Annotated in this window: 109 protein-coding genes (1 of these 109 running past the window's edge); 61 read left to right on the top strand and 48 right to left on the bottom strand. The window is 73.1% G+C overall.

The annotated features are described in order from the left end of the window. Positions 1-195: 195 nt before the first annotated feature. Entirely contained in the window at positions 196-1410 is a 1215-nt protein-coding gene (locus I5Q34_RS22750) for an NADP-dependent malic enzyme (RefSeq protein WP_199894329.1), read from the bottom strand. Between the two features lie 600 nt (positions 1411-2010). Here I5Q34_RS22750 and I5Q34_RS22755 point away from each other — a divergent pair. The 4 genes from I5Q34_RS22755 (at position 2011) to I5Q34_RS22770 (ending at position 5536) form a co-directional block, all read left to right on the top strand. After that, positions 2011-2976: an ABC transporter substrate-binding protein gene (locus I5Q34_RS22755; protein WP_199894142.1), complete on the top strand. Its 966-nt coding sequence runs from the start codon at positions 2011-2013 to the stop codon at positions 2974-2976. Positions 2977-3010: 34 nt separating this feature from the next. After that, the gene (locus tag I5Q34_RS22760) at positions 3011-3973 is read left to right on the top strand and encodes an amino acid ABC transporter permease (RefSeq protein WP_199894143.1); all 963 of its coding nucleotides are present in this window, start codon (positions 3011-3013) and stop codon (positions 3971-3973) included. An 11-nt stretch (positions 3974-3984) separates the two neighbouring features. Beyond that, entirely contained in the window at positions 3985-4737 is a 753-nt protein-coding gene (locus I5Q34_RS22765; protein WP_199894330.1) for an amino acid ABC transporter ATP-binding protein, read from the top strand. 154 nt (positions 4738-4891) lie between these two features. Next, positions 4892-5536, top strand: coding sequence for a CGNR zinc finger domain-containing protein (locus tag I5Q34_RS22770; protein WP_199894144.1), 645 nt, complete (start codon positions 4892-4894; stop codon positions 5534-5536). Here I5Q34_RS22770 and sodX read toward each other — a convergent pair. Beyond that, a complete protein-coding gene (gene sodX / locus I5Q34_RS22775) occupies positions 5428-5892 on the bottom strand; it encodes a nickel-type superoxide dismutase maturation protease (RefSeq protein ID WP_199894145.1) in 465 nt (154 codons plus the stop codon). The two genes, I5Q34_RS22770 and sodX, sit on opposite strands and share 109 nt — an antisense overlap. 147 nt (positions 5893-6039) lie before the next feature. Here sodX and sodN point away from each other — a divergent pair, with 147 nt between their 5' ends. After that, positions 6040-6435, top strand: a complete 396-nt coding sequence (sodN, locus tag I5Q34_RS22780; RefSeq protein WP_004937667.1) for a superoxide dismutase, Ni — start codon at positions 6040-6042, stop codon at positions 6433-6435. A gap of 71 nt (positions 6436-6506) precedes the next feature. On the opposite strand, the gene I5Q34_RS22785 is transcribed toward sodN, so the two are convergent. Genes I5Q34_RS22785 through I5Q34_RS22795 form a run of 3 tightly spaced genes read right to left on the bottom strand, consistent with a single transcriptional unit; the run spans position 6507 to position 7578 of the window. Then, positions 6507-7127: a hypothetical protein gene (locus tag I5Q34_RS22785; protein ID WP_199894146.1), complete on the bottom strand. Its 621-nt coding sequence runs from the start codon at positions 7125-7127 to the stop codon at positions 6507-6509. 14 nt (positions 7128-7141) lie between these two features. Further along, the gene (locus I5Q34_RS22790) at positions 7142-7408 is read right to left on the bottom strand and encodes a DUF6255 family natural product biosynthesis protein (protein ID WP_199894147.1); all 267 of its coding nucleotides are present in this window, start codon (positions 7406-7408) and stop codon (positions 7142-7144) included. Continuing rightward, positions 7408-7578 (bottom strand): hypothetical protein, encoded by a 171-nt coding sequence (locus tag I5Q34_RS22795; protein WP_199894148.1) that lies wholly within the window; start codon positions 7576-7578, stop codon positions 7408-7410. Before I5Q34_RS22795 ends, I5Q34_RS22790 begins: the two co-directional genes overlap by 1 nt. Before the next feature lie 128 nt (positions 7579-7706). Here I5Q34_RS22795 and I5Q34_RS22800 point away from each other — a divergent pair, with 128 nt between their 5' ends. Both I5Q34_RS22800 and I5Q34_RS22805 read left to right on the top strand, forming a co-directional pair. Beyond that, positions 7707-8537, top strand: coding sequence for a helix-turn-helix transcriptional regulator (locus I5Q34_RS22800; protein WP_199894149.1), 831 nt, complete (start codon positions 7707-7709; stop codon positions 8535-8537). Continuing rightward, positions 8534-8743, top strand: coding sequence for a DUF397 domain-containing protein (locus tag I5Q34_RS22805; protein ID WP_199894150.1), 210 nt, complete (start codon positions 8534-8536; stop codon positions 8741-8743). The genes I5Q34_RS22800 and I5Q34_RS22805 overlap by 4 nt, the downstream gene beginning before the upstream one ends. Positions 8744-8803: 60 nt before the next feature. Here the strand turns inward: I5Q34_RS22805 and I5Q34_RS22810 are convergent, their stop codons facing one another. Continuing rightward, the gene (locus tag I5Q34_RS22810; protein WP_199894151.1) at positions 8804-9721 is read right to left on the bottom strand and encodes an EamA family transporter; all 918 of its coding nucleotides are present in this window, start codon (positions 9719-9721) and stop codon (positions 8804-8806) included. A gap of 104 nt (positions 9722-9825) precedes the next feature. On the opposite strand from I5Q34_RS22810, the gene I5Q34_RS22815 reads away from it, so the two are divergent. The 3 genes from I5Q34_RS22815 to mgtA all read left to right on the top strand — a co-directional run bounded on the left by I5Q34_RS22815 (position 9826) and on the right by mgtA (position 13457). Continuing rightward, the gene (locus tag I5Q34_RS22815; RefSeq protein WP_199894152.1) at positions 9826-10329 is read left to right on the top strand and encodes a MarR family winged helix-turn-helix transcriptional regulator; all 504 of its coding nucleotides are present in this window, start codon (positions 9826-9828) and stop codon (positions 10327-10329) included. Positions 10330-10495: 166 nt separating this feature from the next. Beyond that, complete coding sequence (locus tag I5Q34_RS22820) at positions 10496-10897, top strand: metalloregulator ArsR/SmtB family transcription factor (RefSeq protein ID WP_199894153.1); 402 nt, start codon at positions 10496-10498, stop codon at positions 10895-10897. Next, the gene (gene mgtA / locus I5Q34_RS22825) at positions 10881-13457 is read left to right on the top strand and encodes a magnesium-translocating P-type ATPase (RefSeq protein ID WP_199894154.1); all 2577 of its coding nucleotides are present in this window, start codon (positions 10881-10883) and stop codon (positions 13455-13457) included. Before I5Q34_RS22820 ends, mgtA begins: the two co-directional genes overlap by 17 nt. 345 nt (positions 13458-13802) lie before the next feature. Here the strand turns inward: mgtA and I5Q34_RS22830 are convergent, their stop codons facing one another. Then, complete coding sequence (locus I5Q34_RS22830) at positions 13803-15164, bottom strand: hypothetical protein (protein ID WP_199894155.1); 1362 nt, start codon at positions 15162-15164, stop codon at positions 13803-13805. Between the two features lie 152 nt (positions 15165-15316). Further along, positions 15317-16720 carry an LCP family protein gene (locus tag I5Q34_RS22835; RefSeq protein WP_199894156.1) on the bottom strand — a complete coding sequence of 468 codons (1404 nt, stop codon included), beginning with the start codon at positions 16718-16720 and terminating at the stop codon, positions 15317-15319. Positions 16721-16955: 235 nt separating this feature from the next. Between I5Q34_RS22835 and tatA the strand changes: the two genes are divergently transcribed. The 13 genes from tatA (at position 16956) to I5Q34_RS22900 (ending at position 32462) form a co-directional block, all read left to right on the top strand. Continuing rightward, a complete protein-coding gene (gene tatA / locus I5Q34_RS22840) occupies positions 16956-17204 on the top strand; it encodes a Sec-independent protein translocase subunit TatA (RefSeq protein ID WP_199894157.1) in 249 nt (82 codons plus the stop codon). Between the two features lie 94 nt (positions 17205-17298). Continuing rightward, positions 17299-18687 carry an alkaline phosphatase gene (locus I5Q34_RS22845; RefSeq protein WP_199894158.1) on the top strand — a complete coding sequence of 463 codons (1389 nt, stop codon included), beginning with the start codon at positions 17299-17301 and terminating at the stop codon, positions 18685-18687. A gap of 178 nt (positions 18688-18865) precedes the next feature. After that, complete coding sequence (locus I5Q34_RS22850; RefSeq protein WP_199894159.1) at positions 18866-19804, top strand: beta-ketoacyl-ACP synthase III; 939 nt, start codon at positions 18866-18868, stop codon at positions 19802-19804. A gap of 64 nt (positions 19805-19868) precedes the next feature. After that, positions 19869-20273 carry a VOC family protein gene (locus I5Q34_RS22855; RefSeq protein WP_199894160.1) on the top strand — a complete coding sequence of 135 codons (405 nt, stop codon included), beginning with the start codon at positions 19869-19871 and terminating at the stop codon, positions 20271-20273. Between the two features lie 508 nt (positions 20274-20781). Continuing rightward, on the top strand, positions 20782-22641 hold the full coding sequence (mutA, locus tag I5Q34_RS22860; protein WP_199894161.1) for a methylmalonyl-CoA mutase small subunit: 1860 nt from the start codon (positions 20782-20784) through the stop codon (positions 22639-22641). Beyond that, a complete protein-coding gene (gene scpA / locus I5Q34_RS22865; RefSeq protein WP_199894162.1) occupies positions 22638-24833 on the top strand; it encodes a methylmalonyl-CoA mutase in 2196 nt (731 codons plus the stop codon). Before mutA ends, scpA begins: the two co-directional genes overlap by 4 nt. A 4-nt stretch (positions 24834-24837) precedes the next feature. Continuing rightward, the gene (meaB, locus tag I5Q34_RS22870; protein ID WP_199894163.1) at positions 24838-25827 is read left to right on the top strand and encodes a methylmalonyl Co-A mutase-associated GTPase MeaB; all 990 of its coding nucleotides are present in this window, start codon (positions 24838-24840) and stop codon (positions 25825-25827) included. 505 nt (positions 25828-26332) lie between these two features. Next, entirely contained in the window at positions 26333-26926 is a 594-nt protein-coding gene (locus I5Q34_RS22875; protein WP_199894164.1) for a glycoside hydrolase family 25 protein, read from the top strand. An 82-nt stretch (positions 26927-27008) separates the two neighbouring features. After that, the gene (locus I5Q34_RS22880) at positions 27009-27806 is read left to right on the top strand and encodes a DeoR/GlpR family DNA-binding transcription regulator (RefSeq protein WP_277965402.1); all 798 of its coding nucleotides are present in this window, start codon (positions 27009-27011) and stop codon (positions 27804-27806) included. A gap of 15 nt (positions 27807-27821) precedes the next feature. Beyond that, entirely contained in the window at positions 27822-28820 is a 999-nt protein-coding gene (locus I5Q34_RS22885) for a zinc-dependent alcohol dehydrogenase family protein (protein WP_199894165.1), read from the top strand. A gap of 13 nt (positions 28821-28833) precedes the next feature. Next, positions 28834-30246 (top strand): xylulokinase, encoded by a 1413-nt coding sequence (gene xylB / locus I5Q34_RS22890; protein WP_199894166.1) that lies wholly within the window; start codon positions 28834-28836, stop codon positions 30244-30246. A gap of 116 nt (positions 30247-30362) precedes the next feature. After that, a complete protein-coding gene (locus I5Q34_RS22895; protein ID WP_374193047.1) occupies positions 30363-31751 on the top strand; it encodes a xylan 1,4-beta-xylosidase in 1389 nt (462 codons plus the stop codon). 288 nt (positions 31752-32039) lie between these two features. Then, positions 32040-32462 (top strand): cysteine/serine endopeptidase inhibitor, encoded by a 423-nt coding sequence (locus tag I5Q34_RS22900; protein WP_199894167.1) that lies wholly within the window; start codon positions 32040-32042, stop codon positions 32460-32462. Between the two features lie 91 nt (positions 32463-32553). Here I5Q34_RS22900 and I5Q34_RS22905 read toward each other — a convergent pair whose 3' ends face one another. The 6 genes from I5Q34_RS22905 to I5Q34_RS22930 all read right to left on the bottom strand — a co-directional run bounded on the left by I5Q34_RS22905 (position 32554) and on the right by I5Q34_RS22930 (position 37473). Continuing rightward, positions 32554-33519, bottom strand: coding sequence for a pirin family protein (locus I5Q34_RS22905; protein WP_199894168.1), 966 nt, complete (start codon positions 33517-33519; stop codon positions 32554-32556). Then, on the bottom strand, positions 33516-34019 hold the full coding sequence (locus tag I5Q34_RS22910) for a hypothetical protein (protein WP_199894169.1): 504 nt from the start codon (positions 34017-34019) through the stop codon (positions 33516-33518). Before I5Q34_RS22910 ends, I5Q34_RS22905 begins: the two co-directional genes overlap by 4 nt. Continuing rightward, the gene (locus I5Q34_RS22915; RefSeq protein ID WP_199894170.1) at positions 34016-34243 is read right to left on the bottom strand and encodes a hypothetical protein; all 228 of its coding nucleotides are present in this window, start codon (positions 34241-34243) and stop codon (positions 34016-34018) included. Before I5Q34_RS22915 ends, I5Q34_RS22910 begins: the two co-directional genes overlap by 4 nt. A gap of 103 nt (positions 34244-34346) precedes the next feature. Beyond that, positions 34347-35579: a helix-turn-helix domain-containing protein gene (locus I5Q34_RS22920; RefSeq protein WP_199894171.1), complete on the bottom strand. Its 1233-nt coding sequence runs from the start codon at positions 35577-35579 to the stop codon at positions 34347-34349. A gap of 81 nt (positions 35580-35660) precedes the next feature. Further along, positions 35661-36176, bottom strand: coding sequence for a hypothetical protein (locus I5Q34_RS22925; protein ID WP_199894172.1), 516 nt, complete (start codon positions 36174-36176; stop codon positions 35661-35663). A 52-nt stretch (positions 36177-36228) separates the two neighbouring features. After that, complete coding sequence (locus I5Q34_RS22930; protein ID WP_199894173.1) at positions 36229-37473, bottom strand: hypothetical protein; 1245 nt, start codon at positions 37471-37473, stop codon at positions 36229-36231. Positions 37474-37834: 361 nt separating this feature from the next. On the opposite strand from I5Q34_RS22930, the gene I5Q34_RS22935 reads away from it, so the two are divergent. Continuing rightward, entirely contained in the window at positions 37835-38722 is an 888-nt protein-coding gene (locus I5Q34_RS22935) for a poly-gamma-glutamate hydrolase family protein (protein ID WP_199894174.1), read from the top strand. 20 nt (positions 38723-38742) lie between these two features. Here I5Q34_RS22935 and I5Q34_RS22940 read toward each other — a convergent pair whose 3' ends face one another. Then, entirely contained in the window at positions 38743-40308 is a 1566-nt protein-coding gene (locus I5Q34_RS22940) for an MFS transporter (RefSeq protein ID WP_199894175.1), read from the bottom strand. Positions 40309-40673: 365 nt separating this feature from the next. On the opposite strand from I5Q34_RS22940, the gene I5Q34_RS22945 reads away from it, so the two are divergent. After that, complete coding sequence (locus I5Q34_RS22945) at positions 40674-41597, top strand: methionyl-tRNA formyltransferase (RefSeq protein WP_199894176.1); 924 nt, start codon at positions 40674-40676, stop codon at positions 41595-41597. Between the two features lie 21 nt (positions 41598-41618). Here the strand turns inward: I5Q34_RS22945 and I5Q34_RS22950 are convergent, their stop codons facing one another. Beyond that, complete coding sequence (locus tag I5Q34_RS22950) at positions 41619-43355, bottom strand: amidohydrolase (protein WP_234429200.1); 1737 nt, start codon at positions 43353-43355, stop codon at positions 41619-41621. Between the two features lie 209 nt (positions 43356-43564). Between I5Q34_RS22950 and I5Q34_RS22955 the strand changes: the two genes are divergently transcribed. Next, positions 43565-44011 carry an RICIN domain-containing protein gene (locus I5Q34_RS22955; protein WP_199894177.1) on the top strand — a complete coding sequence of 149 codons (447 nt, stop codon included), beginning with the start codon at positions 43565-43567 and terminating at the stop codon, positions 44009-44011. Positions 44012-44056: 45 nt separating this feature from the next. Here the strand turns inward: I5Q34_RS22955 and I5Q34_RS22960 are convergent, their stop codons facing one another. The 6 genes from I5Q34_RS22960 to I5Q34_RS22985 all read right to left on the bottom strand — a co-directional run bounded on the left by I5Q34_RS22960 (position 44057) and on the right by I5Q34_RS22985 (position 49893). Further along, on the bottom strand, positions 44057-45073 hold the full coding sequence (locus I5Q34_RS22960; RefSeq protein WP_199894178.1) for a YdcF family protein: 1017 nt from the start codon (positions 45071-45073) through the stop codon (positions 44057-44059). Positions 45074-45121: 48 nt separating this feature from the next. After that, positions 45122-45919, bottom strand: coding sequence for a GNAT family N-acetyltransferase (locus I5Q34_RS22965; RefSeq protein ID WP_199894179.1), 798 nt, complete (start codon positions 45917-45919; stop codon positions 45122-45124). Between the two features lie 51 nt (positions 45920-45970). Beyond that, a complete protein-coding gene (locus I5Q34_RS22970; RefSeq protein ID WP_199894180.1) occupies positions 45971-46441 on the bottom strand; it encodes a hypothetical protein in 471 nt (156 codons plus the stop codon). 39 nt (positions 46442-46480) lie between these two features. Further along, positions 46481-47323, bottom strand: a complete 843-nt coding sequence (locus I5Q34_RS22975) for a GNAT family N-acetyltransferase (RefSeq protein ID WP_199894181.1) — start codon at positions 47321-47323, stop codon at positions 46481-46483. Positions 47324-47352: 29 nt separating this feature from the next. Beyond that, entirely contained in the window at positions 47353-48807 is a 1455-nt protein-coding gene (locus I5Q34_RS22980; protein WP_199894334.1) for an amino acid permease, read from the bottom strand. A gap of 135 nt (positions 48808-48942) precedes the next feature. After that, a complete protein-coding gene (locus I5Q34_RS22985; RefSeq protein ID WP_199894182.1) occupies positions 48943-49893 on the bottom strand; it encodes a hypothetical protein in 951 nt (316 codons plus the stop codon). 761 nt (positions 49894-50654) lie between these two features. Between I5Q34_RS22985 and I5Q34_RS22990 the strand changes: the two genes are divergently transcribed. Genes I5Q34_RS22990 through I5Q34_RS23000 form a run of 3 tightly spaced genes read left to right on the top strand, consistent with a single transcriptional unit; the run spans position 50655 to position 52068 of the window. After that, positions 50655-50819 (top strand): hypothetical protein, encoded by a 165-nt coding sequence (locus I5Q34_RS22990; protein ID WP_199894183.1) that lies wholly within the window; start codon positions 50655-50657, stop codon positions 50817-50819. A gap of 29 nt (positions 50820-50848) precedes the next feature. Then, positions 50849-51367, top strand: a complete 519-nt coding sequence (locus tag I5Q34_RS22995; protein WP_199894184.1) for an RNA polymerase sigma factor — start codon at positions 50849-50851, stop codon at positions 51365-51367. Further along, positions 51364-52068: a hypothetical protein gene (locus I5Q34_RS23000; RefSeq protein ID WP_199894185.1), complete on the top strand. Its 705-nt coding sequence runs from the start codon at positions 51364-51366 to the stop codon at positions 52066-52068. Before I5Q34_RS22995 ends, I5Q34_RS23000 begins: the two co-directional genes overlap by 4 nt. Before the next feature lie 176 nt (positions 52069-52244). On the opposite strand, the gene I5Q34_RS23005 is transcribed toward I5Q34_RS23000, so the two are convergent. The 3 genes from I5Q34_RS23005 to I5Q34_RS23015 all read right to left on the bottom strand — a co-directional run bounded on the left by I5Q34_RS23005 (position 52245) and on the right by I5Q34_RS23015 (position 54466). Then, the gene (locus I5Q34_RS23005; protein ID WP_199894186.1) at positions 52245-53183 is read right to left on the bottom strand and encodes a M56 family metallopeptidase; all 939 of its coding nucleotides are present in this window, start codon (positions 53181-53183) and stop codon (positions 52245-52247) included. A gap of 193 nt (positions 53184-53376) precedes the next feature. Then, the gene (locus tag I5Q34_RS23010) at positions 53377-53907 is read right to left on the bottom strand and encodes a DUF5134 domain-containing protein (protein WP_374193048.1); all 531 of its coding nucleotides are present in this window, start codon (positions 53905-53907) and stop codon (positions 53377-53379) included. Between the two features lie 166 nt (positions 53908-54073). After that, the gene (locus tag I5Q34_RS23015) at positions 54074-54466 is read right to left on the bottom strand and encodes a VOC family protein (protein WP_199894187.1); all 393 of its coding nucleotides are present in this window, start codon (positions 54464-54466) and stop codon (positions 54074-54076) included. Between the two features lie 113 nt (positions 54467-54579). On the opposite strand from I5Q34_RS23015, the gene I5Q34_RS23020 reads away from it, so the two are divergent. The 4 genes from I5Q34_RS23020 to I5Q34_RS23035 all read left to right on the top strand — a co-directional run bounded on the left by I5Q34_RS23020 (position 54580) and on the right by I5Q34_RS23035 (position 58602). Further along, positions 54580-55149 carry a GNAT family N-acetyltransferase gene (locus I5Q34_RS23020; RefSeq protein ID WP_199894188.1) on the top strand — a complete coding sequence of 190 codons (570 nt, stop codon included), beginning with the start codon at positions 54580-54582 and terminating at the stop codon, positions 55147-55149. A gap of 191 nt (positions 55150-55340) precedes the next feature. Continuing rightward, a complete protein-coding gene (locus I5Q34_RS23025; protein ID WP_199894189.1) occupies positions 55341-56750 on the top strand; it encodes a DUF6421 family protein in 1410 nt (469 codons plus the stop codon). Between the two features lie 26 nt (positions 56751-56776). Continuing rightward, positions 56777-57538 carry an SDR family NAD(P)-dependent oxidoreductase gene (locus tag I5Q34_RS23030; protein WP_199894190.1) on the top strand — a complete coding sequence of 254 codons (762 nt, stop codon included), beginning with the start codon at positions 56777-56779 and terminating at the stop codon, positions 57536-57538. Beyond that, positions 57517-58602: a low specificity L-threonine aldolase gene (locus I5Q34_RS23035; RefSeq protein ID WP_199894191.1), complete on the top strand. Its 1086-nt coding sequence runs from the start codon at positions 57517-57519 to the stop codon at positions 58600-58602. The genes I5Q34_RS23030 and I5Q34_RS23035 overlap by 22 nt, the downstream gene beginning before the upstream one ends. 183 nt (positions 58603-58785) lie before the next feature. On the opposite strand, the gene I5Q34_RS23040 is transcribed toward I5Q34_RS23035, so the two are convergent. After that, positions 58786-59508, bottom strand: coding sequence for a 1-acyl-sn-glycerol-3-phosphate acyltransferase (locus tag I5Q34_RS23040; protein ID WP_199894192.1), 723 nt, complete (start codon positions 59506-59508; stop codon positions 58786-58788). 250 nt (positions 59509-59758) lie between these two features. Here I5Q34_RS23040 and I5Q34_RS23045 point away from each other — a divergent pair, with 250 nt between their 5' ends. The 5 genes from I5Q34_RS23045 (at position 59759) to I5Q34_RS23065 (ending at position 64196) form a co-directional block, all read left to right on the top strand. After that, positions 59759-60091 carry a thioredoxin family protein gene (locus tag I5Q34_RS23045; RefSeq protein ID WP_277965403.1) on the top strand — a complete coding sequence of 111 codons (333 nt, stop codon included), beginning with the start codon at positions 59759-59761 and terminating at the stop codon, positions 60089-60091. Positions 60092-60300: 209 nt separating this feature from the next. Further along, complete coding sequence (locus I5Q34_RS23050; RefSeq protein ID WP_199894194.1) at positions 60301-60825, top strand: flavin reductase family protein; 525 nt, start codon at positions 60301-60303, stop codon at positions 60823-60825. 198 nt (positions 60826-61023) lie between these two features. Next, the gene (locus I5Q34_RS23055) at positions 61024-61809 is read left to right on the top strand and encodes an electron transfer flavoprotein subunit beta/FixA family protein (protein WP_199894195.1); all 786 of its coding nucleotides are present in this window, start codon (positions 61024-61026) and stop codon (positions 61807-61809) included. 52 nt (positions 61810-61861) lie between these two features. Beyond that, positions 61862-62824 carry an electron transfer flavoprotein subunit alpha/FixB family protein gene (locus I5Q34_RS23060; RefSeq protein ID WP_199894196.1) on the top strand — a complete coding sequence of 321 codons (963 nt, stop codon included), beginning with the start codon at positions 61862-61864 and terminating at the stop codon, positions 62822-62824. Between the two features lie 121 nt (positions 62825-62945). Continuing rightward, entirely contained in the window at positions 62946-64196 is a 1251-nt protein-coding gene (locus I5Q34_RS23065; protein WP_199894197.1) for an aldolase/citrate lyase family protein, read from the top strand. Between the two features lie 91 nt (positions 64197-64287). Here the strand turns inward: I5Q34_RS23065 and I5Q34_RS23070 are convergent, their stop codons facing one another. After that, the gene (locus tag I5Q34_RS23070; RefSeq protein WP_234429201.1) at positions 64288-65817 is read right to left on the bottom strand and encodes an FAD-binding oxidoreductase; all 1530 of its coding nucleotides are present in this window, start codon (positions 65815-65817) and stop codon (positions 64288-64290) included. A 228-nt stretch (positions 65818-66045) separates the two neighbouring features. Between I5Q34_RS23070 and I5Q34_RS23075 the strand changes: the two genes are divergently transcribed. Together I5Q34_RS23075 and I5Q34_RS23080 are read left to right on the top strand one after the other, a co-directional pair. Next, entirely contained in the window at positions 66046-66819 is a 774-nt protein-coding gene (locus I5Q34_RS23075; RefSeq protein WP_199894199.1) for a helix-turn-helix domain-containing protein, read from the top strand. Between the two features lie 68 nt (positions 66820-66887). Then, positions 66888-67268, top strand: a complete 381-nt coding sequence (locus I5Q34_RS23080; protein WP_199894200.1) for a dihydrofolate reductase family protein — start codon at positions 66888-66890, stop codon at positions 67266-67268. On the opposite strand, the gene I5Q34_RS23085 is transcribed toward I5Q34_RS23080, so the two are convergent. Together I5Q34_RS23085 and I5Q34_RS23090 are read right to left on the bottom strand one after the other, a co-directional pair. Next, positions 67243-67476, bottom strand: coding sequence for a DUF397 domain-containing protein (locus I5Q34_RS23085; RefSeq protein ID WP_307811720.1), 234 nt, complete (start codon positions 67474-67476; stop codon positions 67243-67245). The genes I5Q34_RS23080 and I5Q34_RS23085 overlap by 26 nt on opposite strands. Then, positions 67452-68294 (bottom strand): Scr1 family TA system antitoxin-like transcriptional regulator, encoded by an 843-nt coding sequence (locus I5Q34_RS23090; protein ID WP_199894201.1) that lies wholly within the window; start codon positions 68292-68294, stop codon positions 67452-67454. The genes I5Q34_RS23085 and I5Q34_RS23090 overlap by 25 nt, the downstream gene beginning before the upstream one ends. Positions 68295-68481: 187 nt before the next feature. On the opposite strand from I5Q34_RS23090, the gene I5Q34_RS23095 reads away from it, so the two are divergent. Beyond that, the gene (locus tag I5Q34_RS23095) at positions 68482-69060 is read left to right on the top strand and encodes a GNAT family N-acetyltransferase (RefSeq protein ID WP_199894202.1); all 579 of its coding nucleotides are present in this window, start codon (positions 68482-68484) and stop codon (positions 69058-69060) included. 29 nt (positions 69061-69089) lie between these two features. Beyond that, positions 69090-70013 carry an aminoglycoside phosphotransferase family protein gene (locus I5Q34_RS23100; RefSeq protein ID WP_199894203.1) on the top strand — a complete coding sequence of 308 codons (924 nt, stop codon included), beginning with the start codon at positions 69090-69092 and terminating at the stop codon, positions 70011-70013. Between the two features lie 22 nt (positions 70014-70035). On the opposite strand, the gene I5Q34_RS23105 is transcribed toward I5Q34_RS23100, so the two are convergent. Next, positions 70036-71052, bottom strand: coding sequence for a LacI family DNA-binding transcriptional regulator (locus I5Q34_RS23105; protein ID WP_234429417.1), 1017 nt, complete (start codon positions 71050-71052; stop codon positions 70036-70038). A gap of 184 nt (positions 71053-71236) precedes the next feature. On the opposite strand from I5Q34_RS23105, the gene I5Q34_RS23110 reads away from it, so the two are divergent. Next, on the top strand, positions 71237-72184 hold the full coding sequence (locus tag I5Q34_RS23110; RefSeq protein WP_199894337.1) for an ROK family protein: 948 nt from the start codon (positions 71237-71239) through the stop codon (positions 72182-72184). Positions 72185-72416: 232 nt separating this feature from the next. On the opposite strand, the gene I5Q34_RS36110 is transcribed toward I5Q34_RS23110, so the two are convergent. After that, positions 72417-72806 (bottom strand): AAA family ATPase, encoded by a 390-nt coding sequence (locus I5Q34_RS36110; RefSeq protein WP_374193049.1) that lies wholly within the window; start codon positions 72804-72806, stop codon positions 72417-72419. Positions 72807-72844: 38 nt separating this feature from the next. Next, positions 72845-73600 carry a GntR family transcriptional regulator gene (locus tag I5Q34_RS23115; protein ID WP_199894205.1) on the bottom strand — a complete coding sequence of 252 codons (756 nt, stop codon included), beginning with the start codon at positions 73598-73600 and terminating at the stop codon, positions 72845-72847. Positions 73601-73821: 221 nt separating this feature from the next. On the opposite strand from I5Q34_RS23115, the gene I5Q34_RS23120 reads away from it, so the two are divergent. Both I5Q34_RS23120 and I5Q34_RS23125 read left to right on the top strand, forming a co-directional pair. Then, the gene (locus I5Q34_RS23120) at positions 73822-74277 is read left to right on the top strand and encodes an NUDIX domain-containing protein (protein WP_199894206.1); all 456 of its coding nucleotides are present in this window, start codon (positions 73822-73824) and stop codon (positions 74275-74277) included. A 128-nt stretch (positions 74278-74405) separates the two neighbouring features. Beyond that, a complete protein-coding gene (locus I5Q34_RS23125; RefSeq protein WP_234429202.1) occupies positions 74406-75302 on the top strand; it encodes a hypothetical protein in 897 nt (298 codons plus the stop codon). 23 nt (positions 75303-75325) lie between these two features. On the opposite strand, the gene I5Q34_RS23130 is transcribed toward I5Q34_RS23125, so the two are convergent. After that, entirely contained in the window at positions 75326-75889 is a 564-nt protein-coding gene (locus I5Q34_RS23130; RefSeq protein ID WP_234429203.1) for a hypothetical protein, read from the bottom strand. 141 nt (positions 75890-76030) lie between these two features. Continuing rightward, positions 76031-76159: a hypothetical protein gene (locus tag I5Q34_RS35585; protein ID WP_267911990.1), complete on the bottom strand. Its 129-nt coding sequence runs from the start codon at positions 76157-76159 to the stop codon at positions 76031-76033. A gap of 161 nt (positions 76160-76320) precedes the next feature. Between I5Q34_RS35585 and I5Q34_RS23135 the strand changes: the two genes are divergently transcribed. After that, on the top strand, positions 76321-77358 hold the full coding sequence (locus I5Q34_RS23135; RefSeq protein WP_199894207.1) for an NUDIX domain-containing protein: 1038 nt from the start codon (positions 76321-76323) through the stop codon (positions 77356-77358). A gap of 118 nt (positions 77359-77476) precedes the next feature. On the opposite strand, the gene sigJ is transcribed toward I5Q34_RS23135, so the two are convergent. Both sigJ and I5Q34_RS23145 read right to left on the bottom strand, forming a co-directional pair. Next, positions 77477-78370 carry an RNA polymerase sigma factor SigJ gene (gene sigJ / locus I5Q34_RS23140; protein WP_199894208.1) on the bottom strand — a complete coding sequence of 298 codons (894 nt, stop codon included), beginning with the start codon at positions 78368-78370 and terminating at the stop codon, positions 77477-77479. 110 nt (positions 78371-78480) lie between these two features. Then, positions 78481-79863 (bottom strand): dipeptidase, encoded by a 1383-nt coding sequence (locus tag I5Q34_RS23145; protein WP_199894209.1) that lies wholly within the window; start codon positions 79861-79863, stop codon positions 78481-78483. Positions 79864-80049: 186 nt separating this feature from the next. On the opposite strand from I5Q34_RS23145, the gene I5Q34_RS23150 reads away from it, so the two are divergent. Continuing rightward, the gene (locus I5Q34_RS23150; protein ID WP_199894210.1) at positions 80050-81315 is read left to right on the top strand and encodes a geranylgeranyl reductase family protein; all 1266 of its coding nucleotides are present in this window, start codon (positions 80050-80052) and stop codon (positions 81313-81315) included. A 314-nt stretch (positions 81316-81629) separates the two neighbouring features. Here the strand turns inward: I5Q34_RS23150 and I5Q34_RS23155 are convergent, their stop codons facing one another. After that, positions 81630-82244, bottom strand: a complete 615-nt coding sequence (locus tag I5Q34_RS23155; protein ID WP_199894211.1) for a GNAT family N-acetyltransferase — start codon at positions 82242-82244, stop codon at positions 81630-81632. Positions 82245-83317: 1073 nt separating this feature from the next. On the opposite strand from I5Q34_RS23155, the gene I5Q34_RS23160 reads away from it, so the two are divergent. Continuing rightward, entirely contained in the window at positions 83318-83845 is a 528-nt protein-coding gene (locus I5Q34_RS23160; protein ID WP_199894212.1) for an SRPBCC family protein, read from the top strand. On the opposite strand, the gene I5Q34_RS23165 is transcribed toward I5Q34_RS23160, so the two are convergent. Continuing rightward, positions 83808-84935, bottom strand: coding sequence for a PLP-dependent cysteine synthase family protein (locus I5Q34_RS23165; protein ID WP_199894213.1), 1128 nt, complete (start codon positions 84933-84935; stop codon positions 83808-83810). The genes I5Q34_RS23160 and I5Q34_RS23165 overlap by 38 nt on opposite strands. A gap of 193 nt (positions 84936-85128) precedes the next feature. Between I5Q34_RS23165 and I5Q34_RS23170 the strand changes: the two genes are divergently transcribed. The 4 genes from I5Q34_RS23170 (at position 85129) to I5Q34_RS23185 (ending at position 86906) form a co-directional block, all read left to right on the top strand. Beyond that, complete coding sequence (locus I5Q34_RS23170; protein WP_199894214.1) at positions 85129-85461, top strand: hypothetical protein; 333 nt, start codon at positions 85129-85131, stop codon at positions 85459-85461. A gap of 192 nt (positions 85462-85653) precedes the next feature. After that, complete coding sequence (locus I5Q34_RS23175; protein ID WP_199894215.1) at positions 85654-86157, top strand: ATP-binding protein; 504 nt, start codon at positions 85654-85656, stop codon at positions 86155-86157. 72 nt (positions 86158-86229) lie between these two features. Continuing rightward, the gene (locus I5Q34_RS23180) at positions 86230-86511 is read left to right on the top strand and encodes a hypothetical protein (RefSeq protein ID WP_199894216.1); all 282 of its coding nucleotides are present in this window, start codon (positions 86230-86232) and stop codon (positions 86509-86511) included. Beyond that, positions 86508-86906 (top strand): hypothetical protein, encoded by a 399-nt coding sequence (locus I5Q34_RS23185; RefSeq protein ID WP_199894217.1) that lies wholly within the window; start codon positions 86508-86510, stop codon positions 86904-86906. The genes I5Q34_RS23180 and I5Q34_RS23185 overlap by 4 nt, the downstream gene beginning before the upstream one ends. Positions 86907-86924: 18 nt before the next feature. Here the strand turns inward: I5Q34_RS23185 and I5Q34_RS23190 are convergent, their stop codons facing one another. Then, positions 86925-88151, bottom strand: a complete 1227-nt coding sequence (locus I5Q34_RS23190) for an ROK family protein (protein WP_199894218.1) — start codon at positions 88149-88151, stop codon at positions 86925-86927. Positions 88152-88168: 17 nt separating this feature from the next. On the opposite strand from I5Q34_RS23190, the gene I5Q34_RS23195 reads away from it, so the two are divergent. Next, entirely contained in the window at positions 88169-89401 is a 1233-nt protein-coding gene (locus I5Q34_RS23195; protein ID WP_199894219.1) for an MFS transporter, read from the top strand. Positions 89402-89418: 17 nt separating this feature from the next. Continuing rightward, positions 89419-90303: a DUF2797 domain-containing protein gene (locus I5Q34_RS23200; RefSeq protein WP_199894220.1), complete on the top strand. Its 885-nt coding sequence runs from the start codon at positions 89419-89421 to the stop codon at positions 90301-90303. A 193-nt stretch (positions 90304-90496) separates the two neighbouring features. Here I5Q34_RS23200 and I5Q34_RS23205 read toward each other — a convergent pair whose 3' ends face one another. From I5Q34_RS23205 to I5Q34_RS23220, 4 genes are all read right to left on the bottom strand, one after another. Then, positions 90497-92881 (bottom strand): right-handed parallel beta-helix repeat-containing protein, encoded by a 2385-nt coding sequence (locus I5Q34_RS23205; RefSeq protein WP_199894221.1) that lies wholly within the window; start codon positions 92879-92881, stop codon positions 90497-90499. 156 nt (positions 92882-93037) lie between these two features. After that, positions 93038-93649 carry a hypothetical protein gene (locus tag I5Q34_RS23210; protein ID WP_199894222.1) on the bottom strand — a complete coding sequence of 204 codons (612 nt, stop codon included), beginning with the start codon at positions 93647-93649 and terminating at the stop codon, positions 93038-93040. A gap of 206 nt (positions 93650-93855) precedes the next feature. Beyond that, positions 93856-94686, bottom strand: a complete 831-nt coding sequence (locus I5Q34_RS23215) for an MOSC domain-containing protein (RefSeq protein ID WP_199894223.1) — start codon at positions 94684-94686, stop codon at positions 93856-93858. A gap of 66 nt (positions 94687-94752) precedes the next feature. Next, positions 94753-95247, bottom strand: coding sequence for a DUF6643 family protein (locus tag I5Q34_RS23220; RefSeq protein WP_199894224.1), 495 nt, complete (start codon positions 95245-95247; stop codon positions 94753-94755). A 242-nt stretch (positions 95248-95489) separates the two neighbouring features. On the opposite strand from I5Q34_RS23220, the gene I5Q34_RS23225 reads away from it, so the two are divergent. Next, positions 95490-96947 carry a TerD family protein gene (locus tag I5Q34_RS23225; protein WP_234429424.1) on the top strand — a complete coding sequence of 486 codons (1458 nt, stop codon included), beginning with the start codon at positions 95490-95492 and terminating at the stop codon, positions 96945-96947. Positions 96948-97097: 150 nt separating this feature from the next. Here I5Q34_RS23225 and I5Q34_RS23230 read toward each other — a convergent pair whose 3' ends face one another. After that, positions 97098-98267 carry a glycosyltransferase gene (locus tag I5Q34_RS23230; RefSeq protein WP_199894340.1) on the bottom strand — a complete coding sequence of 390 codons (1170 nt, stop codon included), beginning with the start codon at positions 98265-98267 and terminating at the stop codon, positions 97098-97100. A gap of 210 nt (positions 98268-98477) precedes the next feature. Between I5Q34_RS23230 and I5Q34_RS23235 the strand changes: the two genes are divergently transcribed. The 4 genes from I5Q34_RS23235 (at position 98478) to I5Q34_RS23250 (ending at position 103376) form a co-directional block, all read left to right on the top strand. Continuing rightward, entirely contained in the window at positions 98478-99266 is a 789-nt protein-coding gene (locus I5Q34_RS23235) for a glutamate racemase (protein ID WP_199894225.1), read from the top strand. A 53-nt stretch (positions 99267-99319) separates the two neighbouring features. Then, positions 99320-99877 carry a hypothetical protein gene (locus I5Q34_RS23240; RefSeq protein WP_199894226.1) on the top strand — a complete coding sequence of 186 codons (558 nt, stop codon included), beginning with the start codon at positions 99320-99322 and terminating at the stop codon, positions 99875-99877. Positions 99878-100422: 545 nt separating this feature from the next. Next, positions 100423-101856 (top strand): MFS transporter, encoded by a 1434-nt coding sequence (locus I5Q34_RS23245; RefSeq protein WP_199894341.1) that lies wholly within the window; start codon positions 100423-100425, stop codon positions 101854-101856. Positions 101857-101972: 116 nt separating this feature from the next. Continuing rightward, the gene (locus I5Q34_RS23250; RefSeq protein WP_199894227.1) at positions 101973-103376 is read left to right on the top strand and encodes an NADP-dependent succinic semialdehyde dehydrogenase; all 1404 of its coding nucleotides are present in this window, start codon (positions 101973-101975) and stop codon (positions 103374-103376) included. Between the two features lie 3 nt (positions 103377-103379). Here I5Q34_RS23250 and dhaK read toward each other — a convergent pair whose 3' ends face one another. The 3 genes from dhaK to I5Q34_RS23265 form a co-directional block, all read right to left on the bottom strand. Continuing rightward, positions 103380-104372, bottom strand: coding sequence for a dihydroxyacetone kinase subunit DhaK (dhaK, locus tag I5Q34_RS23255; RefSeq protein ID WP_199894228.1), 993 nt, complete (start codon positions 104370-104372; stop codon positions 103380-103382). 521 nt (positions 104373-104893) lie between these two features. Continuing rightward, a complete protein-coding gene (locus I5Q34_RS23260; RefSeq protein ID WP_277965404.1) occupies positions 104894-106501 on the bottom strand; it encodes an APC family permease in 1608 nt (535 codons plus the stop codon). A gap of 117 nt (positions 106502-106618) precedes the next feature. Then, complete coding sequence (locus tag I5Q34_RS23265; protein WP_234429206.1) at positions 106619-108877, bottom strand: helix-turn-helix transcriptional regulator; 2259 nt, start codon at positions 108875-108877, stop codon at positions 106619-106621. 201 nt (positions 108878-109078) lie between these two features. Between I5Q34_RS23265 and I5Q34_RS23270 the strand changes: the two genes are divergently transcribed. Beyond that, positions 109079-110149, top strand: a complete 1071-nt coding sequence (locus tag I5Q34_RS23270) for a BTAD domain-containing putative transcriptional regulator (RefSeq protein WP_199894230.1) — start codon at positions 109079-109081, stop codon at positions 110147-110149. After that, positions 110146-110835 (top strand): DUF6585 family protein, encoded by a 690-nt coding sequence (locus I5Q34_RS23275; protein ID WP_199894231.1) that lies wholly within the window; start codon positions 110146-110148, stop codon positions 110833-110835. The genes I5Q34_RS23270 and I5Q34_RS23275 overlap by 4 nt, the downstream gene beginning before the upstream one ends. A gap of 41 nt (positions 110836-110876) precedes the next feature. On the opposite strand, the gene I5Q34_RS23280 is transcribed toward I5Q34_RS23275, so the two are convergent. Beyond that, a protein-coding gene (locus tag I5Q34_RS23280) for an extracellular solute-binding protein (RefSeq protein ID WP_199894232.1) crosses the window boundary here: on the bottom strand, positions 110877-111807 show its 3' portion. Its footprint extends 506 nt past the window's final position; only the last 931 of its 1437 coding nucleotides appear in the window; its start codon lies beyond the right edge, outside the window; it ends in the stop codon at positions 110877-110879.

Raw genomic sequence — 111807 nt, forward strand, 5'->3', positions numbered from 1 at the left:
GGGGGGGGGGGCCCCGGGGGGGGCCCCCCCCCGGCCCCCGGGGGGCCCCCCCGGCCCCGGGGGGCCCCGGGCCCCGGGGCCCCCCCCCCCGGGGGGGGCCGGCCTGCGCCCCCCCCCTTGTCGACACCCGCGTACGGGGCCGGACGCACCGGCCCCGTACGCGTCACCTCGGCATCGCCTCAGCTCGGCATCGCCTCAGCGCCGCGCGACCCCGTCGGCCCGCGCCGCCGCAGCCACGGCAGCCGTCACCGCGGGGGCGACCCGCTCGTCGAACGGCGACGGGATGACGCACTCCGCGCTCAGCTCGTCCGCGACGACGGCCGCCAGTGCCTCGGCCGCCGCCAGCTTCATCCCCTCGGTGATCCGCGACGCCCGCACCTGCAGCGCGCCCGCGAAGATGCCGGGGAACGCGAGAACGTTGTTGATCTGGTTCGGGAAGTCCGAACGGCCCGTCGCGACGACCGCCGCGTACTTGTGGGCGACGTCCGGGTGGATCTCCGGCGTCGGGTTGGCCATCGCGAAGATCAGCGCGTCCTTGGCCATCGTGGCCACGGCCGGCTCCGGGATCGTCCCGCCGGAGACACCGATGAACACGTCCGCGCCGTCCAGCGCGGACTCCAACGAGCCCGTGAGTCCGGCCTTGTTGGTGAAGCCGGCCAGCTCCCGCTTCACGTCCGTCAGGTCGTCCCGGTCCCGGGAGACGATGCCCTTGCGGTCGCACACCGCGACGTCGCCGATGCCGGCCTCGACCAGGATGCGGGCGATGGCGACACCGGCGGCGCCCGCGCCCGAGATGACGGCGCGCAGGTCGCCGAGGCCGCGCCCGGTCAGCGTCGCCGCGTTGCGCAGCGCGGCCAGGGTGACGACGGCCGTGCCGTGCTGGTCGTCGTGGAAGACCGGGATGTCCACCCGCTCCTGGAGCCGGCGCTCGACCTCGAAGCAGCGCGGCGCCGAGATGTCCTCCAGGTTGATGCCGCCGAAGGACGGCGCGAGGCGGGCGACGGTGTCGACGAGCTCGTCCACGTCGCGGCAGTCGAGCGCGAGCGGCACCGCGTCGACGCCTCCGAACTGCTTGAAGAGGATGGCCTTGCCCTCCATCACGGGCAGGGACGCCTCCGGCCCGATGTCGCCCAGGCCGAGGACCGCGCTGCCGTCCGTGACCACGGCGACGACCTGGGACTTCCAGGTGTAGTCGTGGACGAGCTCCGGCTGCTCGGCGATCGCGCTGCACACCTTGGCGACGCCCGGCGTGTAGGCGAGGGACAGGTCGTCCTTGTCCCGCACGGGCACGGTCGCCTGAACGGCCATCTTGCCGCCCCGGTGCAGGGCGAAGGCCGGATCGAAGGGCTCGTCCGTCCCCCCTTCGCCCGTAGTGCTCTCGCTACGAGGGTTGACGATCTCCGCTGCCACTTTATTAGACCCCTTTGTCGTAATTTCCATCGAGGGTAGCCGCCCCTGGATCGCGGGGCGGGATCGGGCATGCGTCCGGTCCCCGGCTCCGCGGTGGTCCGCGGTGCGGGCCGGCCGCGCCGCGTGGGGCGCCGCCGGTGGTACGGACGCGCGGGCGCGCCGCACAACGCGCCCTGAGCCCCGGGTACGGGGTGTAACCGCTCTTTCTACCGGATGAGCGCTACGGCCGACGAGTGAGCATCAGGTGTTGTGGGCCACGGCACTCGCGGGCCGGCGGGGAAACGGTGTCAACTGTTGCCCCCCGTCCATGGAGTGAGACGCGGAGCCCGTGAGATGCGTCTCGCTCAAGATCCTCACCGAAACGGTCACTGGCGCTCCACAAGCCGAACAACCCGCTCCAGAACCAGGACCATCCTGTTATCCGATTTTGACATTGCGGGCCCCCCGAAGGGTGTAGTCCAGATGGCAAGATGCCCCGAACACCCGAGGTCGCGGCAGCCGGAGAACTGTGCTCGCGGCCGAGGAGGCAGATCGTGTGAATCCCGTGTGAAGAACCGTGTGAAGAGTCGGCTATCCCCTCACCCGCAGGAGGAACCAGCAATGACCGCAAGCACCACCACTCGCCCGGCAGCCGCCAGGAACCGCTCGGCCGCCGTCGGCGCGATCGCGGTCGCCGGCGCCCTCGCCCTGCTGCTGTCAGGCTGCGGCGACCAGACCAAGAAGCACCCCAAGGACGGGGACTCCGGCTCGGCCGGCGCCTCCGCGCCCCTCTTCGACAAGCTGCCGCAGTCGGTCCAGAGCTCCCGCGTCATCCGGGTCGGCTCGGACATCGCCTACCCGCCCGTGGAGTTCAAGAAGGACGGCAAGACCGTCGGCATGGACCCCGACATCGCCGACGCCATCGGCAAGCAGCTGGGCGTCCGCCTCGAGTTCAACAACGCGACCTTCGACACGCTCGTCGCCGGACTGCGCTCCAAGCGCTACGACGTCGCCATGTCGGCCATGACCGACACCAAGGACCGCCAGAACGGCATCGACCCGGACACCAAGAAGGCGGTCGGCAAGGGCCTCGACTTCGTCGACTACTTCCAGGCCGGCGTCTCCCTCTACACCCCCAAGGGCAAGACCCAGGGCATAAAGGGCTGGCCCGACCTCTGCGGCAAGAAGGTCGTGGTGCAGCGCGGCACGGTCTCGCACAACCTCACCAAGCAGCAGTCCGAGAAGTGCGGGGACGACAAGAAGATCTCCATCGAGGCGTTCGACACCGACATCCTCGCCCAGACCCGGCTGCGCAGCGGCGGCGCCGACGCCGCGGCCAGCGACTTCCCCGTCGCGGCCTACGCCGTGAAGACCTCCGGCGGCGGCAACGACTTCGAGATCGTGGGCGACCAGGTGGAGGCCGCGCCGTACGGCATCGCGATCGACAAGGAGCAGACCCGGCTCCGCGACGCGATCAAGGCCGCGCTCGACAACATCATCAAGAACGGCGACTACGCCAAGGTGCTCGAGAAGTGGGGCGTCCAGGCGGGCGCGGTCAAGGAAGCAAAGATCAACGGCGGTTCCTGACCCGGTCTCCACTGCTCGCTGAAAGGCCCCCTCCGTGACCATAAACACCGACAAGGCCGCTCCAGAACCCGAGGACGGGCGGCCGGCCGACGCGACAACCGCCCCCGAGACCCTCAAGGCCGTCCCCGTACGGCACTTCGGCCGCTGGGTGGCGGCGGTCGTGGCCGTCGCCGTACTCGCCCTGCTGGTCAACGCGTTCGCCCACGGCAAGCTCAACTGGGGCGCGGTCCCCGACTACTTCTTCAACACGGACATCCTCAAGGGCGTCCGGAACACCATCACCATCACCATCCTGTCGATGGTGCTGGGCGTCGTCCTCGGCGTCGTCCTGTCGGTGATGCGGCTGTCCAAGAACCCGGTGACCTCGTCCGTCGCGTGGTTCTACATCTGGTTCTTCCGCGGGACGCCGGTCTACGTCCAGCTGCTGCTCTGGTTCAACCTGGGTCTGGTCTTCGAGTTCATCAACCTCGGGCCGATCTACAAGGACTACTGGTCGTCCTTCATGACCCCGTTCCTGGCGGCGCTGCTGGGCCTCGGCCTCAACGAGGCCGCGTACATGGCCGAGATCTGCCGGGCCGGCATCCAGTCGGTCGACGAGGGCCAGACCGAGGCCGCGCACGCGCTGGGCATGAGCCACGGCAAGACGCTGCGCCGGGTGGTGCTGCCGCAGGCGATGCGGGTCATCGTGCCGCCGACCGGCAACGAGTTCATCAACATGCTCAAGACCACCTCGCTGGTCATCGCCGTGCAGTACTACGACCTCCTCCAGTCGGCCACCAACATCGGCCAGACCTCCGGAGCCACGGTCGAGATGCTCATCCTCGCCGCCGCCTGGTACCTGGTACTGACCAGCGTCCTCAGCATCGGCCAGTACTACCTCGAACGGCGCTTCGCGCGCGGCTCGTTGAGGCAGCTGCCGCCCACGCCCTGGCAGAAGATCGTCAGGGCCAACCTGCTCTCGTTCGGCAACCGCAGCAGCGCCGGAGGTACCGCATGACCGCCAACGCGATGGTGAAGGCCGAGGGCGTCCACAAGTCCTACGGGTCCGTCCAGGTCCTCAAGGGCATCGACCTGGAGGTCGCCCCGCGCGAGGTGTTCTGCCTCATCGGCCCGTCCGGTTCCGGCAAGTCCACCTTCCTGCGGTGCATCAACCACCTGGAGAAGATCAACGGCGGCCGGCTGTACGTGGACGGCGAGCTGGTCGGCTACCGCCAGCAGGGCAACAAGCTCCACGAGCTGAAGGACCGCGAGGTCGCCGCCCAGCGCCGGGACATCGGCATGGTCTTCCAGCGCTTCAACCTGTTCCCGCACATGACGGCCGTGGAGAACGTCATGGAGGCGCCGGTCCAGGTCAAGCGCGAGACCAAGTCGGTGGCCCGGGAGCGGGCGCTGAAGCTGCTCGACCGCGTCGGCCTGGCCGACAAGGCCGGCAACTATCCGTCCCAGCTCTCCGGCGGCCAGCAGCAGCGGGTGGCCATCGCCCGGGCGCTGGCCATGCAGCCCAAGCTGATGCTCTTCGACGAGCCGACCTCCGCGCTCGACCCGGAGCTGGTGGGCGACGTGCTGGACGTGATGCGCTCGCTGGCCGAGGAGGGCATGACGATGATCGTCGTCACACACGAGATGGGCTTCGCCCGGGAGGTCGGCGACTCGCTGGTGTTCATGGACGACGGCGTCGTGGTGGAGGCGGGCAACCCCCGGGACATCCTGACCAGGCCGCAGCACGAACGCACCAAGTCGTTCCTGTCGAAGGTGCTGTGACGGACGAGGGTGCCGCGACGGCGGTGGACGGACGTGTTGTCCGGACACCGCCGTCCGTCGTTCCCGCTCCACGGGGTGTAATACCCTTTTCAGAACGACATCCATTACCGCCTCGCGCCCGGCACCCCAGGGCCGCCCGCAGAAGGACCTCCACATGGAACTGTCCTCCTACTCGGACTACGCCGTCCGCCTGGTCAACTCCGAAGCACCGGTCCGCGGCACCGACGCCCTGACCTCGGTGGAGACGGCCCGGACCCTCCTGTTCGACCCCGGCGCGCAGATGGCGCGCCGGCTCACGGACGGCGACGTCTCCCGGCTCCGCGGCGTCCGCGCCCGGCTGCGCGCCGTCTTCGAGGCGGTGGCCGAGGGCGACGAGGTGCGGGGCGTGGACCTGCTCAACGCGCTGCTGATGGAGTTCCCCGTCAGCCCGCAGATCTCCGGCCACCGGCACCGGGACGAGGACGGGCGTCCCCTGTGGCACATGCACATCGCCGACCACGCCGCCAACTCGGCGGCCGGCTACACGGCGACGGCCTGCATGGGCCTGGCCGTGCACCTCACCGAGCTGGGCGTGGACCGCCTCGGCATCTGCCAGGCCCCGCCGTGCCGCAACGCCTACCTCGACACCTCGACCAACCGCTCGCGCCGCTACTGCTCCGACCGCTGCGCCACCCGGGCGAACGTCGCCGCCTACCGGGCCCGCAAGCGCCGCGAGAGCACCGGCCCCAGCAGCCCCGGGGAGCGCACCGGCCGCACGGCCGACGCCAGCCAGGACAGCACCGACCCCGCCGAGCGCTGACCGGCCTGCGGCGGCGGCCGCAGCCGCACCCAGGCCCGGGCCACGACGAGCTCGTCGGGCACCGCGCCGAACTCCCGGCTGTCGTTCTCGACCAGCGGGTTGTCCCCCGTCACCCACCAGCCGCCGTCCCGCCGTTCCACGGCGCGCTTGACGATCAGCAGGTCCTGCCGGAACGGGTGCCGCAGCACCACCACGTCCCCCGGCCGGACGCCCGCGCCGTACTGGACGACCAGCTGGTCGCCCGGATTCAGGGTCGGGACCATCGACGGGTTGTAGACCTCGGCCAGCCCGATCCGCAGCAGTCCGCGACGCTCACGGTCCAGCCCCGTCCCGCGTTCGTCCAGTCGGTCCTGCACCTCGGCACCTCACTCCCGGTCCGTCGTTTCCGCTCCAGCCTGACACCCGTCTTTTGTCCTAGGCCCCCCGGGGCGCCCGGGAAAAGCCTTCCCGCACCGAGTAATCTCGCACCTGAGAAGACGATCACGAGGAAGGACTGCCCCACTATGCTCTCCCGCCTGTTCGCCCCCAAGGTGAAGGTCAGCGCCCACTGCGACCTCCCGTGCGGCGTGTACGACCCGGCCCAGGCCCGCATCGAGGCGGAGTCGGTCAAGGCCGTCCAGGAGAAGTACCAGGCCAACGAGGACCCCCACTTCCGCGCCCGCGCCACCATCATCAAGGAGCAGCGCGCGGAGCTGGCCAAGCACCACGTCTCGGTGCTCTGGAGCGACTACTTCAAGGCCCCGCACTTCGAGAAGTACCCCCAGCTGCACCAGCTGGTCAATGACACCCTGAAGGCCCTGAGCGCCGCCAAGGCGTCCACGGACCCGAAGACGGGCGAGAAGGCGCTGGAGCTCATCGCCGAGATCGACCGCATCTTCTGGGAGACGAAGAAGGCGTAACGCCTCGTCGGCGTGGACGGCCCCGTGTCCCCGGTCCGTACCGGGGACACGGGGCCGTCGTCATCCCCGGATCACTTCTCCAGGGCCCACTTCAGCGGCTCCTTGTAGAAGCCGCGCCTGAAGGTGATGCGGGTGACCTTCTGGTTCTGGGGGACGACGACGGGCTGGCAGAAGGTGCGCTCCTCGCCCTTGTTCCAGGTCTTGGTGTAGTCCTCGTCCTTGCAGTCGGACGGGGTGCTGGGGAGGCTGCCGATGACCATGAGGCGGGTCGCCGGCTGGTCGCCCTCGGTCAGGGCGCCGACGTTGGTGATCATCATGGGCGGCTTCATCGGCGCGTCGCCGCCGCTCAGTCTGGCGCTGAGGTAGACGTACGCGACGGTCTTGCCCGCGTACTTCTTCTCGTCCTCCTTGCCGCCCTTGAGGTCCTCGGGCTTGCCCATCACGATGCGCTGCCCGGTGACGGTGAACTTGCCCTTCTTGTCGTTCCCGAACTCCTGCTCCTCGGAGGCGGGCTGCCCGGCCTTGAGCGTCTCGGACTTCAGGTCGTCCGTCTTCGCCGCCGCGCTCTTGTCCGGCTTCGCGCTCGCGCCGGTCTTCTTCCCGTCGTCCGACGACGAACCGTCGCAGGCCGCCAGCGTCAGCGCGGTGAACGCGGCCATGGCGGCGAGCGCGGTCTTCTTGGTGGTGCGCAAGGTTTCCCCCGTGTTCAGTGGTGCTCTTCCGGCCAGTGCGGCCGGAAACGGCGATCGAGTGTACGCAGGGGTGTCCATGACATCCGCGCCACCCCCGTCCCCGAGACCGTGCGGAGCTCCGGGGGCAGTGGTGCCGGGCGTTCGGCGCTGACGGCGGCCGGGCGCAGCGACGCGTACGTCGGGAAGCGGCGTACGCCGCAGGCGGTACAGGTCTCCACCCCGGCCGCGGTACGCCATCCCGCGCCGGGATGACGGCAGTTGGCCGCCGCGATCGCCGCCATCAGTGGCAGTACCTCACGTGCCGGCCGTGAACGATGGCCCACGCCTCGGCGAGTTCGCGGTCACCCGCGCGCACGGCCTCGGCGCGTCCGGCCTTGAGGCGGCGGCACTCGGCGCAGCCGACGGGTGGCATCTGCACCGGTTCACCGGGCTGTTGGGGGGTAAGAGCCATGGCGTCGGAACTCCAGTTTCCTTGTCACTCACGCGAGCGATGCTCACCGTCCGCACCCTCAGCGTCGCGCTACGCACCTACGGTGGGAAGGTCTCGGCCCACGCCAAACGATCTGGGGTGAACGGACCATGGCGGACGACTCGAACGAAGCGGCGGAACCGTTGGACGGAGCGGCGTACCTCGGCGTCGAGGTACGGGCCTGGCGGCTGGAACGCGGGCTGAGCCAGCGTAAGTTGGCCGAGGAGGCGCAGTACAGCCAGCAGTACGTCGCGAAGGTGGAGGCGGGGGAACGGCTGGCGAGCCCGGAGTTCGTGGAGGTGTGCGACAGGGTCTTCGGGACGCCGGGCACGTTCGCGCGGCTGCGCAAGCGGGCCGCGGAGCGGGGGTATCCGGACTGGTTCGAGCCGTATCTGGGGCTGGAGCGGCGGGCGACGGAGGTTCTGAGCTACAGCAACAGTCTCATCATGGGGCTGCTTCAGACGGAGGAGTACGCCCGCGAAGTCTTCCGCAAGGCGCGGCCGCAGGACGACGAGGAGACCAGGACCGGAAGAGTCGTCCGCCGAGTCAGGCGCCGTCGCGTTCTGGAGAGCGAGAACCCGCCTCTGCTCTGGGCCATCGTGGACGAGGCATGCCTCCGCCGCGAGGTCGGGAGTGCCGCTGTGATGCGCGCCCAGATGGCACACCTATTGGCATCGGGTGCACTGCCTCATGTCACCCTCCAGGTATTCCCGTTCAGGTCGGGTGCCCCGTCGTCGAACTCGGCTTTCATCGTGCTCCGGTTCGGAGACGACGAACCGGACGTCCTCTACTCGGAGAGTCGGGTGTCAGGCCAAGTGAGCGACTCCGTCGGGACGGTGGCCAAGGCCAACACCCTCTACGATCTGCTGCGCGCCGACGCGCTGTCGCCGGACGATTCCCTGGCTCTCATTCACAAGATCATGGAGGAATGGACCTCATGAGCGCATCTGCCATATCCGGCATACGGTGGGCCAAGTCCAGTTACTGCGGCGGCGACGAAGGCGAGTGCGTCGAATTCGCCCGCGCCGGCGCCGGGCTCGTCCCCGTCCGCGACAGCAAGTCCCCGCACCGTGCTGCTTTGGGCTTCTCCGCCCCTTCCTGGGCGGCCTTCACGGCGGCACTTGGCGAGGGCTCGTTCCGGCCCTGACGCACGAGGCGGCCGCCTCGGGGCATGACCCCGTGGCAGCCGGCTGGCCCGACGGTCGCGTCACCCCCGCCGCCCCAGCACCTGCCCTCCCACCACCGCCCCCAGCGCCACGACCAGCCCCGCCACCTGCCACACCGTCAGCGTCTGTCCCATCGCCACCACGCCCACCACCGCCGCCACCGGCGGTCCCACCAGGCCCAGCAGCGAGACGGACGTCGGCGCGAGCCGTCCGATCCCGCGGAAGAAGAGCGGGTACGCGAGGGCCGTGGCGATGACGCCGATGTAGGCGTAGCCGAGCACGTTCGCGCCGGTGAGGTGGGACGGCAGGCCCTCGAAGGCCAGCGTGAAGGGGGCCAGGAGCAGGCCCGCGATGGTCAGCTGCCAGCCCGTCGTGACCACGGGACTCGCCCCGGCGCCCCACTTCTTGGTCAGCACGATGGACAGCGCGACCAGCGCCACGGCGGTCACCGAGGCCGCCACACCGAGCGGATCGAGGGCCGCGTCCCCGGTGAGGGTCATCAGCGCCACTCCCCCGACGCCCGCGAGCGCGGCCAGCAGGACCGGCGGCGCGGTGCGCGCCCGCAGCACGAGCAGCGAGAACCCGGCGACCAGCAGCGGCTGCACGGCGCCGATGGTGGCGGCCACCCCGCCCGGCAGCCGGTAGGCCGCGAAGAAGATCAGCGGGAGGAACGCCGCGAAGTTGAGGACGGCCAGCACCAGCGACCGCCACCACCAAACACCCTTCGGGAGGCGGCGGTTGACTGCCAGCAGGACCAGTCCGGCGGGCAGGGCGCGCAAGGTCGCCGCGAGCAGCGGGCGGCCGTCGGGGAGCAGCGCGGCGGTCACCGCGTAGACGGTGGCCCAGCTGGCCGGGGCGAGCGCGGTGAGCAGCAGGTCGCGGACGTTCGCGGCGGAGCCGGTCCGTTCGGCGGTGGCGCTCCGGTCCTGAGCAGCCGGTGTGGGTGCGGTGACGCGCATCGATTCCCCCCTGATTGATAATCTCAACGTTGAAATAACAGCACTGGACTCACTGAACGTCAAGTATCTGAACGTTGAGATTTTCAATGGAGAGGGGATCCGCCATGGCACTCGACGCGGTGGACAGCGTGGTCGAGCAATGGGCCCGCGAGCGGCCGGACGTGGACGTCTGGCCGACGACGGTGATCAGCCGCATCCAGCGGCTCTCCCGGCTGCTCGACAAGGAGCTGAAGGCGTTCTTCGCCCAACACGACCTGGAGGTCTGGGAGTTCGACGTGCTCTCCACCCTCCGCCGCTGCGGCCCGCCCTACGAGCGCACCGCCGGCGCCATCACCAGCGCGGCCATGGTCACCTCGGGGGCGATCACCAACCGCGTGGACCGGATGGAGGCCAAGGGCCTGGTGGAGCGGGTGCGCGACACCGCCGACCGCCGCACGGTGCGCATCCGCCTCACCGAGCGCGGCCACGCCCTCACCGACGAGCTGATCGCCCTGCACTCGGCGAACGGCGAGCGGCTGCTGTCCGCCCTCGACCGCGCCGAGGCCGACCGGCTCGCGGTGTCGCTGCGCGCCCTGCTGACGGCCATGGGCGACAAACCCCTTGAGTGAGGCCGTCCTGAGTAAGGCCGTCTTGAGCAAGGCCGTCTTGAGCAAGGCCGTCTTGAGTGGGCCCCCGTACCGGCCGGGGCAGCACGGCCCGGCGGCTTTGCCGAAGCGTTGCCTACACTGGTCCCCGCGCGGGCACGGTGAGGCCCGACCGGACGGGAGAGCGACAGTGGCGGCAGGCGTCGGCAGATTCGAGGGCACCGGCGGACAAGGCGCCGACCCGTCGGCGGACGTGCTGAACGAGGCCGCCGCCGCGTTCGGACTGCTCGCCTCGCCCGCCCGCCTGCACCTGGTCTGGGCGCTGGCCCAGGGCGAGAGCGATGTGAGCGGCCTGGCCGAGCGGGTCGGCGGCGCGCTGCCCGCGATCAGCCAGCACCTGGCGAAGCTCAAGCTCGCGGGCCTGGTGCGGTCGCGGCGCGAGGGCCGCCGGGTGGTCTACCTGGTGGACGACCCGCACGTCGTCACCATCGTCCACCTCATGGTCGGCCAGCTCGCCGACCGCCAGGCCGACGCCGTGCCCCGGTCCCGGACCGGCTCCGGTTCCGGACGCCTCCGTGGCCTGGGCGCCTGACGGCGGCCAGGCCGGCTCCACCCTTCAAGCGCTGCGGGAGCTGGCGAGCGGCCCGCGCGGACTGACCGAGGACGAGGCGGAGCTCCGGCTCGTCCGCCACGGCGCGAACGTCCTTCCCGGCCGGCGCCCGGCGGGCCGGCTGCGCCGCTTCGGCCGGGGCCTGCGCGATCCGTTCACCGCCGTGCTGCTGTGCCTGGGGCTGGTCTCGGCGGCCCTGGCGTCCTGGGGCACGGCCTGTGTCATCACCGTCCTCGTCACGGTCAGCGCGGCGCTGCGGACGGCGGGCGAGCACCGCGCCGACCGCGCGGCGGCGTCGCTGCGCGAGCTGATCGCGACGACGGCGACGGTCCGCCGCCGCCCCGCGCCGGACGCGCCGCCGGCCCACCGCGAACTGCCCGTGGACGAACTCGTCCCCGGCGACGTCGTCGTCCTCGGCCCCGGCGACCTCGTCCCGGCGGACCTGCGCCTGCTGCGCGCGACCGGGCTGACGGTCCACGAGGCGGCGCTGACGGGCGAGTCGGCGCCGGTGGACAAGCGCGTCCCCGATCTGGCCGAGGGCGCGGCCGCGGACGGCGAGTACCTCTGTTACCAGGGCAGCAGCGTCGTCTCCGGCACCGCCACCGGGGTCGTCGTCGCCACCGGCGGCGCCACGCGGCTGTCCGGCGCGCTCCCGGACTCCCGGCGCGGGGCGCGGGAGCGGCGGACGACGCCGTTCGACCGTTCCGTCAACGGCATCGCCTGGACGCTCGTCCGGTTCATGCTGCTCACCGCGCCGCTCGTGCTGGTCGCGAGCGCTCTGCTGCGCGGGCGCGGCATGGAGACGCTGCCGTTCGCCGTCGCGGTGGCGGTCGGGCTGACGCCCGAGATGCTGCCCGTCGTCGTCACGGCCGCCCTGGCCCGCGGCGCCGCCGCCCTCGCGCGCGGCGGCGAGGTGATCGTGCGGCGCCTGCCGGCCCTGCACGACCTGGGCGCCGTCGACGTGCTGTGCGTGGACAAGACGGGCACGCTCACCCAGGACCGGCCGGTCCTCGACCGTGCCGTGGACGGGCACGGCGCGGACGACCCCGAGGTGCTGCACTGGGCCGCCGTCAACGCCCTGTGGACGCTCCAGCTCGCCGAACTGCCCGTTCCCGACGCGCTCGACGAGGCGGTGCTCGACGAGGCGGGGGACGCCGTGGTGGACGCCGGCGAGGAGTACGAGGGCGTGGCCGCGCTTCCGTGCGCCCCCGGCCGGCCGCTGTCCACGGCCGTCGTCCGGCGGGCCGGGGACTCCCGCTTCGCCCTCGCGGGCAGCCACCTGCTGGTCGTCAAGGGCGCACCGGAGGAGGTGCTGGAGCGCTGCGCGCTCGACGCGCCGGAGCGCGAGCGGCTGCTCCGGCGCGCCGGTGAGCTCGCGGCGGACGGGCTGCGGGTGCTGGCCGTGGCCCGCGCCGAGCGCCGTCCGGCGCAGGGGCGCGCGTACGGGCCGGCCGACGAGCGCGGTCTGGACTTCACCGGCTTCGTGGCGCTGCGCGACGCGGTGGCCCCCACCGCCGCGGAGGCGCTGTCGGTCCTCGCCGACCGGGGCGTCGAGGTGAAGGTGCTCACCGGCGACCACCCCGGCACGGCCGCCCGGGTCTGCCGCGAACTGGGCCTGGAACCGGGCGAGGTGATCACCGGCTCGCACCTCGACGGCCTCCCCGACGAGGAGCTGGCCCCGCTCGCCGCCCGGACGACGGTCTTCGCCCGCTGCGCCCCCGAGCACAAGGCCCGCGTCGTCCGCGCGCTGCGGGCGGGCGGCCGCACGACCGGCTTCCTCGGCGACGGCGTCAACGACCTGGCCGCGCTGCGCGACGCGGACGTCGGTGTCTGCCCGCGCGCCGGGGTGGACGTCGCGCGCGAGACGGCGGACGTCGTGCTCGCGTCCAAGGACCTCACGGCCCTGGACCGGGCGGTGCTCGCGGGCCGCCGCAGCACCGGCAACATCGCCGCCTACCTGCGGATCACGCTCTCCTCCAACTTCGGCAACGTCATCGCCATGCTGGTGGCCGGCCTGCTGCTGCCGTTCCTGCCGATGCTGCCGGCCCAGGTGCTGGTGCAGAACCTCTGCTTCGACGCGGCCCAGCTCGCGCTCGCCTTCGACCGCCCGGCGGCGGCGACGCTCCACCGCCCGGCCCGGCTGCGCCCGCGCGACCTGCTGCGCTTCGTGACGGCGTTCGGCCTGCTGAACGCGGCGGCGGACGTGGCGACGTTCGCCGTACTGGCGCTGAGCCACGGCGGGGCCGAAGAGGCGTTCCACGCCGGGTGGTTCACGGAGAACCTGCTGACGCAGGCGATGGTGATGCTGCTGCTGCGCTGCGGCCGCCACGCGGCGGAGGGGCCCGCGCCCGGCCCGATACGCCTGGCGACGACCGCCCTGGCGGTCGTCGGCCTGCTGCTGCCGCTGTCCCCGCTGGGGCCGGCGCTGTCGATGACAGGGTTGCCGGCGGTGTCGTACGCGCTGTTGGCGGGGGTGTTGGTGGTGTATGGGGTGGGGTTGGTGGTGGCGCGGCGCCGATACGAGCGGGCCGACGGCCGCTGAGGGTTCCTTCCCCACCCCGCCCTTTCACCGTTTCTCGCCGCGCTCCGCGCGGGGGCAACGCGGCTGCGCCGCGTTCGTCCTCAAGCGCCGGACGGGCTGAATTCGTCCCCGGGCGCCCAATCCAGCCCGTCTGGGGGTTGCCCCCTCCGGGGAGCTTGAGGACAGCGCCCGAAGGGCGCTTCGGGGTCCAGGGGCGAAGCCCCGGTAGGGGTGCAGGGGGCGGAGCCCCCGCTCCGCCGCGCGGAGCGCGGTGCCGGGCCCGGGGCCCTGCCCCGGTTTCGGGAAGGGGCGGGGTGGGGGAAAGAACCCGGCCCCCGGCCCCAGCCCGCCCCCCTACCCACCGAACTACCAGTCCCCACCCCCGAAGTCGCCGCCCCCGCCGCCACCGTCGCCCCATCCCCCGCCGAAGTCCCCGGAGTTGAAGTCCGAGCCCGAGTACTCCCCACCCTCGGGGCCCGCGTCGCCGCCCCCGGCCGAGTGGTCCGCCGCGTACGCCGGGCCGCTCATCATGCTGCCGAGCATCGTCCCCACGAGCATCGCCGGCAGGATGCCGCCGCCGAAGTAGCCGCCCGCCCAGGGCCCGTACGCCGGCCCCGCGTTCCAGTACGGCTGCGGACCGGCGTCCGTCTGCACCGTGCGGGACATCGGCTCCAGCCCGTCCGCGACCCGCGTCGCGTCCGCCTGGCACGCCGGCACCGTGCGCACCGCGCCGCCGGGGGGCGCCCACTGCACGTCCGCGACCGACATCCCGTGCCGCGGGTCGAAGAAGCACGGCATCCGCCGCTCGGGCAGCGGCGCGCCGCTGCGCCGGGCGGCCAGGGTGGCCAGCGCGAACCGCCCGTTGTCCAGCGACTCGGTCACCGCCGTGACCTCCTGCGGCCGCTGCGCCGCCGCGATCCGCGACTTGGCCTCCTCGTACGCGTCGAGCGCCTGCTCGTAGTCGTGGCGCATGGCGTCCGTGGCACCCGGCTCGCCCGGGGAGAAGTCCAGCCGGTCCAGCTCCTCGCCGAAGGCGGTGATGTCCTCGTCCACGACGACGCGCAGCGCGTCCAGCTCGGCGCGCTCGCGCTCCTCGCGCTTCTTCTTGTTGCGCCGGTAGAGCGCGTACGCGCCGCCCGCGCCCGCCGCGACGACCACGCCGCCGACGATCAGCCCGGTGGAGCCGTCACCGGAGTCGGAGGAGCCGCCCCACGAGCCGGGGGCGTGCCCCTTCGCGTCCTTGATCGCGCCGTCCACGAACGCGTTGAGCTCGGTCTTCGCGTTGGCGTTGTCGTTGCGCCGCACGTCGCCGGCGAGGTTCTGGACCGCGTTGTTCGACATGACCCGGCGGTCCGCGCCCGCGTTGAAGCCGTCGCCGAGGCGGATGGCGTAGACGCCGGTGATGCCGACCTCACGGCGCAGGTCCCGGAGCACCGTGTCCTTCGGGAACTCGGACGCGGCAGGCAGCACCGCCACGAACACCGGCTTCCCCGCGTCCTTGATCTTCTTCGCCAGCGCGTCCGCGTCCGCCGCCGGCAGCTGGGACGCCGCCCGCGGGTCGACGTAGACCGGGCTCTTCTTCAGGCCCTCGGCCACCGCGCTCAGGCCGGAGGCGGCGTGGGCGGACGGGGCGAGGGTCACCGTGCCGGCCAGCGCGAGCAGGGCCGCGAAGAGCACTGCGAGAAGGGCCGGCAGCGGCCTGGGCAACGCCCGGGGGATGGCGGACATGGGGGTACTCCTCGGGGAAGGACTCGCTGTGGGGGAGGTGGGGGAGACGACGTGACGGTGACTCATCAAGATCATTGCACTTACTCTGCGTTTACTACGACAACGGACCATTCGGGCACTCGGTTCCCCGGAAAACCGCCTCTCACCCGTTCTCACCCGTAGGAGAGATCGGAACAGGGATCGTCGTCCGCCGCGCGTGTCCCATCGGTGTCGGCGGTGCCGGCGCTCAACGGCTCCGGGCGGGGCGCGCGAGGCGCCGGGACGGAGGCGGCGTCCCGGCCGAGGGTGACGGAGACCCCCTCCGCGGCGGTGCCCCGGACGAACGCCCCGGGGAAGAGCCCGGCCAGGGCCCTCGCGTGTTTCGCCTGCCCCGGCCCGAACTCGATCACGGTGATGCCCTCCGTCCGCCCATCGGCGGCGCGGGTCCCGGTGACGGTCCAGCCCCGCTCCTTCATCCGGGCGGACACCCGGCCGGCGAGCCCCGGAACGCCGGAGGCGTCGGTGACGGCGACCCGTCCGCCGACGCGCTTGGCGTCGCTCGTGGCCCCGGCCGGCCGGTCCTGCCGCAGCGCGGCCCACAGCGCGTCCGCGTCCGGCTGGACGACGGCCACCCGGTCGCCCTCGTAGCGCCAGGGCATCGTCACGAACGTGATGTCGCGCAGGCCGATGTCCTTGAACGACAACGCGAAGGACAGCAGCTTGTCCACCGAGCCCAGCCCGGGGTCCACGGTCAGCGACTTGGTCGCGGCCCGGGCCAGCGGGAGCAGCGTGGTGGGGTTCATCCCCTGGGAGCGCACCTTCTCGATCATGGACGCGATGAACGCCTGCTGCCGCCGTATGCGGCCTATGTCGGAACCGTCCCCGATCCCGTGCCGCACGCGGACGTAGTCCAGCGCCTTCTGGCCGGAGACCGTCTGCCGCCCCTTGCGGAAGATCACTTCGCCCGGCGAGCCGCGGTTCGGGTCGAGGTCGCCCTGGCGGACGTCCCGGGGCAGGCAGACCTCGACCCCGCCCACCGCGTCCGTCATCGAGGAGAAGCCGGCGAAGTCGACGACGACGGTGTGGTCCACGCGCAGTCCGGTCAGCTTCTCCACGGTGTTCTGGGTGCAGGCGGGGTTGCCCTGGGCCGTGCCGCCCACGGTGAAGGCCGAGTTGAACATCGCCCGGCTCCGCGCGCTCGTCCAGCTGCCGTCGGGCAGTCTGCACGGGGGTATCTCCAGGAGCGTGTCGCGGGGGATGGAGACGGCGGTGGCGTGCGAGCCGTCCTCGTACACGTGCAGCAGGAAGGCCGTGTCGGAGCGGCCGACGTCGCCCGTCCCGCCGCCGAGCGCGCGGTTGCCGCCCGCGCGCGAGTCGGAGCCGATGACGAGGACGTTCTGCCCCGCGGCGGCGCCCGGGCGGTCGCGGGCGATGCCGTCGGCGCCGAACGTGCTGATGTTGCCGCCGAGTTCGAGGAGCACCCAGCCGGCGCCGAGCACGAGCAGCAGCAGGAGCGCGAGGCCCACGGCGCCGGCGGGCCGGAGCCGCCGCACGGGACGTCCGCCTTCCCCGGTCATGCGCGGGACCCGTTCATGCGCGGAACCCGATCGCGTACGAGCCCGTCGAGCCCATTCGGCCACCCCACCCCGTCGGCTGCTTCCCTTCTCATCCCCAGAGACGACGGAACTTCACCTTGGGTTGTCCGATTGCGCAAATCGGCAAGTATGGTGAGGGGACCACGGAGAATCCGTCCGCGACCCGGTGGCCGATCCGGTCAGCCGGTCCGGCAGCAGAGAAAGCAGGTGGGCCGCCGTGCTGCGCAACGCCCTGGAACCCTGGCACCTCATCGTCGTCGTGCTCGTCCTGGTCGTCGTGTTCGGGTCGAAGAAGCTGCCCGACATGGCGCGTGCCCTCGGCAAGTCGGCGCGCATCCTCAAGAGCGAGGCCAAGGCGATGAAGGACGACCCGGCTCCGGCGTCCGTCCAGACCCCCGCGGCCCCCGCGCCCGCGTCCGGCGCGCAGAACCCGATCACCCCCACCGTCGTGGACAGCCACCGCTGACCCTGGCGTCACCTGGGGTTGTCCTCCCGTACACCCTCGCTTGGTGAGCTTTCTTCCGGCCGGGCTCCGCCGGCCCACGAGGAAGGAAGTCACCATGGGTTCTCGTCCGTACGGACGCCGCGGGCGCCGTCTCGCCCGGTGCGCCGCGGCCCTGCTCGTCGCCGGTGTCGCGGTGCCGGCCGCGGCCTCCGCGTCCGACGGCGGCAAGGGCACGGACGGCAGCGCCCGGGCGTCCGTCGCCCAGCAGCTGCGCGGCCCCGCCAAGGCCAAGAACGTCATCCTGCTCATCGGCGACGGCATGGGCGACTCGGAGATCACCCTCGCCCGCGACTACACGGTGGGCGCGGCGGGCCGGCTGAACATGGACAAGTTCCCGATGACCGGCGCCTACACCACGTACTCGGTCGACAAGAACGGCAAGCCGGACTACGTCACCGACTCGGCGGCCAGCGGCACCGGCTGGGCGACCGGCCGCAAGACGGTCAACGGCCGGATATCGAAGACGCCGGGCACCGACAAGCCGATGACCACGATCCTGGAGCTAGCCCAGCGCAACGGGCTGGCCACCGGCAGCGTCACCACCGCCGAGCTCACCGACGCCACCCCGGCCGTCCTCGCCTCGCACGCCACCGACCGCAGCTGCCAGGGCCCGGCCGACATGAAGGAGTGCCCGAACGACACGATCGCCAGGGGCGGTCCGGGCTCGATCGCCGAGCAGAGCGTCAACCACAAGGTGGACGTGCTGCTGGGCGGCGGCAAGCAGCGCTTCGACCAGAAGATCACCGAGGGCCGGTACAAGGGCCTGACCGTCACCCAGCAGGCCGAGAAGCTGGGCTACCAGGTGGTGACGGACGCCAAGGGCCTCGGCTCGGCGCGCGCCGGCAAGCCCGTCCTCGGCCTCTTCGCACCGGGCAACATCCCGGTCGAGTGGACCGGCAAGGCCGCGGCCGTCGGCGGCACCGCCCCGCAGCGCTGCTCGACGAGCAACCCCGAGCGCAAGGCCGGGACCCCGGGCCTGGAGGAGCAGACGCGCCGGGCCATCCAGCTCCTGGAGCGGAAGCAGAAGGGCAAGAACGGCTTCTTCCTCCAGGTCGAGGGCGCCTCGATCGACAAGCGCGACCACGCCGCCGACCCCTGCGGGCAGATCGGCGAGACCGCGGCCCTGGACCGGGCCGTGAAGGTCGCCCGCGACTACGCGGCGAAGCACCCGGACACCCTGGTCGTCACCACCGCCGACCACGGCCACACCAGCCAGATCGTCCCGCTGGAGGCCACCCCGCCCGGCCTGTCCTCGACGCTGGTCACGAACGAGGGGCAGCAGCTCAAGGTCAACTACTCGACCAACACCCCGGGCAAGTCGCAGGAGCACACCGGCACCGAGGTGCGCATCGCGGCCCAGGGCCCGCAGGCCGAGCGCGTCCTCGGCGTGACGGACCAGACCGAGCTCTTCACGACCGTCCGGAAGGCGCTCTCCCTGCGCTGATCTCCGGACCACGGGGGACGGGGGCGAGGGCCCGGGCCGCGGAATCCGTCCGCGGGCCGGGCCCTCAGGGATTGCTCCAGTTATGGCGCGCGAAGATTGGCGGATCTCGCACCGTTGATCAGGTCGCGCGGCATCGACACTGGGGTCTTCCGGACCCCCGCTGGCAGGAGGAACCCCCATGTCCGGGTCTCGTGTACTGGCCATGGGCCACTACCAGCCCGCCAGGGTGCTGACCAACGACGAGCTGGCCGGAATGGTCGACACCAGCGACGAGTGGATCCGTTCCCGGGTGGGCATCCGCACCCGCCGCGTGGCCGACCCCGACGAGACGGTCGACTCGATGGCCGCCGAGGCCGCCGCCAAGGCCCTCGCCAACAGCGGGCTGTCCCCCGACGACATCGACCTCGTCCTCGTCGCCACCTGCACGGCCGTCGACCGCAGCCCCAACACGGCCGCGCGCGTCGCGGCCCGGCTCGGCCTCGGCTCCCCCGCGGTGATGGACGTCAACGTCGTCTGCGCCGGCTTCACCCACGCCCTGGCGAACGCCGACCACGCGATCCGGGCCGGGGCGGCGCGGAACGCCCTGGTCATCGGCGTCGAGAAGTTCACCGACGTGGTCGACTGGACGGACCGTTCCACCTGCGTCCTGGTCGGCGACGGCGCGGGTGCCGCGGTGGTCACCGCCTCGGCCGAGCCCGGCATCGGCCCGGTCGTCTGGGGCTCCGTCCCCGAGATGGGCCACGCCGTCCGCATCGAGGGCACCCCGTCCCGCTTCGCCCAGGAGGGCCAGTCCGTCTACCGCTGGGCCACGACCCGGCTCCCGCCGATCGCCCGCCGCGTCTGCGAACGGGCCGGGGTCGCGCCCGAGGACCTGGCGGCGGTCGTCCTCCACCAGGCGAACCTGCGCATCATCGAGCCGGTGGCGCGACGGATCGGCGCCGTCAACGCGGTGATCGCGACGGACGTGACGGAGTCCGGCAACACGTCCGCCGCCAGCATCCCGCTGGCCCTGTCCAAGCTCGTCGAGCGCAGGACGGTCGCGGCCGGGGCGCCGGTGCTGCTGTTCGGCTTCGGCGGGAACCTGTCGTACGGGGGCCAGGTCATCCACTGCCCGTAGCGGGCCCGGCCCGCTGTCCGATTCGTTCAAGACCGGGCGGCGGGCCGCCGCCTACGGTGCCGGCATGACACCACGTTTCGACTGCATCGGGATCGTCACCGCCGACATGGCGGCGTCGCTCGCCTTCTACCGCCGCCTGGGGCTGGACGTCCCGGCCTCGGCGGATGACCGACCCCACGTGGAGCACGCACTGCCCGGCGGGCTCCGTCTGCTGTGGGACACGGACGAGGTCCACCGCTCGTTCGACCCGGGCGCGGACCTGGGGAAGGGCCCGGGGCGTACAGGGCTGGGCTTCGCGTGCTCGGACGCGGAGGAAGTGGACCGGGTGTACGGGGAACTGGTCGCGGCGGGGTACGAGGGGCGTCTGGCGCCGTGGGACGCGGTGTGGGGGCAGCGGTACGCGGTTGTCCTCGATCCGGACGGGAATGCGGTGGATCTGTTCGCGCCGGTGGGGGGCGCGGCGCGTTAGGGGTTCGCCCCCGGCCCGCCCTTTCACCGTTTCTTCCGGGGCTCCGCCCCCGGGCCCGCAACGCGGCTTCGCCGCGTTGACCGGGGGCTTCGCCCCCTGGACCCCCACCGGGGCTGCGCCCCTGAAACCGCGCTCCGCGCGGTTGTCCTCAATCGCCGGACGGGCTGAAGTACGCGCCCATGCTGGATATCACCCGCGCCGGACATCCAGCACGGGCGCGAAATCCAGCCCGTCCGGCGATTGAGGACGAGCGGCGGAGCCGCGATGCGGGGTCCGGGGCGGAGCCCCGAAAGGGGGTCAGGGGCGCAGCCCCGGTGGGGTGCAGGGGGCGGAGCCCCCGCTCACCGTGCGAAGCGCGGTGCCGGGTCCGGGGCTTGCCCTGGAGGAAACGGGGAAAGGGCGGGACCGGGGCATCGTCAACCAACCCCAACCCCCCACGCCCCGAAGAGGTCAAGGTCACAGCCGAACCCCCTCTTCCGCAAGCAGCTCAGCGCCTAGCCTTCCCCCCATGACGGTCCTGCCCGAAGAAGGCTTCTCCCTGGCCGCCGAGTTCCCGGACGCGACCCGCGAGCAGTGGCAGCGCCTCGTCGAGGGCGTACTGCGCAAGACGGGCACCGAGGTGGCCGGGACGGCGGCCGAGGACGCGCTGGCCACCGTCCTCCAGGACGGGCTGCGCACCCGGCCCCTGTACACGGCCGACGACGCGGCACCCGAGCCCGGTCTGCCCGGCTTCCCGCCGTTCGTCCGCGGCGGACGCCCCGAGGGAACGGCCGTCTCCGGCTGGGACGTGCGCCAGCTCCACGCCCACCCCGACCCCCGCAGGACCAACGAGGCCGTCCTGGCGGACCTGGAGAACGGCGTCACCTCCCTCTGGCTGACCGTCGGCGCCGCCGGCCTCCCCGTCGAGGGCCTCGCCACCGCCCTCGACGGCGTCCTCCTCGACCTCGCCCCCGTCGTCCTCGACGCCGGACCCGACACCGAGGCCGCCGCGCGCGCCCTGCTGCGCCTGTACGACGAGCGCGGCACCGCCCGCACCGAGGCCCGCGGCAGCCTCGGCGCCGACCCGCTCGGCACCCTCGCCCGCACCGGCGCGGCCCCCGAAGCCGACACCGCCGCCCTCGCCGCCATGTGCCTGGGCGACCGGCCCAACGTGCGCGCCCTCGTCGTCGACGCCCTGCCGTACCACGAGGCCGGCGGCTCTGCCGCCCAGGAACTCGGCTGCTCGCTCGCCACCGGTGTCGCCTACCTGCGCACCCTCACCGACGCCGGCCTCGGCGTCGACGAGGCGTGCGCCCAGCTGGAGTTCCGCTACGCGGCCGGCGCCGACCAGTTCCTCACCATCGCCACCCTGCGCGCGGCCCGCCGCCTGTGGGCCCGCGTCACCGAGGTCTGCGGGGCGTCCCCGGCCGCCCGCGCCCAGCGCCAGCACGCCGTCACCTCCCCGGTGATGATGACCCGTCGCGACCCCTGGGTGAACATGCTGCGCACCACCGTCGCCTGCCTCGGCGCGGGCGTCGGCGGCGCGGACGCCGTCACCGTCCTGCCCTTCGACAGCGCCATCGGCCTGCCCGACGCCTTCGCCCGCCGGATCGCCCGCAACACCTCCTCGATCCTGCTGGAGGAGTCCCACCTCGCCCGCGTCATCGACCCGGCCGGCGGCTCCTGGTACGCCGAGCGGCTCACCGACGAACTCGCCCGCGCCGCCTGGGCGTGGTTCCAGGAGATCGAGCGCGCCGGCGGCCAGGAGGCCGCCCTGCGCTCCGGGCTGGTCGCCGAACGGCTGGCCGCCACCTGGGAGGAGCGCTCCGCCCGCCTGACCACCCGGCGCGAACCGGTCACCGGCGTCAGCGAGTTCCCGCACCTCGCCGAGCCGGCGGTCGAGCGCGACACCCCGCCCCGCCCGCTCTCCGGCGGACTGCCGCGGGTGCGCCGCGACGAGGCGTACGAGGCGCTGCGCGCCCGCTCCGACGCGCACCTGGCCGCCACCGGCGCCCGCCCCCGGGTCTTCCTCGCCGCGCTCGGCTCCCCCGCGGCCCACACCGCGCGGGCCACCTTCGCCGCCAACCTCCTCCAGGCGGGCGGCATCGAGCCCGTCCACGAGCCGGCCTCCGTCGACGCGGACACCGCCGCCGAGGCGTTCGGCCGCAGCGGTGCCACCGTGGCGTGCCTGTGCTCCTCCGACGCGGTCTACGCCGAGCAGGCCGGGGCCGTCGCCGCCGCCCTCAGGGCGGCCGGGGCCGGGCGGGTCCTCCTCGCGGGCCGGCGGGGCGAGCGACCGCCCGCGGACGTCGACGAGTTCGTCCACGCGGGCGGCGACGCGGTCGCCGTCCTGACCTCCGTCCTCGACCATCTGGGAGTGGCGCGATGATCCCCGACTTCTCCGGCGTCGACCTGGGGCCGGGCGACGCGGCGGCCGACACCGGCCGCTGGCACGCCGCCCTCAAGGAGAACACCGGCCACAGCGCCGCCGACCTGAAGTGGGAGACCCCGGAGGGCATCGGCGTCAAGCCCCTCTACACCGGCGAGGACCTGCGCGGGCTGGACTTCCTCGGCACGTACCCGGGCATCGCGCCCTATCTGCGCGGCCCCTACCCCACGATGTACGTCAACCAGCCCTGGACCATCCGGCAGTACGCGGGCTTCTCCACCGCCGAGGAGTCCAACGCCTTCTACCGCCGCAACCTGGCGGCCGGTCAGAAGGGCCTGTCCGTCGCCTTCGACCTGCCCACCCACCGCGGCTACGACAGCGACCACCCGCGCGTCACCGGCGACGTCGGCATGGCGGGCGTCGCCATCGACTCCATCTACGACATGCGCCAGCTCTTCGACGGCATCCCGCTGGACCGGATGAGCGTGTCGATGACCATGAACGGCGCCGTGCTGCCGGTGCTCGCGCTGTACATCGTCGCCGCCGAGGAACAGGGCGTACCGCCCGAGAAGCTGGCCGGGACCATCCAGAACGACATCCTCAAGGAGTTCATGGTCCGCAACACGTATATCTATCCGCCGAAGCCGTCGATGCGGATCATCTCGGACATCTTCGCCTTCACCTCGCAGAAGATGCCGCGCTACAACTCCATCTCCATCTCCGGCTACCACATCCAGGAGGCGGGCGCCACGGCCGACCTGGAGCTGGCCTACACGCTCGCGGACGGTGTGGAGTACATCCGGGCGGGCCGGGAAGCCGGGCTGGACGTGGACGCGTTCGCCCCCCGCCTCTCCTTCTTCTGGGCGATCGGCATGAACTTCTTCATGGAGATCGCCAAGATGCGCGCGGCCCGGCTGCTCTGGGCCCGACTCGTCGCACAGTTCGAGCCGGAGAACGCCAAGTCGCTGTCGCTGCGCACCCATTCGCAGACCTCCGGCTGGTCCCTGACGGCCCAGGACGTCTTCAACAACGTCACCCGCACCTGCGTCGAGGCCATGGCCGCCACCCAGGGCCACACCCAGTCGCTGCACACCAACGCCCTCGACGAGGCCCTCGCCCTGCCCACGGACTTCTCCGCGCGCATCGCCCGCAACACCCAGCTCCTCCTCCAGCAGGAGTCCGGCACCTGCCGGGTGATCGACCCCTGGGGCGGCAGCGCGTACGTCGAGCGGCTCACCCACGACCTCGCCCGCCGCGCGTGGGCGCACATCCAGGAGGTCGAGGCGGCCGGCGGCATGGCCCAGGCGATCGACGCGGGCATCCCCAAGATGCGCGTCGAGGAGGCCGCCGCCCGCACCCAGGCCCGCATCGACTCCGGCCGGCAGCCGGTGATCGGCGTCAACAAGTACCGGGTGGACAGCGACGAGCAGATCGAGGTCCTCAAGGTCGACAACTCCTCCGTCCGCGACCGGCAGATCGACAAGCTGCGCCGGCTGCGCGCCGAGCGCGACGAGGCCGTCTGCCAGGACGCGCTGCGCGCCCTGACCGCCGCGGCAAAGACCGGTCCCGGCCCGGGGCTGGAGGGCAACCTGCTGGCCCTCGCGGTGGACGCGGCCCGCGCCAAGGCCACCGTCGGCGAGATCTCGGACGCCCTGGAGAAGGTGTACGGGCGCCACGCGGGCCGCATCCGTACGATCTCCGGTGTGTACAGGCAGGAGGCCGGACCGTCGTCCGGCGTGGAGCGCACCCGTGAACTGGTCGAGTCCTTCGAGCGGGAGGAGGGCCGCCGCCCGCGCATCCTGGTCGCCAAGATGGGCCAGGACGGCCACGACCGCGGCCAGAAGGTGATCGCCACCGCCTTCGCCGACCTCGGCTTCGACGTGGACGTCGGCCCGCTGTTCCAGACCCCGGCCGAGGTCGCCCGGCAGGCGGTGGAGGCCGACGTGCACGTCGTCGGCGTCTCGTCGCTGGCCGCCGGGCACCTCACGCTCGTGCCGGCGCTGCGCGAGTGCCTCGCCGAGGAGGGCCGGGAGGACATCATGATCGTCGTCGGCGGGGTGATCCCCCCGCAGGACGTCCCGGCGCTCCACGAGGCCGGTGCCACCGCCGTGTTCCCGCCCGGCACGGTGATCCCGGACGCCGCCCGCGACCTGCTGAAGACCCTCGCCGGGGTCCTCGGCCACGAGCTGTAGGCCCATGGCCCGGCCCATCGACCTGGACGCCGTCGTCAAGGGCGTGCTCGACGGGAGGCGCGCGGCCGTCGCCCGCGCCATCACCCTCGTCGAGTCCACCCGCGCCGACCACCGGGAGCTCGCCCAGCGGATGCTGGTCCAGCTGCTGCCGCACTCCGGCGCGGCGCGGCGGGTCGGCGTCACGGGCGTGCCCGGCGTCGGCAAGTCCACCTTCATCGACGCCCTCGGCACGCTGCTCACCGGCCTCGGCCACCGGGTGGCCGTGCTCGCCGTGGACCCCTCCTCCACCCGCAGCGGCGGCAGCATCCTGGGCGACAAGACGCGGATGGAACGGCTCGCCGTCGACCCCGCCGCCTTCGTCCGTCCCTCGCCCACCGCGGGGACCCTCGGCGGGGTCGCCCGGGCCACCCGGGAGACCATCGTCGTGATGGAGGCGGCCGGTTACGACGTGGTGCTCGTCGAGACGGTCGGCGTCGGGCAGTCGGAGACGGCGGTGGCCGGGATGGTCGACAGCTTCCTCATGCTCACCCTGGCCCGCACCGGCGACCAGTTGCAGGGCATCAAGAAGGGCGTCCTGGAACTGGCCGATCTCGTCGCCGTCAACAAGGCGGACGGCCCGCACGAGCGGGACGCGCGGTCGGCCGCGCGCGAACTGGCGGGCGCGCTGCGGCTGATGCGCTCGCCGGACGCGGCCTGGAATCCGCCCGTCCTGACGTGCAGTGCCCGGGAAGGGACGGGGCTGACGGATCTCTGGGAGCGGCTGGAGCAGCACCGGCAGATCCTGGACGTCACGGGGGAGCTGGCGCGGCGGCGCAGTGATCAGCAGGTGGAGTGGGCCTGGTCGATGGTGCGGGAGCAGTTGCTGGGGGAGCTGCGGGGGCACGCGGGGGTGCGGGAGATCGCGCCCGGGCTGGAACGGCGGCTGCGGGACGGCGAGTTGACGGCGACGCTGGCGGCGGAGCGGATCCTGTCCGCGTTCCGCGGGGAGTCGTGAGCCCCGGTGGTGACAGGTACGCCGTGCCGGCGCAGGGCGGCGAGCACAGCGGCCGCGTCGGGGTAGGGCCGCCAGGCGGCGGGCGTCATGTGCCGGGCGTACAGCGCCTCGTACAGCTCGGAGGCAGGTAGGCGCACCTCGTGCGCCAGTCCGAGGCAGGCGGTGCGGTGCTCCGCCGCGCTGCGGTCGCGCTGTTCCCATGCCGGTGCCAGGTGTGCGGGCACCGTGCGCGACGGGGAACCGCCGGGCAGGGCGCCGGCCTCGTCCAACTCCCGTGCGAGCCGCCGGAATTCCACGTCAGCCAGCGTGATCCCGCACCGGTCGAGCGCGGCGCCGGGTCAGGACTCGGGTGACTCGATGGGGAAGAGGGTTCCGGAGAAGTCGAAGAGCGCACCGTTGACCGTCGCGGCGTCAGTCTGCCAGGGGGCTCGCCGGGGCGCCGTTCCGGCCCGATACTGCAAGTGCGTCATGTACATGCAAGCATCGGCAGGGCAAGGGGACCGTCATGCTCCACGGCGTCGACGTCAGCAGCTACCAGAGCACCAACTACCCCATCCGCGGCCAGGATTTCGCCTTCGTCAAGGTCACCGAAGGCATGTCGTACACCAACCCCCGGTGGGTCGCGCAGCGCGACCGCGCCCGCTCCGGCGGACTCGTGGTGGGGTACTACCACTACGTCACCCCGGGCTCCATGTCCGCCCAAGGGAATCGTTTCCTCGGCAAGATCGCGTTACGCGAGGGCGACATCCTCGCCCTCGACTGGGAGCACTCCGGCGTCTCCGGCGCCGACAAGGACCGCTGGCTCGCCCACGTCCGCGCCAAGGCCCCCGGCCACCGCGTCGTCCTCTACTGCAACCGCGACTTCTGGTTCCATCGCGACACCACGAGCAACGCCGGCGACGGCCTGTGGATCGCCGATCCCGAGCACGCGGCGGGCCGGCCCGGGGTGCGGCACGCGTGGACGTTCCACCAGTACGACATCTCCGGCGGCATCGACCGCAACGTCGCCCGCTTCTCCACGCGGGCGCAGCTGCGCGCGTGGGCGCGCCGCCGCACCGTACAGGAGGAGTCGTCCCAGGGGGAGCCACCGCAGGAGTGATGTAACACTTGCTTGCAAAAATTTCACACTAAGTGTGTGATGTTTGCGAGCATGTCCATCACCCCCAGAGGAGCACAACGTCGTGCACAGTCGGGAGACCGAGGCCGAGCGGCGCAGGCGCCGGCTGCTGCGCCAGGTCATGGAGGAAGGCGCCGTACGGATCGACGCGCTCGCGGAGCGGTTCCAGGTCAGCACCATGACCGTGCACCGCGACCTGGCGGACCTGGAGGCCCGCCGGCTGCTGGAGAAGCGCCGCGGCATGGCCGTCGCGCCGCCCAACCTCACCCTGGAGACCGCCACCCGCTTCCGTGAGCACGAGCAGGCGGAGATCAAGGAGGCGTTCGCGGCGGAGCTGGCCAAGGAGGTCGGCCCGGGCGACACCGTGCTGATGGACTGCGGGTCCACGCTCTTCCCGCTGGCCCGCAGACTGGTCACCGTCGAGCGGATCACCGTGATCACCAACTCGCTGCGGGTGGCCGGGCTGTTCGGCCAGTGGGGCGTCACCGACGTGATCGTGCTCGGCGGCGGCTACCGCCCCGACTTCGAGGCGTGCGCCGGTACGGAGACCCTGCGCCAGCTCTCCCGCGTCCGCGCCGACATAGCCTTCTCGTCGCCCACCGCCGTCAGCTCCGGGCGGCTCTTCCACCCGGTCCAGGAATGGGCGGACCTCAAGGAGGCCCTCCAGGGCGCCGCCAACCGCAGCGTCCTGGCCGTGGACCACACCAAGTTCGGCCGCACCGCCACCTACGCCTACGGCGACGCCGGCGGATACGACCTCGTCGTCACCGACACCGCGACCCCCGAGGACGAGGTCGCCGCGATCGAGCACCTCGGCGTTCCCGTGAGCGTCGTCGCACCGGCCACCCCCGACCCTTCCTGAGAGGCACCACCCGACATGCGCGCTCTGGTCATCGAGACTCCCGGCGACTTCTCCGTCCGCACGGTCCCGGACCCCGCTCCCGGCCCCGGAGAGGTGGTCGTCAAGGTCGCCGCCGTCGGCATCTGCGGCACCGATCTGCACATCGTCCAGGGCGAGTTCGCACCCACGCCGTACCCGATCATCCCCGGCCATGAGTTCACCGGCGAGGTCGTGGCGCTCGGCCCGGGGGTGAGCGGCGTGCGCACCGGGCAGAAGGTCGCCGTCGATCCGTCGCTGTTCTGCGGCGCCTGCCACTACTGCGCCATCGGCCGCGGCAACCTCTGCGAGAACTGGGGCGCGATCGGCGACACCGTGGACGGCGCGATGGCCGAGTACGTCGCGGTGCCCGCCGCCAACTGCTACCCGCTCCCGGAAAACGTGGACCTCGTGCACGGCACGCTGATCGAGCCGCTGTCCTGCGCCGTGCACGCCTTCGACAAGCTGCCCCGCGACCTGGGCGCGCACTACCTGATCTACGGCGCCGGGACCATGGGCCTGATGATGCTCCAGCTCGCCGTGCGGGCGGGGGCCGCGTCGGTGTCCGTCGTGGACATCAACGAGGCGCGGCTGAAGGTCGCCGAAGGGCTCGGCGCCGACTCCGTGGCGACCAGCGCCGAGGAGCTGAACCGCCCCCAGGGCTGGGAGATCGTGATCGACTGCACCGGCGCCGTGCCGGTGATCGAGGACGCGCTGCGGCACATCCGGCGCGGCGGCACCTTCCAGCAGTTCGGCGTCGCGCCCTCGGCCGCCACGGCGTCGTTCTCCCCGTTCCGGATCTACAACGACGAGATCACCATCGTCGGCTCGATGGCCGTGGTGCACAGCTTCGGACGGGCCGTGGAGCTGATGGCCAAGGGCGTCCTGGACGCGGACACGATGATCACCCACAGCTTCGCGCTCGACGACTTCCCCGCCGCGCTGGAGACGTTCACCGCCGGCGCAGGCCGCAAGATCCAGATCCGCCCGGCCGGCTGAAGGAGACGAAACCGTGGCCATCGTGGCCGGAGTGGACAGCTCCACCCAGTCCTGCAAGGTCGTCGTCTGCGACGCGGAGACCGGCGAGGTCCTGCGCAGCGCCCGGGCCCCGCACCCCGAGGGCACCGAAGTGGACCCGGAGTCCTGGTGGCGGGCGCTGTGCGCGGCGGGGACCGGGCTCCTGGAGGACGTGGACGCGGTCGCGGTCGCCGGGCAGCAGCACGGCCTGATCGCCGTGGACGCGCGGGGCCGCACGGTCCGCGACGCCCTGCTGTGGAACGACACCCGCTCCGCCGGCGCGGCGGAGCGGCTCGTCGCCGAACTCGGCGGCCCGGCCGCCTGGGCTGAGGCCACCGGCACCGTGCCCGTCGCCGCCGTCACCGCCGCCAAGCTCCGCTGGCTCGCCGACCACGAGCCCGCGCACGCGGACCGCACCGCGTCCGTGATGCTCCCGCACGACTGGCTGACCTGGCGCCTGCGGGGCGGCGCGGACGCCGGCGCGGAGCCCGTCACCGACCGCGGCGACGCCTCCGGAACCGGCTACTACGCCCCCGCCGAGGGCCGCTACCGCACCGACCTCCTCGCCCTCGCCTTCCGCGGCCGGACGCCCCGGCTCCCGCGCGTCCTGGGCCCGTTCGAGGCGGCGGGCCGCACCCCGGGCGGCGCCCTGGTCGCGGCGGGGACGGGTGACAACATGGCCGCCGCCCTGGGCCTGGGCATCGGCGACGGCGACGTCGTCGTCTCCCTCGGCACCAGCGGCACCGCCTTCGCCCGCTCCGCCCGGCCCACCGCCGACCCGTCCGGCGCGGTCGCCGGATTCGCCGACGCGACGGGGCAGTTCCTGCCCCTGGTCTGCACGTTGAACGCCGCCCGCGTGATGAGCTCCGCCGCCCGCATGCTCGGCGCCGACCTCCCCGGCCTGGAACGCCTCGCCCGCCAGGCCCCGCCCGGCGCCGACGGCCTCGTCCTCCTGCCCTACCTCGGCGGCGAACGCACCCCCAACCTCCCCGGCGCGGCGGGCAGTCTGCACGGCATGCGCGTCGCCAACACGACCCCGGCCCACCTCGCCCGCGCCGCCGTCGAGGGCATGCTCTGCGGCCTGGCCGACGCGCTGGACCGCCTGCGGGACCAGGGCGTACGAACGGGCCGCGTGCTGCTGATCGGCGGCGCGGCCCGCTCCCCGGTGGTCGGCGAGATCGCGGCCCAGGTCTTCGGCTCACCGGTGACCGTGCCGCGCCCCGACGAATACGTGGCGCTGGGCGCGGCGCGGCAGGCGGCATGGGCGCTGAGCGGGCGGGCGGAGCCACCGCGCTGGCGGGCCACGGCCGACGCCGCCGGGATTCCGGCGCCGGAGGACGGGGGAGCGGCGGGGGCTGCGGTGCGGGAGGCGTACGCGGGGGCGCGGCGGGCGCTGTACGGGGTCTGATATGCCGGGGCTCTGCGGCCGGTGACCCAAGTCGCGGAGTCCGCAGGGATGTTCACTCCGGCAGGAGGGCGTGTGCGGGGACGAAAACCGGACGATGCCGCATATTCTCGGTTGCTGTGGGACGACATGACGTGACACGGCCGACGATGTCCGGCGCGGGACGATGGCGGCTCGCCGCCCTGATCGGCGCCTGCGGCACTGCCGCCCTGGCCGCGCTGCCACTGACACCGGCCGCCGGCCGGCCCGGCGGCGGCCCGGCGCCGAAGGATGCCCGTCCCCGGGAAGGAACCCGCCCCGGCTGGGGCTTCACCCACACCCAGCACAGCGCCGACCACGGCACCCACGGCGCCACCCGCAGGGCCGCCGGCCTGCTCTCCACCCGCTCCCTCCCGCAGAACCAGCACATCATGGGCTGGGGCGCGGACAACCCCGAACCAGCCCCGGGACGCTACGACTTCGAGTCCCTCGACGAGCGCGTCGCCCTCATGAGGGCCACCGGCGCCACCCCCGTCCTCACCCTCTGCGGCGCCCCCGACTGGATGAAGGGCGGCCGGAAGGGGCGCACCGACTGGTCCCGCCTGGAGGTCGCCCCCGACCGCCGGCACTACCGGGACTTCGCCCGGCTCGCGGGCACGATCGCCCGCCGCTACCCCGACATCAGGCACTTCCTCGTCTGGAACGAACTCAAGGGCTTCTACGACGAGCGCAGGCGCCGCTGGAACTACGAGGGGTACACCGAGCTCTACAACCTCGTCCACGCGGAGCTGAAGCGGCAGAACCCGCAGAACCTCGTCGGCGGCCCGTACGTCGTGGTCGACCACGACCCGCCCGACGACGAGGACGGTTCGCCCGACGTACGCGGCCCCTGGGGCGCGCTCGACCGGCGCTCCGTCGACGTCGTCCGCTACTGGAACGCGCGCAAGGCGGGCGCGGACTTCGTCGTCGTCGACGGAGCGAGCTACACGCGCGAGGGACACCGGACGATCCCCGACGAGTTCGCCGCCACCGAGAAGTTCACCGACGTCACCCGCTGGCTGAGGAGCGTCACCGGACTCCCCGTGTGGTGGGCCGAGTGGTACGTCGAGCCGCCCGCCGAGGACGACAGGCCGGGCGGCCGGGACGGCTGGAGCGAGGCGCACCGCACCGCCGTGCAGGCCACCGCGCTGATGCGCCTCGCGGAGGGCGGCGCGTCGGCGGCCCTCTACTGGAACCCGCAGCGGACCGGGGACGACTGCCCGGGCTGCCTGTGGCGCAGCACCCACCTCCGCGACGGGGGCCAAGAGCTGCCCATGGCCCGCCTGTTGAACCGCTTCGCCCAGGAATTCCCCCCGGGCAGCGCCTTCCACCCGGTGGCCGCCACCGCACGGGCAGGCGCGAAGATCCAGACCCTCGCCGACGACGCGGCCGTGCTTGTCGTCAACACCGAGAACCGGCCGGTCGAGGCCCGGGTGGACGGGCGGAAGCTGTCCCTCGGTCCGTACGAGGTGCGCTGGCTGGCGCGCTGAGCGGGCCGCAGCCGCGCGATGAGTAATCAAGGCGAGTTCGGCGTCAACGGTGTACGCCGATTCCGGCTCAAGTCGATGTATGTGTCAATGACTTCCGGACAACTGTGACTCATGAGCCTTGCGGGGGCATTGAGGTCCATGCGTTGATATTCCCGAAGTCAGGCGCACTCCGATGAATTGCCGCTGTCCCGGGCTTTCGTGCGCCCGCGTGCCGCATTGCCCTGTCATGCCGGCTCCGAGGCATGCCGCGGCCCGCCCGGCCCGGACACCTCGAACAAGGAGAAACCCATGCGCGTGTTACGTCCTGTCCGCTACGCGGCCGCCGCCCTGGTCGCTACCGCCACCGGCATCGCCGTCGGCGCGGGACCGGCCGCCGCCGACGTCCCGGTCGGCCAGCCGATGAGCGGCAAGATGACCTACTACGACGACCGGGGATACGGCGCCTGCGGAACGCCGATCGACGCGTCTTCCCAGGACCTGGTCGCGATCCCGGCCGCGTGGTGGACCTCCACCAACCCGAACAACGATCCGCTGTGCAACGGCATATCGGTGGAGGTCACCTACAACGGCAGGACCATCAGAGTGCCGGTCAAGGACAAGTGCCCGTCGTGCGACCGGACTCACATAGACCTCAGCAAGACCGCGTTCGAGAAGCTCGCGCCGCTCGACCGGGGCGTGGTCAACGGCGTCACCTGGAAGTTCGTCCGCTGAGGCGGTGAGTCGATTGAGCCGATGACCGGTGGCGGGCCGGGGCCGTACGCCGTGGCCCGCCACCGACCGGACGGCCGCGGGGCGGTGGCGATCAGCGCACCCGGCCGCGCGGCTTGAGCGGCACGGGCGGCAGCGGGGGTGCGGCCAGCGGAGCCCCGTCGTACCCCCGCACCTCCCCGAAGCGCGTACCCGCCGTCCAGTCCTCCTGCGCCCGCGCGATCTCGTCATGGCTGCGGCCCACGAAGTTCCACCACATCACCAGGTGCTCGTCGAACGGCTCGCCGCCCAGCAGTATGAACGAGCTGTCCACGTCCGCCCGGAGCGGCAGTTCGTGGCGTCCACATCCGAGGTAGAGCAGCGAGCTGGGCGCCAGCCGCACCCCGTCCACCTCGGCCTCGCCGGACATGGTCAACGCCGCGTACTCGAAGTCCGGCTGGACAGGGAGGTGTTGGGTGGCCCCTGCGGGGAGGGCGATGTCCGCGCCGATGATCGGCGTGAACGTCGCCCCGGGGGACGCCGCGCCGTCCAGCTCCCCGAGGATGACGGTCGCGCCGACGCCCCCGCCGGTCACGCGCGGCAGCTCCGCATGGTGCTCCCAGGCCGGCTCCGCGTGCCGGTGCGCGTCCGGCAGCGCCACCCACAGCTGCGCCCCGTGCAGCAGTCGTCCATGCTCGCGCGGTGATTCCTCGGAGTGTGCGATGGCCCGCCCCGAGGTCATGAGGCCCAACTCGCGCGGGCGCACCGTCTGCAGACTCCCGAGGCTGTCGCGGTGCAGCACCTCCCCGTCGTGCAGCCAGCTGACCGTCTGCAGGCCCATGTGCGGGTGCGGCGCCACCTGCATCCCGGGTTGCTCGGCGATGTCGTCCGGCCCGTAGTGGTCGACGAAGCACCAAGCTCCGATCATGCGCCGCCCCATGCTGGGGAGGAGGCGTCGGACGACGTTGCTCTCGCCGAGCGGGACGTTCTTGGAGGGCAGCAGCTCGTGCACGGGCCGGGCGGTGACGTCCTCGCGGCCGCCGCAGAGGGTGGGGGCGGGCTTGAGATCGAGATTGCTCATGGGTGCACTCTGCCAAAGAGGGTGTCGTTTTGTTGGCTTTTACTCCTTCCGAGGAGGAGGCGCAGCGCGACGGGGTCGGCGAGGGTCACGTCGTCGTGGGGCGCGGGGAAGAGCCAGTGGGCGCCGGGTGGCTCGCGACGTACGGGCGGCGGGACGGCGAGGTAGTTGGTCCAGTGGTCGTTGCCGAGGCAATGGGTGCCGGGCTCGTTCCAGGTGAGGGCGGTGGTGGCGGGGACGAGGACGGTGTACTGGTGCTGTCGGCGGGAGACGATGACAGCGCTGTTGATGCCGGCGGTGCGGAAGTGCCGTTCGACGGCGTCGCGGTCGCGGATGCCGATGATGCCGCTCTCGACGAAGGCCGCAGGTGCGTGGACGGCCGCGAAGTGCCGCCCGGCCCGGAGCGTCGCGGGCAGGCCCTTGGCCCAGGCTTCGCGGGCGGTACGGGGGTGGGGCTCGCGGGAGACGAGCCAGTTGGCGGCGCGGGTGGTCTCTCCGGTCATGCGAGCCTCCCTTGCGGGCGAGGCACGCGGACCGTGTCGAGAAGCGCCCCGAGCCTGTCGTGCAGATCGGCGGCCTCCGCATGGTTGAGCACCAGGTCCGTCTGGGCCTGCGGCTGGTCGAAGTGGAACAGGGTGAGGGGGACGCGTACTTCGCCGGTGTTCTCGTCGGCTGTGGCCCTGCCTTCCCTGCGGGGTGAAGCGTGCAAGTGATGGACGCTGCTCATGGATGTGGCCCCTGACTCGTGGACGTCCGGTGACGGGGTGACACCGTAGGTCCGCGGCCCAGAGGCAAGAGGGACAGAACGTCCCCGTGTGCCGGGCTGTCCCCTACTCGCCCGTCGGCACTCCGATCGCCTGGGCCAGGGCGCCCGCCTCCTTGCGCAGTGCGCGGGGCGCCTTCCGCCACAGGTCGGCGGCCACGGTGCGGGCCGACGGGGTGTACGCGACGGTCTCGTGCCCGATCCCGCGTGCCACCTGCATGACGTGCAGGGCCGCAGTACGGTCCCCGCGCAGCAGGTGGCCGCGTGCCACCTCGACCCAGAGCCGGGCCCGGCGCTCCACCGAGGGCATCAGGTCGGGGTCGAGATCGCCGGCCAGGGACAGGGCCTGACCGGAGGCCCGCAGGTCGGTGGCGACGGAGACGGCGTGGAAGTCGACGTTGGCCCGGCCGAAGACCGTGCTCGGGTGAACATAGGAGGCGGGCAGGGACTTGGCGATCTGATCACCGGCGTCCCAGTGCCGCCAGGCGTCCCCGCTGCGGCCCTCGCGCGCGCAGGTCACGGCGGCGTGCAGTTGGAGCGCTCCGTAAATGCCGCGCCAGTCGTCGGGACCGTCCTCCAGATGGGGGCGAAGGAGGCCGGCGGCCTCGGTGACGACCCTCAACGCCTCGTCGGGGTAGGCGGTTTCGCGCAGCACGTTGCCCATGCTCCAGGCAGCGCAGGCAATGGCCGCCGGTTCGTCCGCCTGTTGTGCTGCGGCGAGCGCCCGGTCGGCCACGACCCAGGCCAGTTCAGCCGGGGCGATATAGGCGGTGGCCTGACCGGTGAGCCGGTACGTGTCGGAGAGGGCGACGAGTGCGGACCGCCGGGCCGGTCCGTCGATGGTCCGGGCCGCGCCTTCGGCCTCCCGGATCAGAGCGGGAAGCAGTGCGCACGCCTCGGTACGGTTCCGTCCCGAGGCGTGCCACAGCCGCCATGCCTCCTCGGTCCGGACGCCCAACGAGGCGACGTCCGGGGCGCTTTCAGACGACGGAGTGAGGCTGCGGTTCATCACCGCCGCCCAGACCGCGGGCATGGCCGGGTGACTCAGCCTTCCCTGGGGAACCGGTTGGGCGACCGCCGAGGGGCCGCCGGTGAGGAGGGAAAGGTCGGCGAGCTGGAGTCCCGCCGCGAGACGCAGGAGCAGCGTGTGCGAACGGAGTTCACGCTCCCCGGACTCGATCTTCTTGAGCCAGTCCGGTCCACGCCCGCACAGGCCGGCGAGCACGGGCCGCGACATCCCCCGGGACTCCCGCAGGAGCCTGACGCGTTCACCGGTGCTCAGCTCTTCAGGAATGTCCACGGTGCCCTCCGCACGACGCTGCCTACCGAACAGCGTAGGGCCGAATGCGCCCTCTTGAGAGCGCTCCCCTTCCCGACGGTGTCAGCCGCGGTGACGCGAAGGCCCCCGCTCCAGGTCCCGGGGCGGGGAGGCAGGCGGTCCGTCCGGGGCTTCGAGAGGGCCGGTCAGGGCGGCCGACAGCAGGAAGCACAGCGGGAGTTGGAGCGTGAAGAGCGCGAGGGCCAGCGCCAGGAAGGCGTCGTCCACCGGGGCCTCGGCCCCCTGGGCCGACGCCCGGGCCAGAGCGGTGAGAAGCAGCACCACCGCGTAGACGACGGTGTTCCGCGTGGCCAGGAGCCATCGGGACGGGGTCGGCCGTACGGCCAGCAGCAGGGCCACGGCCACGGCCGTCACCAGGGGGAAGAGCGCCCAGGGCAACGAGAGCCAGTCGGCGGAGAAGATGTCCCGGCCGTCGCTCCTCGCGTCGGCGGCGGTCTCCCCCTCGGCGGGGGAACCGCCCTGGTAGAGGAGTGCGTAAGCCATGAGCGCACCCACCAGCCAGGGCAGAAACGACGCCGCTGCCGCGTGGGCGGCCGTCCGGACGATGGGTGCGCTCATCAGGCATGCCAATCGACGGTTGTCGGAACCGATCAAGAGACTTCCAGGACGTCTAGTACGAACCCCAGTTGGCAATCGTAGCGGGTTCGCAGGCGGGCCTTACCAGGCAGAGCGGACTGGCCTGCTTGTTGGTGTGGACGAACGTCCGGTAGGTCCGGTACGGGGACAGCGTGGTGCCCGAGATGATCATCTCGTGGTCGGGCATCCGCTTGTGGCGGCCCGAGACGTAGAAGTCGCCGTTCCGCGCCACCGTGGCGTTGTAATACGCGGAAATGCTGCCGTACTTGCAGAACGGATTGCCCGCCTCGGTGATGCCCCGGATCTGGCGCTTGCTGCCCGAGGCGGACATGACCCGGAACGACATCTTCTTGTCGCTGGCTTTCTTCTTGGCGACGAACTTCCCGTTGGTCCTGTAGACATGGGTCGTTCCGATGTCGGAGCGCCAGGAATGCCCACCCTGCGCCCAATAGAGCACGGCCTTCAGTTCCGTGCGGTGCGACGCGTTGTCGTTCTTGCTGAAGCCGCGGTTGTCGCCCGTGTATTTGTAGCCCTTGGTGTAGGTGCACCCGTAGGGGGCCGTGATCCACTTGCCGCGGATGAACGTGCGGTAGTTGATGCTCGTCGAGTGGTACTGCCTGGCCTTCGCCTCCGCCTGGGCGGCCGCCTGCCGGAGGTCGCCGGACGCGGACGAACGCGGCACGTGGACCTGGAAGTTCCAGGTGTGCCCGTTGAGGGGCGCCTCGCCAGTGCGCTCGAACGCGTCGCGTTCGGCCGCCGTCCACTCGCCTCGGGGGGCTCGTCCCGTCCCGACGATCCGGTATTCGCTCGTGGTGCCGGCGCGGACCTTGCCGTCCCGGAAGCTGGTCGCCGAGGTCGTCCCGATGGACTGTCCGTCGCGCAGGACCTGGTAGGTGGCGCCGCCGCCGAGGCTCGGCCAGGAGAGGTCCACGAACGTGGAGTCGGAGGCCCAGACGGCGCGCGCCAGCTTGTCGCGGGAATCGGCGAGCGTGACATCGGCGAGCGCCGCGTCCTTGCTCCCGGACTTCTTCACGAGCGCGAAATGGGTGGCCGTGCCGTCGATGCGCTTGACGACCGGCAGGGGCCGGTCGGAGGGATTTCCGGACAAGAACTTCTGCTTGTCCCCGTCGAAACGGAATTCGGCGGCGCCTTGTGCTGATGAACCGGTGGCCGCTTGTTCCTGGCTGGCGGCCGGGCTTGCCACGGCCTCTCCGGTGCCGGCCGCGAGAAGGGCGACCGGAAGTGTCGCGGTCGCCAGGGCTCTGGATATCGCGCGCATGGTTGAAGAATTCCCCCTTGATGTCCGGTGGTTGATTCCGGTGGACCGGCAGTGCCTGAACGCGTGAGGAGCACGGGCGGGTCTCTCGTCGAGGCGACTTCCGCCCCGCAGGACCGGCCGATCGGTGATGCGGGCCATGTCTACACCGGAAGACCTAAGTCCCCTCGGGTCGGCCGGATGCTTGGCCACAAGCTGTCAATTCGCGGCGGTATGAGTCACCTTTGCGGCCGAAATGCCGGACTGGCGATGCCGGTTGATCCGTTTCCGAGGTGCTGGGGCGGACGCCGGATGTTGACCTCGGGTCACCGGCAAGGGGAGACTCAATGGTCAACAATCGGCCAATCAACAGTCATGGATTCGCATGTCCGAGTCGTTCCAGTCGTCCCCGTCGTCCTCGCAGCAGCCCCGCGCCAGCCGGCGAACGCTCCTCACCGCCCTCGCGGCGGCGACCGTCGGCGCGCCCCTGCTCTCCGCGCTGGGCGCGGGCACCGCGCGCGCCTCGGCCGTCGGTGACACCTACGCCTCCAACACCGAGCTGTACCAGCGGCTCCCGAACGGCGAGGGCACCGACTACGCCCGCCGCTACAGGCGTCACGAGATGGCCGACGCGAGCCCCGACCGGCGCTTCCCCTTCCACCGCACGACCGTCCTGGCCCTGCACGGCGGCGGCATCGAGGCCGGTACGTCCGAACTGTGCCTGGGCATCGCCGGCTACCACCCCGCCACGCTGGAGCGGGCCCAGGCCGACGGCCCGGTGTACGACTACTGGATGTTCGAGGGGCTGCGGAACGCGGACAACCGCGAGCTGCACGTCACGTCCAAGCACTGCGACGACCGGGTCGCCCTCGCCATGGCCGCCGGCAGCCTCAACGTCCTGAGCCTGCACGGCTGTACGGCCTCCCAGGCCGGCGTGCCCGCCTCCCGCCCCGAGGCGGTGGTGGTCGGCGGCCGCAACACCGACTTCCAGCGCCACCTGCACGAGGAGCTCCGCGCCGCGGGCTTCCAGACCGTCGACGGGTCCAAGCTCCCCGACCTCAACGGCGACCACGCCGACAACCCCTGCAACCGCACCCTGCTGGGCAAGGGCGGCCAGTTGGAGATCACCACGGAGCTGCGGCAGAGCATGTTCGGCACCTTCACCCGCCAGGGGCGGGCGAAGACCACCAACGACACGTTCCGGAGCTTCACGGCGGCCTGCCGAGCGGCGATCGGCCGCCTGGAGGCGGGGCCGGACCAGGTCATCCTGTAGCGGCCCCACCCCCGGTGACATCAACGGGCGGGCTGTTCCGGCGCGGTGTCGCCCTGCACGGCGGTGACGGCCGGCGCCGCGGGCCGGTCGCGCAGCAGCAGGCCGACGGCGACGGCCATCGCGGCCATCAGCGCCGCGAGCACGCCGGAGGCGAGCTGCATGCCGTCGGTGAAGGCGTCACGCGTGACGTCGAGGACCCGGTCGGCCACCGCGGCCGGCACCCGCTCGGCCACGGAGACGGCGCCCGCGAGGTTGTCGCCGGCGGTGTCCGCGTCGTGCGGGGAGAGCGCCGACGGCAGCGAGCCGGAGACCGAGGCGTGGTAGACGGCGGCGGCGAGGCTGCCGGACAGGGCCACGCCCAGGGCGAGGCCGAGCTCGTTGCCGGTCTCCGCGGCCCCGGAGGCCGTACCGGCCCGCTCCGGCGGCGCGGCGCCCAGGATCTGGTCGTAGCTGAGCGCCCAGACGATGTTGATCGCCAGGTTCGTCACGATGAACGCGACGACGATGGGGACGAGGCTGTGCGCGGCCCAGACCGCGCCGACGAGCCCGGCCGCCGCCACGGCGAGCCCGCCGCTGATGACCTGGCCCGGGGTGAAGGCCCGGGTGAAGGCGGGGCCCAGCAGCGCCCCGACGACTCCGGCGACCATGCCCGGCACGGTCCACAGCCCGGCCGTCAACGGCGAGAGGTCCTCGACCAGTTGCAGGTACTGCATCAGGAAGAACTGGAAGGCCGCCAGGGCGACCATGGCCAGCATCTGGGCACCGATGGAGACGCTGAACCGCCGGTGGGCGAAGAGCGCCAGGTCCAGCAGCGGATCCGGCAGCCTGCGCTGGCGGCGCACGAAGAACACGCCGATGACCGCGCCCACGACGACCGCGACGACCGGCACGGGCCCGAGGCCGTCCTTGGCGAACTGCTTGATGCCGTAGACGACGGTGATCAGCGAGGCCATCAGCATGCCGACGCTGGTCATGTCGATGCGGGCGGTGGCCTCGGCGTCCCGGTACTCCGGCACCACCAGCGGGCTCAGCACCAACAGCGCCACCATCACCGGCAGTGCCAGGAGGAAGACCGAGCCCCACCAGAAGCGCTCCAGCATCGCCCCGCCGACCACCGGGCCGACCGCGTTGCCGACGCTCAGGGCCGTACTCCACACCGCGATCGCCAACCGGCGCTGCTTGTCGTCGCGGAACATGTTGGTGACCAGCGCGAGGGTGGACGGCAGCAGCGTGGCGCCGGTCAGCCCCAGCAGCGCCCGCGCCGCGATCACCATGGCCGGACTCGTGGCGTAGGCCGTCAACAGCGAGGCCAGCGCGAAGAGAACGCTGCCGATCGACAGCAGGCGCCGCCGGCCGATCCGGTCGCCGAGGGCCCCCATCGGGATGAGCATCCCGGCGATCACGAAGCCGTAGATGTCCACGATCCACAGCATCTGGACGCTGCTCGGGTGCAGTTCCGCCGAAAGCCGGGGCAGCACCAGGTGCAGCACGGTGAAGTCCAGGCCGATCAACAGCGCCGGGCACGTGAGCGCGGCGAGTCCGATCCACTCGCGTGGACCCGCCAGAGAGGCACGATCAGTCGACATCGAACAGCTCCTCGGATGGCTGCAGTTCCCCGTCGGACGACTACTGCACCGGCGGAACCGATGGTGGGACTTCGGCGGGGCTGGCTCTGAGGAGCGTCGGGTGTCCTCGGCCCAGCAGGCGTGGTCACGGAGAGCGTGGGTAGGGGAGGCGTCCGAGAAGCTAATGCGAAACACCGTTCACGGCCAACAACTGTCCCGGAAACAGCAACGGTTGAACCAACTCCTACGCGTCTTCGGGAACGGCGCTTTCCGGCCGCGTTCGGGCGCGCGCCCTTCCTGGACGCCCGGCCGTCCCGCACACTCGATCAGCCACGAAATCCTGGACACCCCGTGGGCCGAGGGGCCCGCCACCGCTGGAGGCTGCAATGAGGACCGTCTTCCTCGGCTACGGTGAGATAGGCGCGACCGTACTGGGCCCGTTGACCGAGCACCACGAGGTGGTCGCGGTGCTCACCCACCGGCCGTCCTACGCCGGTCTCGGCGAGGACCACGTCGTCAAACTCGCCGAAAAGCTCGGCCTGCCCGTGCACTTCGCCCGCCACGCCGACGAACCCCAGGTGCTGCCCGTCCTGCGGCAGGCCGCCCCCGAGGTCCTCGTCTCCACGAACTGGCGCACCCGGATCTCCGAGACCGTCCTGCGCATCCCCTCCCGCTGCCCCGTCAACGTCCACGACGCGCTGCTCCCCGGCTACGCGGGGTTCGGCGCGGTCAACTGGACCATCCGCAACGGGGAGACCAGGACCGGCCTGACCGCCCACGTCATGGACCCCGAACTCGACACCGGCCCGGTTCTGCACTCCGTCGTGGTGCCCATCGGGGACGACGAGACGGCCGGATCCGTCTACGCCGCGATGCTGCGCGCGTACCCCGGCGCCGTGCTCACCGCCCTCGACCGCGTCGCCCACGGCGAGCAGCCGGTGCCCCAGCCGACGACGGGTTCCTCCTTCTACCACCGCATCACCGAGGCGGACACCCGCATCGACTGGTCGCTGTCCACCACCCGTCTGTTCAATCTGATCAGGGCGCAGAGCGACCCGTTCCTCAACGCCTGGTGCACGGCCGCCGACGGCCGGAAGCTGTACGTCAAACGCGCCAAACGCCCGGTCCGCGCCTACCGGGGCACCCCCGGACGCGTCGTGCGGCACGCCGAGGGCGGCGTCGCGGTCAGCTGCGGGCCCAGCTGGGCGCCGGGCTCGGACGGCATCATCCTGCTCGAGGCCCAGTGGGAGGGGGACCGGCCCGGCCCCGCGGAAAAGGTCCTGCCCCGGCTCGGCGTCCAACTCACCTGACGGGCCCGGGCCGGTCACTCGTCATCCCCCGTGGACGACCCGGCCGTCGAAGACGGTCATCGCCACGGGCAGCCCGGGGATCTCCTCCGGAGGCGTGGTACGCAGGTTGCCGCCGAGCACGCACAGGTCGGCCACCTTGCCCACGGTCACCGAACCCTTCCAGCCCTCGGCGGAGTCCTGCCAGGCACCGGCGGTGGTGTAGGCGGCGAGCGCCTGCTCCAGGGTCAGGCGCTGCTCCGGGCCGTGGACCTCGCCGCAGGAGCCGAGCCGGGTCATCAGGGCACGGACGCCCGCGCGCCAATTCGGCTCGTTCACCGGGGCGTCCGAGCTGCCGAGGAAGGGGACGCCGGCGTCCACGGCCGAGCGCCACGGCAGGAACGCGTCGCCGGCCGGACCCCGCGCCGCGCCGTGGACCGCGTTCGCCCAGCTCTGCGCCTGCGGGCCGAGTCCGATGCGGTATCTGGCCATCGTGGGCAGGAGATCGGCGGACACGGACGCGCCGTGCATCGCGACGTGCCGGGCGTCGGCCCGCGGGTGGCGGCGCAGCGCGGCGACGAACGCGTCCACGACGGTGGGCACCCACTTGTAGCAGTGGACCCCCACCTGGTAGCCCGCGACGTGCGCGAGGCGGATCATCTCGGTGAGTTCGGCGGCGCGCTCCTCGTCGGTGTTCCCGGCGACGAGCAGGTCGCCGCCGCTGTCGGAGAAGAGCTTGACCCCGCGTACGGTGAGCCGGCGGGGGTCGAGACCGGTCGGCGGCGTGAACTCGCGCAGCGCCTTGTCGACCGCGGCGGCCGAGCCGCCGGACTGGGAGCAGGGCAGGAACAGCGCGCTGACCCGCGCGTCGAGGGACCCGGCCCGGGCCAGGTCGGCGTAGGCCGCGAGGGTCTCCAGGCCCTGGGTGCCGCCGCCGAGCCCGTCGCCGCCGGGGCCCAGGCCCGGCTCGGTGAAGCTGGTGATGCCCTGCGCGTGGAGGTGGCCGATCGCGTCCCGGATCGCCTCCTTGCGCTCCTCGCGGCTGCGGGGCGGGAGCAGGAGCTGGACGAGGGCCTGGGCGCCGTAGCGCAGCAGGCCGGTGGGCCGGCCGTTGGCGTCGTAGTCGACGCCGGGCTTCCTCGGGTCGCCGGGGCCGGCGTCGGTGATCCCCGCGAGCTCCAGGGCACGGGAGTTGACCGCGCTGACGTGGTAGCCGTAGTCCTGGAGGAACACCGGGTGGTGCGGTGCCACCCGGTCGAGGTCGTCCCGGTTCGGCCCCCGCTGCTCGGCCAGGCGGTACTGGTTCCAGCCGGCGCCCCGGATCCACTCCCCGGCCGGGGTGCGCGCGGCCTCGGCGGCCACCGCGGCGGTGATGTCGGCGACGGACTTCACGGCGGTGGGGCCGAGGTCCAGCGCGTACGGCGGCAGGTTCAACCGGTAGACCGCCGCGTGCAGATGGGTGTCGTTGATGCCGGGGAGCAGTGTGCGGCCCCGCAGGTTCACCGTCTCGGTGCCGGGCCCGGCGAACGCCCGGGCGCCCGCGTCGTCGCCGACGTGGAGGATCCGGCCCGCGCGGACGGCGACGGCCGTCGCTCTCGGCCGTCTCGGATCCATCGTGATCACATCGCCGTTGTGGAACACGAGATCGGCGGCCTTGCCCCCGCCGGAGGCGAAGGCCCGCCCCGCGCCGGTGAACAGCGAGGCGGCCGCCGCCCCGCCCAGCAGCAGGCCGGCGTGCCGCCGGGACATCGAGGTGCGCGGGCGCTCGTGAGGTGCTGGCATGCGGAAATCCTCCGGTTCGTGATGCCGTGATGATTCACTGTCGAACGAACGGAGGATCCGTTGACGAGGGGAGACGCGTCAAGTGCCGGAGCGGCCGGTCGAGTCGGCCCGTCGCGCGCGGCCGAATACCGCCCTACCCGCTTGATCAATTTTCCCGGGCGCCACTACTGTCCCTCGCCGCACACCATGTGACCGAGAGGACACCTCACGTGACCGAACTCAAGGGCTCCTACACCCTCACCAGCGTCAAGAGCGGCAAGCTGCTGGACGTCGCCGGGGCGAGCAAGGACGACGGCGCCAACGTCTACCAGTGGGACGCCAACGGCACCGACGCGCAGATATGGGACGTCAGCCCGGTGGACGCGGCCGCCGGCCTGTACACCCTCCGCGCCCGGTGCAGCGGCAAGGCGCTGGACGTGGCCGACAGCGCCACGGCGGACGGGGCCGACGTCGTCCAGTGGACGGCCGACCCGGCCCGGGCCTCGCAGCAGTGGCTGCTGACGCCGCTGGGCGACGGCGTCTACACGCTGAAGAACCACAACAGCGGCAAGCTGCTGGACGTCTACGACAACGGCACGGCCGCCGGCACCAATGTCATCCAGTGGTTCGCCAACAACGGCGACAACCAGAAGTGGCGGCTGGCCCCGGTCAAGTGACGGACCCGTACGGCGTCGTGGCCGCCCACGACGCCGTACGGCGGCTCAGCCGAGCGTCCCGGTCAGCGCGCCCAGCGCCGCGATCAGCCCGCAGATCGTGAAGTTGACCGCCTTGTGCTGGAGGAAGACCGCCACGAACTCCCGGATGGTCGCGCTCGGCCAGAAGTACGCGGCCGTCGGGGAGCCCACCACCTGCCCGTCGACACCGGTCCTCCGGGCCATCAGGGCGGCCCGGAAGGCGTGGAAGTTGTTGGTCACGATCACGCACTTGTAGCCGGGCACGGCGGCCGACATGATCGCCTTGCTGTACTCCAGGTTCTCCTCGGTGGTACGGGAGCGGTCCTCGCGCAGGATGTGCTCGGCGGGGAAGCCGCGCTCGGTGAGGTAGTTCGCCATCGCGTGGGACTCCGGCAGCTTCTCGTCCGGCCCCTGCCCGCCGGAGGTGATGAGGACCGGCGGCCTGCCGCGCGCCGCCTGCGCCTCGTACACCCGGCGGCCGCGCTCCAGCCGGCTCGCGAGCAGCGGCGGCACCCGCTCCCCGCCGATCAGGCCGGAGCCGAGCACCACCACGAAGTCGGCGTTCCGGCGCGGCCGCAGCCTGCCGTACAGGAAGGCGTAGCCGATGAAGCAGAAGAAGAGGAATGAGACGTAGGCGGCGATCAGGAGCAGCGTGCCGGTCGCCGCGGCCAGGCCGCGCGAGCCCGTGACGGCGGCCGCCACCATGAGCCCGATGAGGCCGAAGATGCCGAGGCCCGCGAGGAACGACAGCAGGTTCGCCGGGCTGCGCCCCTCCTTGCGGATCATTTTCACGCCGTTGGCGACCAGCAGCGCCGGCAGCACGAAGGCCCCGAGGAAGGGGATCAGCAGCAGGAGTGCGGCCAGGAACCACGCCAGGCCCGGGTTTCCGCGGTCGTGCGCCCGGGCGGCGACGACGATCAGCGCGAACAGCAGGGATATGCAGGCGAGTCCGAGGAGGACGGCGTTGCTGAAGCGGCGTCGGTCCCGCAGCACGCCGATGGCGAACAGGACGAGGAACAGGACTGCTGGGGCATAGGCGATCACGCTCGCATGGTACGCAAAACGGACCGTCAGCGGACCATCGGCGGACCGTCAGCGGTCCGGGGGCGACCAGACGTACGGCGTGGTCGTCGTCACCGCCGTGAACCCCAGCCGCCGCAGGATCGGCGCGCTGTCGTCCGACGCGTCCACCTGGAGGTACGTCGCGCCCCGCGCCACCGCGAGCCGCGCCCGGGCGGCGACCAGCGCGCGGTAGATGCCCCGTCCCCGCCAGGCCGGCAGCGTCGAACCGCCCCACAGACTCGCGAAGTCACTCCCTGAATGGTGAACGAGCCATGCGGCGCAGACCACTTCGCCCGCCGCCTCCGCCACCATGACGACGATGTCGTCCGGCGCGGCCGCGACGCGCGCGATCAGGTCGTCACCGATCCAGGCCCAGTCCTCCCGCCAGACGGCCGTCTCCAACGCGGCGATCCGCCGCATGTCCTCGTCCTCCGTGACGCGCCGCAGGACGACGCCGTCGGGCACGACGGGCGGCGCCGCCACGTCGGCGGCCCGCCCGATGAGGACGGTCTCGGGCTCGTCGGCCACGAAGCCGGCGGCGCGCAGCCGCTCCGGGAGGTCGGCCGGCAGGTCGTGCGCGTAGTGCTTCCACTCGACGGGCTGGTCGCGGGCGGCGTAGAAGTTCCGCTGCCGGACGATGAGTTCGTCGAGCGCGGCCCCGCGCACCCCCACGTCACGCGGCGCGGCGACGAACCCGTGGACGTCGCCGACGACGCGCAGCAGCGGGCCGTCCCGCTCGCAGTGGACACCCGCGGGGAGGGCGCGCGGGGCGCCGCGCATCTGCTCGTCGTAGGCCGCGAGCAAGCCGTCGATTCCGGTCACGGACATGACCTTAAGGAGCGGGAACCGATCGGCAACTCATTTGTTCCGTAACCCCGTTCACCGCACTGCCCCCTCGCCGAGGAGATCCTCGCGCATCAGCGCCCGCAACTCGGCCAGGGCCTCGTTGAACGCCGCAGTGCTCTCGCGGTACCGGGGCTCGTGCTCAAGAGCCCCCTCGATGACCCGGTCGCGGAAGTCCCGCAGCCGCCGGTGGGCGGTGTGCGCGGCCTCGACGAGCACGGGCGGCGCGGTCACGGCCATCTGGTAGCGCAGCCGCTCGCAGGGGGCGAACACCTCGCGGGCGGCGGTGAAGCGGTCCGCCGGGTCCCTGCCGGTGTCCCGTGCCAGAACGGCGCAGCCGGTGCGCGCCTCCGCGAGCACCGCGAGGTACTCGGCGTACAGGGCGCGGCGCACGGCGGTCTCGCGCTCTCCACGTTCGCGGTGCCGGCGGCGGCGGTCCGGCAGCACTGCCGAGGCGGTGGTGACGACCGCGCCGACCACGGTGCCGACCAGGCTTGTCCATTCCACCCGGGGAACACTGGTGCGGGGCGGCTCTCCGGGCCCGCCCTACCCCAGCTCCAGGCTCGCCACCGCGTACACCCCCTCCAGCGGCGTCGCCGGTGCCGGGCCCGCGTACATGCGGGACGTGGAGAACCCGGGGGCGTAACCGCGCTCCTGGGCCAGGGCGGTGGCGGAGACGTTGGGTTCCGGGACGTCCAGGTGGACGGTCTCGTCGGGGGCCAGGTGGGCGGTGAGGGAGTCGAGGAGGGCCTCGGCGTCGGCGCGGGTGTCCGCGCAGAGGGGGCCGACGCGATGGCCGTCCCGGGCGGGGCGGATGGCGCCGTAGCCCGTGACGCGGCCGTCGCGCAGGCACAGGCGGGCCGTGCGGCCGGGGGCGGTGAGCCAGCGGGCGAGGAAGTCGCGGCGGGCGGCGGGGAAGTGGCGGTGGTCGTAGGCGGCGACCGCGTCCAGGTGGTCGGGGGAGAAGGGGATGACCCCGGCGGGGTCCGGGGCGCCCGAGGGACGGCCCGACCAGCGGACGGTGGTGTGGGCGGGGACGAAGCCCGAGCGCCGGTACGTGTCCCGCTGCGCGGGGACGGCGTCGAGGCCCACCGTCCGGGTGCCCGCGTGCGGGAAGGCGGCGCGCCAGGTGGCCAGGCCCAGGCCGTTGCCCCGGTGGCCGGCGTCGACCAGGTAGAAGCCCAGGAAGGCGTACTCCGAGGACCAGTTGACGACCGAAATGGCGGAGAGGATCCGGCCGTCGCCGGACCGGCCGACGAAGAAGCCGGCCGGGTCGGTGGGCAGGAAGCAGGCCGCGTCGCCGTGGCCGGGGTTCCAGCCCTCCTCGGCGCTCCAGGCCGTGACCTGCTGCCAGTCCTCGGGGGTGGCGGGGGCGAGGGTGATGCTCATGGCGATTCCTGTTCTTCTGTTCTGTCCGTCTAGATCAGGTCCATCGCGGCCACCTCGTCGGGACTGCCGTAGCTGACGGGCCCCTTGAAGCGGCGGCGGGCGGCGGCGAACCACCACACGGTGGCGATCACCAGGACGGCGACCAGGGCGATCGGCGCGTAGTTGAACGATTCGGCGGTGATGGGGGACGCCTGGGGGAGCATGAAGAGGACGTTGCTCAGCACGATCCACACCGCGGCCACGGCCGCCACCGGCCGGCCGAAGCGGCCCAGGTTCCAGGGGCCGGGCCGGAACTCGTCGCCCAGCCGCAGCCGGAGGAAGATCGGCACCCCGTAGGCCAGGAACAGGCCGACGACGTTGATGCTGACGACGGCGGTGAACGCGACGTGCGACCACCAGCCCGGCACCACGAGCACCAGGGCGCAGCCGGCCGCCAGCCACACGGCCTTGACGGGCGTGCGGGTGCGCGGGGAGACCGAGTGCCACAGGCGTGAGCCGGGCATCGCGCCGTCGCGCGAGAAGGCGAAGATCTGCCGGGTGTTGCTGGTCATGTTGGCAAGCCCGCAGAAGAGCATGGCGCCGATGACGACGAGCAGCAGCAGCTTGGCGGTGGACAGGCCGAGCGCGTCGATGAGGATCTGCACCGGCGGCGCGCCGGCGGCGGCCTCGGCCGCGTAGTCACGGATGGCATAGACCAGGGCGAGCATGAGGATCAGCCCGGTGAGGGCCGAGTAGCCGATGGCCCGCACGATGCCCCGGGGGGCGTTGACCGTGGCCCGCACGGTCTCCTCGGACATGTGGAAGCTGCCGTCGAAGCCGGTGAACGTCCAGCTGGTGACGAGCAGTCCGAGCATTCCGGCGTAAACCGCGTTGGAGAACCCGGTGTTGTTGGCGAAGTGGGTGACGAAGTCGGCGGACTGGTGACCGGAGGGCATCACGATCAGACAGGTGACGATGGTGACCAGGCCGATCAGCAGCCACCACACCGAGATCCGGTTGAGGATGGCGACCAGCCGCACCGTATAGGTGTTGGCGAGGGCCTGGACGAGGAGGATCGCCGCGGTGATGCCCACGGTCTGCTGCGCCGTGGGGTGGTAGGACGGCCACTGCAGCGCGATGAAGGACTGGATGAAGGTGGCGGCGGCGAAGTCGGTGGCGGCCGTCCCGCCCACCTGGCCGATGAAGTTGAGCCAGCCCGTGTACCAGGACCAGGCGCCCTTGCGCCGCTTGGCGAGCTTGCCGGCGGAGAAGTACAGCGCGCCGCTGGTCGGATAGGCGGAGGCTATCTCGGCCATGGACGCGCCGACGAACAGCACCATCACCGAGACGCCTATCCAGCCGAAGACCAGGACGCGGGGCCCGCCGGCACCCATGCCGAAGCCGAAGGACGAGAAGATCCCCGAGATGATGTTGATGATGGTGAACGAGATGGCGAAGTTGTCGAACGCCCGGAAGCGGCGGGTGAGTTTGCGCGGATAGCCCATGGCGTGCAGCGTCGCGTCGTCGTCCAGCGCGACGTGGGCGGCCTGTCTGCGGGCGTGAGCGGGGGAGGAGTGCTCCGACACGGGACGGCGGCTCTTCCTGCGAGACGGGACAGGGACGGCTTGCGGGGAGTCGGGTCAGGGCGGCACGGGCAGTCCGCAGCGGCGGCGCGCCCGGCTGAGCTGGTCCTCCGGCGCGCCGAAGGCGCTCCACGGCATGCGGGAGGCGTACGGGCCCATGGCGGTGAAGACCTTGCACGCCTCGGCGTGGCAGTCGGCCATGAACAGTGCGTGGGCCAGGTAGGCCAGGTCCAGGACGGGGGTGAAGCGGTACCCGGGGACCTCGGGGAACCAGTGCGCGTAGACGTCCAGCGCGAGGGTGCGCCAACGGCGCTGCCGCCAGGCGCGGATGGCGAACGGGTCGGCCTTGGGGTCGTAGTCCTCGACGAGGGTGACCAGCGGCAGCAGCCGCAGGGGCGAATGGGCCGGGGCGCGGTTGCCGAGGAACTCGGCCACGTCCCAGCGGGCGCTCGCCGAACCGCCGTGGCGGGCGAAGTAGAAGGAGAGGAACCGGTGGTGGGCCTCGCGGTTCCACGGGTCGAGCGTCAGGGCGCGGGAGAAGACCGACCACGGGCCGCGCGGCGCGGTGAGCAGGCCGCGCGGGGCGGGGTCCTGGACCGGCCCGGTGCGGGCGAGGGCCAGTTTCGCGACCCAGGGGGTGGGGTCCTGGGGGGCCATGCGCGCGGCCTGGTCGCAGGCCGCCTCGGCTATTCGTATCAGGGACGCGGTGCGCCGGTCCTCGGGCGGCATGCGCAGGGCGCGGAGCATCGCTACGCGCGCCCACAGCAGGGCCGCGTCCGCGCCCGGCTCCTCCGCCAGGCCGCGCTCGGCCAGGTCGGAGTCGGCCGCCATCGAGGCCAGCACCAGGGAGCGGTGGGCGCGCGTCGCGAAGTCGTCCCGCACCTCGTGGAGCGCGGTGTGCGCGCTCTGGTACCGGCCGGCCTGGACGTCGACGCACGCCTGGGCCAACTCGTGGTCGTCGGCGGCCGGATGCCACACGTACCGACCCTCGAACGAGCCAGCGACCATTTCACCTGCCACCTGTCGCAATAGTTGTCGCCACGGATACGGAATCACGCAACTCGGCCGTGCCGGGCGGCGAATGGATCCACCGCGTGGCCAGGGAGGCTCACGGCCAGTGAAGTACACCCTACTCAGGATCACCGGACGCGGAGGGCGATCCGGACGATCCAGTCCCGCATGCTTTCGATTTCCGTCGATTTCCGTGCCCAGGACGGATGTTCGGCAATCCGGGGGGTGAGGGGACGGGGGTGGGTGTGTCAGGTGCGGGGCGGCCCGGAGGGGCCGCGTCGTTTCAGCCCGTCTGGGGTTGCCCCCTCCGGGGAGCTTGAGGACGAACGCGGCGCGGCCGCGTTGCCCCGCGCGGAGCGCAAAGAAATGGTGAAAGGGCGGGGCAGGGGCAAAACTCCCCTCCACCGACAGCAGCCTGGGACGACACCGGAACCGGTGAACGGGCAGACGTCCGGCTTGACGCCCCGCCGTGGCCCGCCCGCCGACGGCACCACCCCGGCCCCCGCCGAAGGGCCACGTCGGACAGCGACGGCCACGCCCCGGACGGCGGCCTCCGGCCGCCCACCGCCTGGCCGGAGCGCAACGTTCCGTAAGACTTTACGTTCGCCCGCTGCACAAAAGGCCCTCCGGAAACGCCTTTACCGGCGTGAGGGGGCCTGCCGCAGCGGCTCCCCCTCCGCAACGGCGCGGCGGACTTCGGGGAAACGGCCGCCGCGCCCGGCTACACGATCACAGCGACCGGAGGGACCACCAGTTCCGTGAACCCACACCACACAGCTGACCTGCCGACCGCGGCGGCCCGCGCGCGCGTCCTCGGCGGCGACGCCCTCGCCCTGTCGCGCCGCGCGGCGACCGCCGGTGTCCGCATCGGCACCGGCGAACCGCGCCGCGGCCCGCGCCGGCGGCGGGGAGGCGAAAGGTGACGCCACCCTCCCGAGCCAGCACGTTTCCCGTGACCGGACTGCCCGCCGACTACCGGGCGTTCCACCAGCTCTACCGCGCCGCCTACGTGCACTGGGCCGAGCTCTACCTCGGCAACCGGCACGACGCCGAAGAGGCCGTCGACCAGGCCTTCGAGGACCTCTACTTCACCTGGAGCGAGGTCCTGGGCACCGAGAACCCCAACGCCTACGCGTGGGCCGTGGTCAGACACCGGACGATCGACTGCGCACGGGCCCGCGGCCGGCGCCCCGCCGTCATCGACACCGCGGCCTTCGAGACCGTCGCCCTGCGACAGGCGGCCGACCCCATCGGGGAGCTGGAACTCAGCATGTCGATCTACGAGGCGATCCGCGCCCTGCCCGCCCGCCAGCACGACGTCATCGTCCTGCACCACTGCCTGGGCTACAGCGTCCGCGAGACCGCCGACATCATGGGCATCACCGAGGGGGGAGTGCGCTCCACCGCCCGGCACGCCCGACACCGCCTGCACGACGCGCTCGGACTGGAGAGAGAAGAGGAGCACCGGTGACCGGAACACTCGACCACGTGCTGGCCAAGGCCCGTCTGGACCGGCGCCCTTACCCGATCGTGGAGGTGGACCGGGCCGAGGCCCGGCTGGCCGTCCGGTTGACCGAGCGCATGTGGCACGGAGCCCTCAACTTCGACGACCAGATGGAGCCGGCGCGCACCGCGGCCGTCCGCGCCGCCCAGCGCAACTACCTGCCCCACCGGGCCTTCTACCGCCATTTGCGCAGCCTGTGCAAGACAGTCGTCGCCCATGACCTGCACAAGCTCGGCACCCTCCTGGCCGACCGGCTGCTGGAGCCCGAGGGCGCGCTCGTACTCGGCTGCGTGCTGCAGCTGGCCGAGCGCGAGGACAGCGCCCGCTTCTGGTGGCAGTTCGGCGCCGGGGCGGACGACACCGGCGCCGCCTGCTGTCTGTACCTGCACCACATGGCGCTGGGCGAGCGCAAGGAGGCGGAACTGTGGCGCCGCCAGGCCGGGTTGGAGTCCCTGATGCCCGAGACGCCGGAGGAGATCGACCGCAACGACCTGAACATGGCGTTGCAGATGCTGGACGGGCTGCGGGACGGGGAGACGTTCTCGCCGGCGGCGTCGGCGGTGATCGCGTATGTGCCGGGGGCGCTGGGCTTCGTCGAGGAGGTCGATCTGCCGCTGCCGCAGCCGGATTTTCCGGAGCGGATCGGGGAGCTGACGGGGGTGCGCTGAGGGGCGGTGCCGCGGGTGGGTTTTGCCCCGGACCCTCCCCCAGAGGGGGCACCCCCACTTTCACCGTTGAGGACATCGCCCGCAGGGCGATGCGGGGCCGAGGGGCGCAGCCCCGGAAGAAACGGTGAAAGGGAGGGTCCGGGGCACAAAACCCAACGGCAAACCACCCGCACCGCTCACCCCAACGCCCGCAACCCCGGCACGAACGCCACCAGCACCGGCACCACCGGAACCAGCGCCGCCGCCGCCGTCAGGCGCAGCCGGCGCGCGGCGGTCAGGCGAGGGGCCGGCGCCAGCAGGCGGTGCACCCGCCCCGGCACCTGGGCCGCCCGGCCCGCGCAGGGGTCGAACACCCCACGGCTCTCGTTGAGTTCGACCAGCGCCAGCGCGGTGGTCAGCCGGCCGAACCGGCGGGACGCCACATCGTCCGCCGCCAGCTCCACCAGGTGGTGCACCCGGTCGCGGAACGCGGCGAAGACCGGCACCTGCGGGAAGCCGTTGGCCAGGGCGCCCGAGGAGTGCAGCAGCCAGTCGTGGCGGGCCCGCAGATGCCCCTGCTCGTGCGCCAGCAGGGCGTCCAGCTGGGAGTCGTTGAGCCGGCGCAGCGCACCCGTGGTGATCACCAGCTGGGGCGTCCGGTCGCCGCGCAGCAGCCACGCGTCCGGGCGCTCGGACTCCAGCAGCACCAGCCGGCCGTCGCCCGGCTCCTCACCGGGCAGTCGCGGCGAGCGGACGAGCAGGTCGGCCCGGCGCTGCCGGCGCGCGGCGCGCGAGGCGCGGATCTCCCGGGTCAGCATCACGGCCGTCCACACCGCGCCACATGCCAGGACGACGGCCAGGGGAGCGGCCCAGGATCCGTAGGCCCCGAGCGCGTAGGCCTCCACGACCGCGTGCGGCGCCGGGGCGAACACGTTGCCGCGCACGGCCTCCCACGCGGCGGCCGCGCTCAGCGACATGGCCAGCGCGCAGCACAACAGCACGGCCACGACGACGCATTGCCACACCCACAGCGCCAGCACGGGTTCGCGGTCGGGCCAGTCGGCCCGGGCCAGTACGCGCGGTGCCAGGGACGCGAGCAGCCCGCCGAGGGCCAGCAGCGCCAGCGGGACCAGCATGGGTGCCCTTCCCCTCAGAGTGATCCACGGCAGCGTGATGCACGGCAGCGTGGGGTTCTGTGGGTTCCGAGCGTAGTGGGCCCGGGGGCCGTCGTGCAGTGGGCCCCGCAGTGGCTCTCCACACGCGCCCGGTCCGGGCACGGGGCTTGTCCGCGCCGGCCGGCTGTGCTCGACGGCCCTCGGCGGCCGCCTCTCACATCATCAGCAGCATCGTGAGCATCCCCGTCCCCATGGATATCCGGCAGGCACCGGCCAGCTCCCGCCGGGCATCCGCCGGACCGACCGGCCCTGCCGGCCCCGCCGGCACGAGCGCGCCGGCCGACCGCACCACGTACCCCGCGAAGTACACCAGCAGCAGCCCCGTCAGCAGCGGTGCCCCGGCGTGATGGTGGTGATGGCCGTCGCCGGTCATCGCGAGGGCCATGTAGGCCATGGCGAAAGCGCCCACCGCGTGGTGCAGGTGCCCGGCCCGCCCCGGGCCGCGCCCGCGCGCGAACGCGCGGAACCCCGCGTACAGCCCGACTGCGGCGAACACCACGGCGAAGAGCCCCGCGCCCCACGGCCGCCCCGCCGTAGCCACGGCAGGCACCGCCATCACCGCCATGCCCAGCCCCATCAGCGCGTCCCCGCGCGCCGCCCGGCGCTCCCCCGCCGCGCCGGCCCGCGCCCGGTGCAGGCCGTACGCCCCGGTGGCCGCGGACAACGCCACGAGCAGCCATTCCACCAACGGCGATCCCTGCACGGCACACCTCCCCCCGGCGTACGTCCTCCCCGGAGGAGCATGCCCACCCCGCGCGGGTCGCACGGCAGCGCACGGGCGCACGGTGCGGACGAGGTCGCGCGCCCGTGCGCCCTCGCAAACGCCCGTGTCGAACAGGGCAGTTGGAGGATCAGACTCCGGGCCGGTGCCGCAGCGGATGGTCCTCCGGCACCTCCACCACGGCGATGCGCACCCCGTCCGGATCGGCGATCCACATCTCCACCAGCCCCCACGGCCGGCGCTCCGGAGACTCCAGCACCTCCACGCCGCGGCGCAGGAACTCCTCGTGCGCCGCCGCGGCGTCCGCCACCTGGAGCCACAGTTCGAGCCCCGGGGCGGGCGGCGCCGCGGACCGGCCGGAGAGCTCCAGGAACCCGCCGCCGAGGAAGTAGACGGTGCCACGGTCCGGCCCCGTCCCGAACTCCCGGTATACCGCGAGCCCCAGTGCCCCGCCGTAGAACGCCCGCGACCGCTCCGGATCGGTGGGCCGCAACAGCACCCTGCTGCTCAGTACGTGCACCATGCCGCCGACTGTACGCAGCAGGGCCGCCGGACGCTGCGGTTAGGCTCGGACCGGCCGGAAACGGCCCACGCACGACGAGGCCCCGCACGACGAGAAAGGACTCCCGGACCAGCATGGAAGCCAAGGAAGCCACGGAGACCGCACGCCCCGGAACGCCCTCCGCGCCGACGTTCCGCTTCGCCGCCGGGGACGACGCCCCCGCGCTCGTCCCCCTGATCGAGTCGGCCTACCGGGGAGAGGCCAGCCGCACCGGCTGGACCACCGAGGCGGACCTGCTGGACGGCCAGCGCACGGACGAGGACGGGGTCCGGGCCGTGGTGGGCGACGGCGCCAGCCGGGTGCTGCTGGCCGAGGACGGCGGCGAGGTCCTGGCCTGCTGCCACATCGAGCACCGCGGCGAGCACGCCTACTTCGGGATGTTCGCCGTCCGCCCGCAGCGGCAGGGCGGCGGCCTGGGCCGGGCGGTGCTCGCCGAGGCGGAGCGCGTCGCGCGGGCCGAGTGGGGCGTACGGGAGATGCACATGACGGTCATCCGGCAGAGGGAGGAGCTGATCGCCTGGTACGAGCGGCGCGGCTACCGGCGGACCGGGCGGATGAGCGCGTTCCCCTACGGCGACGAGCGCTTCGGCATACCGCGCCGCGACGACCTGGAGTTCGAGCTGCTGGTCAAGGGCCTCGGCTGAGGGTCCCCGGGGGCTGCCCGGCCCGGCTGTCGTCCGTCGGCGGCCGACGCGAGAATCCGTCAGCGGCCGACAGGAAAAACCGCGGCCGGACCCCCGGGTCCGCAGGATAATTTGCAGCAGCACCTCTTGAGGAGGAGAACCTCGCATGGATACGGTGTCTTAACGCCAGGTTCTCCCGAGGAGGGGTAGTCATGACGGAAATTCTTGCGCCGGGGGCGATAGCCACCGCCGAATCGTCGTCCGAGACGGCGACGGAGAGCGTCACCGGGCACCCCGCCTGGGCAGAGCTCAAGGACGCCGTGGAGACCATCCGGCCCTGGCAGTCCGCCGACGGGTCGATCGACCTCGGGGCCGAGGGCGCGCCGCCGACGGAGACGGTCCGCGCCGAGGCCGAGCGGGTCGCCGCCGCCGTCGAGCGCCTCTCGCCGCTCCTCCCGCACGACGCCGACTACCACGCCGCGCTCGTCTCGGACCTGCGGGCCTGGGCGGACGCCGGCTTCGGCGTGCCGGACTTCCTCGACTCGCTGCTGGCCTTCCAGCCCGCCGCCCACCGCACCGACGGCCGCCAGCACCTGGTCGTCTTCCCCATGTACACCCAGAACGGCAACCCCGACCGCAACCTCGAGGCGGTCGTGCTGCGCGTGGTGTGGCCCGAGTGGCTCTCGGAGCTGGAGCGCACCCGCTTCGACAACCCGCTCTTCCTCGGCATCACCTTCGAGGACTTCACCGCCGGGTACGACACCAACTCCGCGGTCCTCTTCCCCGAGACCGTCGCCGTCCGCCAGGCCCCCGAGCGCTTCACCTGGGGCGCCATCTTCTGCGACCGCGAGGCCGCCCGCTTCCGCCGCGTCACCGAGGCGGCCGTGGACGTCCTGGGCCTGGAGCTGCCCGCCGACATCGCCGGCATGCTCGGCGACCAGGAGCGCTGCCAGCAGGCGTTCGTCCTGTGGGACATGGTCCACGACCGCACCCACAGCCACGGCGACCTGCCCTTCGACCCCTTCATGATCAAGCAGCGGCAGCCATTCTGGATGTACGGCCTGGAGGAGCTGCGCTGCGACCTCACCGCCTTCAAGGAGGCCGTGAAGCTGGAGGCCGACGGCTACGCCCAGGGCCGCGACGTGCAGTACGCCGTGCTCTTCGACCGGATGTTCCGCTTCCCGGTCACCGGCGACCGGGTGCGCAACTACGACGGCCTCGGCGGCCAGCTCCTCTTCGCCTACCTGCACAAGCACGACGTCGTACGCTGGACGGACAACACCCTGCACATCGACTGGGACCGCGCCCCGCAGGTCACCAACCAGCTGTGCGGCGAGATCGAGAAGCTCTACCGGGACGGCATCGACCGCCCCAAGCTCGTCCACTGGTTCGCCGCCTACGAGCTCGTCTCGACGTACCTGGCCCCGCACCCCGGCTCCGTGTGGGCCAAGGGCGCCGAGGCCCTCGACCTCAGCCTGCCGCCGCGCAAGCTCGTGGACGACGTGCTTCCGGACGAGTTCCCGCTCAGCATGTTCTTCGAGGCCCTTGCCAAGAAGCTGCGCACCGTGATCGCCTCGACCAAGGGCATCACCGCACGGAGCGCCGCGAAGGCGGCGGCGTGAGCAAGGGGAACGAGGAGGCGACGACCATGAGCAATGCGACCAACGGCAACGGTCCGCTGGAAGGCCGCGTCGTGGCCGTGGCGGGGGCGGCCGGTCCGGCCGGCCGCGCCGCGCTGCTGCGGCTGGCCGAGGCGGGCGCGACGGTCGTCGCCGCCGACGCGGACGCGGCCCGCCTCGCCGAGGCGGTGGACGCGGCCCGCTACGCCCACGGCGGCGCCACGGTCACGGGCGACACCGTGGATCTGCTCGACCCGGACGCCACGCGCGCCTGGGCCGACCGCACGGAGAAGGAGTTCGGCCGGATCGACGGCCTCGTCCACCTGGTGGGCGGCTGGCGCGGCTCGGCGACCTTCGCCGAGACCGACCTGGCGGACTGGGAGCTCCTGGAGAAGCTGCTGATCCGCACCGTGCAGCACACCTCGCTGGCCTTCGAGGGCCCGCTGGCCCGCAGCGGCAACGGCCGTTTCGTGCTGGTGAGCGCGGCCGGCGCCAGCAAGCCCACCGCGGGCAACGCGGCGTACGCGGCCGCGAAGGCCGCCGCGGAGGCGTGGACCCTGGCCCTGGGCGACGCCTTCCGCAAGGCCGGCGGCGAGGCCGGGCCCCAGGCCGCCGCCACCGTCCTGATCATCAAGGCACTGGTGCACGACGCGATGCGCGCCGAGCGCCCGAACGCGAAGTTCGCGGGCTTCACGGACGTCAAGGACCTGGCCCAGGCCATCGTCGGCGTCTGGGACAGGCCCGCCCAGGAAGTGAACGGAACCCGTCAGTGGCTGACTCCTCAACCGTGAGCACGACCGACGCGATACGTCGGCACGACCCGAACTCCCGCGGCTTCGCCAGCGACAACTACGCCGGCGCGCACCCGGAGGTCCTCGCGGCGCTCGCGCTCGCCAACGGGGGCCACCAGATCGCCTACGGCGAGGACGTCTACACCGGGCACCTCCAGGAGGTGATCCGCGGCCACTTCGGGCCCACCGCGGAGGCCTACCCGGTCTTCAACGGCACCGGCGCCAACGTCGTCGCGCTCCAGGCCGTCACCGAGCGGTGGGGCGCCGTCGTCTGCGCGGAGAGCGCCCACATCCACGTCGACGAGTGCGGCGCCCCCGAGCGCGTCGGCGGCCTCAAGCTGCTCACCGTCCCCACGCCGCACGGCAAGCTCACCCCCGAGCTGATCGACCGCCAGGCATGGGGCTGGGAGGACGAGCACCGCGCCCAGCCGCAGGTCGTCTCGCTCGCCCAGACCACCGAACTGGGCACCTGCTACACCCCCGACGAGATCCGCGAGATCTGCGACCACGCCCACGAGCGGGGCATGAAGGTCCACCTCGACGGCTCGCGACTGGCCAACGCGGCGGCCACGCTGGGGCTCCCGCTGCGCGCCTTCACGACCGACGCCGGGGTGGACCTGCTGTCCCTGGGCGGCACGAAGAACGGGCTGCTGTTCGGCGAGTGCGTCGTCGTCCTCGACCCCGACGGGGTCCGGGCGATGAAGCACCTGCGCAAGATGTCGATGCAACTGGCGTCGAAGATGCGCTTCGTCTCCGTGCAGTTCGAGGCCCTGCTGACCGGGGACCTGTGGCTGCGCAGCGCCGCGCACGCGAACGCGATGGCCGCGCGGCTGGCGGAGGGCGTGCGGGGCGTTCCGGGTGTGGAGGTGCTGCACCCGGTCGAGTCCAACGCGGTCTTCGCACGGCTGCCGCACGATGTCTCGGAGCGCCTGCAGAAGCGGTACCGCTTCTACTTCTGGGACGAGGCGGCGGGGGATGTCCGCTGGATGTGCGCCTTCGACACGACGGAGGGGGACGTGGACGGCTTCGTGGCCCTGCTGAAGGAGGAGATGGCGCGGGTGTAGCCGCCTGAAACCGCGCTTTGCGCGGTTGTCCTCAAACGCCGGACGGGCTGAAATTCAGCCCGTCCGGCGTTTGAGGACAGCGCCCGAAGGGCGCTTCGGGGTCCGGGGCAGAGCCCGGAAGAAACGGTGAAAGTGGGGGTGCCCCCTCTGGGGGAGGGTCCGGGGCAACCCCCCCACCCCTCACTACGCCCGCGTCACCAGCTCCTCCGGCGTCGGCGCCGTTCCGCCCAGGTGGGCCGGGATCCACCACGTGTCGTCCGGGCCCTTCGGGCGCATGGGGTAGGTGCGCTGGGCCGACTCCAGGAGTTCCTGGACGCGGGTGCGGAGGCGTTCGGTGATCTTTTCCGGTGACTCCTCCGGGCCGGCGGGTACCGGTGCGCCGACCCGTACCGCCACCGGGATGTGGTTGCGGCCCAGGTCCCGCTTCCGGCCCTTCGTCCACAGGCGCTGCGTGCCCCACAGTGCCATCGGCAGCAGCGGCACCCCGGCCTCCTGTGCCAGCCGCGCCGCGCCGGACTTGAAGGTCTTCAGCGTGAACGAGGGGGAGATCGTCGCCTCGGGGAACACTCCGATGATTTCGCCCGAACGCAGCGCGTTGAGCGCGTGGTTGTAGGCGCCCGTGCCCGCCGACCGGTCCACGGGGATGTGCTTCATCGCCCGCATCAGCGGACCGGAGACCTTGTGCCGGAAGACGGACTCCTTGGCCATGAAGCGGACCAGCCGCTTCGACGGCCGTGCCGCGAGCCCGCAGAAGAGGAAGTCGAGGTATCCGATGTGGTTGCTCACCAGCACCGCCCCGCCGCGTGGTGGGACGTGCTCGGCCCCCTGGACGTCGATGCGCAGGTCTGCCGCCTTGAACAGGGTGCGGACGGCACCGATCACCGGGGGGTAGACGAGTTCTGCCATGTCGGAAACATCCTTCGGGGGGCCTGGGGAGAGTGCTCCCGCTGAAGTTACCGCTGAAGCTACGCGGCCGTAGGGTGGCGGCTTCCGGCAGATCGTGCCCGAATGTCCGGCCCGCGGGCCAGTCGCAGGCGGGTCTCCGATGGGAGATCCTCGTCACGTGGACCGTTTTGTCCGGTACGGGCGTCCATGGCGGAGCGGGGCCGGGGGATGCTGGGCGGTGAAGGCGGCGGAAGGCGGAAGAGGGAACGGCGTGCGGGACCACGGTACGGCGGCGCGGCTGAGCGGCGCGGAGATCGGCACGGAGCTGGGGGAGCGGGCCACGCTCGTCCAGTTCTCCAGCGCCTTCTGCCAGCCCTGCCGGGCGACGAGACGTGTCCTCGCCGACGTCGCCGCGATGGTCGACGGCGTCGCGCACGTCGAGATCGACGCGGAGGCGCACCTCGATCTCGTCCGGCGCCTGGACGTGGCCGCGACCCCGACCGTGCTCGTCCTCGACGCCGCAGGGCGCGTCGTGCGCCGGGCGGTGGGGGAGCCGCGCCGGGTGCACGTCATCGCGGCCCTCGGCGAGGCCGTGTCCTCGTGATCCGTCTCCCATCCGCGCCCCGGGCCTTGACGCCCTTCCCCGCCGGTCGCCAAGGTGGCGCCATGTGGCCTGGAACGCCTGGAAGCCCCACGCGGGGACGCGCACCCGCGGCCGAGTCGACGGCCGTGGCCCGGCGCTGTCCGAGTCCCTGAGCGACCGCGTCCGCCCCGCCCGGATCCCCGGCTTCCCCACAGGAGAAGGACCGTTCCATGCCGGCCTCGCCCGAACTCGGCACCACACACACCCTCGTCGCGGGTCCCGAGCTGCTGCGCTCGGTCTTCCGCCGGCACGCCGCCGGCGTCGCGGTGATCACGGCGGAGCGGGGCGGCCGGCCCGCCGGCTTCACCGCCACCTCCCTCACCTCCGTCGCCGCCGAGCCCCCGATCGTCTCCTTCGGCATCGGCACGGGCTCGTCCAGCTGGCCGGTGCTCGCCGAGGCCGTGCACGTCGGCGTCCACATACTCGCGGAGGAACAGCGGGAGTTGGCCGCCACCTTCGCCCGCAGCGGCACCGACCGCTTCGCCCCGCCCACCCGCTGGACCACCGGCCCCGAAGGGGTGCCCCTGCTGGAGGGGGTGCTCGGGTGGCTGGTGTGCCGGGTGGTGGCCCGGGTGCCCGCGGGCGACCACCGGGTCGTCCTCGCCGAGGCGGTGGCCGGTGACGCCGGTGACACCGCGGAAGCGGGCCGTCCGCTTCTCTACCACCAGGGGCGCTTCAACGCGTTGCGCGACTGATCCGTCCCCGCCGCACCCGATGGCCGCGCGTTGGACAAATCACAGTTCAGCGGCCTTGCGTTCGGGTAACGCGGTCGATGTACTGACGAGTAACATTCCGGTCGGGGGCACCGCCCGAAGACCGGGATCCGCCCCCCGAAGGCGCCTATGCTGCCTGTCAAGGCAGCTACGAAATGACGATGCAGTAGGAGAGCCGGCGTGAGCTTGAGGATCGTTGTCACCGTGAAGTACGTGCCCGACGCCACCGGCGACCGGCACTTCGCCGAAGACCTGACCGTCGACCGCGACGACGTGGACGGCCTGCTCTCGGAGCTCGACGAGTACGCGGTCGAGCAGGCGCTGCAGATCAAGGAGGAGGCGGACGACGCCGAGGTGACGGTCCTGACCGTCGGCCCCGAGGACGCCACCGACGCCCTCCGCAAGGCCCTGTCGATGGGCGCCGACAAGGCCGTCCACGTCGAGGACGACGACCTGCACGGCACCGACGCGCTCGGCACCTCCCTGGTGCTGGCCAAGGCCCTCGAGCACGTCGGCTACGACCTGGTCGTCTCCGGCATGGCCTCCACCGACGGCGGCATGGGCGTCGTCCCGGCGATGCTGGCCGAGCGTCTGGGCGTCCCGCAGGTCACCCTGCTCTCGGAGGTCAAGGTCGAGGGCGGCAAGGTGACCGGCCGCCGCGACGGCGACGCCGCCAGCGAGCGGCTGGAGGCGTCCCTCCCGGCCGTCGTGTCCGTCACCGACCAGTCCGGCGAGGCCCGTTACCCGTCCTTCAAGGGCATCATGGCCGCCAAGAAGAAGCCGGTGGAGACCCTGGACCTGTCCGACCTCGGCATCGAGGCGGACGAGGTGGGCCTCGACAACGCCTGGACCAAGGTCGAGGAGGCCGCGGAGCGTCCGGCCCGCACGGCCGGCAAGATCGTCAAGGACGAGGGCCAGGGCGGCAAGCAGCTGGCCGAGTTCCTGGCGGGCCAGAAGTTCATCTGACTCCGAGCCCGTCCTCCTCAACCGCCCGCACACTTTCCGCAGGAGCAACGCCATGGCTGAAGTCCTCGTCTACGTAGACCACGTGGACGGTGCCGTCCGCAAGCCCACCCTCGAACTGCTCACCCTCGCCCGCCGCATCGGCGAGCCCGTCGCGGTCCACCTCGGCGCCGGTGCCGACGCGGCCGCGAAGACGCTCGGCGAGTACGGCGCAGTCAAGGTCCTCGCCGCCGACGCGCCCGAGTTCGCCGACTACCTCGTCGCGCCCAAGGTGGACGCGCTCCAGGCCGCGTACGAGGCCGTCTCCCCGGCCGCCGTCCTCCTGCCCTCGAACGCCGAGGGCAAGGAGATCGCCGCCCGCCTCGCCGTCCGCGTCGGCTCCGGCATCATCACCGACGCCGTCGACCTGGAGGCCGGCGACGAGGGCCCGGTGGCCACGCAGTCCGTCTTCGCGGCCTCGTACACCACCAAGTCCCGCGTCACCAAGGGCACCCCGGTCATCACCGTCAAGCCCAACTCCGCCGCCCCCGAGGCCGCCCCGGCCGCCGGCGCGGTCGAGCAGCTCGCCGTCACCTTCGGCGCGCAGGCCACCGGCACCAAGGTCGTCTCCCGCACCCCGCGCGAGTCCACCGGCCGCCCCGAGCTGACCGAGGCCGCGATCGTGGTCTCCGGCGGCCGCGGCGTCAACGGCGCCGAGAACTTCCCGCTGATCGAGGCCCTCGCCGACTCCCTCGGCGGTGCCGTCGGCGCCTCCCGCGCCGCCGTGGACGCCGGCTGGTACCCGCACACCAACCAGGTCGGCCAGACCGGCAAGTCGGTCTCCCCGCAGCTGTACATCGCCGCGGGCATCTCCGGCGCCATCCAGCACCGGGCCGGCATGCAGACCTCGAAGACCATCGTCGCCATCAACAAGGACGAGGAAGCGCCGATCTTCGAGCTCGTGGACTACGGCGTGGTCGGCGACCTCTTCGAGGTCGTCCCGCAGCTGACCGACGAGATCAAGTCCCGCAAGGGCTGAGGCTCCCGACGGGACCGACGGACGACGGGGCTCCCGCGCGCGGCGGCGCGCGGGAGCCTCTTCCGCATGCCCCGGACCCGGGTGTAACTTCAACGAACTGTTGAGGAAGGGGTGGTGGGCGATGACGCGGCATCCCACGACGTTCGGTCCCGGCCTGACGGCTCGTCTCGGCGCGTCCCTCGCGGCCGTCGACGCCGAGCTGGCCCGCCGCTACCCGGGCGACGCGGGCACGCGCCAGCCGGTGCACACGGTCTACGTCCCCGCGGACGCGGTCCCGCCCGGCCTGGTCCGCTCCTGGGGCGATCGCGCCCTCGCCGCGCTCGACGAACACGCCCCTTCGGCAGGCGCGTTGGCCGCCGCCCTCGGCCTCCCCGCCGAACTGGCCGGTCCCGTCCACGACCGCGTACGGGCCAAACTCGCCGCCGAACCGGTCGAGGACCTGCGCATCGACTTCGAGGACGGCTACGGCCGCCGCTCCGACGCCGAGGAGGACGAGGCGGCGGTCCGCGCCGCGGAGTCGGTGGCCGCCGGGACGGGCGCCCCCTTCGCGGGCATCCGCGCCAAGTCCATGGAGGCCGCCGTCCGCGACCGCGGCATCCGCACCCTCGACCTCTTCCTCACCACGCTGATCGCGGCGGCGGGCGGCCTGCCCGACGGGCTCGTCCTCACCCTCCCCAAGGTCACCCACGCCGAACAGGCCGCCGCGATGGCCCGCCTGGCCGGGGAGTTCGAGAGGGCCCACGCTCTGGAGCCCGGCCGCATCCGCTTCGAGGTCCAGATCGAGACCACCCAGGCCGTCCTGGGCCCCGACGGCCGGGCGACCGTCGCCCGCCTCCTCGACGCGGGCGAGGGACGCGTATCGGCCCTGCACTACGGCACGTTCGACTACAGCGCGGCCTGCGGCATCGCCCCCGCGCACCAGTCGCCGGACCACCCGGCGGCGGACCACGCGAAGGCGGTGATGCAGGTCGCCGTCGCGGGCACGGGCGTCCGGCTCTCCGACGGCTCCACCAACGTCCTGCCGGTGGGCCCGCGCGAACAGGTCCACGCCGCCTGGCGCCTGCACCACGATCTGGTACGGCGATCGCTGGCCCGGGCCTACTACCAGGGCTGGGACATGCACCCGGGGCATCTGGTGAGCCGCTACGCCGCGGTGTACGCGTTCTACCGCGAGGGACTGCCGGCGGCCGCGGAACGGCTGGTCGCGTACACCGGCGGCGAGCAGGGCCGGGTGCTGGACGAGCCGGCCACGGCACGGGCGCTGGCCGGGTACGTGCTGCGCGCGGTGGACTGCGGCGCGGTGGACGCGGAGGAGGCGGCCCGCCTGACGGGGCTGGGACGGGGGGAGTTGGAGGGACTGGCGGGGCGGTGAGACCGCCGTTCGTCCGGCCGCCCGGTGCGCCGCGGAGCGGAAGCTTTCGCTCCGGAGGGGCGCCCGGGACGTACTTCGCGCCGCCGCGCGCCTACGCCGGTTCCACCCCCAGCGCGTGGGTGAAGACGTTCCGCGGGTCCCAGCGGGCCTTCACCGCCCGGAGCCGGGCGTAGTTGTCCTTGTAGTAGAGGGTGCTCCAGGGGGTTCCCGAGCTGTTCCACTCGGGGTCCGCCAGATCGGCGTCGGGGTAGTTGATGTACGAGCCGTCGCAGTTGCCCGCGCCCGGTACGGGAACGCCGCCGGTCTCGGCGTAGAAGTCCCGGTAGAAGGCGCGGACCCAGGCCAGGTGCGCGGCCTCCTCCGCGGGATCCGACCAGGCGGCCACGTGAACGGCCTTGAGGACGGAGTCGCGTTGCGCGGTGGCGGTCGCGTCCGGGGCGACGGCGTTGATCCTTCCGCCGTAGGTGTAGAGGCCGAGCGCTCCTCCGACGACCGGGGAGTCGGACCGTGTGAGGTGGTGGTACGCGGCCGCGATCTGCCGGTCGGTGAGCCGCCCGCGCAGGTAGCCCGACTTGGGCTTCAGCCGGTACGGGTTCTCGTCGATCGCCGGGCCGCGCAGCGTGGCGGTCAGCCACGGCAGCCGCTCCTGCCGGACGGTGAAGGGGGCGCCGACGCCCTGGTTGATGGCGGTGACGTAGTCGTCGAGCATCCGCTGCGCGGTCGCGTCGCCGACCGAGATCCGGCCGTCCATGACGCTCCTGCCCGCGAGAATCCGCAGCAGGTGGAGTTCGCTGTCGAGCCGGGAGAAGGGGGAGCCGGGGGAACTGTGCTCCTCGCTCCACAGGCCCTGGTTGCGCACCAGGCGCGCGAAGGCCGCCTCGTCCATTCCCCGCCAGTCCCAGTCGGCGTGGAAGTTCAGCACCGAGGCGGGCGGCGTGGGCAGGAGCCGGCCCGGGTCGTCGCCCGTGGCGTCCGGTGAACGGAACCAGTAGCGGGTGGCCACGCCGAAGTTCCCGCCTCCGCCGCCGGTGTGGGCCCACCACAGGTCGTGGTGCCGGTCGGTCGGCTCCCGGGTGGCGACGACGCGCCGGGCCGTGCCGTTCCGGTCGACGAACACGACTTCCACCGCGTGGAGATGGTCCACGCTCAGCCCGGCCCAACGGCACAGGGGCCCGTAGCCGCCGCCGACGACGTGACCGCCCGCGCCGATGTCGGGGCACCAGCCGGCGGGGACGGTGACTCCCCACCGCAGGAACAGATCGCGGTACAACTGGCCGAGCGTGGCCCCGGCTTCGACGGCGAAGGCGCGGAGCCGGGGGTCGTAGGAGACCGTCGTCATGCAGGACAGATCGATGACCACCTGCACGGAAGGATCGTCGACGAAGCCTTCGTAGCAGTGTCCGCCGGAGCGGACCGCCATGCGCTTGCCCTTCCGGACGCCCTCCTGGACGGCCCGCACCACATGGTCGGTCGTCCTGGCCACCCAGAAGTGCTCGGGCGTGCCCCGGAACCTCAGGACTCCGCGACTCCTCAGCGATGCGTAGCGCGGGTCGTCCCTGGTCACCTTGGCCGGCCCCGGTGGCGTGCACGCGGGGCCGGACGGGGCCGGCGTGGGTCGCATGGTGCACCATCCCTGGTGTGATGGGGGATCGCCCGCTCCCGCGGGGGAGAGGGTGGCAGGTCAATACCCGGCCGGCGCGGGGAAGGAACGGGTGGCGGCGCCGGCGGAACGTGCTACCGGCGCGTACGGGATTTCCGCGCAACCCGGTTCTCGGAGGCGGGTGTGCCGGTTCGGTCCCCGGGGGCTCGACCGCCTTCCCGCATTCCGGTTCAGGTAGGTTGACGGACGATGCCGATCGTCCGCCACACGCCGCGCGCCATGACCGGCACACGCGCGCTCCCCTCCGGCGGCGGCATCGACGCCCACTGGCACGACGAGAACCAGATCGTCTACGCCGCGCGCGGCGTGCTCTCCGTGAGCACCGACGCGGGGAGCTGGGTCGCCCCGGCCACCCGGGCGATCTGGGTGCCCGCCGGGACGGTCCACGAGCACCGCGCCTACGGGGAGACCGACGTCCGCCTCGTCGGACTGCCGGTCCACGACAACCCGTTGGGGCTGGACCGGCCCGCGGTCATCGACGTCGGGCCACTGCTGCGCGAGCTGGTCATCGCGTACACCGAGGAGCCCGAGGACGGCACGGCCGAACGCCGCCGGCTGCGGGCCGTGCTGCTGGACCGGCTGCGGCACTCCGCCGAGCGGCCGCTCCACGTGCCCGCGGCCAGGGATCCCCGGCTGGCGGCGGTGTGCGCGCTGCTCAGGGAGAACCCGGCCGACCGGCGGGGCCTGGCGCGGCTCGGGGCCGAGGCGGGTGTGAGCGACCGCACCCTGAGCCGGCTCTTCAAGGCCGAGTTCGGGATGAGCTTCCCGCAGTGGCGCACGCAGGTGCGGCTGCACCACGCGCTGCGGCTGCTGGCCGACGGGATGCCGGTCACGGCCGTCGCCCACCGGTGCGGGTGGGCGTCCAGCAGCGCGTTCATCGACGTCTTCCGGCGGGCGTTCGGGCACACGCCGGGTGCGCACGGCGCGGGTCACGGGACCCGGTCGCACGGCGACCGGCCCTGAGCGGCCGGCCTCGGACGATCCGCGCCACCGCCGCCTCGACGAGGCGCTCGCGCTCCTCCTCCGAGCTGATGGGGCTCGGCACGTACCGGCCCGCGCTGGAGGCGGGCGTCGCCGGCCCGTACGCGCACCTGCGCCAGTGCGTGGTCTCCAGCACGCTCGGGCGGAGTCCCGACCCGGACGTGACCGTGGTGGACGGCGACCCGCTCGCGCTCGTCCGGTCCCTCAAGCGGGAGGAGGGGGACAAGGACATCTGGCTGTGCGGCGGGGGCGGGCTCGCGGGCGCGCTGCTGCCCGAGATCGACCGGATGGTCATCAAGAGCTATCCGGTGGTCGCGGGGGCCGGAATCCCGGTGTTCGACGGGGAGTTCGACCCCACGGTCTTCACGGTGACGGATCGCAAATCGTTCGGGAACGGCGTGACGATCACGTGGTTCGTGCGGCGGCAGTGAGGCTGTCGTCGGCAATGGCGGTGATGAAGCCCGACCAGGCGGCAATGCCGAGGATGAGGGGGCGGCCTGTGGGAGCGATCTTGCTGTCCCGGACGGGTATGAGGCCGGGGTAGTGGTCGGCGACTTCGACGCATGTCTCGCCCTCGCCTCCGCTGTGAGAGCTCTTGCGCCATATCGCCATGGTCAGGTCGGGGCCGGGTATGCGCACGGGTACTTCTCCTTAACTGTCTTTCGGATGAACGTCCTTGACTCGGTTTCCGGTAGGGCGCCGCGCCTCACGTGATCGTATAGGCCCTCGTGCCGTTGGACCTCGCGTGAGTTTGTGCTGAAGATTCCTCGCTCCAGCGCCACTGTGTAGAGGGTGGGGGGCCTTCCTGTCCTGGGGAACAGGACCGTCACTTGTCCGGGAGCCACCAGCCCACGGCTGTCGAACGGGACGACATGCAGGTGCACATGTGGTTGTTCGGACATGTGCACCAGGTGTTCAAGCTGTTCCCGCATAACGGCGTCAGTGCCCGCGATCAGGCATAGCGCTGCTTCGTTGATGACGGCTGAGAAGAACGGGGGGTCGGGGGCATCCAGCACGGCCCTCCTGCGCATCCGATACTGGACTTTCTCCTCAAGGTCACCCCCGAAGAACTCCATGCCGCGCGCCAGCATCGCCCTGGCGTAGTTCTCGGTCTGGAGCAGGACCGGAATGCCGACGGCCAGGTGGTGAATGGCGCCCGCGTTCGCCTCGAGTTTCTCGAGACGCCTGGCCCAGCGTGCGTCCGGGCCGTTGTTGAGGTGGTCCCACTCTTCGAGCAGGGCGCCGTTCGCGTCGAGCACCCTGTCCAGTGCCTTGGCGATGTCCGGGGTGGGGATGCGTTCACCGGCCTCGAACTTGGCGATCGCGCTGTAGCTCAGGGCGACTTCCTTGCCGAGCCGCGTCCGGGACCAGCCCTTGCGCAGTCGCAGGTCCCGGATCATCGACCCGAATCGGGCGACGATGTCGGGAGACGGATCAAGTCGCTTGGGCGCGGGCATAGTTGTGGCTCCCCGTGGTCGCTCTGAGCTGTCACATCCTTGATGAGGCCGAGCATAGGACTCCCCACGGACACCGGGAACCGTTTGCTCCACTGGCCGGAAGCGGCCCCTGTGTTCTTGCCCGTCCGACCCGGGCCCGCTGGGATGCTGGACGATTCCCGCTGTCCAATCCTGCCGAGGAGCCCCGTTGACGTACCCCCTCCGCCTGACCGGCGACAAGGTCGTCGTCCGCGACTTCACCATCGCGGACGTGGACGACATGCAGCGCGTCTTCGGTGACGACCGCGTCACCGAGTGGCTGTCCTTCGACAGCCGTGACCGCGACGCGACCCAGGAACGCATACAGAGCGCGATCAAGAACGCGCACCGGACGCCACGGACCGAGTTCTACCTGGCGGTCGCCCTGCCCGACGACGACCGGGCCATCGGCTTCGTCCGCCTGGTGCACTCCGGCCATGAGGGCGAGGAGATCGGCTGCGCCATCGCCGCGGAGGAATGGGGACGCGGTTACGGCAACGACGCCCACGTCGTCATTCTCGACTACGCCTTCCGGGAGCTGGGCGTCGAGCGGGTCGCCGGCTGGATTGCGCTGGACAACACCACCCGGATGAGGGCGCTCGAACCGGACGGAGCGCTCGGCAGACTCGGCTTCGCGCCGGACGAGGTGCGGCGCGACCACGTGTTCATCAACGGCGCGTGGCGGGACTGCATGCTCAACTCCGTGAGCGCGGAGGAGTGGAACCGGCGGCGTCGGCCGGATCGATGACGGAGCACGCCGGCGCGTAAAGTACCCGCATGATCGGGATACCGGAGGCGTTCGCGCGGAGCACGGCCCTGCGCGAGGGAGAGTCCGGGGCGGTGTGGATCGGAGAACTGCCCAAGATCCTCGACGAGTTGCTGGCGCGCTGGGAGTGTGTGCCGGACGGCGAGGTCGTGCACGGGGGCGTCGGCGTCATCGTCCCGGTGCGCCGGCGGGACGGATCGGCCGCAGTGGTGAAGGTGTCGTTCCCGCACCCCGGCAACGTCCACGAGCCGGACGCGTTCGCGGCCTGGGGCGGACGCGGGGCCGTCATGCTGTACGAACGCGACGACGCATGCTTCGCCATGCTGCTGGAGCGGGCGGGGACGGCGACCCTGGCGGAGGCCGCGGACGGCGACGAGGTACTGACAGTCGCGGGACGGATCAGCCGTCGGCTGACCGTCCCCGCGCCGCCCGGGCTGCCCCGGCTGAGGGATCGGGCCGGCCTCTGGGAGGCGCGGTTGCGCGGGGATGCCGAGGAGCTGACGCACGCCCTGTCCCGGCGCACGCTGGACGCCGCCGTGGCGACCGTCCGCGAACTGGGCCGCGACCAGCCGGACGTCCTCGTCCACGGCGACCTCCACGCCGGGAACATCCTGCGCGCCGAACGTGAGCCGTGGCTGGCCGTCGACCCCAAGGGATACGTGGGGGACCCCGCCTACGACGGCGGCGCGCTCTTCAAGTCGCGTGCGCCGGCGCTCATCGCGGCGACCGATGTGCGCAGGGCCGTCCACCGGACGCTGGACGTCTTCGCCGAGGCGGCGGAGCTCGACCGTGAACGCGTCCGGCGGTGGGCCCAGTTCCATGCCGTGCAGGCCGTGTTCTGGGGGCGCCGCCACGGATTCCTCGCGGCCCGCGATGGGGCACGGCTGGACCGCTTCACCGAATTCGCGGACTACGTGGCGGAGTTGCTCGTGTGATGCTTTCGAGTGCGCCGACGGATCACCGGGCCGTCCCGGGCAGTCCTCCGGCCTCCGCCGGCCGCAGCTCTCCCGACCCTCGTACGATCAGCCGCGTCGGCAGCTCCACGCGCTGCGGTGCGCTGCCGTCCCCCTCCAGGCGGCGGAAGAGCAACTCGGCCGCTGTCCGGCCGAGTTGGGCCGCGTCCTGGGCGATCACGGTGACCGCGGGGGTGAGCAGGTCGGCCAGTTCGAGGTCGTCGAAGCCCACCAGGGCGACCGGGTGCGGGAATCGGGCCAGGACGCGGACCGCCGTCGCGGTCACGCGGTTGTTGCCGGTGAGGAGGGCGGTGACGGGGAACGGGCCGTCGGTCAGCATGCGTTCCGTCTCCGCGCGGACGCGGTCCGGCGCCGTGGGGCCCAGGGAGACCCAGGAGCCGTCGACCGGCAGGCCCGCGGCCGCCATCGCGGCGCGGTAGCCGCGCAGCCGCTCCGTGGCGGTGTGGATGTGCGGCTGGTCACCGATGAAGCCGATGCGGCGGTGGCCGTGGGCGATGAGGTGGGCGACGCCTTCGCGGGCGCCGCCGAAGCTGTCCGAGAGGACGGTGTCGGCGGCTATCAGCCCGCCGGGGCGGTCGACGAAGACGGTGGCGAGCCCGGCCGCCATCTCCGGTTCCAGATAGCGGTGGTCTCCGCCTGCGGGAATGACGAGCAGCCCGTCGACGCGGCGCGCGCACAGGGCCAGGACCAACTCCCGCTCCCGCGCGGGGTCCTCCGCGCTGGAGCCGTTGATGAGCAGGGCGCCGTGGTCGCGGGCGACCTCCTCGACGGCGCGGTTGAGCGGCGCGTAGAAGGGGTCGGCGAGGTCCTCCAGGACCAGGCCGACCGAGGCGGTGCGGCCCTTGCGGAGGACGCGGGCGCTGTCGTTGCGGCGGAAGCCGAGGGCGGTGATCGCCTCCTGGACCCGGTGCTCGGTCTCGGCGGTCACCCCCGGCTCGCCGTTCACGACCCGGGAGACGGTCTTGAGGCCCACGCCGGCGCGTGCGGCCACGTCCTTCATGGTCGGGCGGGTTCCGTAACGCGGGCGGGGGAGGGGGCTGCGGATCCTGTCGGGCACGGGCGGTGCGTCCTCCTGAGTGCGGCTGGCATCGAGCATAGGGCCTGGACAACGTTGTCAACACTGGAAGAGACTGGCGGGAGATCAGATCCCGTGGAGTCCCGTGGAGCAGGAGAGCCCGTACCGCATGCGCACCGACCCCGGCGAGCTCGTCGCCGCACTGGACATCGGCGGAACGAAGATCGCGGGGGCGTTGGTGGACGCCGGGGGCGCGCGGTTGCGCATCGCGCGGCGGCGCACACCGGCGGAGGGGGACGCGGCGGTGGTGATGGCCGCCGTGGCCGAGGTCCTCGACGAGCTCACGGGCGCGCCCGAGTGGCCGCGGGTACGGGCGGTGGGGATCGGCAGCGCCGGGCCCGTGGACGCGTCACTGGGGACCGTCAGTCCGGTCAACGTGCCGGGCTGGCGCGGGTTTCCGCTGGTCGAGGAAGTCCGGCGGCGGGTCGGGGACCGGCCGGTGGTCCTCGTCGGCGACGGGGTCGCGATGGCCGCGGCGGAGCACTGGCGCGGTGCGGCGCGGGGGTGGGCGAACGCGCTGTGCATGGTGGTGTCCACGGGGGTGGGCGGCGGCCTGGTGCTGGGCGGGCGGCTGCATCCCGGGCCCACGGGCAATGCCGGGCACATCGGTCACGTGAGTGTGGATCTGGACGGCGACCGCTGTCCGTGCGGTGGCCGCGGGTGCGTGGAGCGCATCGCGAGCGGGCCCAACATCGCGCGGCGCGCGCTGGATTCGGGCTGGCGGCCCGGGCCGGACGGCGACGCGACGGCCGCGGGCGTGGCGGCGTCGGCCCGCGCGGGCGATCCGCTCGCGCTGGCCTCGTACGACCGGGCCGCCCGGGCGCTGGCGGCCGGGATCGCGGCGACGGCGGCGCTGGTGGAGATCGGGGTGGTGGTGGTCGGTGGGGGTGTCGCGGGGGCGGGGGAGGTGCTGTTCGGGCCGTTGCGGGGGTGGTTGGGGGAGTACGCGGGGTTGTCGTTCACAGCGGATGTGGAGGTCGTACCGGCGATGTTGGCGGGGGATGCGGGGGTGGTGGGGGCGGCGGCCGCGGCGGCGGAGGTGGTGGGGGTGTGGTGAGGGTGCCCCGGGCCGCCCTTTCACCGTTCTCCCGGGGCTCCGCCCCTCGGCCCGGCACCGCGCTCCGCGCGGTGGTGCGGGGGCTTCGCCCCCTGCGCCCCGCTCCGGGTTCCGCTCCGGCCTCTGCCCCTGGGCCCCGGGCCCCGCTCCGGGGCTCTGCCCCTGGCTCCTTTGCGGGACCCCGCTCCGGGGCTCCGCCCCGGACCCCGTATCGCGGCTCCGCCGCTCGTACTCAAGCTCCCCGGAGGGGGCAACCCCCAGACGGGCTGAAATGCGCGCCCCGGGCCTTGAAGCCCAAGCCCTGGAATCCGGGCCCTGGACAAAGCTTTGAAACCCAAGCTTTGACACCCAAGCCCTGAATCCGGGCCCTGGAATCTGGACGGGATCTGGACCCGGGCGCGAAATCCAGCCCGTCCGGCGTTTGAGGGTAGTCCACGCCGTAGCGGCCATGATCATGGGCCACGGTCTCATCGACCGAAAGACGCACGACGCCTGCGGGTTCCAGCTTCCGCCGGGCGTACGTCGTCTTTCCTGCCCCGGTCAGCCCGACCAGCAGATAGACGACAGGGCCCTCACCTTCAGGACTGTCCTCATACACATCCACTGGACGTTCCCCGGCCATGCCGCCACGTGATCAACGATCGTCCCCAAGGGTGTCGATCAGTCGCGGGGACGCTGGTAGGTGTAGCAGGAGTACCGGTCGCCGTGGCTGATGTACTCGCCGTACTCGATGACCGTCCCCTCGGCGTCGAAGAGGCTGTTGTACCCGACGAGCAGGGCGGCCGGCCGCTCGATGATCCCGAGAAGGTCGGCCTCCTCGTCGGTTGCCACCCGGGCACCGACCAGGTCCTGGCCGTCCTGCCAGGACAAGCCCGCGTACTCCTCGATGGCCTTCGGGGTGCCGCCGACGACGCGCTCCGTCTGGAGCAACTGTGGTACGCGATCGCCGAGTTCGGCCACGAACCACGAGGTGGAGGACGAGACCGGGGTGTCGTCCTCGCTGTACGTGACCCGCTGACGCCGGATCACGTCCGCGCCCTCCTCGATCCCGAGGGCGAGCGCGACGCGAGCTGGCGCAGGCTGAACTTCAGCGGAGAGGATCTTGGCGTAATGACCGGGCGGATAGATGCGTCCCGTGGTTTCGGCAGCCTGGAATCGGTCGGAAGGCGAGTGGTGCAGGTTCGCGCGGGCGCTGACGACCGTGCCGGATCCCTGCTTGGGGATCACGAGGTTCTCGTGGCGGAGCTCGTTGAGCACCTTGGCCGCGGTCGACCGCGAGATGCCCCAGTCCGCGGCGAGTTGACGCTCGGAGGGGACGGTGTCGCCCTCGGCCAGCCGGCCACTGACGATCTGGTCGCGCAAGTGGTTGAGCACCTGCATGTATGGCGGCAGTGAATGTGCGATCTTGGGAGGCATTCTGACTCTCCTTCAGGCAGTGCACTAGGCCACTTTGCAGCGTAGCGCAGACTCGCTCCATTGGCTGGTGCCCTGGTCCACCATGCACTCTTGGCAGTGGAGTGTGGCCTAGGCCACATTGAGCGTACAACCTCACGGTGAGCATTTGGACGATTACTCGGAATGCGCCATTGTGATCCGCCTGGCTCACGGTCCATCAATCAACCGAAAGCAGGCACCAGATGAAGCAGCTCGTCGCCCGGCTGTGGCGGATCATCCGAGGCCCGATGCAGTGGCGCGTCCTGTGGCTCGCGCACGCCAAGTTCATGGTTGGCGTCACCGGCGTCGTACGCGATGACCAGGGCAATGTCCTGCTCCTGCGTCACCGGATGTGGCCCGCGGACCGGCCCTGGGGGCTGCCCACGGGCTACGCGATCAAGGGCGAGGAGTTCCCGCTCACCATCGCTCGCGAGGTGAAGGAAGAGACCGGTCTCGACGTCAAGGCAGGTCGGCTCGTGCACCTCAAGAGCGGCTACAAGCTCCGGCTCGAAGTGGCCTACGAGGCCCAGTTGGCCGGAGGGACCCTCAAGATCGACTCCTTCGAAATCTTGGAGGCATCATGGTTCTCCCCGGACTCCCTACCCGAGGGACTCCAGGAGTCGCACCGGGACCTGATCCACGGGAAGACGACGGCCTGACCGGCCGTCTCCTCGCTCCCAACGAGCACCTGGTCGGCGCCGACACCGCGCCGCTCCTGACAGCACTGACGCACCTTCGCACCTCCGACGACCTCATCGCGCAGCACCCCGAACACACCTTCCTGCCCTTGCCGCAGGCCCTGAACCTGTGGCAGGAGGCAGGAGTGGACGTCTCCCCGTTCCACGACGGCCACGCCTTACTGCGCGAGCGGTACGCCGAGCTCGGCCTGCACCATCTCCTGCCGCTCGACCGGGTCCTGGTCGCCGTCCGCTCGACCCGTCCCGGGGCCTTCGGCGGCTTCCACCACCCCAACCAGGGCTACCGGTATCTGCAGATGCAGGCCGTGATCACCATGTACGGCGGCATGAACGAGGCCGTCCCAGAGGCCCCCGCTCTCGCCGTCCTGGATCTGCTGCGGGCCTACGCGCACGACTGTCTGCACTACGGCTCCTACCGCAGCTACCAACTGCACGGCGGTGAGGTGGTCCGTACCCAGTACGGCCTCAACTTCCGGCGCCAGGACGGGCGAAGCTATTCGGCCCCGGACCGCGGAACATCGCCCACCACCCGAAACATCGGGGTCGTGATGGAGGGGGCCTGCGACCGTGAGTCCCGCTCCATCACCCGCCGGACCGCAGCCACGCACGGCGGCACCGCGGCCGGGATCAACGGCTTCGCCTTCCGCGACGTCACCGGCCAACTGGACTCTGCGGACGCCGTCGAGCTGGCTGGTGCCCCGAAGGATCCTGCCTCGGAGAGCACGACGTACCTCGCCTCCATGGGCAGGTACGAGGCCAACGTCAACACCCGGTACAGGGCGTTCCTCGCCGAGATCGGCCAGGCGGAGGCCGAGGATCTCCACTCGCTGATCCTGTCCTCCACCATCAGCGGGGACATGACTCTGCTGTGCGCGTGGCTCGACTGTAGGCACGGGCCAGGCACGTTCGCAGCCATGTTCATGGCCCCGGGCTATCTCTCCGTCAGCGGCTCGATCGACCTCGGCGGCCTGACGCTCGCCAGCTGAGGTATCGGTACGGCACAACAACGCTATGGAGCCTGGTGCCTGAGAAGATCGGGCTCCGTAGCAGCGCGCGCCAGGGTGACGATGGTGCGGGCCTCGTCCGCCCACCCTGCCGGCGGGCCGTCGAGGGTGACGCGGCGGAAGCCGAGGCGGGGGTCGGCGACGTCGATCCGGCCGTGGTGCCGGTCGATGTACTCCAGCAGCCGCCCGGCCTCGTCCCGTACGGCCGGGGTGTGCTCGGCCCAGGTGCCGGAGGTGAAGTTCTCCACGCGGCGCCGCAGGTCGTCCAGGATGCCCGCGCGCCATTTGAAGTGGTGCACGCAGGCCAGCGTGTCCAGGTCGGGCTTGTGGCCGGGGGCCCGGTGGTTGCCGGAGGCCACGGCTGTGCCGGACCGTGCGAGGACGATCTTGCGGGGGTCGCCGCGCAGGAGCAGGTGGGTGAGGTGTCCGCCGAGCGGGAACGCGCGGTCCAGCCCGGTCTCCGGCCGCCAGTGGGCCAGGCGGCCGTCGGGGGTGAACCGCAGGTGCGGCTGGCCGCCGAGGAGAGCGGCGGCGCCGTGCAGGGCCTCGCTCGCGCTGAGCACCACCACTGCCGACGGCTCCCGGACGCATCGCCGGGCCGTCCGCAGACAGGCGGCCTCGGCCCACGAGAGAGCCGACGGCAGCGCCGACCAGCGCTCCCGCGGGTCCGGTCCCCGCCGCAGCGGTCGCGCGGCAGGGGGCCCTCCCGGTCAACGGCCCGGACGCCGCTCCAGCTCCTTCGCCTTCGCCTCAAGATCGCGATTCGCTGCCTCAAGAACCACCACCTCGGCGGCCGCGACCGCATAGACGCCCTCGGCCTCCCGCTGGATCGCCTTCACCCCCGGAGCCCGGGAGAAACGGTGAAAGGGCGGGACCCGGGCACCCCTGCAAACGAGCACCCGCCCCACGGTGGCGCCGAACGTCCCATCCCGCTCGAACGCCCTCCCGTGGCAAGGTGTTCCGGGCACCGCAAGGGGGCCTGTCGGAGGAGGGGGGAACCGTGATCGTCTGGCTGAACGGTGCGTTCAGTGCGGGCAAGACCAGCACCGCGAAGGAGCTGACCGGGCTCATACCGGACAGCCACCTCTACGACCCCGAGGTCATCGGCGGTGCGCTGCACCACCTCCTCCCGCCCGGGAGGATGCGGGAGGTCGCCGACTACCAGGACCTGCCGATCTGGCGGCGGCTGGTCGTCGACACCGCGGCGGCGCTGCATGCCGAGGTGGGCGGGGTGCTCGTCGTCCCCATGACCCTGCTGCGGCAGGAGTACCGCGACGAGATCTTCGGGGGCCTGGCCGCGCGCCGGATCCAGGTCCGGCATGTGCTGCTGACCGTTGACGAAACGATCCTGCGGAAGCGGATCGAGGGACGGGTGGAGGATCCCGGCGACCCCGTCCGCAACGAGTCCGTCCGGCAGTGGGCGCGCGACCACGTCGCCCCCTACCGTGAGGCGCTGCCCTGGCTGCGGGGCGACGCGTTCGTCGTCGACACCGGCCGCCTCACGCCGCGCCAGGCCGCCGAACGGGTCGCCGGGGCCGTCCGCGACGGCACCGCGGCGTCCTGCCAGATCGTCGAGACCCCCGAGCCGAAGGCCGAGACGCTCGCCGCCGGGGTGCTGCTCTTCGACGAGCACGACCGGGTGCTGCTCGTGGACCCCACGTACAAGCCCGGGTGGGAGTTCCCGGGCGGAGTCGTCGAGCCGGGGGAGGCGCCGGCCCGCGCCGGGATGCGGGAGGTCACCGAGGAGATCGGCATCGAACTCCCCGACGTGCCACGGCTGTTGGTGGTCGACTGGGAACCGCCCCGGCCGCCCGCCTTCGGCGGCCTGCGCTTCCTCTTCGACGGCGGCCGGCTGACCGAGGCCGAGGCGCGGCGGCTGCTGCTCCCCGGCGCGGAGCTGCGCGGCTGGCGCTTCGTCACGGAGGACGAGGCGGGCGCCCTGCTCCCGCCGGTCCGGATGGGTCGGCTGCGCTGGGCGCTGCGCGCGCGGGAGCGGGGGCGGCCGCTGAACCTGGAGGCGGGCGTGCCGGTCGGCTGACGGGCGCCGGTGGCACGGGCTGCCACCGGCCCGGCGCCGCGCCGGTCCGACGGTGCGGTGAACCGCCGACGTGCGCCGCGCCGCCACGCCCGCCGACGACCGGCGGCCGCCGCCCCCGTCAGCGTTCCAGCACCGTCAGGTCGAGCCGGGCCAGCCGCTCCGGGTCGGTGAGGATGTCGAGTCCGACGATCCTGCCCTGCGCGATCGTGAACGCCAGGACCGAGAACGGGCGGCCGTCCGCACCCATCGCGACGACGCCCGCCGTCCCGTTGACGAGGGCGGGGCGCGCCGCCTCCGCGGCGCGGGCGAAGGTCATCGCCCCGGCGGCCACGGCCTCGGCGCCGCGGACCACGCTGAGCGGGCGCAGCGCGCCGCTGTCCCCGCGCGCCACGACGTCCGGGTCCAGGACGGCCATCAGCGCCTCGAAGTCGCCCCCGCGCGCGGCCGAGAGGAACGCGTCCACCACCTCGCGCTGGCGGACCCGGTCCGTGTCCGGGGTGGGGGCCGCGCCCTGGACCCGGCGCCGCGCCCGGCTGGCGAGCTGCCGGGCCGCGGCCGGGGTGCGCCCCACGACGGGCGCGATCTCGTCGAACGGCACGGCGAACATGTCGTGCAGCACGAACGCCAGCCGCTCCGCGGGTGCCAGCGCCTCCAGCACCACGAGCAGGGCCAGGCCCACCGAGTCGGCCAGCAGCGCCTCCTGTTCGGGGTCGACGCCGTCGGCGCTGCTGATGACCGGGTCGGGCAGCCGCGCCGGCCCGTCCATCGGCTCCTCGCGCCGGGCGGTGCGCGACCGCAGCATGTCCAGGCAGACCCGGCCGACGACGGTGGTCAGCCACCCGCCCAGGTTGTCCACGGCCCCCGCGTCGGACCGGCTGAGCCTCAGCCACGCCTCCTGCACCGCGTCGTCCGCCTCGCTGAGCGAGCCGAGCATCCGGTAGGCGACGGCCCGCAGGTGCGGGCGGTGGTCCTCGAAGCGCCGCGCGAGGTGGTCGTTGTCCTGGTCGGTCATCGGTGCTGCTTCCCCGTTCTCCGTACGCGGGGCGCGGACGCGCCCGTCACCACCCTGACGGGCGCCGGCCCGCGAATGTGACGAGGAATGCGACAAGCGTGTCCGGATGCTCAGCTCCTGCTCTGCGCGTAATTGACCAGGAACAGCGCCTCCGCCAGCGACAGGCGCTCCAGTTCCTCCGGCGAGACGCTCTCGTTCACCGCGTGGATCTGGGCCTCCGGCTCGCTCAGGCCGATGAGCAGGATCTCGGTCCCGGGGTAGAGCGCGGCCAGGGTGTTGCACAGCGGGATGGAGCCGCCCATGCCGGCGGTCTGCATCTCCTCGCCCGGGTAGGCGACGCCCATGGCCTCGGCCATCGAGGCGTACGCCGGGCTGGAGGTGTCGGCGAGGAACGGCTGGCCCTGGCCGACCTGTTCGGTGGTCACCCGGGCGTTCCACGGCACCGCCGCCTCCAGGTGGGCGCGCAGCAGCTTCGTCGCCTCGGCGGCGTCCACCCCCGGCGGGACCCGCAGGCTGATCAGCGCGCGGGCGCCGGCGTGCACGGACGGGGTGGCGCCGACCACCGGCGGGCAGTCGATGCCCAGGACGGTGACGGCCGGGCGCGCCCAGAGGCGGTCGGCCACCGTGCCGGAGCCGATGAGCCCGACGCCGTCGAGGACCTTCGCGTCGGCGCGGAAGTCCTCCTCCGGGTACTGCAGGCCCTCCCAAGTGCCCTCCGGCTCCAGGCCGTTGATGACGGTGGAGCCGTCGGGGGCGCGCAGCGAGTCGAGGGCGCGGATCAGCGCGGCCAGCGCGTCGGGCGCGGCGCCGCCGAACATGCCGGAGTGCAGGTTGCCGTCCAGGGTGTCCACCTGGACGCGGACGAGCGTCATGCCGCGCAGGGTGGCGGTCACTGTCGGCAGGCCGAGCCGGAAGTTGCCCGCGTCGCCGATGACGATGGCGTCGGCGGCCAGCAGCTCCGGGTGCGCCTCGGCGTACCGCTCCAGGCCGCCGGTGCCCTGCTCCTCCGAGCCCTCCACGATGACCTTGACGCCGACCGGCACCCCGCCGTGCTCCTTGAGCGCCCGCAGCGCCGTCAGGTGCATGATGAAGCCGCCCTTGCAGTCGGCCGCGCCGCGCCCGTACCAGCGTCCGTCCCGCTCCGTCAGCTCGAACGGCGGGGAGAGCCACGCGTCCTCGTCCAGCGGCGGCTGCACGTCGTAGTGCGCGTAGAGCACCACCGTCGGGGCGCCCGCCGGGCCGGGCAGGAAGCCGTAGACGGACTGTGTGCCGTCCGGGGTGTCCAGCAGCGCGACGTCCTGGAAGCCCTCGGCGCGCAGCGCGTCGGCCACCCAGTTCGCCGCACCCTCGCACTCGCTCTTCGGGAACTGCGCCTCGTCCGCCACCGAGCGGAAGGCGACCAGCTCGGCCAGCTCGGTCCGGGCACGGGACTGCAGGGCGGTGACGGTCGCCGCGAGCGCGGCGGAATCCGGGTGGGGGCGGGGGGTGTCCATGGGAACGCTCCTCGGGGGCACGGCGTTGGTCGTACGTACGGACGATGACCCGCCGATCCTTTCACGGCCCCCTGCGCGTCCCGAGGCGGCTTCCCGTCCCGGGGGCGTCCGCGGCGAGCCGTAGGATGCGGGCGGTAAGCCCTGGTCGGTCACGAAGTCGGTCATGAAGCGGGAGTGGAAGCACAGGTGAGCAGCGACAACGCAGCCCGGGAAGCGGGCCGGGACGTGCCGGGGGAGAGCGAGCCGGTCTGGGACGTCGTCGTGGTGGGCGCGGGTCCCGCCGGAGCCTCGGCGGCCCTCGCCGCGGCGGGCGCCGGGCGCCGGGTGCTGCTCCTGGAGAAGGCCGAGCTTCCGCGCTACAAGACCTGCGGCGGCGGCATCATCGGCCCGTCCCGCGACGCCCTGCCGCCCGGCTTCGAACTGCCGCTGCGCGACCGGGTGCACGCCGTCACCTTCTCCCTCAACGGGAAGCTCACCCGCACCCGGCGCTCGAAGAAGATGCTCTTCGGGCTCATCAACCGGCCGGAGTTCGACGCCCGCCTCGTCGACATGGCGCGCGCCGCGGGCGCCGAGGTGCGCACCGGGGTGACCGTCTCCCGCGTCGAGCAGCACGGCCCGGCCGTGCCCGACCGGCGCACGGTCGCCGTCGTCCTGGGCGACGGCGCGACGGTGCTGGCCCGCTCGGTCGTCGGCGCGGACGGCAGCGCCGGCCGGATAGGGGCGCACGTCGGGGTGAAGCTCGACCAGGTCGACCTCGGCCTGGAGGCCGAGATCCCCGTCCCGCCGTCCGTCGCCGAGGACTGGGCGGGCCGGGTGCTCATCGACTGGGGCCCGCTGCCCGGCAGTTACGGCTGGGTCTTCCCCAAGGGCGACACGCTCACGGTGGGCGTGATCTGCGCCCGCGGCGAGGGCGCCGGCACCAAGCGCTATCTCGACGACTTCATCGCCCGCCTCGGACTGGCCGGTTTCGAGCCCAGCATCTCCTCCGGGCACCTGACGCGGTGCCGCTCCGACGACTCCCCGCTGTCGCGCGGGCGCGTCATCGTCTGCGGCGACGCGGCCGGGCTGCTGGAGCCGTGGACCCGGGAGGGCATCTCCTTCGCCCTGCGCTCCGGGAAGCTGGCGGGGGAGTGGGCGGTGCGCATCGCGGAGGCGCAGGACGCGGTCGACGCGCGCCGTCAGGCGCTCAACTACGCCTTCGCCATCAAGGCCGGGCTGGGCGTGGAGATGGGCGTGGGCCGGCGCGTCCTGGCCATCTTCAGCCGCAAGCCGGGGGTGTTCCACGCGGCGGTGACGGGTTTCGGGCCGGCGTGGCGCGCGTTCACGCGGATCACGCGGGGGCAGACGACGATGGCGGAGATCGTGCGGACGCATCCGGTGGCGCGGCGGATGGTGTCGGCGGCGGACCGGTTGCCCGGAGGCGTGCGCCAAGCCGTGTCCGACAGCTCTTGAGGCCGCCGCCTCGCAGGTGCAGGCGCTCCCTGTGGGGCGGTCGGCAGCTCATGCGTCGCGCCACGCGGCAGGGGCGGCCTGCTCGGCAGCGGTTCAAGAACCGTCGGACAAGCCCTGGTCCGGCAACCCGCCGTGGGCGCGGTGTCGGTGGCGGCTCCGGGCGCCGCCGCCACCGCACCGGTGCTTCGGGCGCCGCCAGGCCGTGTCTGATGGCTGTCGACGCCGCCGCCTCGCCGGAACGGATGCTCCCTGTGAGGCGGTCGGCAGCTCACGAGGTCTGCTGCGTGACGCGGGCGGGCTCGCCCGGCGGCAGTTCAAGAGCCATCGGACAGGCCCTGGAGCCGGGAGGCGAGGAACGCCTTCGACGCGGGCCACTCCTCGGCGAGCAGTGAGAAGTACACGGTGTCCCGCCAGGAGCCGTCCGCACGCCGCCTGTGGCGGCGCAGCACCCCTTCCCTCCGGGCCCCGAGCCGGGCGATGGCCGCCTGCGAACGCTCGTTGAGGTGATCCGTCTTCAACTGCACGCGTCCCATGCCGAGTTCCTCGAAGGCGTGGGTCAGCAGGAGCAGCTTCGCCTCGGTGTTGACCGGGCTGCGCCAGTAGGCGCGTCCGTACCAGGTCCAGCCGATCTCCAGCCGCTCGTCGGCGGTGTCGATGTCCATGAACGTGGTCCAGCCGGCCGCTTGGCCGGTGGCCCGGTGGACGACGGCGAACGGGACGTACTCGCCGTGTTCGGCGGCGTCCAGCAGAGTGCGCATGCGGGCGCCGAGCTCGTCGGGCGTCCGGGGTGCCGGGCCGTCCAGCCATCGCCAGACCTCGTCGTCCCGGCCGCCCGCGACGAAGAGCGCGTCGCGGTGGCTCATGTCCAGGGGCTCCAGACGGACATGCCGTCCGGTCAGTGCGATCGGGTGCGGATTCTTGGCGGGCATGGCCGGAACCGTAGCCAAGCTTTGGACCGGGCACAAAGCCATATCGCACCCAGGGCAAGGTTCGGTGATCTGCGCCACACCTTGATCGCGACCCTCCACCCTTCGACCCTCCACCCTTCTCGACGAGGTCCGGCCCGGCCCGGCCCCGCCTGTGCATCGGAGATCGTTCGGCCGGGCGGGCACCGGACTCCGTCCCGCCGGGTGGCAACCAGTCCTCGGCGGGACGGGAACCACCCCGTCCGGCCGCACGCCCCGTGAGGCGGAGACGGCCGGGCGGGTCCCTCAACTCCCGCTCCGGGCGGTCCGGCCGGACATCCCGGAGCGGGGCACGACGCCCGTCCGGTCGCGCAAGAGTGCTCCGGGTCTGCGGCCGGGCGGGGGACCGCCCCCGTCGGGCACAGGCGGCCATCAGAGGGGTAGAAGTGGACGGACCGCAGAAGGGGCAACGCCATGGGTTCGACGCCGTGTTCGGCCTGTAGCGGCTCCGGGTACGTGACGCGCGACGGACTGACGCACCAGCGCGACGACCGCAGCGGGACCGGGCGTATTGAACACGGCTAGGAAAGGGTTGCGATGTGCAACAAGTGCTTCGGCGTGGGCTACACCGAAGAGCATCTGCAGAACGGCACGAAGCTGGTTCACGCGTGCCCTGCGTGCGACGGCACCGGTAGGGCGGGCAAGCCGGACAGCCGGCGCGAGGAACCGCGCAGGATGCCACGATGGATGCGCCGGAAAGGGAACCCGGCGGGCCTGACGTCCGGCCAGGGCGAGGAGTAACAACGCGCGGGCAAGGGACGGTTCGTCACTTGAGGCCCCATCCGCCCTCCGGGCGCTGTCCTCGAACTCCCCCAGAGGGGGCACCCACCCCCGGACGGGCTGAATCAGCCCGTCCGGCGCTTGAGGACAATGCGGCGAAGCCGCATTGCGGGGCCGAGGGGCGCAGCCCCGGAAGAAACGGTGAAAGGGCGGGGAGGGGCAACACCACGCCCCGGAGACAACCCCTGCCCCGCGGGCTAAGGTTGCGGCCCACCGGCCGCGCACGCCCCCAGCCACCCCACCCCCCGGAGGCCCCCGTGCCGCGCAAACTCCGCCCAGTGGGCGCCGACTTCGCCGACGCCGCGCGTCTGCGCGTCACCTTCGCCGGGCGGACCGCGGCCGACCCCGCACGCGTCCACCGGGCCCTCGCCGAGGACACGGCCGGATGGGCAAGCTGGTTCCGCATCGTGACGCTGGCCCGCCCGGTGGAGGGCGCGGGGCGCAGCCGCCGGGAGATCCGGCTCCTGGGCGGGGCCCGGTTCGTCGAGACGGTGATGGCGGCGGAGGCGCCGCGCCGCTACGCGTACCGCGTGGACGTCACCAACGTCCCGGGCCCGAAAGCCCTGTTGGAGGACTGGAGGCTGTCCCCGGCCGGCCGCGGCACCGCCGTCCGCTGGACGCTCGCCCTCGACGCGCCCGCGCCCGTGCGCTGGGTCCTGCTGCTCGCCCGGCCCGTCCTCGGCGCGGCCTTCCGCGACGCGATGCGCCGCCTCGACGGATACCTGGCCGCCGGGGGCGGCGCGGGCGTCAGCCCCGCCAGCGGCCCGTCGTCAGGAACTCGGTGAGGACGGCGTCGTAGGGCGCGACGTCCAGCCCCTCCGCCGCGAGCCAGGCGTCGGAGTAGTACTTGTCGAGGTAGCGCTCGCCCGGGTCGCACAGCAGGGTGACGACGCTGCCGGGGGTCCCCTCGGCGACCATCTCCGCGACGATCTTCAGCGCGCTCCACAGCCCGGTGCCGGTGGAGCCGCCCGCCTTGCGGCCGAGGGCCTCCTCCAGGGTGTGCAGGGCGGCGACGCTCGCCGCGTCCGGGACCTTCATCATCCGGTCGACTGCGCCCGGCAGGAAGCTGGGTTCCATGCGCGGGCGCCCGATGCCCTCGATGCGGGAGCCGCGTTCGCTGCGGGCGAGCGGGTCGTGGTCGTACCAGCCGTCGAAGAAGCAGGAGTTCTCCGGATCGGCCACGCAGATCCGGGTGTCGTACTGGAGGTAGCGCACGTAGCGGGCGAAGGTGGCCGAGGTGCCGCCGGTGCCCGCCGTGGCCACGATCCAGGCGGGCTCCGGGTGGCGTTCGCGGCGCAGTTGCTGGTAGACGGACTCGGCGATGTTGTTGTTGCCCCGCCAGTCGGTGGCGCGTTCGGCGTAGGTGAACTGGTCCATGTAGTGGCCGCCGGTCCGCTCCGCGAGGGCGGCCGCCTCCTCGTACATCGTGTGCGGGTCGTCCACGAAGTGGCAGCGCGCGCCGTGGAATTGGATGAGCCGGCACTTCTCCGGGCTCGTCGTGCGCGGCATGACGGCGATGAACGGCACCCCGACCAGACGGGCGAAGTACGCCTCCGAGATCGCGGTCGAGCCGCTGGACGCCTCGATGACGGGGGCCTCGGGCCGGATCCAGCCGTTGCACAGGGCGTGCAGGAACAGCGAACGGGCCAGGCGGTGCTTGAGGCTGCCGGTCGGGTGGGTCGACTCGTCCTTGAGGTAGAGGTCGATGTCCCACTCGGCGGGCAGCGGGAAGCGCAGCAGATGCGTGTCGGCGGAACGGTTCGCGTCGGCCTGCACCTTGCGGACCGCCTCCTTGAGCCAGACGCGGTACGCCGGATCGCTGCGGTCCACATCCTGGGTGGCGGCGGGACCGCCGGGGTCTCCTGGGGTGTCCACGGTGCACCACTCCTTAACGCACCGGCGCACGGGGGCACCGGCGTCACCGGCATTTTCGCCTGTGCGCTCGGAAACGGCCCCTGGTGCGGGCGGCGGCGCGCGGGCACACTGCGCAGCAGACGAATCGCAGCACCAGACGAATCGCAGCAGCAGACGAACTGCAGACGACCCTTCGGCCGAGAGGCGGTGCGCCGTGGCGGAACCGGAGTTCCGGGAGTTCAGCGCGAAAGGGGTACGGATCGACCGTTCCCTGCGCTCGCTCACGCGGGCCGGTCAGGTGAAGATCCGCGACGGCCGGCTGGAGCTCCTCACCAGCTACGGGGCCGAGATCGACAGCGCGCCGGTGGATTCGGTGGAGGCCCGCAGGCCGTGGTTCGGGGGCCGGGACCGGGCGCGGGCGACGGCCACGGTGAACGGGACGCGCTACGTCCTCGCCCTGGGGGAGGACGGTTCCACCGATCCGCAGGAGGAGCTCCGCCGCTTCCTGGACGCGGTGCGGGCCGCCCGGGAGGCCGGACCGCACTGAGGGGTACGAGTTGCGGGGCCGGCGCACAGGGCAGACCCTTGTGCGTACCGGCCTCACCGAGGGTTCATCGGCGGTCGCGTTCCGGATCGGTGCCCCGCGTCGCAGTGGGCTGTCGTACGGGACCGGGAGGCGCGCGCACCGCGGCACGTATCTGCGTCAGGCCAGCCCTACTTCTTCTGGGGAGTCGCAGCCGTGATCAGCCGAGTGAACAAGCACTGCTCCGTCGAGCTCCAGGCCCTGCCGCAGCGGATCGGCCAGGTCCGCAGAATCGTATCTGCGCAGTTGCGCTACTGGCATCTGGATCCGCTCATCGACCCGGCCGCGCTCGGCGTCACCGAGTTGCTGACCAACGTCCACCAGCACACGGGCCCGGACAAACGCTGCACGGTCGAGATCACGCTGGTGCTCGACCGGCTGACCGTGTCGGTGCGGGACCACGATCCGCGGGTGCCCTGCGTGGGCGCGGCCGACGGGGGCAGCCTCCACGGCCGGGGGCTGGCGCTGGTGGCGGCGCTGAGCGCGAGCTGGGGGGTGCGGCGGGATGGCGACGGGGGGAAGGCGGTGTGGTTCACGCTGCGGGTGCCGGTGGCCTCTCCGCCGGAGCCGGATCCCTGGCGGGAGCGGGCCGGGGGGCCGGCGGTGGCGTTCGAGTCCGTGGTCGCGGCGCCCGCGCTTCGGGAGCGGACACCGGTTTGAGGCTTCACCGGGGCGAGTGTGATCGTCCGATGGGCCCGGAACCCTTTGCTGCAGAAGCGCTACGTTCCCCGTATGGCGACTACGACGATCCAGGTTTCCAAGAAGACTCGTGATCATCTCGCGGAGCTCGCGAAGGAACGGGGGCTGGACATCGGCCGGTTGGTGGAGGCGCTCGCCGCCGAGCAGCTGACCACCGCGCAGCGCGCGGAGCGCCTCGCGGCGGACCGGGAGGTCGTCCGCCAGGTGATGGGTCTGGACATCAGCGACGAGGAGTTCGACCGGGCGCCGGACGTGCTCGGCAACATTTGCCGGATTGCTGCCGAGAAGGCCCTGGTCCGGGGTGCCGCCGCGTGATCATCCTCGATACGAGTGCCGTCACCGCACTCGCCCGAAGTCACAAGACGCTGAACACACTCGCCGGAAACATGGCCCGGACGCCGGGTGGCCACCTGGTCGTCCCTGCCCTGTGTCTGATGCAGGCCGAGGCGGTGGACGAAGGAGCGTCCCGGCGTGTGCTCCTCTTCTCGTCCGTCGTCGTCGACGATCTCGACACGGTCGCGGCGGTCACCGTCGGCACCATGGTCCGGGACGGCTACGGCGGTCCGGACACGTGTCACGCCCTCTATTGCGCGTTGCCGCGTCCGGACTTCCTCGGGGGGTCCATCCTGCTGACCGCCGAGGAAGACGCCTACCCGCCCGGCATGGCAACCGTCGGCATCGATTCACCCGGCATGCTCGGCTTCTCCTGACGCCCTGGCGGGCACCCCCTACCCCAACACCCCCAGCGGATCGTCCAGCACCCGCTGCCACCCCGCCTCCGCCGCCCCGATCAGGCTGCCGTGGTCCAGCGTCCCCGGCAGGATCGGAACGCTCCCGCTGCGCCCCCACAGGCTGCGGTCCGCTACGACCGCCCGAAGCCGGTCCGGGTCCGCCGCGAGCAGTTCGCGGTGGAGGCCGCCGAGGACGACGCGGTCCGGGTTGAGGATGTTGACCAGGCCCGCGAGCCCCAGGCCGAGGCGGTCGACGAGGATCTCCACCGCCGAGCGGACGGCCGGGTCGTCGTCGTGGGCCGTGCGGATCAGCTCCGTGGCCTGGTGGAGCAGTGAGCCCGCCGGCCCCGGCGCGCGGCCGGCCGCGGTGAGGAACGCCTGCGGGTCGGCCTCGACGTCGAGGCAGCCGCGCGAACCGCAGTGGCAGGGCAGCCCCGCCGGGTTGACGGTGAGGTGCCCGACCTCCATGGCCAGGCCCGAACTCCCGCTGTGCAGACGGCCGTCCAGGACCAGAGCACCGCCCACCCCGCGGTGCCCGGTGGCCACGCACAGCAGGTGCCGGGCGCCGCGCCCGGCACCGTGCCGGTGCTCGGCGAGGGCGGCGAGGTTGACGTCGTTGCCGGCCACGCCGGTGACGGGGGCGCCGTCGGGTCCGAGCACGCCCGCCCCGGCCAGCGCCTCCGCGAACAGCGCGCGCACCGGGGCGCCCGCCGGCCAGGAGAGGTGGAGCGGGTTGAGGGCGGTGCCGTCCGGCTCGGCCACCGCGGACGGCACGGCGAGTCCCGCGCCCAGGCACTGCCGGCCGGTCTCGCGCAGCAGTCGCGCGCCCGCCTCGACGACGGTGCCGATGATGCGCGCCGGGTCGGCGGGTACGGTCATGCAGCCGGGCGCGGTGGCGACCATCCGTCCGCCGAGGCCCACCAGCGCGGCCCGGAAGCCGTCCGCGTGGATCTGCGCGGCCAGCACCACGGGCCCGTCGGGGGCGACGGACAGCCGGTGCGAGGGGCGGCCCTGCGACCCCGCGGCGGCGGCCGGGCGCGCGTCCACCGTGATCAGGCCGAGCGCCTCCAGTTCGGCGGCCACGGCACCGGCCGTCGCCCGGGTCACGCCGAGTTCGGCGGTGAGCACGGCGCGCGTGGGGGCGCGGCCGGTGTGGACGAGCTCCAGGGCGGGGCCGAGGGCGGAGCGGCCGCGCTCCAAACGTGTTGTCCGAGTCTGGGTCACGCCCCTATTCTGACTTTGTGCCGACGCTAAACAAAATAAGGACGGCCGTCCTCCGGCGGAATCCCGCTCCTGTCCCCGCCCCCGCCCCCGCGCCCGCCGATCTCGTACTCCGCCGCCTCCGCGCCGCGCTCACCGTCTTCTTCGCCCTCGACGGCTTCCTCTTCGCGGGCTGGGTGGTCCGCATCCCCGCCATCAAACACCAGACCGGGGCCTCCCCGAGCGCGCTCGGGCTCGCCCTGCTCGGGGTGTCCGCCGGCTCCGTCGCGGTCATGATGCTGACCGGGCGCCTGTGCCGGCGCTTCGGCAGCCACCCGGTGACCGCCGTCGCCGGGGTCTGCCTGGCCCTGGGCATCGCGCTGCCCCCGCTGACCCACTCGGCGCTCGCGCTCGGCCTGGTCCTGCTCGTCTTCGGCGCGGCCTACGGCGCGATCAACGTCGCGATGAACAGCGCCGCCGTCGACCTCGTCCGCGCCCTGCGGCGGCCCGTGATGCCCAGCTTCCACGCCGCGTACAGCGTCGGCGGCATGCTCGGCGCCGGGCTCGGCGGACTGCTCGCCGGGCACTTCTCGGCCACCCGCCACCTGCTGCTGCTCACCGCGATCGGCGTCGTGGTCGCCGTCGCCGCCGGGCGCGTGCTGCTCGCCCACCCGGCGCCGCGTGCCGAACCCGTCGTCACCGGCGACCCCGCCGCCACGCCCTCCACCGGGGCCCGGCGCGGGCTGGTCGTCGTCTTCGGCCTGATCGCGCTCTGCTCCTCCTACGGCGAGGGGGCGCTCGCCGACTGGGGCGCGCTCCACCTCCAGCAGGACCTCGGCACCGGCGCGGGCGCCGCCGCCATCGGCTACTCGCTCTTCGCGCTCTTCATGACCTTCGGCCGTCTCTGCGGCACCCTGCTCCTCGAACGCCTCGGCCGTACCGGCACGTTGGTGGCGGGCGGCGCCATCGCGGCCGTCGGCATGCTGCTCGGCTCGCTCGCTCCCACGCCGTGGGCGGCCTTCGCCGGCTACGCGATCACCGGCTTCGGCCTCGCCAACTCCTTCCCGGTCGCGATCGGCCGCGCGGGCGAGCTCGCCGGGCCCAACGGCGTCGCGACGGCGTCCACCTTCGGCTACGGCGGCATGCTGCTCGGCCCGCCCGCGATCGGGCTGCTCGCGGACCGGTTCACCCTGTCCACCGCCCTGACCACGGTCGCCCTGCTCGCCGCGGGCGGGGCGTGCATAGCCTGGAGCACGCGGAAGATGACCCGCTGACCGAGGAGGACGAGCGCGTGGCATGGCTCTGCTCCGGCCTGCGCTGGAGCACCGAGGGACCCTCGGTGGTCTGGCAGCACCCGCTGCACGGGGAGCGGCTCTCGCCGCTCGCCCCCGGGCGGCGGCTGGGCTTCGTCCTCGGGGACGCGCGGCACTGCGTCGGTGTGCGCCGGGGCGGGCGGCGCACGCCGTGCCCGACGGGGGCGGCGGTGCCGTCCGCCGCGGTCTCCGCGCAGTGCGCCGAGTGCGCCCGGCTGGACCGGTCGCGGTCCGTCGCGGCCGACACGATGGCCGACGACCCGCGGCCCTACGACGTCTACCTCGCGTGGTTCGCCCCCGGACTGGTCAAGGTGGGCATCACCGCCGCCGAGCGGGGCGGCGTCCGGCTGCTCGAACAGGCGGCGCTGTCCTACGCCCTGCTCGGCCGCGGGCCGCTGATGGCGGCGCGGCGGGCGGAGGCGGTGCTGGGCGTGGCGCTGGGGGTGCCGGACCGTTTCCCGTACGCGGCCAAGCGCGCCGCGCGCCATCCGCTGCCGCCCCCGGACGTACGGACCGCCGAACTCGCCGCGCTCCACGCCCGGGCGTGCACCGCGCCCGGACTGCCCGAGTCCCTGGCCGTACGGGCCTTCGCGCCCGTCCACCACGACGAGGTCTTCCACGTCGAGGGGATCCGCTCCCGGGCGGGGGTGGCCGTGCCGGCGGCGGGGCGGGTGGTCGCGGGGCGGGTGGCCGCGGTGGCCGGGCCGGATGTGTATCTGGAGATGGGCGATGGCCGGCTGGTCGTTGTCGACGTACGGCGGCTGGCGGGGTGGGAGTTGGGGGCGGTGGGGGATGGCGTGGTAACGACGGTGGAGGTGGAGTGGGGCGAAGCGCCGGTGGGCGAGCCACCGGCGCTGTTCTGAGCCCCAGCCCCGCCCTTTCACCGTTTCCCGGGGAGACCCCGGACCCCATTCGCCCTTCGGGCGAAGTCCTCAAACGCCGGACAGGCTGAATAATCAGCCCGTCCGGTGTTTGAGGACCAACGCGGCGCAGCCGCGCTGCACCCGCGCGGAGCGCGCGAGAAACGGTGAAAGGGCGGGGCGGGGGCAGAATCCCTCACGGCAACGCCGGCAAATCCTCCGCGTACAGCAACGTCAAGTCATCCGTGCTCGGGTGCGACAACTGCGCCACCCGCCCCGCGTGCCGTTCCACCATCGCCTCGAACGTCTGGCGCGCCGTGCGCCCGTTGCCGAACGCCGGGCCCCTGGGGACGGCGCGGAAGTAGCCGAGGAGCGCGTCGGAGGCGCCCTCGCCGATGCGGTACTCGTGCTCCTCCGCCTGCTGCTCCACGATGCGCAGCAGCTCCTCGGGGGCATAGTCGCCGAAGGTGATGGTGCGCGAGAAGCGGGACGCCACACCGGGGTTGACGGTCAGGAAGCGCTCCATCTCGGCGGTGTAGCCGGCGACGATCACCACCACCGCGTCCCGGTGGTCCTCCATCAGCTTCACCAGGGTGTCGATCGCCTCGCGGCCGAAGTCCCGGCCGGAGTCCTCGGGGGCCAGCGCGTAGGCCTCGTCGATGAACAGGACGCCGCCGCGGGCCCGTTCGAACGCCTCCTGGGTGCGGATGGCCGTGGAGCCGATGTGCTCGCCCACCAGGTCCACCCGGGACACCTCGACCAGATGGCCGCGCTCCAGCACGCCGAGGGAGGCGAGGATCTCCCCGTAGAGACGGGCGACGGTGGTCTTGCCGGTGCCGGGGGAGCCGGTGAACACCAGGTGGCGGCGGACGGAGGCGGCCTTGAGGCCGGCCTCGCGGCGGCGCCGGCCCACCTCGATCATGTCGGTGAGCGCCCGCACCTCCCGCTTGACGCTGTCCAGGCCCACCAGCTTGTCGAGTTCGCCGAGCACCGCGACGGCGGGCCGGGACGCGGCGGCCGGCGGGGCGGCGGCCGGCTCGGCCGCCGCGGGCTTCGGCGGCGCGGCCGGGGCCGGCACCGGGGCCCGCTCCACCGCGGGCACCGCGACGGGCTCGTCGCTCGTGCAGCCCTCGCTCACCGGGCCCTGCGCCCCGCCGTCGGCGAACTCGTAACCGCCGCGCGCGCAGCGCTCGGTGCGGCAGTGGCTGAGGGTGGCCCGGCAGCCGTCGATGACGTGGAAGCCGAAGCCGCCGCTGCCGGTCACCCGGCAGTGCCGGAAGGTGCCGCGGCCCTCCGCCGAGACGTAGAAGCCGGCCTCCAGCGGCGAACTCACCGAGCACTGCTCGAAGGTGGGGTCCGCGCCCTTGGTGACGATCACGCCGGTCGCCGTCGCGTCGACGGCGCAGCCGGTCAGCGTGCCGCCGCTGCCGGGGTCGCGGAACCAGGCGCCGGTGGTGGCCTCCCGGATGCGGCAGTCGTCGAGCCGCGCGGTGGCGCCGCCGCTGACCGAGACCGCCGTGCCCCGGATGCGGGACAGGTCGCTGTCGGCGACCTCCGCGCACGAGCCGCGGTCGAGGACGAAGAGCGCGTCCGGCACGTCGTGCACCCGGCACGCGGCGAGGACGGCCGTCGCGCCGTCGCTCACCCAGACCGCCGGGTAGTCGCCGGTGCTGTCCTGGATCTCGCACCGGTCGGCCTCGGCGCGGGTGCCCGGGTCCCACACCGACAGGCCGTTGCGCCCGAAGTGGCGCACCGTGGACCGGGACATCGTCAGCACCGAACGCGCCCGCAGGTCCACGCCGTTCTCCGGGACGTCGTGGATGTCGCAGTCGGTCAGGGCGAGCACGGCCTCCCCGTCGAGGGTCACGCCGTCGGCCGCGACCCGGTGCACCCGGCACTCGGTCAGCCGCCCGGCCGCGCGGGCGGCCAGCCGCACCCCGGCGCCCTTGATCTCGTACACCTCGCAGCCCACCGCCTCCAGCGTGCTGCCCTCGCCCGTCACCGACAGGCCGGCGCCGCGCGCGTGGTGGACCCGGCAGCGCTCCAGCCGGGGCGCGCCGCCGTCGTGCACGGTGATGCCCGACTGGCCCGCGGCGAGCACCTCGCAGTCCTCGAAGATGCCGCCCGCGCCGTCCAGCACGCTGATGCCGGTGCCCGTGACGTTGTCGACCGTGCACTGGCGCACCGTCGGCCGGGCGCCGCCGCGGACCTCGATGCCCGCCGACGAATGCGTCACCACCCGCAGGCCGATCAGCTCGGGGGCGCCGTCCTCCACCAATAGCGCGGGCGCGGCCGCGTCGTGGCCCTCCACGTGCAGGTCGAGGAGGGCCGCCGAGGCCCGGACGGTGACCGCGACGCCGTCGGCCGGGGCGATCCGCACCGAGCCGGGCGCCCCGTCGGCGCCGCGCAGGGTGACGGCGCGGGCCACCACGAGGTTCTCCCGGTAGGTGCCCGGGGCGACGGACAGCACGTCCCCGTCGGCGGCCGCCTCCAGGGCCGCGGCGAGACAGTCGTACTCACCGGTGCGCCGCCGCCAGCGCGACGGGCCGCTGTGGGTCACCTGGACCGAGCCCTGTGCCATGGTGCTGCTGCGCCCCCACCTCGTGCGTGTGCCAGCCCGGACGAACGGGCCGTCCGGGACCGGTGCGTACCCGGCCGCTCCACCGTAGCGTGCGCCGGGCGCGGGAGTTGACCGTCCGTCGCAGCTCACACCCCCTCGGGCCGTTGTCCGTTCGCGTCAGCTGCCGGCGTCCGCCCGGCCCCAGGTCTGTCCGGCCCGTTCCCAGGCGCGGTCCCACTGCCCGTGGCGCCAGCGCATGATGCGCCAGACGGTCAGCACCCGCAGCCCCTGCACCGCGCCCGCGGCGGCCGCCGCGGCCCCGGCGCCGGCCAGCCCCGCGTGGACGGAGGCGGTGGCCGCGTCCAGCGGACGGCCCGCGAGGCGGCCGCGGTCGTCGGTCCACAGCGGGAAGCGGTGGCCCGGGACCGCGGCGGCGGACAGCGGGACCAGCCCGGTGCGCGAGCTGCCGTCCGGGCAGGGCCAGCGGGCGAGCACCCGGTGGTACCCCTCGCGCCCGGTGGTGGCCTCCCGGTCCGCACCGGCCCCGCGGCCCGCCGCGCGGAGCGCGGTGGCGCTCACCAGGTGGCGGTGCAGCTGTTGTTCGCGGACGGTCTGCCGCAGCGCGGCATGGGCGGTGGAACCGGTCAGCCAGCCGGCCAGTGAGCCGGCCACGAGCATCACCACCACGGCCGCCGTCCACACCCAGGCCTCCAGGACATCGGTGGGACGGCGCAGCGGATTGCGCCGCCAGCGCCAGGTGGACCGCCGTACCCAGGACGTCGCGCCCATGGTGCTCACCCCCTTGCGTCCCATTACCTCACAAGGGGCCCCGCATGCGGGACGGTGCGGAGCAGAGAGGGGCATCACCGCTGGAGGACGGCCGGGGCGGCGCGTTGACGTGCGCGGGGGCGCGCGGGGCGGGAACGGAGGGCCCGGTCCGGAACCTCAAGTCGGGGCCCCGGAGCGGGATCCAGCTCCAGGATCCGGACCGGGATCTACTCCAGGATCTCGACGGGGTCGCCGACCCGCAGCACCCCCGTGTGCTCCGGCACCAGGTTCTGCCCGAAGACCACGCCCGCGTCCCGCCGCCGGTGGCGGCCCAGCGTGTGCAGCGGCTCCCGCCCGCGGACGCCTGTGCGCTGGTCGGTGGTGGTGACCACGCACCGGCCGCAGGGTTTGGCGACCCGGAAGGCCACCTCGCCCAGCCGTACCCGCCGCCAGCCGTCCTCGGCCCAGGGCGCGGTGCCGCCGACCACCACGTTGGGCCGGAAGCGGGCCATCGGCAGCGGGCCCTCCGCGGCGTGATCCCCTTCGGCCACCAGGGAGTTGAGGGCGTCCAGCGAGGAACGCGCGGTGAGCAGCAGGGGGAAGCCGTCGGCGAAGCTCACCCGGTCCCCCGGCCGTGCGTAGTGGGGATCGACCGGACGACGGACGGCCGGGTCGTCCATGTGCACCAGACGGGCCGGGGTACCGAGGCAGTCGGTCAGCCAGGCGTCCGCCTCCGGCCCCGCGGGCACCGCCTCGGTCCCGTCCCGGAACAGCGTGACCCGGACCGTGCCCCGCTCCACGGGGTCCGGCACCGGCACCTCCAGCGTCCCCGCCCCGGGGCCGGTGATCCGCACGCCGCCGCCGGGCACGAGCCGCGCCGATACCAACGCGAGCCGGGGCAGCTGCCGTTGGGTCAGGAACCGGCCGTCCGGCCGGACGGCCATCCACCGGCGGTCCCCGGCGAGCCCCCACGGCTCGACGTCCGCCTCCCCGGGAGCGTCCCCCGCCATCGACTTGACCGGGTAGAGGCGGATCGCCGTGAGCACAGGGGTGGGCATGCGCCCCATCCTGTCAGTCCGGCCCGGCAAGTCCCCCCGCCGGACCGGGCGTTCGGCGCGTCGAGCTCAGTAGCCTCCCTGGCCGCCCTGGTACGGGCGCTGGTACGGATCCTCGTACGGCGCGGCGGGACGCGGCGCGACCGGGCGCATCGCGTCGTAGCCCGCCGGGTTGGGGCCCGCCCCCGGGCGCTGCTGGTACGGCTGCTGCGCGCCGGGGTAGCCGCGCGGCGCGGACGCCTGCTGCGGGATGTACGGGGCGGGCGCCTGCTGGAGCCCGCCGGGCTGCGCGGCGCCCGGGTGACCGTACTGCGGGGGCTGCGGGGCGTAGCCGCCCTGCGGGTGCTGCGGCATCTGCGGGGCCGCGGGCGGCGCCATGCCCTGGCCCGAGGGCAGGGCGGGCAGCGCCGGCAGCTGGCTGCCGCCGTCGAACGGCGCCGACACCCGGATGGGGGCGATCTGCGGGGTGCCCCGCTCGGCGACGAGGCTGTCGTAGATGGGGGTGTCCGGGAAGGACGACGCGGCGTAATAGCCGCTGCCGTAGGCACTGCGGGGGGAGGTCATAGCCCTTAAGTTAAGCCCACGATGTGCTGGTTGGGGAGTCAGGTACCTGGGTTGATTACGGGGGCTTGGCGACCCGGTGCGACCAATCGGGGCGAAGCCGGAGAATTCGGTGGTCGCGATGTGTTGGAACGGTGTAAAGGACCGGTTCGTTCGACTGGACGACCGGATCGTTCGGGGCCGTCCGAGGGCCCGTTCAAGATCGCTCAGCGAAGGCGTCAGCAGAGGTGGAAGAGAAGATGGGGATGCTCAAGGGCACCAACGTCCGGATCGCCGCACCGGCGGTGCGGATAGAACTGGGCTGGCGCACCGGCCCCGGCGTGCCGGACGTCGACGCCTCCGCGCTGCTGCTCGCCGGGGGCCGGGTCCGTTCCGACGCCGACTTCGTGTTCTACAACCAGGCGGCGCACCCCTCGGGCGCGGTGCGGCACGAGGGCAAGACCCCGGCGGGGGACGCGGTGACCGACGCCCTCGCCGTCGACCTGGCGGCCGTCGAGGCCGAGGTGGAGACGGTGGTGGTCGCGGCCTCCGCCGACGGTGGAACGTTTGGCCGGGTGCCCGGGCTGTACGTGCGCGTCCTGGACGCCGCGGGCGGCGCGGAGCTGGCCCGCTTCGACAGCGCCGACGCCACGGTGGAGACGGCGTTCGTGCTCGGCGAGCTCTACCGGCGGCAGGGGGAGTGGAAGTTCCGCGCGGTCGGCCAGGGTTACGACAGAGGACTGGCGGGCCTGGCGACGGACTTCGGCATCACGGTCGACGAACCGGGCCCGGCCCGGCCCGCGGCCGAACCGTCCCCGCGACCCGCGGCCCCGCCCGCGCAGGCCGCCCCGGTCCCGCCGGCCGGGCCGGCGCCGTCCGCGGCAACCAGGGCCCCGCAGGCCCCGGTTCCCCTGGCGCCGGGCCCCGGCACCCCCGGGGCTTCCGCGTCCACCGCGTCGCCCGCGGCCCCTTCGGCCGCGCATGCCCCGGGCGCGCCGCTGCCGCAGCACGCCCCGGCCGGGCAGGGCGCCCCCGCCGCCCCGGCGCTCGCGCGCCCCGCTCAGGGGCCCGTCAGCCTGAGCAAGATCACGCTCACCAAGGAGGCCCCCGCCGTCTCCCTCACCAAGCAGGGCGGCACCTCCGGCGCCCTGCGCGTCAACCTCAACTGGCAGACGCGGGACCAGGAGCCCGCCAAGGGCGGCGGCTGGGGCCGGCGCATCTCCAAGGCCCTGCAGGGCGGCGGCGCGGCCCTGGACCTCGACCTCGGGGCGCTGTTCGAGCTCAACGACGGCACCAAGGGCGTCGTCCAGGCCCTCGGCAACTCCTTCGGCTCGCTGCGCCGGCCGCCCTACATCCACCTCGACGGCGACGACCGCACCGGCGCGGCCGCGGCCGGCGAGAACCTCACCGTCAACCTCGACCACGCCCGCGACTTCCGGCGCATCCTCGTCTTCGCCACCATCTACGAGGGAGCCGCCACTTTCACCGGCCTCCACGCCACCGTCACCCTCCAGCCGCAGCACGGCGCGCCCGTCGACTTCTCGCTCGACGAGTGCACGGTCGCCTCCAACGTCTGCGCCCTCGCCCTCATCACCAACGAGGGCGGCGACCTCGTCGTCCGGCGGGAGGCCCGCTACCTGGTGCCCGAGCGCGGCGTCAGCCCGCAGCGCACCCTCGACCACGCCTACGGCTGGGGCATGAACTGGACGCCCGGCCGCAAGTGACGGCGTGACGGCTAGGGCCTGTCCGGCGGCTCTTGGACTGCCGCCGGGCGGGCCGCCCGTGTCGCGCAGCAGACCTCGTGAGCTGCCGACCGCCGCACAGGGGGCATCCGTTCCGGCGAGGCAGCGGCGTCAAGAGCCGTCGGACACGGCCTAATCGCCGGGCCGGGGCGCGGGCTCGGGACGGGCGTACGTCCGTCCCTTCCAGGCCGCGCCCCGGCCCCGGTGGTGCTGCACCGCGGAGTCCACGGTCATCAGCAAGTAGAGCAGGGCGATGACGGGGAACAGCACCGCGAGCCACAGCGGCTGGCGGTAGTGGCGCAGCATCGGGACGTACGTCCCCGCCATCAGCGCCCACGCCGCCGCCCCCGCGGCCAGGGTGGGCGCGCCCGTCAGCGCCCCCGCGACCACCGCCGCCGGCGGCACGAGGTAGACCAGCGCCAGCCCGGCCACCGTCCCGATCAGCAGCAGCGGGTTGTGGAGCAGCTGGGCGTAGGCGCTGCGGGAGACCATCCGCCACAGCGGGGCGAGCCCCGAGTAGGGCCGGACGCTGTCCACCCGCTCGGCCAGCCCCAGCCAGATCCGGCCGCCGGAACGCTTGACCGCGCGGGCGACCGCCACGTCGTCGATCACCGCCTGCCGGACGGTCTGTGGGATCCCGGCCCGCTCGGCGGCCTCCCGGCGCAGCAGGATGCAGCCGCCGGCGGCCGCGGCCGTGCGGGAGCCCGGGCGGTTGACCCGGCGGAAGGGGTAGAGCAGGGCGAAGAGCTGGACGAAGGCGGGGACGACCAGCCGCTCCCACCCCGTCGCCACCCGCAGCCGGGCCATCTGCGAGACCAGGTCGAGTCCGCCCGAGCGGGCGGCCGCGACCAACTCCCGCAGGCTGTCGGGGGCGTGGGCGATGTCGGCGTCGGTCAGCAGCAGGTACTCGGCGTCGGTGCGGGCGCGGGCCAGGGCCATGCCGTGCCGCACCGCCCACAGCTTGCCGGTCCAGCCGGGGGCCGGTTCGCCGGGGGAGCCGACGGTCAGCGGGAGCCCGCCGTGCTCCGCCGCCAGCGCGCGGGCCAGTTCGCCGGTGCCGTCCGTGCTGCCGTCGTCGACGAGGAAGACCTCGGCCCGGCCCGGATAGTCCTGGGCCAGCAGGGACGGCAGGCTCACCGGGAGCACCTCCGCCTCGTCCCGGGCGGGGACCACGATCGCCACCGACGGCCACGCGGCGGGCGGCGTGCGCGGGGGCAGCCGCACGTCGGTGCGCCAGAAGAAGCCCTGGCACAGCAGCAGCCACAGCCACGCGGCCAGCGAACCGACGGAGATCCACGTCATCGCGTTCACCCGCCGCAGTCTGCCGCACCGGCGCGGAAAGAGGGGCGGACACTGGCCAGAAGGGGACGGAGAGTGTCACAAAGGTCCCGGCCGGAGGCCGTCCATTACGTGGATCCACCTCGCGTTGCCGGGCCGGCGCACTCCGTGGACCTGTGGTTCCGGCCGGGGACCCGGGGGTTGTCCCCCGGGAAAACGCAGTAAAGTGACCGGGTGAAGATCGCGCTCATGGACTCCGGCAACGGCCTCCTGGCGGCTGCCGCCGCCGTGCACCGGCTGCGGCCCGACGCCGAGCTGGTCCTCTCCTCCGACCCCGCCAGCATGCCGTGGGGCCCCCGCACCCCCGAGGACGTCACCGCGCGTGCCCTCGGCTGCGCCCGCGCCGCCGCCGCGCACCGCCCGGACGCCCTGATCGTCGCCTGCAACACCGCCTCCGTGCACGCGCTGGCCGCGATACGGGCCGAGCTGGAGCCCGGCCTCCCGGTGATCGGCACCGTCCCCGCGATCAAGCCCGCCGCGGCCGGCGGCGGCCCGGTGGCCATCTGGGCCACCCCCGCCACGACCGGCAGCCCCTACCAGCGCGGGCTCATCCGTGACTTCGCCGCCGGCGTCGAGGTGACCGAGGTGCCCTGCCCCGGCCTGGCCGACGCCGTCGAGCGGGCCGACGAGGACGCCGTGGACGCCGCGATCGCCGCCGCGGCCGCGCGCACGCCGCACGACGTACGGGCCGTCGTCCTGGGCTGCACCCATTACGAGCTCGTCGCCGAGCGGATCCGCGCGGCGGTGCGGCAGCCCTCCGCGCCCCCCGTCGCCCTGCACGGCTCGGCGGGCGCGGTGGCCGCGCAGGCCCTGCGCCGCATCGGGGCGTCCCCGGAGCCGGGGGCCGCGCCGGCCGGCCGGCTCACCGTGCTGCTCAGCGGCCGGGAGGGGACCCTGGGGCGGGCGGCGCTGTCCTACCCCGAGGGCCGTTCGCTGGTGACGGTGGGCGCGGTCCGCCCGTAACGGCGGCGCCGGGAACCCTGCCTCCCCGGCGGAAGCTCGGTACGCTGCCTGGTATGAGGGACCACCCGGAGGCCCCGCAGGGTCAAGAGGACGGCGAGCCGGAGGTCTGGACCGGCCGCGCGACCAACCGCGTGCAGTGGCTGCTGGCCGGCGCCGGCGCCGCGTGCATGGCGCTGGGCATCGAACTGGCCGTCGCCCACCCCTGGACCTCCGGAGCCGTCCCCCTGGTGATGTCGGTGGTCGGCTGCCTCGCCGCCGGCCTGCTGATGCTCTACGGCACCATCGCCTTCGTCCACGTCGCCGTCCGCATCAACAAGGACTCGCTGGAGATCCGCTGCGGCCACATCGGCCTGCCCCGGACCCGCATCCCGCTCTCCAGTGTGGTGGGCGCCGACTTCGCCCCCCGGGTCAACCCCCGCCACTGGGGCGGCTGGGGCTACCGCTGGCGGCCCGAGCAGGGCACGGGCGTCGTCGTGCGCCGCGGCGAGGGCTTCGTGGTCCACCTCGGCGACGGGCGGTCCTTCACGGTCACCGTGGACGACGCCGAGGCCGCCGTGCGGGTGATCCGCGCCCGGCTGGGGCTCGGCACGGGCCGCCCCGCCTCGGCCTGACGCCCCGCCCTCCCGCGCCGCCGCGCGGTCCTGAATGCCCCCTGCGTGTGACGTCCCCGTCGTCCACGGGCCCGCTGCCGCCGCGCGCCCCGGCCGCCAAAGGCCAGTTCCCAGCACGCGAGTTCCAGCACTCGAAGGAAAAGGCGGAAACAAATTCGGCCATTCTCCGGCCGTGTCGCTTGAAAGGCCCGTCACCGGCCCTATCCGGAATCCTGGTGCTTTGCTAACGTGTGGGGTGCGTATTCTTCCGAACGCAGTCGGGAGTCATTGAGGATGCACCGCAAAAGCATATGATCGGCCGCACCTTCCATGCCGGCCGACCGCTTTTCCTTCCCGGGTTTGCCCGGGCCGGGCGGGCAGGCCGGCGAACCGGACGGCGGGGGTGCCCCCGGCCCCTGATCACCATGGTTGATCAGGAAAAAGTGCGAGGTCAGGCAAGGTAGCCGTCCGTATCGCTCTGCGCACTGTCAACCCCTCGGGCTCATCTGCCCACCTCGGTGCAGGGAGTTAATTCCGGCCTGCCCGAGCTGAATGCAGGGATGCGCATGAAAGCCTTTCGGGTCACTCGCGAGTTTCCTCTCGCATTGCGACTGCTATTGATCAACCAGTTTGGGATCGACATCGGGTTCTATATCCTTGTGCCATTTCTCGCGGCATATCTGGGGCAGGAACTCGGAATGTCGGACGCGCTCGTCGGCCTGGTGCTGGGCGTGCGCAACCTGGGCCAGCAGGGCCTCTTCCTCCTCGGCGGCTCCGCCGCGGACCGGCTGGGCCCGCGCGCGGTGATCATCGCCGGGTGCGCCCTGCGCACCCTGGGGTTCTCCCTCTTCGCCTTCGGCACCTCACTGCCGGTCGTCCTCGGCGCCTCCCTGTTCAACGGGCTGGCGGCGGGCCTCTTCTACCCCTCGGCCCGCGCCTACGCCGCCCTGGAGGCCGGCGACCGCAAGGCCGAGGTGTTCGCGCTCCTCAACGCCTACGCCACCATCGGCTCGCTGATCGGACTGCTGCTGGGCAGCGTGCTGATCCAGACCGACTTCCGGGTCTGCGCCGTCGCCGCCGCGGGCGTCTACGGGCTGCTGACCGTCGGCCAGGCCCTCGTCCTCCCGGACCGCGAGCCGCCCACCGCGAACCGGAGCACCACCGTCCTCGGCGACTGGCTGGAGGTCTTCGGCAACCGCCGGTTCCTGCTGTTCTCCCTGGCGACGACCGGCATGTTCACCGTCGAGAACCAGCTGTGCCTGCTGCTGCCGGCCGGCGCCCGGCAGGCGTCCGGCTGGGAGGGCGCGGCCGGGGTGCTGCTGGGCGCCGGGGCCGTGGCCAACCTCTTCCAGATGCCCATCACCCGGGCCCTGGAACGGCACGGCGGCGGCCAGCGCTGGGTGGGCGCCGGGCTCGTCGTCATGGGCCTGGGCTTCCTGCCCCCGCTGCTGATCTGCGCCGACGGACCGCCCGCGGGGACGCGCGAGGTCGTGCCGAGGATGCTCGTCATGCTCGCCGGCTCGTTGCTGCTGTACTTCGGGACGATGATCGCCCACCCCGCCGTGCTGGAGATGATCCCCCGGTTCGGCCGCGAGACGCTGGCCGGCACCTACTTCGGGCTCTTCTACGTCTTCGCGGGCCTGACGGCCGCCGGCGGCAACGCCGTCGTCGGCTGGACCATGGACACCGCCAAGCGCTTCGACTGCCCCTGGCTGCCCTGGCTCGGCTGCGTGGCCTTCGGGTTCTCCTCCGCCCTGGCCGTCGCCGTGCTGCACCGCACCCGGCTGCTGCCCGGCCGGGAGGGGGCGCCGGTGGTGGAAGGCACGGTGATCCTGCCGGGCCCGCCGGAGCGGACGCACGCCACCGCCGAGGCCGCCCCCGGGCCGGTCGGCCCGACCGCGGAGGCCGTCGGCCGGTGGGAGGTCGGCCACCGGGACCGGGCCCGGCTGCCCGGCCCGGTGCGCGCCGCCGACGACGCCACGGACCAGCCCCCGCGCTGATCCCGTCCCGTGCGCGCCGCCCGGCCGTCTTGCGCGGGCGGGCGGCGCGCCGCAAGGTCGTCTGGAGGCCCCGAGCCGCCGAGGCCATGGAGCTCAGGCCAGGGAGGAAGGACGCCATGCCCATCGCCACGGTGAACCCCGCGACCGGCGAGACCCTCAAGACCTTCGACGCGCTGGCGCCCGAGGAGGCCGAACGCCGGCTGGCCGCGGCCGCCGCCGCGTTCCGCCGGTACCGCGCCACGGGCTTCGCCGAGCGGGCCCGGCTGCTGAACCGCGCCGCGGACCTGCTGGACGAGGACCGGGACGACATCGCCCGCACCATGACCCTGGAGATGGGCAAGCCGCTCGCCGCCGCCCGAGCCGAGGCCGCCAAGTGCGCCAAGGCGATGCGCTGGTACGCCGAGCACGCCGAGGGGCTGCTCGCCGACGAGCACCCCGCGCCCGCGGCGGTCGAGGACTCCGGGGCCACGGCCGTCCGCGTCCGCTACCGCCCGCTGGGCCCCGTCCTCGCCGTCATGCCGTGGAACTTCCCGCTCTGGCAGGTCGTCCGGTTCGCCGCCCCCGCCCTCATGGCCGGCAACACCGGGCTCCTCAAGCACGCCTCCAACGTGCCGCAGACCGCGCTCTACCTGGAGGACCTCTTCCGCCGGGCCGGCTACCCGGCGGGCTGCTTCCAGACCCTGCTGATCGGCTCCGGCGCCGTCGAGGCCGTCCTGCGCGACCCCCGGGTCGCCGCCGCCACGCTCACCGGCAGCGAGCCGGCCGGCCGCGCGGTCGCCTCCGTCGCGGGCGACGAGGTCAAGAAGACGGTCCTCGAACTCGGCGGCAGCGACCCGTACGTCGTGATGCCCTCCGCCGACCTCGACCGCGCCGTGCGGACGGCCGTGACCGCCCGCGTCCAGAACAACGGCCAGTCCTGCATCGCCGCCAAGCGCTTCATCGTCCACCGCGACGTGTACGAGGCCTTCACCGGGCGGTTCACCGCCCTGATGGACGGCCTCGCCGTCGGCGACCCGCTGGACGAGGCCACCGACGTCGGCCCGCTCGCCACCGAGCAGGGCCGCGCCGACGTGGAGGAACTCGTCGACGACGCCGTGCGCCTGGGCGCGCTCGCCCGCTGCGGCGGCGGCCGGCCGGCCCTGCCCGGGCCGCTGGCCCACGGCTGGTTCTACGAGCCGACCGTCCTCACCGACGTCACCCCCGAGATGCGCATCCACCGCGAGGAGGCGTTCGGCCCGGTGGCCACCGTCTACCCGGTCGCGAGCCCCGAGGAGGCCGTCGAGCTCGCCAACGACACGCCCTTCGGCCTGAGTTCCAACGTGTGGACCCGCGACGAGGACGAACAGCGGCGCTTCGCCCGGGACCTGGAGGCGGGCGGCGTCTTCTTCAACGGCATGACCGCCTCCCACCCCGCGTTCCCCTTCGGCGGCGTCAAGCGCTCCGGCTACGGGCGCGAGCTGTCGGGCCACGGCATCCGCGAGTTCTGCAACGTCACCACGGTCTGGTACGGGGCGCCGTAGGCGTCAGCAGCCCCAGCGCAGCGCGGGCGTCCGCACCGGCGCGTCCCACCACCGCAGCAGCTCGTCGTCGGCCCGGCACAGCGTCACCGACGCCCCCGCCATGTCCAGCGAGGTCACGTAGTTGCCCACCAGCGTCCGGGCCACCGCCACCCCGCGCTCCCGCAGCACCCGGTGGACCTCGCCCGCGAACCCGTACAGCTCCAGCAGCGGCGTCCCGCCCGCGCCGTTCACCAGCACCAGTACCGGGCCGGTCGGCCGGAGGTCCTCCAGGACGGCGTGCACGGCGTAGTCGGCGATCTCCCCGGACGTCATCATCGCCCGCCGCTCCCGGCCCGGCTCGCCGTGGATGCCGACGCCCAACTCCAGCTCGCCCGGCGGGAGATCGAAGGTCGGGCCGCCCTTGGCCGGGGTCGCGCAGGCCGACAGCGCGACCCCGAAGCTCCGTGACGCCGCGTTCACCCGCCGCGCGACCGCCTCCACCCGCTCCAGCGGCGCCCCCGCCTCGGCCGCCGCGCCCGCGATCTTCTCCACGAACAGCGTGGCCCCCGTCCCGCGCCGTCCGGCGGTGTGCGTGCTGTCCGTCACCGCGACGTCGTCGTTGACGAGCACACTGGCGACCTGGACGCCCTCGTCCTCCGCGAGTTCGGCGGCCATGTTGAAGTTCAGCACGTCGCCGGTGTAGTTCTTCACCACGAACAGCACCCCCGCCCCGCTGTCCACGGCAGCCGCCGCCCGCACCATCTGATCGGGCACGGGCGAGGTGAACACCTCCCCGGGACAGGCCGCGTCCAGCATCCCGGGCCCCACGAACCCCCCGTGCAACGGCTCGTGCCCCGACCCGCCCCCGGACACCAGCCCCACCTTCCCGGCGACGGGCGCGTCCCGCCGCACGATCACGCGCCGCTCGACGTCGACGTTCAGCTCGGGGTGCGCGGCGGCCATGCCGCGCAGGGCGTCGGGGACGACGGTCTCGGGGACGTTGATGAGCATTTTCACGCGGGGCTCCTCAAGTGACGGACGGCTGGGCTGTCGATCTGTATTCCAGCAGCTCAAGGCCGGGGAGGGCAGTACCCGGTGCTGGCGATCCCCTGTTGCCGTCGTCACTGCCGGCACGGCCCGTCCGTGCGGACGTCACGGGTCGGCGAAGCTGTACGGCGGGACCGGGCCGGTCACCGTGAGGTCCGGCCGCGGGTGGGCCCGGCGCAGCCGTTCCGCGGTGGTCGGCAGCCGCTCGGCGGCCGGTTCCGCCGGCAGGAAGGAGGGGTTGGACGTAGGTGCCCGCTCGGTCTCCGCCTTCCTGCTCCGCGAGGAGGTCCGGCGGTTCGCGGTCCCGCCGGCTCGGCGAACTGGTCGCGGGCCGCTTCCGGGACGCGGGGGACCGGGATGCCGGCGGATCCGTCGTCGGCCTCGGGGGATTCGAACCGGAGGCCGGCACGACAGCCGGGACATCGCCGGAGCGCCTGCCGTGTGAAGTCCCGGGCAAACGCCTCCGGGTGAGGGCCCGGGACGGGAGGGGGTCACTCGCCGGGCGGCGTGGGCTGCCGCGGGGGCGCCGTCCGGTGCCGGACGCCCGAGCGCACCGCCCAGAGGAAGACGCCCAGGGCGAAGAGCGCGACGACGAGGGAGTCGTAGGGCGCCGGCAGGCGGCCCGAGCCCTTGAAGGTGCCCAGCCACGACAGCAGGGTCAGCCCCGACAGGTGGCACAGGAGCCATGCCCCTTCGCGCAGTTCGCCGGCGAACGACCCGTCGTGGGCGGAACGCCGCATGCCGACGAAGATCACCAGACCGGCCAGCACGAGGGGCAGCGCCAGCCGCAGGTCGTGCCAGCCCGACCAGTACACGAACTCGCTGGCCACGACGAAGCTGAGGGGAGCGATCCAGCGCAGGCCGGGCACCCACCCCGCCATCCGGGTGCCGGGGTCGGCGCGGAAGACGGCGACCGCCACGGCCGAGGCCGCGTAGATCAGCAGGTACATGTCGCCCATGATGCTGACGATGCGCTGCCATTCCCCGAACGGCAGCAGGAAGACCACGATCACGGCGAGGTTCAGGGCCAGCGCCCGGTGCGGGATGCCGGACCGCCGGTCGACCTTCATCAGGGCCCGGGGGAGGGTGCGGTTCTTGGCCAGCGCGTAGGTGTGGCGGGCGTTGAGGGCCACCCCGACGTACGCCGAGCCGCCGGGCGACAGCACCGCGTCGGCGTAGAGCAGGCTGGAGAGCCAGTGCAGGTTGAGGATCAGGGCCAGCTGACCGAAGGGCGACTCGAAGTTGACGCCCTTCCAGCCGTCGCCGAGCAGACCTTCGGGAACGGTGAAGAGGAACGCGAACTGGAGCGCCAGATACATCAGCAGGGCCAGACCGATGCCCGTGAGCACGGAGGCCGGGATGGTGCGGCGGGGGTTGCGGGTCTCACCGGAGAAGTCGAGGGGCGCCTGGAAACCGTTGACCGAGTAGACGATGCCGCCGCCGGCCAGGGCGGACAGGCAGGCGGCATAACCGTACGGGGCGAATCCCCCGTGGTCGGTCAGGCGGCCGGAGTGCCAGCCGGAGGCGAACAGGGCGATGACCGTGATCACCGGCACGGCGATCTTGAAGATGGACACCAGGTTGTTCAGCCGCGCGAACGTCCGCACCGCGAACCAGTTCAGGGCCGTCAGCAGGACGCTGAGGCCGATGGCCAGCGCCAGGCCCGTGGGGGTGAGCAGGTGGCCGCTGTAGATGTCGGGCAGATAGTGGTCGGCGTACTGCATGATCGCGCTGATCTCGGCCGCGGTGCCGCCCACCGACAGCAGGACCGACCAGCCCACCAGCGTCCCGACCAGGCGTCCCGAGGCGTACAGCGGCCAGCGCACCGTGCCGCCGCCCTCGGGGCGCGACGCGCCGAGCTCGATCATCACCAGGGCGACCAGCCCGCACAGCACTCCGGCACCGGCCCAGGTCAGCAGCGACGCGGGACCCGCCGCACGGGCCGCGTACATCGCCGCGAACAGCCAGCCCGACCCGACGATGTTGGAGAACCCGATCGCCGTGAGCGCCCAGAATCCCAGGTCCCGCCGGAGCCGCCGCTCCTGGACGGCCGCGTCGGACGCACCGGCGTCCGGCTCGGCCACTTGATCCGCTGACACGTGTTCCCCCTGTCCGAGGCGCCTCGACGACGCATGCGTGTATGGAGCACTCAACCTAGGTGACGGTTGATCACTTCCATGGCTTCGCAGGCGGGTTTCGGACGGGGTGGCCGGAGATCAGCGGCGTTCGGGGCGGTGTGCCCGGTAGGCGCGGGCCAGGTGTTCCTGGAGCCTGGCGTGGCGGAACTGGTAGACCGCGCCGGCCTGGCGGAGCACGCCGCGCCGGTAGGCGTCCTCCACGAAGGCGACGACGGACCAGGGCAGCCGGCCGGTCAGCGGGAGCCAGATCCGGGCGAAGACCACCCACTGGCCCCAGGCGGTCAGGGCGAGGGCGTAGCCGAGGGAGCCGCCGAGGCCGCTGGTGACGCCGAGTTGGAGCGCGGCCGTCGGGCTCCAGGGGAGCGGGCCCAGGAGCGCCGACACGGGCCGCATCACCCACCCGGCCCCGAACCCGACCAGGAGCCCGAAGGCGGGGGCCCAGACGAGGAGTTGGGCGATGACCGTCAGACGGTTCGCGCGCAGCAGGCCGGCCGGGTTGACGGCCGACCGGATGTCGAGGGGCGTTTCGCAGAGGGCCAGGAGCCCGAAGGTGGGACCGGCCCCCAGGGCGAACACGAGCCCGAAGCCGATGCCGTCGCCGAGGCCGGCGCGCAGGGCGTCCGGGAGATCGCCGTGCCAGAGGGCGGAGTTGACCGCTCCGTGGACGAAGCCGTAGCAGACGCCGAAGGCGAGCCCGCACAGCAGCCCGGCCACGAACCGGGGTGCGGTCCTCCGCCTGATCCTCGCGCCCCGGCCGAACACCTTGATCCGCGCGCCGGACGGCGCGACCGCCGCGTTCCCGGGCGCGACCGCGAACCAGTACACGATCCCGAAGACGGTCCCCGCGAGGAGCCCGGTGGCCGGCCCGTCCACGAGCGGGTACGCGAGGGTCCGGGTGACGGCACCGGCCACCAGGTCGAGGAGCGCGACGGTCAGGAAGACCACCGCCCCGGTCACCAGCGTCCGCGTGGTGCGGGGCAGCCCCGAACCGAGCCGCCACCACTCCAGATCGGTGGTGTCGAGCCGGGTCAGGTGATGGGCGAGGTGGCCGAGCCAGTACCGGGCGCGTTCCGGGTCGACGTCGCGGCGCGGCCCGCCGCCCGGACGGTGGTCCGGCCCGGGGCGGTAGACGGTGACGGTGAAGTTCTCCAGGAGGTGGTCCTCCAGCTCCTCGGGGCCGTGGAACCGCCGGGTGTCCAGGAGCGCGGCCGGGTCGGGGCCGGAGGCGTCGCTGTGGACGGCACGGGCGAGCGCGACCATCAGCGGGGTGGTCAGCACCGCGGCCAGGTTGGCACCGGCCCGGCCGTGCGGCCGCTCGCGCAGCTCGCTCAGCACGGGGTCCCAGGAGTTCCTCGCGGGACCCGTGCCGCGGGCCTTGCGCGTGGTGCGCGGCAGGTAGTCGGCCAGGTCGTCGAGGGTGAGGTCGGTCAGCTCCACCGCGGCGGCCGAGGTCAGCACGTCGGTCTCCGCCACCGCGGCGGCGTACTCCGCCGGACGGCTCGTCAGCAGCAGCGGCAGCGTGGTGGCGTTGAGCGCCTCCAGCGCGGGGCGGCGCAGACCGCCGGCGATCTCGTCGAAGCCGTCCAGCACGGGGAGCACCCGGCCGGTCTCGACCAGTGCGGAGGCCAGGCTCGACCCCCCGGCGCCCGGGGCGGCGAGACCCGGGTGGTCACGCGTGAGCTGCGCGGTCAGCCAGTCCCGGAAGGTGATGGCGGTGGGATCCCACGAGCCGATGCCGAAGATCACCGGTACGGCCTCGGCGCGGGCCCGCGACTTCAGGTGGTCCAGGACGAACCGCGCGGCCAGGACCGTCTTCCCGGACCCGGGCCGCCCCAGCACCACCAGCCGGCCGGACGGGACCCGCCGGTACACGTCCACGATTTCGTCCAGCCGCCCGCTCAGGTCCAGCCGGCCGTGCGTCCCCCCGGCGGGCAGGCGGCGGATGTTGGCCCAGTGGTCGGTCAGTTCCTCGGGCACCGGCCGCCAGCGCACGGGCAGCGGATACGGGTCGTGGACCTGCCGGTGCTCCTCCTCGCGCTGCCAGCGGGTCGTCACCGCCTGCGCGAGCTGCTCGGCGACGTCGGCCGGCGTTGCGTGCAGCGCCGAGACCGGGGGCGGTCCGGGGCCCGGCCCGGCGCGGTCGTCCGGCCGGTCCCCGGGCCCGGCCCGGCGGATCGTGGCCGATATCAGCTCCTCGCGCTCCTCCGGTCCCAGCCCGAGCGCGTCGGCCAGCAGCCGCACCGTGGTCACTCTGGGATCGGCGCGCTCGCCGGTCTCCAGCCCGCGCACGGTGCGCACGCCCACTCCGGCGTGCTCGGCCAGGGCCTCCTGGGTCATCCCCGCTTCGTTCCGCAGCCGTCGTAACAGCGCGCCCAACTCACTGGCCACAAGTCACGGCCTCCCCCGGACGTGTTCTGTCACCCCAGGTGAGGGACTCTAGCGCGGCCACCGGCCGTATGCGGCCGGTGTTCCGGCCTGTCTTCCGGCCCCGGTCCGGACCAGCGTCGACGGCATCACCGGACCGATCAGGGAGCCCCGATGCCGACGACCGCGACACCCGGCCGACCGACCGTCACCCCGCTCAGCCGCCTGGAGCGCGAGGTGCTCCAGGCGGTCGGCTGCGGCCTGAGGGACGACGAGATCGCCGCCGCCCTCGCCATCCCCGAGCCCGCCGTGGCCGGACACCTCGCCCGGATCCTCGCCGCCCTCGGGCTGCGCGACCGGGCCGCCGCCATCGTCCACGCCTTCGACTGCGGCCTGGTCACCCCCGGCCACGGCCCCCGCAGGCGGACGGCCGGCCTCGTGCCGTGGAACACCGAACGGCGCCCGCCCGAAGGGGGGTTGAGGATCTCCGTCCTCGGACCGCTGCGGGCGCGGCGCGACGGGCGGACCGTCGACCTCGGGCACCTGCGCCAGCAGGCCGTCCTGGCGGCGCTGGTGCTGTCCCCGGGCCGGACGGTCTGCCGCCACGAACTGCTCGACGGCGTCTGGGGGGCCGAGCCGCCGGTCACCAACGTGGTGCCGGTGTACATTTACCGGCTGCGCAAGGTCCTGAGCGACGGGGACGGCCCGAACTCGGTGATCGAGAGCGACCGGTGCGGCTACCGGATGCTTCCCGACGCCGTCGCGGTGGACGTGGTGCGCCTGGAGGAACTGGCCACCGCCGCCACGGCGGCCGAGCGGGAGGGCGACCCGGCCGAGGCGGTCCGCGCCTGCTCCCGGGCGCTGGAGCTGTTCCGCGGGGAGCCCCTGGCCGGCCTGCCCGGGCCCGCGGCCGAGCTGGAGCGGCTGCGGCTGACCGAGCGCAGGACGGCCCTCGTGCAGCGGAAGCTGGAGTGGCAGCTGCGGCTGGGCCGGCACGCCGAGGCGATCGCCGAGCTGTCGGCCCTGGCCGCGGCGCAACCCCTGAACGAACCGGTCGCCGCGATGCTGATGCGCGCGCTGTACCGCAACGGCCGGCAGGCCGACGCGCTGGCCGTGTTCCACCGCGTCCGCCGTCGGCTGGCCGACGACCTGGGGGTGTTCCCGGGCCGCCTGCTGCGGCGGACGCACGAGATGGCACTGCGGGGGGACGACGCCGGACTCGGCCTCGCCGGAACCACGTCGTGACCCGGCCGACGCCGGGCCGCAGCGGCGAGGAGCTGCTGCTGGCGAGGATCTCGGCGGCGGCCGGCCGCGAGCGGATCGGCAGGCGGCGGGCCACCTACCCGGCGGCCGCGCACCCGGCCCCCGCGCACGGCCTGCCGGCCCGGGGGATCCGCCGGCTGCTGTCCCCGGACCGGTACGGCCGGCCTTCCGCGGCGAGGGCGGGCGCGGCGCGGCTGGATCTGTACGAGCACGGGATGACGATCGCGGTCGGGGGGCGGATCCACGTCGTCCGTTACGACACCACCTCCGTGTTCCGGGGCAGCGCCCCTCGCGGGGACGGCACGACCTGCACGCTCACCGACGTCGACGGGGAACGGGTCGTGCTGCACGGCGACGCGCGGGAGTGGGGCGCCGAGGTCCGGCGGGCGGTCACCGGGGCCCAACTGCCCCGGGCCCTGGCCGCGCTCGGCGAGGGCGGGCGAGTCGTCTTCGGGGACGTCTGGCTGACCGGTGGGGAAGTCGGGTCCGGGGAGGTGTCCGCGCGGTGGCCGCAGGTGCGGAACATCGAGATCCACAACGGCGTCGTCGTGACCGATCTCGCGGGGAGGCAGTGCAGGCTGGGCTCCGGCGCGGCCGCCGTCCCGAATGCCTTCGTCTTCTGTGCGCTTGTTCAGCGCCTTCATCCACATGTCGACGGATGTGGCTGATGTGGCTGATGTCCGTTTCCGCATGGCGGACCCGCGAGGGATCATCCCCCGGGCAGCACCCCCCGCAGCGCCGCGTGCAGGTCCTTCGCCACGTCCTCGTCCGTCTCCGAGCGGGACGCCGGCGAGGTGTGCAGACGGCTCAACTGCGCGGTGAACGCCTGGGTGAACGCGCCGTAGAGCGGGGTGCGCGGGCGCAGGACGGCCGATTCCAGGGCCGGCAGGAGCGTGGTCCTGGCGTAGCGGGGGCGGCGGGCCGCGTCGCGCGGCATGTCGCGCTCGCCGCCCTCCGACGGGGCGCTCGTGCCCGGGGCCGCCCGGCGGTCGTCGCAGGTGACGCCCGGGTCGGTGTACGCGGACCGGCGGGTGGCCGCGAAGCCGGCGTCCAGCAGGCAGCGTTCACTGGTCCGGTCCGTGAGGAACCGGACCAGCTCCTGGGCCTTCTTCACCCGCGCCGCGGGCATCGCCGGGTTGGCGGCCACCGCGAGGTCCTGGCCGCCCAGCACGGCCGAGCCGGGGAGCGGGACGACGCCGAGCCTCTCCTCGCCCAGGGCCGCGTGGAGCGTGCGGTACGCGTAGGGCCAGTGGCGGAGGAACGCGGTGCGGCCCTCCGCGAAGTCCTCGAGCGTCGTGGCCTCGTCGGACTCGAAGGCGCCGTCGAGCGTGTGCGCGCTCTCCGTGCGCCGCCGGAACTCCGCCACGCCCTTCTCCAGTTCCCCGGGCGTGGCCGTGTAGGCGCCGTCGTCGTCGGTCAGCCGGACGCCCGCGGAGGCGAACGCCTCGGTGGCGTTGACCGTGAGCCCCTCGTAGGGGCCGAGCTGGCTCGTCCAGGCGTTGCGGTAGTCGCCCTTGCGGTCCGACTTCTCGGCGCGCGCCCACGCGTCCGTCGTATTCATCAGCGCGGACAGCTCGTCCCAGCCGGCCCGCGCCCGGAGCTTGTTCTCGTCGATGCCTGCGGCGCTCAGGTAGTCGCGG

The sequence above is a fragment of the Streptomyces sp. AV19 genome, assembly GCF_015999245.1.
Lineage (GTDB): Bacteria > Actinomycetota > Actinomycetes > Streptomycetales > Streptomycetaceae > Streptomyces.

What these genes read in the sequence shown, in the direction of transcription:
- I5Q34_RS22755 (WP_199894142.1), top strand. Translation starts at nt 2,011, where the DNA reads ATGACCGCAAGCACCACCACTCGCCCGGCAGCCGCCAGGAACCGCTCG.
- I5Q34_RS22765 (WP_199894330.1), top strand. Translation starts at nt 3,985, where the DNA reads ATGGTGAAGGCCGAGGGCGTCCACAAGTCCTACGGGTCCGTCCAGGTC.
- I5Q34_RS22770 (WP_199894144.1), top strand. Translation starts at nt 4,892, where the DNA reads ATGGAACTGTCCTCCTACTCGGACTACGCCGTCCGCCTGGTCAACTCC.
- sodN (WP_004937667.1), top strand. Translation starts at nt 6,040, where the DNA reads ATGCTCTCCCGCCTGTTCGCCCCCAAGGTGAAGGTCAGCGCCCACTGC.
- I5Q34_RS22790 (WP_199894147.1), bottom strand. Translation starts at nt 7,408, where the DNA reads ATGGCGGCGATCGCGGCGGCCAACTGCCGTCATCCCGGCGCGGGATGG.
- I5Q34_RS22795 (WP_199894148.1), bottom strand. Translation starts at nt 7,578, where the DNA reads ATGGCTCTTACCCCCCAACAGCCCGGTGAACCGGTGCAGATGCCACCC.
- I5Q34_RS22800 (WP_199894149.1), top strand. Translation starts at nt 7,707, where the DNA reads ATGGCGGACGACTCGAACGAAGCGGCGGAACCGTTGGACGGAGCGGCG.
- I5Q34_RS22805 (WP_199894150.1), top strand. Translation starts at nt 8,534, where the DNA reads ATGAGCGCATCTGCCATATCCGGCATACGGTGGGCCAAGTCCAGTTAC.
- I5Q34_RS22810 (WP_199894151.1), bottom strand. Translation starts at nt 9,721, where the DNA reads ATGCGCGTCACCGCACCCACACCGGCTGCTCAGGACCGGAGCGCCACC.
- I5Q34_RS22815 (WP_199894152.1), top strand. Translation starts at nt 9,826, where the DNA reads ATGGCACTCGACGCGGTGGACAGCGTGGTCGAGCAATGGGCCCGCGAG.
- I5Q34_RS22830 (WP_199894155.1), bottom strand. Translation starts at nt 15,164, where the DNA reads ATGTCCGCCATCCCCCGGGCGTTGCCCAGGCCGCTGCCGGCCCTTCTC.
- I5Q34_RS22835 (WP_199894156.1), bottom strand. Translation starts at nt 16,720, where the DNA reads ATGACCGGGGAAGGCGGACGTCCCGTGCGGCGGCTCCGGCCCGCCGGC.
- I5Q34_RS22845 (WP_199894158.1), top strand. Translation starts at nt 17,299, where the DNA reads ATGGGTTCTCGTCCGTACGGACGCCGCGGGCGCCGTCTCGCCCGGTGC.
- I5Q34_RS22850 (WP_199894159.1), top strand. Translation starts at nt 18,866, where the DNA reads ATGTCCGGGTCTCGTGTACTGGCCATGGGCCACTACCAGCCCGCCAGG.
- I5Q34_RS22855 (WP_199894160.1), top strand. Translation starts at nt 19,869, where the DNA reads ATGACACCACGTTTCGACTGCATCGGGATCGTCACCGCCGACATGGCG.
- mutA (WP_199894161.1), top strand. Translation starts at nt 20,782, where the DNA reads ATGACGGTCCTGCCCGAAGAAGGCTTCTCCCTGGCCGCCGAGTTCCCG.
- scpA (WP_199894162.1), top strand. Translation starts at nt 22,638, where the DNA reads ATGATCCCCGACTTCTCCGGCGTCGACCTGGGGCCGGGCGACGCGGCG.
- meaB (WP_199894163.1), top strand. Translation starts at nt 24,838, where the DNA reads ATGGCCCGGCCCATCGACCTGGACGCCGTCGTCAAGGGCGTGCTCGAC.
- I5Q34_RS22875 (WP_199894164.1), top strand. Translation starts at nt 26,333, where the DNA reads ATGCTCCACGGCGTCGACGTCAGCAGCTACCAGAGCACCAACTACCCC.
- I5Q34_RS22885 (WP_199894165.1), top strand. Translation starts at nt 27,822, where the DNA reads ATGCGCGCTCTGGTCATCGAGACTCCCGGCGACTTCTCCGTCCGCACG.
- I5Q34_RS22900 (WP_199894167.1), top strand. Translation starts at nt 32,040, where the DNA reads ATGCGCGTGTTACGTCCTGTCCGCTACGCGGCCGCCGCCCTGGTCGCT.
- I5Q34_RS22905 (WP_199894168.1), bottom strand. Translation starts at nt 33,519, where the DNA reads ATGAGCAATCTCGATCTCAAGCCCGCCCCCACCCTCTGCGGCGGCCGC.
- I5Q34_RS22910 (WP_199894169.1), bottom strand. Translation starts at nt 34,019, where the DNA reads ATGACCGGAGAGACCACCCGCGCCGCCAACTGGCTCGTCTCCCGCGAG.
- I5Q34_RS22915 (WP_199894170.1), bottom strand. Translation starts at nt 34,243, where the DNA reads ATGAGCAGCGTCCATCACTTGCACGCTTCACCCCGCAGGGAAGGCAGG.
- I5Q34_RS22925 (WP_199894172.1), bottom strand. Translation starts at nt 36,176, where the DNA reads ATGAGCGCACCCATCGTCCGGACGGCCGCCCACGCGGCAGCGGCGTCG.
- I5Q34_RS22930 (WP_199894173.1), bottom strand. Translation starts at nt 37,473, where the DNA reads ATGCGCGCGATATCCAGAGCCCTGGCGACCGCGACACTTCCGGTCGCC.
- I5Q34_RS22935 (WP_199894174.1), top strand. Translation starts at nt 37,835, where the DNA reads ATGTCCGAGTCGTTCCAGTCGTCCCCGTCGTCCTCGCAGCAGCCCCGC.
- I5Q34_RS22940 (WP_199894175.1), bottom strand. Translation starts at nt 40,308, where the DNA reads ATGTCGACTGATCGTGCCTCTCTGGCGGGTCCACGCGAGTGGATCGGA.
- I5Q34_RS22945 (WP_199894176.1), top strand. Translation starts at nt 40,674, where the DNA reads ATGAGGACCGTCTTCCTCGGCTACGGTGAGATAGGCGCGACCGTACTG.
- I5Q34_RS22950 (WP_234429200.1), bottom strand. Translation starts at nt 43,355, where the DNA reads ATGCCAGCACCTCACGAGCGCCCGCGCACCTCGATGTCCCGGCGGCAC.
- I5Q34_RS22965 (WP_199894179.1), bottom strand. Translation starts at nt 45,919, where the DNA reads ATGTCCGTGACCGGAATCGACGGCTTGCTCGCGGCCTACGACGAGCAG.
- I5Q34_RS22975 (WP_199894181.1), bottom strand. Translation starts at nt 47,323, where the DNA reads ATGAGCATCACCCTCGCCCCCGCCACCCCCGAGGACTGGCAGCAGGTC.
- I5Q34_RS22980 (WP_199894334.1), bottom strand. Translation starts at nt 48,807, where the DNA reads ATGGGCTATCCGCGCAAACTCACCCGCCGCTTCCGGGCGTTCGACAAC.
- I5Q34_RS22985 (WP_199894182.1), bottom strand. Translation starts at nt 49,893, where the DNA reads ATGGTCGCTGGCTCGTTCGAGGGTCGGTACGTGTGGCATCCGGCCGCC.
- I5Q34_RS23005 (WP_199894186.1), bottom strand. Translation starts at nt 53,183, where the DNA reads ATGCTGGTCCCGCTGGCGCTGCTGGCCCTCGGCGGGCTGCTCGCGTCC.
- I5Q34_RS23015 (WP_199894187.1), bottom strand. Translation starts at nt 54,466, where the DNA reads ATGGTGCACGTACTGAGCAGCAGGGTGCTGTTGCGGCCCACCGATCCG.
- I5Q34_RS23020 (WP_199894188.1), top strand. Translation starts at nt 54,580, where the DNA reads ATGGAAGCCAAGGAAGCCACGGAGACCGCACGCCCCGGAACGCCCTCC.
- I5Q34_RS23025 (WP_199894189.1), top strand. Translation starts at nt 55,341, where the DNA reads ATGACGGAAATTCTTGCGCCGGGGGCGATAGCCACCGCCGAATCGTCG.
- I5Q34_RS23030 (WP_199894190.1), top strand. Translation starts at nt 56,777, where the DNA reads ATGAGCAATGCGACCAACGGCAACGGTCCGCTGGAAGGCCGCGTCGTG.
- I5Q34_RS23040 (WP_199894192.1), bottom strand. Translation starts at nt 59,508, where the DNA reads ATGGCAGAACTCGTCTACCCCCCGGTGATCGGTGCCGTCCGCACCCTG.
- I5Q34_RS23050 (WP_199894194.1), top strand. Translation starts at nt 60,301, where the DNA reads ATGCCGGCCTCGCCCGAACTCGGCACCACACACACCCTCGTCGCGGGT.
- I5Q34_RS23060 (WP_199894196.1), top strand. Translation starts at nt 61,862, where the DNA reads ATGGCTGAAGTCCTCGTCTACGTAGACCACGTGGACGGTGCCGTCCGC.
- I5Q34_RS23065 (WP_199894197.1), top strand. Translation starts at nt 62,946, where the DNA reads ATGACGCGGCATCCCACGACGTTCGGTCCCGGCCTGACGGCTCGTCTC.
- I5Q34_RS23070 (WP_234429201.1), bottom strand. Translation starts at nt 65,817, where the DNA reads ATGCGACCCACGCCGGCCCCGTCCGGCCCCGCGTGCACGCCACCGGGG.
- I5Q34_RS23075 (WP_199894199.1), top strand. Translation starts at nt 66,046, where the DNA reads ATGCCGATCGTCCGCCACACGCCGCGCGCCATGACCGGCACACGCGCG.
- I5Q34_RS23080 (WP_199894200.1), top strand. Translation starts at nt 66,888, where the DNA reads ATGGGGCTCGGCACGTACCGGCCCGCGCTGGAGGCGGGCGTCGCCGGC.
- I5Q34_RS23090 (WP_199894201.1), bottom strand. Translation starts at nt 68,294, where the DNA reads ATGCCCGCGCCCAAGCGACTTGATCCGTCTCCCGACATCGTCGCCCGA.
- I5Q34_RS23100 (WP_199894203.1), top strand. Translation starts at nt 69,090, where the DNA reads ATGATCGGGATACCGGAGGCGTTCGCGCGGAGCACGGCCCTGCGCGAG.
- I5Q34_RS23105 (WP_234429417.1), bottom strand. Translation starts at nt 71,052, where the DNA reads ATGAAGGACGTGGCCGCACGCGCCGGCGTGGGCCTCAAGACCGTCTCC.
- I5Q34_RS23110 (WP_199894337.1), top strand. Translation starts at nt 71,237, where the DNA reads ATGCGCACCGACCCCGGCGAGCTCGTCGCCGCACTGGACATCGGCGGA.
- I5Q34_RS36110 (WP_374193049.1), bottom strand. Translation starts at nt 72,806, where the DNA reads ATGGCCGGGGAACGTCCAGTGGATGTGTATGAGGACAGTCCTGAAGGT.
- I5Q34_RS23115 (WP_199894205.1), bottom strand. Translation starts at nt 73,600, where the DNA reads ATGCCTCCCAAGATCGCACATTCACTGCCGCCATACATGCAGGTGCTC.
- I5Q34_RS23120 (WP_199894206.1), top strand. Translation starts at nt 73,822, where the DNA reads ATGAAGCAGCTCGTCGCCCGGCTGTGGCGGATCATCCGAGGCCCGATG.
- sigJ (WP_199894208.1), bottom strand. Translation starts at nt 78,370, where the DNA reads ATGACCGACCAGGACAACGACCACCTCGCGCGGCGCTTCGAGGACCAC.
- I5Q34_RS23145 (WP_199894209.1), bottom strand. Translation starts at nt 79,863, where the DNA reads ATGGACACCCCCCGCCCCCACCCGGATTCCGCCGCGCTCGCGGCGACC.
- I5Q34_RS23155 (WP_199894211.1), bottom strand. Translation starts at nt 82,244, where the DNA reads ATGCCCGCCAAGAATCCGCACCCGATCGCACTGACCGGACGGCATGTC.
- I5Q34_RS23180 (WP_199894216.1), top strand. Translation starts at nt 86,230, where the DNA reads ATGGCGACTACGACGATCCAGGTTTCCAAGAAGACTCGTGATCATCTC.
- I5Q34_RS23205 (WP_199894221.1), bottom strand. Translation starts at nt 92,881, where the DNA reads ATGGCACAGGGCTCGGTCCAGGTGACCCACAGCGGCCCGTCGCGCTGG.
- I5Q34_RS23210 (WP_199894222.1), bottom strand. Translation starts at nt 93,649, where the DNA reads ATGGGCGCGACGTCCTGGGTACGGCGGTCCACCTGGCGCTGGCGGCGC.
- I5Q34_RS23215 (WP_199894223.1), bottom strand. Translation starts at nt 94,686, where the DNA reads ATGCCCACCCCTGTGCTCACGGCGATCCGCCTCTACCCGGTCAAGTCG.
- I5Q34_RS23220 (WP_199894224.1), bottom strand. Translation starts at nt 95,247, where the DNA reads ATGACCTCCCCCCGCAGTGCCTACGGCAGCGGCTATTACGCCGCGTCG.
- I5Q34_RS23225 (WP_234429424.1), top strand. Translation starts at nt 95,490, where the DNA reads ATGCTCAAGGGCACCAACGTCCGGATCGCCGCACCGGCGGTGCGGATA.
- I5Q34_RS23230 (WP_199894340.1), bottom strand. Translation starts at nt 98,267, where the DNA reads ATGACGTGGATCTCCGTCGGTTCGCTGGCCGCGTGGCTGTGGCTGCTG.
- I5Q34_RS23240 (WP_199894226.1), top strand. Translation starts at nt 99,320, where the DNA reads ATGAGGGACCACCCGGAGGCCCCGCAGGGTCAAGAGGACGGCGAGCCG.
- I5Q34_RS23245 (WP_199894341.1), top strand. Translation starts at nt 100,423, where the DNA reads ATGAAAGCCTTTCGGGTCACTCGCGAGTTTCCTCTCGCATTGCGACTG.
- I5Q34_RS23250 (WP_199894227.1), top strand. Translation starts at nt 101,973, where the DNA reads ATGCCCATCGCCACGGTGAACCCCGCGACCGGCGAGACCCTCAAGACC.
- I5Q34_RS23265 (WP_234429206.1), bottom strand. Translation starts at nt 108,877, where the DNA reads ATGACCCAGGAGGCCCTGGCCGAGCACGCCGGAGTGGGCGTGCGCACC.
- I5Q34_RS23270 (WP_199894230.1), top strand. Translation starts at nt 109,079, where the DNA reads ATGCCGACGACCGCGACACCCGGCCGACCGACCGTCACCCCGCTCAGC.